We start from the raw sequence: 112,917 nt of genomic DNA, 5'->3' as shown, positions 1-112,917 counted from the left end.
GGCTTCCGGCAGTGGACTTCGTGAACTACGAGAAGTTCCGGGCCGACTCGGACGCGACAAGTGCGGCTCGGGCGGCTCAGGTGGACACCACAGGACTCATGGTCGAGGACCGAGAGGTCGTTTCAGAAGGTGCCCGTTCCCGAATCCGTCTCTACCGGCCCAATGAGGCAGGGATACGGCCGGCATTGCTCCATCTCCACGGTGGTGGCTTCGTCAGTGGCTCCCCGGACACGAGCCACGCGCGCATGACCGAACTGGCCGCCGACTTGGGCGTGGTGGTGGCGTCGGTCGACTACCGGCGGGCGCCGGAGCATCCATACCCGGCTCCGCTGGAGGATTGTGCGACGGCTCTGCGGTGGCTCCTCGAGGTGGCGGACACCCTCGGAGTGGATCGTGACCGAGTGGCGGTTCACGGGGTGAGCGCGGGAGGCGCCCTGGCGGCCGCCCTGGCCCTCAAGGCCCGCGGCGACCTGTGCTTCCAGTTCCTCTCGGTCCCCATTACCGACGACCGGCTTGCCACTCCGAGCATGCGTCGATTCGAGGACACCCCGATCTGGACCCGCGCCGTCGGGCAGGTGAGCTGGCGGCACTACCTGGGGGCGTTGACACCCGGGGCGGATGACGTCCCCGTGCTCGCGGCGCCCGGAAGGGCCGATCCAGACGAGCTGCTTGGTCTGCCTCCGGCCTATGTGGCCGTGATGGAACTCGACCCTCTCGCCGACGAGGGCCTGGCCTACGCGGCCGCGTTGTCCGAGGCCGGTGTACCCGTGGAGGTACACCGCTTTCCGGGCGCTTTTCACGCCGCGTTCAGCTCCGCCCCCGGGGCCTCGGTGTCCCGGCGCTACCTGGCCGAGGAGACCGCGGTTCTGGCCCGAGCCCTTCGGGTGCACGAATGACCCTGAGCAGCTTCGACGGTGTCACCGCCGTAGTTACGGGGGCCGCCCACGGCATCGGACAGGCCTTGGCCCGGCAGCTCGCGAGCCAAGGCGCTGGAGTTGTCGCAGTGGACGTCCGGCGCGACGACGTCGAGGCGTTGGTACACGAGTTGACGGACACGGGTCACCGGTCACTCGCCGTCACCTGCGACGTCAGTTGCCGGAGTGAGGTCGCCGACCTCGGCCGCGCGGTGGCACGATGGGCACCAGACGGAGTCCAGCTCCTCTGCAACAACGCCGGCGTCTTCACACCGCGCCACGCGCTGACAGCGACGCACGAGGACTGGCAGTGGGTGCTCGGCGTCTGCCTCTGGGGGACGATCCACGGCGTCGAGGAGTTCCTTCCCGGCATGGTTGCCTCAGGCCGGGCGGCCCATGTGCTCAACACCGCCTCGATGAACGGGTACGTGCCGAATCGGGTCAGCGCGCTCTACTCGACGGCCAAGTACGGAGTCGTCGGGCTGAGTGACACGCTTCGCCTGGAGCTGGCCGGGACCCAGGTGGGTGTGACCGTGCTGGCACCATCGGCGGTGCGCACGAACATCGGGAACTCCGAAGAGGTCCGGCCGTCCCGGTTCGCGCGCACCCGTGAGGATCCACCCGACGATCCCTTCGCCGACTACGGGTTGAGCGCCGCTTTGAGCCCGGACACTGTCGCCGCGCTCGCTCTCGACGGAGTCCGGGCCGGTCGCGATGTGGTGTTCACCGATCCGGTGGTGGCACCGATGCTCGACGATCAGCTCGCCCGGCTCAAGGGGAGCTGGACCACCAGAGGTTCGAACGGTTCACCTTCGGCGTAGACGTCGTTGAACAGCGCGACGCCTTCGGCCGTCAGAGCAACGTCGTCGCTGCCCCAGACTTCGGTGCCGTCCTGGCCGCCGAGACGCTGAAGAGTTCCCGTCACCAGCGGCACGCGCGGCGCGTCCTCTCGAGCCTGCGGATCCTCGATACTCAGGACCACGCTGCTCCCGTCGATCTCCAGCCAGGGGTTGGCGACGCGGACGAACAGCATTCCAAAGTGCCCGCTGAACCGGACGTCGCCACGGAATGCCCACACCCCGGCGCCGCTCCTCCCGGCGTCGTGCTCGTAGAAGAGGTCCCCGGTCCCGACTGGCACCGCGCCGTCACCGACCGACCCCTTGCCGTCGGGCATCCGGCGGACGTAGTCCACGAAGGACTTCTTCACTCCCCACCGCAGGCCGTGCACAAGCCCGTGACGCTCTTCCTCGCCCGCTTCCATGGATGCTCCTCTAATCGTGCTCGGCTACCATGTTGGCACGACTACAGACGGCCCGGGAAGGTTCATTGCGATGGCGCGCGATCGTACGGCTCGAGCCCGCATCAAGCAGTACCTCGTGCAGCACGGTCCACTCGAGGACGGGCACGGCCTGGCCACCAAGGTGCTCAAGGAAGCGGTCGGCTATGCGGGCTCCTCCGTAGCCTTCATCCAGCTCCTCGCGGCCATGGAGCGTGACGGCGAACTGATCCGGGAGATCCGAGGCAAACGGACCTACCGGATCACCGCGGTCGGCCTCCCCGCCAGCTCGGGCGAGCCTCCCTCGGGAGTCCTGGAGACCCCGGCCGGCCGGTTGCAGGTCGACTACGATGTGCTGGCCCGGCACCTGCTTCGTGAGCTGGCGGGGAGCGGGACGCCCGCCGTGATCCAGGAACTGACAGCTGAGCAGCAGCGGATCGCGGCCGAGCGTGACGACTACGCGGGTCGTCTCGTGCTGGCGCGTGCCAAGCTGGAGGAGTTGCGAGCCCAGGCCGGGATCACCCCGGCTCCGGGCGCGTCGTCGTCGGCCCAGCCAGACCGGCGTCGCTGACCACGGGGTCCGGTTCCGGACCGGGAGTCCGAGCGCCGTTGTGGGGGATCAGCAAGGACGCTCCGGCGGAGAGTGCCATGGTTGCTGCCAGCACGACGAAGGCGGCGACGTAACCCGCTCCGTCGAGACCTGCGGGCCCCGCGTACGCCGTCAGGATGGCTGCTGTGGCGGCCGCCCCAAGTGAGCCACCGAGCGTCCTGATGCTCGTGTTCATGCCGTTCGCCACTCCGGTCTGACCGGCAGGCACCGAGGCCACGACCACGGCCGCGACGGTGGAAAGGATCAACCCGTTGCCGATGCCCTGCACGACGCACCAGCCGGCGATCATCCACCACTCGCCGTTCCAGGCGGCCACTCCGGCGAAAGACGCGCTGCTGATCAGGCCACCCGCAACGAGCAGGCTGCGGGAGGAGAACAGGCGGTAGAGCCGACCGGTGCACAAGCTGGTGAGGAAGGCCGCGAGCGCGATGGGCGACATCAGCAGGCCGACCTCCGAGAGACTTGCACCGATCCCGACGCCGCTGTCCGGCGGTGCCTGGATCAGCCGAGGGAGCCCGGCTGCGCACCCGAACAGCCCGACCCCGGCGAGGAGGGCCACCAGGTTCGCGGTCCAGACACCTCGAAGACGCATCATGCGCAGGTCCACGAATGGCACCCGCGCCCGCCGCTCCTGATCGGACCAGGCCAGGCCGAGGATGAGACCTGCGCCGGCAAGGGCCAGAACCATCGGCGACGTCCAGCCCAGGAGGCTGCTCCGGCTGATCGCCAGCAACGCGCAGACCAGGGCGCCGGCGAAGAGGATCACCGGCAGGACGTCGAACCGACCGTTGCTCGGAGCGTGGGAACCTGACGGCGGCAGCACCAGCAGTACGCCGACCAGGGCGACCACCGCCAAGCCCATCGGGAGGAGGAACAGCGCCGTCCGACCCATCTCGACCAGGATCGGGCCTGCCAGCACGATCCCGACCGAGAAGGCGATGGAACCCACCGTAGCCAGGACCGCCGCTCCGTAGCTGAGTCGCTCCGGGGGTACTCCCGCACGCAGCGCCGAGAAGGCGACTGGAACGGCGCCGCCGCTGATTCCCTGCACGGCCCGCATGGCGATCTGCCACTCGATAGTGGTCGCCAGGGCGGAGCCGAGGCAGCCGAGCGCGAGCACCAGGAGCACCACAGCGAGGATCCGACGTTGACCGTAGCTGTCGCCGAGCCGTCCAAGCAGGGGAGTCGCCACGGCTGAGGAGAGCAGGAAGCCGGTGATCAGCCAGGTTGTTGTGACCTGGTCGGTGTCGTAGTCGGCCTGGAGTCCCGACAGCACGGGAACGACGACGGACTGCGGCAGGTTCACCGCGATCACGACGAGCGCGAGCACAGGGAAGACCGCACGGGAGCGGGACCATGGGTCAGTGGTCCTGGGCAGGACTCCTCCAATAGTCGACGTGGGCTACTACACCATAGTAGGACCACGACAATGATGTAGTGTGGCAGTCATGTTCGACACGCGACCGCTTGATGGCGTCACCGTAATCAGCCTGGAACAAGCCGTGGCGGCTCCGTTCGCGACACGGCAGCTGGCCGATCTCGGAGCCCGGGTGATCAAGATCGAACGGCCCGGAGGTGGTGACTTCGCCCGCGGGTATGACCGCGCCGTCCACGGGCTGTCCAGCTACTTCGTCTGGCTCAACCGTGGCAAGGAGTCACTCACCCTCGACGTCAAGGCGCCTGAGGGCCGCGAGGTGTTGCGTGATCTGCTCACCCGGGCTGATGTCTTCGTGCACAATCTGGGTCCGGGCGCGGTGGACCGGCTCGGCTTCGGCGTCGATGTATTGGCCGCGCTCAATCCGAGATTGATCCGCTGCGCCGTCAACGGATACGGAAGCACCGGGTCGTGGGCCGACCGAAAGGCCTACGACCTGCTCATGCAGTGTCAGACCGGCCTGGTCTCGATCACGGGTGTCCCGGACTCGGGAGCACGGGTCGGCATTTCCGTGGCTGACATTGCGGCCGGAATGTATGCCTTCTCGGGCGTTCTCACGGCGCTGCTGGCCCGAGCTACAACCGGTGCGGTTCAGCCGGTCGAGGTCTCGCTGTTCGACTCGCTGGCCGAGTGGATGAGTCAGCCGGCCTACTACACGGAGTTCACCGGGGCCCAGCCGCCTCGACTCGGCACTCACCACGCCACCATCGCGCCGTATGGCGCCTACAGGGCCATCGACGGGCGTGAGGTCCTGTTCTCGATCCAGAACGACGTCGAGTGGCGGGCGTTCTGCGAGAAGTTCCTCGACGATCCCGCGCTGGCCGATGACCCCAGGTTCCGCACCGGTCCCGACCGTGTCGCGCACCGTGTCGAGCTCGACGGGTACATCGCTGATGCCTTCGCTCGGCGCACCAGCGAGGAGGTGGCCGAGCGCCTGGACCAGTTGCGAATCGCCAACGCGCCGATCAACCAGGTCACCGACTTCCTGGAGCATCCGGTGCTGCGCGAGCGGGACCGGTGGCGCAAGGTTCAGGCTCCCGGTGGGGAGTTCCAGGCGCTGCTGCCCCCGATCGGGCTGGTCGGGAGCGAGCCGGTGATGGGGAACGTGCCCGACCTGGGCCAGCACACCGACGCTCTGCTCGCCGAGCTCGGCCTTGGCCCCGATGCGATCGCCCGCCTGCACGGCGCCGGCATTGTCTGAACCGACACCGTCAGAGGAGAGGACCCATGGGTCACCTGGAAGCACTCGACGAGCATGAGCGCGTCGTCGTCAGCACCGTCGCCGACTTCGTCGACAAGCAGGTCAAGCCGGTGGTGCAGCGGCTGGAGCACGGCAACGTCTACCCCGAGGCGCTGATCGAGCAGATGAAGGAGCTCGGCATCTACGGGCTCGCGGTGCCTGAGGAGTACGGCGGCGTCGCGATAAGCATGCAGTGCTACGTCCTGGTCACCGAGGAGCTGGCCCGTGGCTGGATGAGTCTGGCCGGCGCGATGGGCGGCCACACGGTGGTCTGCAAGCTCCTCAACCAGTTCGGTACGCAGGAGCAGAAGGACACCTGGCTCCCGCGCCTGGCCACGGGGGAGGTCCGAGCGACGATGGCGCTCACCGAACCGCAAGGCGGATCTGACCTGCAGGCGCTACGGACGAGCGCCAAGGAGGTTGATGGCGAGTACCGCGTCAACGGCGCCAAGACCTGGATCAGCAACGCCCGCCGGGCCGGGCTGACCGCGTTGCTGTGCAAGACCGACCCGACCGCGCAGCCGGCCTCGAAGGGCATCTCGGTGCTGCTTGTCGAGCCCGGGGAGGGGATGACCGTCTCGCGAGACCTTCCCAAGCTCGGCTACAAAGGCGTCGAGAGCTGCGAGGTGGTCTTCGACGACTATCGGGCTCCGCTGAGCAGCCTCCTGGGAGGCGTGCCCGGCCTCGGGTTCGCACAGATGATGAAGGGCCTGGAGACGGGTCGGTTGCAGGTTGCGGCGCGGGCGCTCGGTGTCGGGCGGGCGGCTTACGAGGATGCCTTGTCCTATGCGCAGACGCGTGAGTCCTTCGGCAAGCCGATCTGGAAGCACCAGGCGGTCGGAAACCTGCTGGCCGACATGGCCACCAGCCTGGAGGCCGCACGTCAGTTGACGCTCTACGCAGCGCGTGCGTTCGACGCCGGCCGCCGGGTCGACATGGAGGCCGGGATGGCCAAACTGTTCGCGTCCGAGACGGCGATGAAGATCGCCCTCGACGCCGTGCGCGTGCATGGCGGATACGGTTACTCGACCGAGTACGACGTCGAGCGCTACTTCCGTGACGCGCCCCTGATGATTGTCGGCGAGGGCACCAATGAGATTCAGCGCAATGTGATCGTGGGCCAGTTGGTCTCACGGGCGCGAAAGGGCTGAGGCGATGGTCGCCGACGACGCTGGAATCGTCGTGGTCGGGGCCGGCCTGGCTGGCTTGCGCACGGCTGAAGGGCTGCGCCGTCACGGGTGGGATGGTCCGGTGACCATCGTGGGCGACGAGGTTCACATGCCGTACACGCGTCCGCCGCTGTCGAAGAAGCTGCTGCTCGAGGGCGGTGACCACGCCGGCGTCGAACTACGTCGGCGCGACTCCGGACATCCTTTGCAGTGGCGGCTGGGGCGTCGGGCTGTCGCCTCCGACCTTGACGGGTGCTCCGTCACCCTCGATGACGGGACCGTGCTCTGTTACCAAGGGCTGGTGGCCGCCACCGGCGTCCGCGCGCGGCGCCTGCCGGGATCCCTTGATGGCCCCACGGCCGTACTGCGCACGCTGGACGATGCCCAGGCGCTCACCGGACGACTGCATCCGGGCGCCCGGGTGGTCGTGATCGGTGCTGGGTTCATCGGCTGCGAGGTAGCGGGTACCGCGCTCTCCCGCGGCTGCGCCGTCTCGGTGGTAGCGATCGACGAACTGCCCATGGTTGCTCCGCTCGGGCCGCTCGTCGGTGCGGAACTGCGGCGTCGGCACGCCGCCGCCGGTGTGAACTTCCATCTCGGCACGGGCATCGTCTCGGTCGACGAGGGTGGCGTCGTGCTGTCGGACGGCACCCGGCTTGAGGCCGACGTCGTCGTCGAAGCGATCGGGTTGCAGCCGGCCACCGAATGGCTCGCCGGTAACGGACTCGACCTGGCCGATGGCGTCGTCTGCGACGAGTTCCTCCGGCTCGGCGGCCGGAAGGGCACGGTCGGCGTCGGTGACGTCGCGCGTTTCCCCAACGCGCTCTACGACGCGACGCCTCGGCGCATCGAGCACTGGCAGGTCGCCGTCGACACCAGCTTGTACGCTGCGGCCTCACTGGTCGGCGACCTCACCGGCCGTCCTCCGGAGAAGCCGTTCGGCACCGTGCCCACGTTCTGGTCCGATCAGGCCTCCGTGAGCATCCGTGCCCTGGGCCAACCCGCCCTGGCCACCGACGTCGAGGTGCTGGAAGGAGATCTCTCCGGTGAGGCCGCGATCGGCTACCGCAGGGACGGCCGACTGGTCGGCGTCCTCCTCCTGGGCCTGCCGAAGCGGATGGGCTTCTACTTGAAGCACCTCACTGACGACCTGGCCGCCGCTCCCACCCACTGAACAGAACTCACGGAGAAGGGCCCGGCGGTCACCGCCGGGCCCTTCTCCGTGCTGTGGTTCAGAACTCGATCACACCGCGGATGTTCTTGCCCGCGTGCATGTCGGCGTAACCCTCGTTGATCTGGTCCAGGGTGTAGGTCCTGGTGATCAACTCGTTGAGCTTCAGGTGGCCCTGGCGGTAGAGGTCGAGCAGGAGCGGGATGTCCCGGTGTACCTGGACGCCACCGTAGACGTTGCCGCGCAGGGTCTTCTGGCTCAGCGTGAACAACGCGAGGTTGAGGTCGACAGTGGTGGAGGCGAACGGCGAGACCGACGTGACCACCGTGGTGCCCGCCGGACCGGTGAGGTCGACGATCTGCCCCAGCTTGCTGGCGTCACCGACACCCACCGAGAGAATCGCCGCGTCAGCCATACGACCGTCAGTGTTTTCGGCCAGCAGTTCCTTGGCCTCCTCGACCGAAGCGACCGCGTGGGTGGCGCCGAACTCGAGGGCCTTCTGACGCTTCAACTCGACGGTGTCGACCGCGACGATGAGGTTGGCGCCGGCGTTCTTCGCGCCCTGCACGGAGTTGATGCCGACACCCCCGCTGCCGATCACCACGACATTGTCGCCGGGCTCGACCTCAGCCAGGTAAACGGCCGCGCCCCAACCGGTCGTGACGGCACAGCCAAGCAGGGAGGCCACGTTGAACGGGATGTCCTTGCCCATCTTCACGACACAGCGCTCGGAGACGACCGTGACGTCGGCGAAGGTGCCCAGGTCGCCGGTGGCGGCGACCTCCTGGCCGCGGGCCTTGAACGGCTTGGAGGCGCCGTAGTCCTGCAGCGAGGCGTTGAGACACAGGTTGGACCGCCCGCGGGCGCAGTTGCGGCAGTAGCCGCAGGGCGGTTGGAAGATCAGGACGACGTGATCGCCCGGCGCCACGCGGGTGACGCCGGGCCCGACCGCCTCGACGACGCCGGCACCTTCGTGCCCGCCGACCAAGGGGAGCGGGGTCGGCATATCGCCCGTGACCGCGTGGTCGTCGGAATGGCACAGGCCGGTCGCGTGGACCTTGACCCGCACCTGCCCGAAACCGGGCTCCGCGAGCTCGACGTCCTCGACGCTCCACTTCTCCCCGATGCCCCAAAGGATCGCTGCTCTAGTGCTCATCTAATGCCTCTCCATTCGTCGTTGACCTGATCAGGAGGAGAACTTGAAGCCGCGGTAGCCGTCGTCGGTGGCCGCCTTGACCCGCTCGCGGTACTGGGGGAGGCCTCCGGCGTAGAGCAGGTAGGCCCGCTTGCGACCCGGCACGTTGGACCCGAACGCCCAGGACTCGGCGGTCTCCTGCATCGTGCCGAGGATCCCGGCGTTGACGTGGTCGATCCACTCGTCCTCGGCGGCCCCGGTGGGCTCCACGACGGTCTCGCCGCGCTCCTGCATCCCGGCCACCGTGGCGGCCACCCAGTCGGCCTGGAAATCCGTGGCCCGGGGGATCACGCCGGTGACGCTCTGCGGTCCGCCGACCAGGAACAGGTTGGGGAAGCCGGCCACGGTGAGGCCGAGATAGGTGCGCGGTCCCGCCTCCCAGTGGTCGCGCAGGGCCAGGCCGTCGCGACCGCGGATGTCGATGCGGTTGTAGGAGCCGACCACCGCCTCGAAGCCGGTGGCGAAGACGATGGCGTCCAGGTCGTAGTGACCGTGGACGGTCTCGATCCCGGTCTCGGTGAACCGGACAATCGGCTCCTCGCCGGTGGAGACCAGCGAGACATGGGGCTCGTTGAAGACTTCGTAGTAGCCGTTCTCCAGCGGTGGCCGCTTCTGCCCGAAGCCGTGGTCCTTGGGGATGAGTCGCTCCGCCAGCTCGGGGTCGTGGACCCGCGCCCGGATCCGCTCGGCGATGTAGGCGGTGACGTTGTCGTTGGCCCGCTTGTCCAGGGCCACGTCGCGGAAGTTGCCCAGTGCCATGATCAGGCCGGGGGAGTCGTAGAGACGGTCGAAATGGGACCGCCGCTGGTCGGCCTCCATCTCCAGAGAGGACTCCATGATCGGCCGGTGCATCGAGCCGGACGGCGACAGCTGGGTGGCATCCCAGATCTCGCCGATCCGGCTCCGGATGTCGGCCATCCGCTCCGGGGTGATCGCGAAGTTGTTGATGGGCGTGCACCAGTTGGGGCTCCGCTGGAACACCACCAGCTGCTCGGCGTCCTTGGCCACCAGCGGGACGATCTGGACACCGCTGGAGCCGGTGCCGATCACGGCTACCTTCTTGCCGGTGAAGTCGATGCCCTCGTCCGGCCAGAGCCCGGTGTGGGCCCACTCGCCGCGGAAGTCTTCCAGCCCCGGGGCGCTGGGGAAGGCCGGCGCGGACAGGATCCCGAGCGCGGTGACGAGGTGGCGGGGCTTCCAGACGTCACCGGAGGACGTCGTCACCGTCCACCGTTCTGCCTCGCTGTCCCACTCGGCCGAGACCACCCGCTGTTCGAAGGTGATCAACCGGCGAAGGTCGAACCGGTCCACGACGTGGTTGAGGTAGCGCTCGGTCTCCGGCTGACCGGCGTACTCCTCGCTCCAGTCCCATTCCTCGATCAGTTCAGGGGAGAAGAAATAGCCGTAGGTGTAGCTCTCGGAGTCGAAGCGAGCACCGGGGTAGCGGTTCCAGAACCAGACGCCACCCACCCCGGTACCCGCTTCGATCATCCGCACGTCCACGCCCCGCTGGTTCAGCGTGTAGAGCTGATAGATGCCGGAGATGCCGGCCCCCACGACCAGGGCATCCAGCGTGGTGACGGCGGACTGCGACTTCGACACGGAGATTCTCCTGCCCTGGCACCAATGTTGCTTTAGTGTTCTTACCGTTGCGTAATTATGTTAACACCATGAGAGGAACCTCTGTAGCGGAGTCGCTCAGGACCGCTCGCGAGGTCCGGGGGCAAACCGCAGATGGACGTCCTCGATGCCCCAGGCCAGCCCGAGGTGCTCCTTGGGGGCGGGGGCGTGCGGGTCGAGCTCGAACCGTGGGATCCGCCGGCGCAGCTCGGCATAGGCGATCTTCAGCTCCAGCCGGGCCAGGTGCAGGCCGACGCAGCGGTGCGGTCCGACCCCGAAGGCGAGGTGCGGCTTGGGCCGCCGGTCGAACACGACCTCGTCCGGATCCGAGAAGTACTTCGGGTCGCGGTTGGCCGCGGCCAACGGGGCGTGGATCCGGTCGCCCGGGGGGATGTCGATCCCCTGGAACCGCACTGCGTCGTCGGCGACCGTGCGCGTGGGCACTGGCGGAGTCGCCCAACGCAGAAGCTCCTCGATGGCTGGCTCGAGCGTTTCCGGGCTCTCGAACATCCGGTCCCACTGCTCCGGGTGACGAGCGAAGTAGACCGCCGTCTGCGAGAGCACGCTCTGCACCGTGTCGAGTCCGGCCGTCATCATCAGGACGAAGAAGTCGAACAGCTTGTTGTCGTCCATCCGGCGGCCGTCGATCTCGGCGTCGAGCATCACCGAGGTGACGTCGTCCTTGCGCGGAGCGGCCCGCCACTGCGGGATCTTCTCCAGCATGTACGAGCTGAACTCGACGTGCGCTTGGCCCCGTGCGGCCGCGTTCTCCTCCAGCGAGCCGCCGCTGACGCCGTGCAACAGGACCGACGTCCAGCGGTTCATCTTCTCGAGGTCCTCCAACGGCCAGCCCATGATGGCCAGGACCGTGGCCCCCGGGAAGGGAAGCGCGAAGCGATCGACGAAGTCGCAGCGACCGTCCTCGATGAAATCGTCGATGAACCGGTTGGCCTGCTCTCGCAGGTGGTCCTCGAGCAACCCGACCTTCTTGGGCGCGAACTGAGGGTCCAGGTAGCGCCGGTACTGCCGGTGCTCCGAGCCGTCGATCTCGATCGGGATCATCGCCTGACGGGTGCCCACCGCGTTGATGCCGTCCGGTTCGTTGGGGAAGCTGACCACGCCCCGGTTGTTCAGCCGCAGCAGCTCGGAGACGTCGTCGTACTCAGTGAGGACCCAGCAGCCGTTACCCCGGCCGGACCAGCTCAACGGCAGCTCGGCCCGCCGTCGGGCCAGGTCGTCCAACTGGGTCTGAATCGGCACGCCGGCGTACGGGTCGTAGTCCCGGCGCAGCCGCTCCCGGGTGTCCTGGATCGGCTCCCCGGCCGGGGCACTCACGACAGTTCTCGCAGCCCAGGAGTGAAGCGCAGGTGGACGTCGTTGACGCCCCAGGCCAGCCCGAGGTGCTCATGCGGGGCGGGTGCGTCGGGGTCGAGTTCGAACCGGGGGATTCGGCGGTGCAGCTCTTCGAACGCGATCCGCAGCTCCAGCCGGGCCAGGTGCAGCCCGACGCATCGGTGGGTACCGACGCCGAAGGCCAGGTGCGGCTTGGCCGGGCGGTCGAAGATCACCTCATCCGGGTCGGGGTAGTACTTCGGATCGCGGTTGGCCGAGCCCAGCGGCGCGTGCACCCGCTCGCCCTTGGGGATCTTGATGCCGCGGATCTCCAGGTGCTCGTCCGTGATCGTGCGGGTCGGGACCGGCGGGGTGGCCCAGCGCAACAGTTCCTCCACCGCGGTCGGCACCTGCTCCGCGTCCTCGAACATGCGCTCCCACTGGTCCGGGTGCTGCGCGAAGTAGCGCGCGCAGCGGGCCAGGACGCTCTGCACCGTGTCCAGACCGGCCATCATCATCAGCACGGAGAAGTCGAAGAGCTGGTCGTCGGTGAGCTTCTGACCGCCGATCTCGGCGTCGAGCATGACCGACATGACGTCGTCCGTGCGAGGGGCGGCCCGCCACTGCGGGATCTTCTTCGCCATGTAGGCGGCGAACTCCTGGTGCGTTCGGCCGCGGGCGGCGTTGTTCTCCTCCTCCGTGCCCCCGGGGACACCATGCAGCAGGACGTCGGCCCAGCCGTTCATCATTTCCAGGTCCTCGCCCGGCCACCCCATGATGGCCAGGACGGTCGCGCCTGGGAACGGCACCGCGAACATCTTGACGAAGTCCACCTTGCCGTCCTCGATGAAGGCGTCGATCAGACGGTTGCACTGCTCGCGCAGGTGGTCCTCGAGTTCGGCGACCTTCTTGGGGGCGAACTGCGGGTCGAGCACCTGGCGGACCTGACGGTGCCCAGGACCGTCGAGTTCGATCGGGATCTGAGCTTCGCGCGCGCCGGAGAGATTCAGCCCGTCGGGCTCGTTGGGGAAGCTGATCACACCGCGGTTGTTGCGGCGCAGCAGATCGGAGACGTCGTCGTAATCGGTCAGCACCCAGCAGCCGTTGCCGCGGGCGGAGTAGCTGACCGGCTTGTCGGTCCGGCGGTCGGCCAGCTCGGCGAGCTGCTCGTCGATGGACCTGTCGGCGTAGGGGTCGTAGTCACGTCGGTAACGGGCACGCAGGTCGTCGAGGGCAAGGTCGGTCATCAGACTCCCAATCGTGTTGCCAATATGGATTGAACCTCATTGGAGGCATAGTGACGCACGATATGCGACACGACAAGAAGGCTAAAGGGCAAGACCATGAAGCTACGGGCTAGGTGCTTGTGCCCAGAGGGCGTCGATGCTGATGGCCGCCTGGTAGGTATGCGTGGCGGGACAGCGGGCGCTTGACGGCACGGTGAAGCGCGGTGGACCACCGTAGCCGACAGGACCGAGCAGACGGTGGTGGCTGGGGTGCTGGGGGAGGGGGCCGAGCCGGTCAAGGGGTGAGAATCCCCTCGGCGGCTAAAGGCGGGTCAGTGGTCGCCGTCCTGGAGCCTCGTGAGCGCGCGCTCGATGAGCAGCCTGGTCACGACGTCTTCACCCAGGGAGGAGTTGAGCAGACCTCGCAACGTCCGGGTGCCGGCATGGCCCAGGACGTCGGTCACCAACCGGGCGGCCTCGTCCAGAAAGGCGCTGAAGGCCTCCCAGGCATGGTCGTCGGCGCACAGGGCGTCCCCCGGGGTCGGCACGATGGCGGCGACCCGCGTCACCAGGTCGGCGGGGCCGGGCGAGGCGTGGTGCAGGGAGGCCGAAGGGGTGGAGTTACGGCCGGATCGGGAGCAGCGGGCGTGCCGTCGTCGGCCGTGTCCGGCGTTGAGCCGGGTGCGACAGGTCATCTGCAGTCCTCCACGTCGTCGTGTCGGTGTGACCGTCCACACTCCGAGCTGGGACGACGTAGCGCATGCGTAGAATTGCCGACATCGACTACGCATGTGACCCCGGTCACGCAGAGGCAGGGTAGCGGACGATGGCGCGCAACGAGCTGGGTGGGCGGGAGCAGTTGCCTGCGGACGTCACCAGCCTGATCGGGCGCCACGCCGAAGCGGCCGAGGTCAAGCAACTGCTCACCCGCTCCCGCCTCGTCACGTTGACCGGCCCGGGCGGCGTCGGAAAGACCCGATTGGCCCTGCACGTGGCTCGGACCGTGCGGAGGGCCTTCCCGGACGGCGCCACGATGGTCCCTCTGGCCGATCTCTCCCAGCCGGATTTGCTCGCCCCCACCATGCTCACCCGGATCGACCCGGGCCGGAGCCCGGGCGGGGACGTGGAGGATCTGGCCGCCCGCATCGGCACCGCCCGTGTCCTCCTGGTACTGGACAACTGCGAGCACCTGGCCGAGCCGGTCGCGGTGTTCGTGGCCCGGCTGCTGAGCCGGTGCCCGCACCTCCACGTCCTGGCCACCAGCCGGGCGGCGCTGCGGATCGATGCCGAGGCGCTCTACCGGGTGCCGCCGCTGGCCTTGCCGGCCGTGGGGGCCGGGATCCCGCCTGGCGCCGCCGCGGGCTACGACGGGGTCGCGCTCTTCCTGGAGCGGGCCGGGGCGCTCAACGCGGAGGTCGCGGCCGGGCAGGTGGACGAGGGTGAGGTCGTGGAGCTGTGCCGTCGGCTGGATGGCCTGCCGCTGGCCATCGAGCTGGCTGCGGCCGGGAGCCGATGGCAGTCGGTCGAGTCGATGCTGATTCACCCGGTGTCGGACCCGCCGGCGCCCCGCTCGGCCCCGCGGCGCCACACCACGATGCGTGCGAATCTCGACTACAGCCATGAGCTCTGCACTTCCGAGGCCCGCGTGTTCTGGACTCGGTTCTCCGTGTTCCGGGGCGGCGCGACGTTGGCCGCGGTGACGTCGGTCTGTGCCGGGCCGGGGCTGCCGCCTGAAGCCGTCGCCCCCGCCCTGTTCGAGCTGGTCGAGAAGTCCGTGGTGATCCTCGACGGTTCGCGGTACACGATGCTCGAGACCATCCGGCTCTATGGCGCCGGAAAGCTGAAGGAGTCCGGCGAGGCGGACGCGGTCCGCCGGGCCCACCTGAATCTGTACGCCGACCTGGCCGAACGTGTGCGGCTGGGCTGGTTCGGCCCGCGCCAACGGGAGCTGCACGCGCAAGTGCTGAGCGAGCACGCGAACGTCCGGGCCGCGCTGGAGACATCGCTGGGCGATCCGGCCAACGTTCGCACCGGGCTGCGATTGGCTGCGGCGTTGTTCACCTTCTGGATCGGCTCCGGCGTCCCTGGCGAAGGCCGTCGCTGGCTGAGCCGGCTGCTGGACGTCGAGGACGGGTCGGCCCCCGAGCGGGCTCAGGCGCTGTGGATGCATGGCTTCCTGAGTGCCGTTGACGGTGATATTCCGGCCGCACGGGAGCTTCTGGGCGAGGGCCGGAGTCTGGCCGAGCGAATAGGGGACGAGGAGAGTGTCGCGCACGCCCGCTGCACGATGGGCGTGGCCGAGCTGTTCGACGGCCGCGTGGATGCGGCGATCGATCACCTGGAGGCGGGGATCGCCCAAGAGCGGGGCCGCCCGGACAGTCTCCCGTTCCTCGCCGATGCCCTGATCAATCTGGGCCTCGCCTACTGTTGCCGGGGCGATCTAGGCCGAGCACACGCGGTGCTGGCAGAGGCCACACGGCTGTGCGCCGCCCGCGGCGAGGAGTTGCTGTTCTCCTGGGCACTGGTCTTCCGCGCGCTCGAGGCGCTGCTGTCCAGCCGCGTCGGCGAGGCGGAGGAGCTGGCTCGGGAGGCCCTGCGTCGCAAGCGCGAGTTGGTCAACCTGCAGGGCGTGGTCTGGGCGGTCGAGCTGCTGGCCTGGGCAGCCATGGACAGCGGCCAAGCCCGGCGTGGCGCCCTCCTGTTGGAGGCGAGCGAGGCCCGGGCTGAGGACTTCGGGCCCGCTTACCACGGTTTCCCGGGGATGCGGGAGTGGCACGAGTACTACGTACTGCGGGCTCGGGACGAGCTGGGCAAGGAGTACGCCGCCGTTTCCGCCCGCGGCAGGGAGATGCCCCTGGGTGAGCTGATGGCCGAGGCGCTGGGGGAGGTCGAGGCGATCCCAGTGGCCGGTGCGTCAGCCGGGGACTCAGTTCTGTACGACCTGCCGCTGACCCCACGGGAGCGTCAGATCGCGGAGCTGCTGGCCACCGGGAAGACCAACCGGGAGATTGCCGACGCTCTGGTGATCGCGCTGCGGACGGTCGACACGCATGTCCAGCGGATCCTCACCAAGCTGGGCTTCACCTCGCGCAGCCAGGTGGTGGCCCTGGTCGCCGGTGGAGTCCGCGGGCGATGAGTGTGAAACATCATAGTAACTCTTCAAAGTCATCATTGTGAGTCGGCGATCCAATGGGCCGGGTATGCTCTGTGACCTGGTATATCGCTGGTCAGCCCGGTAAATCCTTAATGGTGCCACAAGGAAGCTTGCAGTTGTGTTTTAGTTCGGCACGTCTTATCGTCCTCTCATTATGAGTGCGCCATCGGAAGTCCCGAACACCCAGCCGTCCACGCCTCTTTCCGGTCTGCGGGTCCTCGATCTGTGCCGCGTCGTCTCCGGTCCCTTCGGCTCGCTCCTGCTGGCCGATCTCGGTGCGGAGGTGATCCGTGTCGAGTCGTTGCCGAACGGCGAGCCGAGGGAGGAGACCGCCCCGACCCGCCTCAGCGAGGACGAGGCCTTCAACTGGGGTCTGTCCCGCAACAAGCACTCGGTGAGTCTCAATCTGAAGACCGACGAGGGCCGCGGCCTGTTCCACCGGCTGGTGGCGGAAGCGGACGTCGTCGTCGACAATTTCCGGCCCGGCGTCACCAAGCGGCTCGGGATCGACCGGGAGTCGTTGCTGCCGTTCAACCCGTCGATCATCACCTGCTCGTTGACCGGCTTCGGCGGCGACGGGCCATGGGCCACGATGCCCGCGTACGACCCGATCGTGCAGGCCATGTGCGGCACGATGAACTACACCCGGCTGGCCCCGGATCGCCCCCCGGTGCGCTGGGGCATTCCGATCGGGGACCTTTTCGCCGGCGTCTTCAGCGCGATCGGTGTCACTGGAGCGGTGATCCACCGCGACCGGACGGGGGCGGGCCAGCACGTCGACGTCTCGATGCTCGATGCCATGCTTGCCCTCAACACCTACCGGGTGCCGCAGGCCCTGAGCTTCGGCCAGGAGCCGCTGCCGTCGCCGTTCGAGGGCGGCCAGGGCACTGTGCCGTTCGGCAACTTCGAGTGCTCCGAGGGCTGGGTCGCGATCTGCATCAGTCAGCGGATGTGGCCTGCCGCGGCCCAGATCATGGAGCGGCCGGACCTGCTGACCGACGATCGGTTCAGCACCGGTCCGGCGCGGCATGCCCACCGTGAGGAGCTCGTCGAGCTCCTGCAGGGGGTGTTTCGCACCCGCACCGCAGACTGGTGGCAGGAGCACCTCATGGACGCCGGCGTCGTGTGCGGCAAGGTCACCCGTGTCGCCGACGTCTTCAAGCACCCGCAGGTACGAGCCCGCGGTATGTCGGTGGAGGTCACCGACGAGTTCGGTCGCACCGCCACCGTCGCGGGCGACGCCCTCAAGTTCAGCGACTCCACCACCTGGCGGGCTCCCCGGCAGACCGGGGCGGACACTGCGATGGTGCTCAGCTCGCTGCTGGGACTCGACGCGGCGGAGTTGGGGCGCCTCGCCTCGGCCGGCGTGATCCACTGCGGCGACGGCCGTGGTGGTGTGCCGCTGGTCGATCGTTGGGCGCCAGAAGCCGAGGTGGACGTCTCCCGGCAGGTCGGGCGGGCACTGGAGGGCACGACCGTCCTGGAGATGAACGGCGACGAGCCCAGCAAGGGCTTCGCCGCCCAGCTCCTGGCTGACCTGGGGGCCGACGTGATCCGCGTCGAGCGGCCGTTCGGCCAGGTGATGGAACCCTACCCGGACGTGACCCGCGAGGCATCATTCCGGGCCGGCTTGAACCGGGGCAAGCGCAGCGTCGTCGCCGACTTGAAGACCGCCGAGGGGCGCCAGTTCCTGCTCGGCCTGGCCTGTCGGGCCGACGTCATGCTCGACAACTACCGGCCGGGAGTGCTCCACCGGCTCGGCCTGGACTTCGAGTCGCTGCAGAGCAAGAACGACCAGCTCATCCAGACCTCGATCACCGGGTTCGGCCACACTGGCCCGTGGAGCGCCTTCCCGGCCTTCGACAACGCGATTCAGGCGCTCGGTGGTGGCATGAGCATCACCGTCGACCACACCAGCCCGGACATCCCGATCCGCTGGGGGAACCCGATCGGGGGCCTGACCGGCGCGCTGTTCGCCGCGCTGGGCACGTTGGGCGCCTTGCGGCTGCGCTCGCTGCGGGGGCGCGGCCAGCGCCTGGACGTCAGCCTGCTGGACGCCCAGGTGGCTCTGCTCTCGTACCGGGCGCCGCAAGCGGTCACAGTAGGCAAGGAGTTCCTTCCCGAGCCGCGGCGCGGCGGCAGCGGTTCGCTGCCCTTCGGGGTGTTCCGCACTGCCGACGACCGCTGGTTCACGATCTGCATCACTCAGCAGTTCTGGGCCCGGTTCTGCCAGGCCGCGGACCACCCCGAGTGGCTCGACGACCCCCGGTTCGCCACCGAGCCGTTGCGGCGGGAGCACGAGGAAGCCCTTTACGCGGCGGTCGAGCCGAGCTTCCTGAGGCGATCTGCGGCCGAATGGGAGGCGCTGTTCTTCTCGCTCAAGCTGCCGGGGGCCATGGTGCTGTCGGTCGATGAGGCCTTCTCGCACCCCCAGGCGGTGGCCCGGGGAATGCGGATCCGGATCTCCGACCACGACGTGGCCGCAGGCATCGAAGTGGCCGGCGCGGCCGTGAAGTTCGGGGCCGCCCCCGAGCTGGCCCCGGTCAGCGCGCCTGTCCCGGGTGGCGACACCACCCTTGTGGCGGCCGAGTTCGGCCTCGATGCGCCCGCAGCGGATGTCAAGGCTCCGTCGCAGCGGTGGAACGACGCCGCCCGGGACTCCGACGCCACCGTCTGATCCGCCCCTGACCGAGCCCGGTTCCGCCGTCCGGCGGGACCGGGCTTCGTCGTGCGGGGGGTGAATGAGAGTGCGGGGCGCATCGATGAAGATCTCTGTCAAGCGATGCTGTTGACGATGCCCCGGGCAGGAATTGCGTTGCCGCGTGGGTCAAGAAGGCCCGGCGATCAGGCGTTGGCGAGGCCGGCGCCGCACTCGGTCACTGCGGTGGCGAGAAGGTCCGCGCAGTGGATGCCGTCCTCGTGGGCGAGGCGCGCGGCCAGGGCCAGGAGTGACGTGCCGTCCAGGCGGCCGGTCCCGGGGGCAAGTACCAGCGCCGCGGCCTGCGGTCGCGTCATGAGCGTGGTGTCGTCCAGTAGGCGCTGCAGGCGGCGTGCGGTGGAGAGGACGAGCTCCTCCCAGGCCAGGTAGCCGAAGCTGTCATGCGCCGCAGGCGGCTCGGGCAACAGTTCGGCTGCCCGCCAGGCAACCGCCGTCGCACTCTCGTAGGCCACGTTGCCTCCCGGGATGTCGCTGTAACAGCCGTCACACACGCTAGGCCGCTCTGTGGATGAGCGTCAAGCGATGCCATTGACATTATTCCGACGAACCTTCAGGCTGTGGAGACACGTTGCGAAGGGGCAGGTGATGACCGATGAGCACGGCCGTTCGGCAGTCGGGGCACCTCGCCCGCCACGTGCGTACCGCCGAGGTGCTGGAAACCTTGGATCCCGGGTTTGCCGCCGTCACCGAGGCTCTGGTCGGCCACCCCTACCGGAGTGGCGTCCTGGCGCCGGCGGTGCGGGCCCTGGTGGTGCTCGCGGTCGAGTCGGTGATCCCGGAGGCCGACGAACCCCGGATAGAGGCGGCCGTGGATGCCGCACTCGCCGACGGCGCCACCGCTGCAGAAGTCTTGTGCACCTTCGAGATCGCCTGCTCGATCGGTCTGCACACGGTCTCTGTCGGCCTTCCCGTCCTGCTGGAGGAGATGGAGCGGGCCGGGATCGCCCTGCCCGAGGAGACCCCTCGCCACCGTGAGCTGCAGCAGCGACTGGAGACCACCGGTCCCCGGCCGCGTGCACTCAACCCGATCTACGCCGGCATCCTGCGGATGGACCCGGGGTACTTCGAAGCCCGGGTGCGGTTCATCGACCTGCCGTGGGAACGCGAGGATGTGCTCGGCCCACAGGTGAAGCATCTGCTGTCGATCGCGATCGACGCGGTCAGCCCTCAGCACTACGTCGACGGGCTTCGCAAGCACCTTCGGGAGGCGCTAGCGATCGGCGTCACCCCGGAGGCTGTCCTCGAGGTGCTCCAACTGGCCTCGGTGACCGGGCTGAGAACGCTCGACGTCGGACTGGGGGTACTCGCCCGGAAGCCCTGACAAGCCGTCCTCCTCTCCACGTGCTATCGTGCTGAAATCAGGCGATGTACCACTGGAGGACAAGATGTCTCGGGACCGCACCGCACGTCTGCGTATCCGCCAGTTCCTGGCCGCGTCGGGTCCTGTCGTCGACCCGTCCGGATACGCCACGGGGGTGCTGAAGGACGCCATCGGCTATTCCGGTAGCTCGGTCGCGTTCATCCAACTCATCGCAACGATGGACCGTGAGGGCGAGATCGCGCGGGAGATCCGAGGCAAGCGGACGTACAAGATCGAGGGGTTGGGCGTGCCGCCCACGCCCTCGGCCGGTGCGCTCGCCCCGACGGAGCCGACCAGCGGGACGGCCACCGTCGCTGTCCCCGGTCAGCCGTCCATCGAGATCGATTACAAGTTGCTTGCCCAGGCCCTGATCCGCGAGCTGCTCGTGACGACTGCGGCAGCGCAGGGGGCCCCGGTCGCCGTCTCCTCGGTGAACGAGGACCAGCTCCAAGCCGAGCGTGACGAGTATGCCCGCCGGCTGGAGCTGGCCCGCGCCCAACTCGACGAGTTGCTGGGCCAGCCGATCAGCGCCGGCCTGCGTGGCGACGACGCGGCGGCCGGGCGCACCACCGACTGACACCCGGGTCACGGTCCACCGCCCCGGATACCGAGAGAGGCGGAGCACCGTGGACCGGACCATCCCGAGCACCCAGCGGCGCGTCACCCTGGTCGCCCGCCCGGAAGGGGCGCCACGCCTTTCCGACTTCGCGATAAGCGCCGGCCCCGTTCCCACCCCGGCCGACGGCGAGGTGCTGGTCCGGACCGTCTACCTGTCTCTGGACCCGTACCTGCGGGGCCGGATGGGCTCATCGGCCACGCACTCCTCCTCGACCCCGATGGTGCCGCTGGGCGGCGTGATGGAGGGTGGGACGGTCGGCGAGGTGGTGCTCTCGGCAGCCGATGGGTTCGGCCCGGGCGACCTGGTGGCCGGGAATTCCGGCTGGCAGGAGTACGCCGTACAGCCCGCCACAGCACTGCGCCGGCTCGACCCCGCGCAGGCCCCGGTCTCGACAGCCCTGGGCATCCTGGGGATGCCTGGCCTGACCGGCTGGACCGGCCTCGTCGAGATCGGTAGACCCCAGCCGGGCGAGACCGTCGTGGTCGCTGCGGCGACCGGCGTCGTCGGGTCCCTGGTCGGGCAGATCGCGAGGCGGCGGGGCGCCCGGGCGGTCGGCATCGCGGGTGGGCCGGGGAAGGTCGCCTGGCTGCGCGACGCCGGCTTCGACGCCACCGTCGACCGTCGAGCGCCGGACTTCACCGAGCAACTCGCCGCGGCCACCCCAGACGGCATCGACGTCTATTTCGAGAACGTCGGCGGAAAGGTCTGGGACGAGGTGTGGCCGCGGTTGAACCGCCACGCACGGGTCCCGGTCTGCGGGGTGGCGTCGGCCTACAGCGCCACCGGCCGGAGTACCGGCGGCGACATGTCCGCACTCCTGTCGCACCTCGTGACGCGGAGCATCACGATCCGCGGCTTCGTCTTCCACGAGTTCGCCCACCTGCGGCCACAGTTCGAGGCCGAGGTGTCGGCCGGCCTCCGCGCCGGCGAGTTGGCGCATCACGAGGAGGTCGTGACCGGGCTGGACCGGGCCTCGGCCGCGTTCCTCGGAATGTTGGCCGGCGAGCACCTGGGCAAGCGCCTGGTGCAGGTGGGACCGGATCCCACCCTCTGAGCACCTCAGGCGCCGGTCAGGCCAGCATCGAGCGGATCTCCCGCTCCGCGACCGTCCGGGCTTCGGTCTCGTCCAAGGCCACGCCGCCGGTCTTCAGGACACGGCTGACGCCGCGTCGGGCGTCATCGCGGTAGCGGGCGTCGATGACATCGAACTCCAGATTCTTGATGTAGATCCGCAGCCGGTCGCGCAGCGAGCCGTCAGTCTGCGCGGCCTCGACCACCCTGGGCAGCAGGCTGGTGGAGACCAACAGGGCGTGCGCCACCTTGCGAGCCCGGTCGTCACGAAGACCCAGCAGCACCTCCGGCTGGGAGGAGCGGATGATGTGGTCCTTCCACCAATCGAAGTCGCGCTCGGAGTCGATCGCGCTCAACTCGATGTTCTGTTGCAGCAGGGTGCGGGTCAGCACCTCGACGGAGTGATCGACGTACCGGTGCCGGTCGCGCCCGGACAGCGAGGCGGCGTAGGCGCGCAGATCCCGCCGGGCGTCGGGGGCCGAGAAACAGTACCGGCGGATGCCGTGGATCTCCGGGGCCAGCAGGCCGTACTCGTAGTTGAGGACACGGAACGGGTTGGCGCCACTCTCCAGTTGGACCGGCCAGGCGTCGGCGCCGGACTCGGGGGTGAATGCCCACGCCTCCGGCGGGCGCGCGGCGTCGCGCATCATGTCGCGCAGGATCGGGGCGCCGTAGAAATGCTGTGGCAGCAGTGGGCCCGGTCCTCGCGAATAGGCGATGCTCACCCCGGCCGCCTGCGCCCGGCGCAGGAAGCGGTTGTTGTCGAGATAGGTCAGCGACGCCGTGAAGCGCGTCAGCGGCGACGGTCGAAGCTCCCCCACGTGGAACACCGCGTCCAGCAGCCGCTCGACCCAGTCCTCGCCCCACACCTCGCGCGCCGCGCCTCGGAGGTTGCGGCCGACATCGCCCCGCTCGTCGGTGTAGAGCGCCCCGACGGTGGCACTGCCGAACAGTGCCAGCAGTGCGGTGGCGGGGGAGTCGAAGCCGGCGTTGCCCCGAGCCGACCGGACCAGGAGGCCGAGCGAGTCCACCAGACCGCCGAACGGCGTGGCGGTGTCGACGGTGATCGACGGCTCCAGCTCGGACAGCAGGGTCAGCCCCTCCGGGGTGAACTCGCGCTGTTCGTCACCGAGACCCATCGACGCCACGACGAACTCACCCAGTACGCGGATCTGCTCCGGGGTGTGGCTGTCGTAGTTGTCGTCCACGACCGCGCGGCGCACCTCTCGGGCCAGACCGTCGGCGTCGCGCTCGACGAGTTCCAGGAAGTCCAGCACCTCGCGCCGGCGGCCGCTCGCGAACGGTACGTCACGGGAGCGGCGATTGGCGGCGATCGCGATCTCGGCCAACGACACCTGTGGACCGTAGCGGCTGCTGGAGCCGGGCCCGGCGTAGGAGCGGACGACCCCGTTACGGACCCACTGGTTCACGGCCTGGCGGCTGACGGCGACCGCTCGCGAGGCTTCGGCCTGCGTCACCAGGTCGGCCGGCAGTTCGTCGGAGACGGTCTTGGTCCGGAGCCGCTCGGCGGCGCGCTCCAGGGCGCGGACCAGTTCGGGAACGGGGACGGCCCCGCTCTCCCCAAGGGTGAGGGCGAGTCGCTCGAGCGCGATCGAGATCGACTCGGCACGAGTGTTCTGCATAGGAAGCCCATTCTATTCCATTGCGAACGCTGGTGTCCGGGGCTCGCCTGCACTACCTCACCCTCATCGACCGCGCCCGCGCTGCCGCACGCGAGGCCGGCCTGGTCGTCACCGACCGAACTCTGAAGGCGCTGACGGCGGCTTGTGCGACGAACAGAGGGGCGTGGAGGCGGAGTTCGGAACGGAGCATGGCGAGGCCTTCCGGGCGGTGGCGCGCAGAGAGAAATGCCTGAGCGGAACACGGAGTTCGGCCTGTATGGCGCCCATGGCGTCAAGTGGTGTCATGTTGTAGTTGTGGTGCTCTCTTGGAGAAGTCTAGGATCGCCCCCATGCGGGCCGACAGTAAAATCTTTGGCCGTCCGGGACGCGACCGGTCGTCCCGGGGCTTCGCTCTGCTCGGGCCGGCCTTCATCGCGGCTGTGGCTTACGTCGACCCCGGCAATGTGGCCACCAACGTCACCGCGGGCGCCCGTTTCGGCTTCACCCTGGTGTGGGTCGTGGTCCTGGCCAACCTGATGGCTGTGCTGGTCCAGTACTTGTCCGCCAAGCTCGGACTGGTCACCGGAACGTCGCTGGCCGGACACGTCGCGCAGCGGCTGCCCCGCCCGGCGCGGATCGCCTACTGGCTGCAAGCCGAGGGCGTGGCCGTGGCCACCGACCTGGCCGAGGTGATCGGCGGCGCCGTCGCTCTGCACCTGCTGTTCGACCTGCCTCTGGCGCTCGGCGCGGTGCTGACCGCCGTGGTGGCGCTCGCCGTGCTGCGCATCGGCGACCGGCGCGGCCAGTCTGCTCTTGAGCGAGTCGTCCTCTCCTTCCTGACCCTGATCGCGGTCGGATTCCTGGCCGGACTGGTGGCCGAGCCGCCCGGCGGGGCTGAGATCACGGCCGGGCTCGTCCCGTCCTTCGCAGGCGCCGAAAGCGTGCTCCTGGCGTCCGGGATCGTCGGCGCGACGGTCATGCCGCACGCCATCTACCTGCATTCCAGCCTCACCACTGAGCGCCACGCGGTGGCCCGGGCCCAGCGTCCGATGGCTGTGCTGTTGCGGGCCACCCGCGTGGACGTCGTACTGGCGTTGCTGTTGGCCGGGGTGCTCAACCTCTCGCTCCTCCTGGTCGCCGCGACCAGCCTGGCCGATCGGCCGAGTACGGACACCCTGGAGGGCGCCCATGCCGTGGTGACCGCAGAGCTCGGAACCGGGGTGGCGCTGCTGTTCGCCGTCGCGCTGCTCGGGTCCGGGCTGGCCTCGACGTCCGTCGGGGGCGCCGCCGGGGCCGAGATCATGCGCAGCCTGACCGGGTTGCGCGTCGCGCCGACCGTTCGCCGACTGGTCACTCTGGTGCCCGTGGTAACCGTCCTGGCCTTCGGCGTCGACCCCACCCAGGCCTTGGTGATCTCCCAGGTGGTGCTGTCCATGGGGATCCCGTTCGCGCTGGTGCCGTTGGTCGGATTCACCGCCAGCCGCCCGGTGATGGGCCCGCACCGCAACCACCCGCTGACGACAGCAGCTGCGGCCGCCGCGGCCGTGGTCATCGTGACGCTCAACCTGGCCCTTCTCGGCCTCACCCTCATCGGTTGAGCCTGGACGACCCGAATCATGTTCGTAATAATGGTCTTATGACCTCCAAGCATAGTAACGAGCGAGCCGACGTCTTCGTCGGCGGCCGCTGGCGTCCTGGTGCCGCCGGTGAGTTCGATGTCCTGGACCCAGCCACGGGAGCCATCGTCTCCCGGGTCTCGGACGGGACCGAGGCCGACGGTGTCGCCGCGGTGGATGCCGCCGTCGCGGCCTTCCCGGGCTGGGCCACGACCGCTCCACGGGAGCGCTCCGAGCTGCTGCGCCGCACCTTCGAGCTGATGCTGCGCGACCGTGAGCAATTGGCCGCCCTGATCAGCGCCGAGAACGGCAAGGCGCTGGCCGACGCTCGCGGCGAGGTCACCTATGCCGCGGAGTTCTTCCGCTGGTTCGCCGAAGAAGCGGTGCGCACCGGCGGTGATTTCGGGCCGGCTCCGGCGGGAGGCACCCGGACCGTGGTGACCCACAAGCCGGTCGGCGTCGCCGCCTTGGTCACGCCCTGGAACTTCCCGGCCGCAATGGCCACTCGCAAGCTCGCCCCGGCGCTCGCGGCCGGATGCACCACGGTGCTCAAGCCGGCCTCGGAGACCCCGCTGACCACGCTGGCCATCACCCGCCTGCTGGTCGAAGCCGGTCTTCCCGACGGCGTGGTCAACGTCGTGCCCACCAAACGGTCCAGCTCGCTGGTATCGGCCTGGCTGGCCGACCCACGCGTCCGGAAGATCTCGTTCACCGGCTCCACGGAAGTCGGCCGAGTACTGCTGAAGCAGGCCGCGGACCGAGTGGTCAACACCTCGATGGAGCTGGGCGGTAACGCGCCGTTCGTGATCACCGCCGACGCGGACCTGGACGTTGCTGTGGAGGCAGCAATGCTCGCCAAGTTCCGCGGCGGAGGGCAGGCGTGTACCGCGGCGAACCGCTTCTACGTGCACGAGGACGTGGCCGGAGCGTTCACCGACCGCTTCGGTGCCGAGGTCGAGAAGCTCAGCGTGGGAGCGGCCGTCGAGGGTCATGAGATCGGTCCCTTGATCTCGGCCCGCGCCGTGGAGGAGGTCAGCTCGCTGGTGGACCGGGCCGTCCTGGCGGGCGCGACCATCACTCACCAGGCCTCGGTTCCGGAGGGCAGAGGCTTCTACTTCGCCCCGACCGTGCTGACGAACGTCGCGCCGGACGCCGAGATCATCCGGAGCGAGATCTTCGGCCCGGTCGCCCCGCTGGTGACGTGGGCCGACGAAGCGCACTTGCTGCGGATGGTCAACGACACCGAGATGGGGTTGGCGGCCTACGTGGTGGCCGGCGAACTCGGCCGGGCGATGCGCCTGGCCGAGCGCATCGACGCGGGCATGGTCGGGATCAACCGGGGCCTGGTCTCCGATCCCTCCGCTCCGTTCGGCGGCATGAAGCAGAGCGGCTTGGGCCGTGAAGGAGCCCGGGCCGGTCTCGAGGAGTTCCTCGAGACCCAGTACTTCACCATCGACTGGCGCGACTGAGGAGAGCGATGAGCGACGAAGTCCAGGACCGGCTCGACATCGAGAAGGCGATGCGGCACTACGCCGTCGGCCTCGACGAGCGCAAGTGGGAGGAGTGGGATCTCGCGTTCACCGCCGACGGAATCATCGACTTCACTCCTATGGGGGGCAAGCGAGAGACCCGCGACCAGATGCGAGAGCGGCTGAGCAAGCCCGACCCGACCTGGCTGTTCGCGCAACACCTGCTCTACAACACGATCGTCACCATCCGCGGCGACACCGCGACGGCGTTCTCCCACTTCCAGATGGAGACCGGCCGTCGTGCCAACGACGGCATGGTCACGCGGGTCTCCGGCGGCGGCTCCTACGAGGACGCGCTGGCCCGCACCTCCGAGGGGTGGCGCATCACCGAGCGCCGTGTATTCCTCAAGTGGAAGCACACCTTCACAGTGAAGGACGAGGTCGAACGCGACTGAGGATGCGACGCGCCCGTGTCACCACGGGCGCGTCGACCATCGCACCGTCGACGACGACAACGCCCGAGGACGAGGCCTCGGCCGCGAAGACGATCCGCTCGGCCCAAGCCAGCTCGGCGGCCGAGGGCGAGAACGCGGCGTTGACGGCGGCGACCTGCTTGGGGTGGATGCACAGCTTGGCGCCCAGGCCCAGCTCCCGGGCGTGGGCGAGGTCGACGTCGAGCACCGCCGGGTCGTCGAGGCGGACGGTGACGCCGTCGACCGGGCCGGGCAGGCCCGCGGCGGCCGAGGCCATCACCAGCCGGCCGCGACTGTAGGCGAACGCCGACGGCGAGGCCGGGTCCACGCCCAGTTCGGCAGCCAGGTCGACGGTCCCGAGCGCCAGCCGGACCACACCCGCGGCAGCGATCTCGTCGGCCGCGGTCACGCCCCGCGGCGTCTCCACCAGGGCCAGCACCTCGCCGACGCGAGCACGGACCGCGGCGACCTGGGCGGCCGAGTCGGTCTTGGGCAGCATGACGACGGCGCCAGTGCCGGCCAGAGCGGCCAGCTCGGCGTCGTGTGTCGGAGTCCCGGCGGCGTTCACGCGGACGACGGCGGCATTCCCCGCGCCCAGCCACGCGACGACGTGCTCCAGCGCTTCCGCCTTGACCGCGGGCGCGACGGCGTCCTCCAGGTCCAGCACGACAGCGTCCGCCCCGCTCTCGGCGGCCTTGGTGAACCGCTCCGGCCGGTCGCCCGGCACGAACAGGAAACTGCGGGCCGAGCCGGCGTTCACGCCAGCACCGCCGTGAACCGCCAGTCGAGCACCGGCCGGGCGTCGCCGCCGGGGCCGTGGGAGTCCACCAGGCAGCGCAGGTCGGCCAGCCCGCCGCCGCCCGGCAGCGGCTCCAGGCCGGTGACGGACACCGTGGCTGCGAGCGCGTCGTTTTCGTGCACGGGGCCGACGTGGTCGCAGCCGTCCCAGCCGGTCACGGTGACCAGCGCCGGCAGTGTCCGTGTCACCTGATGCAGCGCCAGCCCGATGGTGTGCCCGCCGTAGACCAGCCGCCGCCCGCCGGCGGCCGCAGCGTCGTGGTGCACCGCAGCCAGGTTGCCGGTCAGCCGGGCCAGCTCGGGCGCGCTGGAGACGACGTCGCACCCCTCAACCGTCCAGCTCGCGCCCGGTTCCAGGTCGGCGAAGTGCGGCCCCGGTACGCGCTCGCGGAAGGCCGCCAGCTTCCAGCCGGCCACGGGCGCGCCCAGTTCGGCGCGGGACGGCGTCCGCCCGACGGAGTCGAGGTCGTCCTGGCGCTCGACCCAGGCGTCGGCCGAGGAGAGCGGCAGCATCGCGCAGCGCCAGTAGTCAAGCACCGTACGGCCGGCCTGGTCGGTGGTGATGATGTGCAGAGCGGCGACGCCGGTGGGCGTCCGCCCCTCGCGACGGCGGTTCTCCCGCAGCCCCTCGACCGTGGTCACCGTGGACAGGGTGTCGCCCACCGCGGGGAACCGGCGGAAACACAGCCCCCGGTAGAACAGGTTGGCTTTGACGTGCTGCGTCACGGTCGTGGACTGCCCGATCGAGACGTCCCACACCAGGGCCGGGGGCGCCAGCGCGGGGACGCCCGCCACGGCCACGGCCAGCCCCTGATCGAGGCTGATCCGCAGCCGGTTCCCCACGATCGCGCGGTGCGCGGCGACCAGGCCGTCGGTCAGCGTGAGGGCCGGGGCTTCGTCGAAGACCTGGCCGATCCGCAGCTCGTCGACGTAGGGACCGCGGACCGCCGTCACGCGTCCTCCAGGATCAGCGACGCCGCGTGCCAGGCCAGCGCCTGCGTCGGCGCCGAGGTGTTGCCCGAGGGTTGGTGCGGGAACACCGACGCGTCGACCACCCGCAGCCCGGTCGTGCCCCGCACACGCATGCGCTCGTCAACGACGTCGTCGGAGCCCGGACCCATCGCGCAGCTACCCAGCGGGTGGTAGCCGGAGGCGCCCTGGAACAGGCCGACCTGCTCGAAGTCGGCCTCGGTCCGAACGCCGGGGCCGGGGATCCGCTCCTCGGTGATCAGGTCGGCCACCGGGCCGCTGCCGAACAGCTCGCGTACGCGCCCGCCGACCTTGGACAGGATCCGCCGGTCCGCCTCGGTGTCGAGGAAGTTGGGTTGGATCGCCACCGGGTCCTCGGGGTCCGGGCCGGTGATGTGGATGTGGCCGCGGCTGGTCGGGCGAAGCGGGTATGCGGCGAGCATCAGGCCCGGCTCGTTGTCGACGGCGAGCTTGTCGTTGTGCATCGTCTTCCCCTTCATCGAGAGGGGATTGAAGAAGCCGCAGGTGTCCGGGCGGTCGGACGCGGGGTCGGCCTTGAAGTAGACCAGGCATGTGGCTGAGCCGGCGGCGATGATCCCGTCTCGGCGGACCAGGTACTTCGCCCCCTGGTACATCCGTTTGGCCTGGGTGTTCACGAGCGGGTTGAATCCGCCGGCGGCGCCCGGCCGGATCTTGTACATGAAACGCAGTCCGCGGTGTTCGTTGAGCTTCTCGCCGACGTTCGGGCTGTTCACGACGAGCTTCACGCCGGCCCGTGCGAGCACGTCCTCCTGCCCGACACCGGAGCGTTCCAGGAGCGTCGGGGTGTCCAGGGAGCCGCCGCAGACCAGGACCTCCTTACGGGCCCGGATCTCGATCTGCTGCCCCTTGTGCCGGGCGAGTACGCCGACTGCACGGGTGCCGTCGAAGCGGATCCGCCCCACCTCCGTTCCGGTGGCCAGCGTGACGTTGCCGCGTTTGAGCGCCGGCCGCAGGAAGGCGCTGGCGGCGGTGACGCGCAGCCCGCGCCTGGTGGAGAACTGCGTGTAGCCGGTGCGCTCGTCGTCGGAGCCGTTGATGTCGAGCACGCGCTTTACTCCGGCCGCGGCGCAAGAGGCCATGAACGCCTCGGACACCGGCTCGGTCGGTGCGGTGAGCTCGACGCTCACCGGGCCGCTGCCGCCGTGCAGGTCGGAGGCGCCGAGCTGGAAGGACTCCAAGTGTTTGTAGGCGTCCAGGAAGGTGTCCCAGCCCCAGCCGGGATTGCCCTCCTCGACCAGGCGGTCGAAGTCGCCGGCCCAGCCGCGGTTCCAGACCAGACCGTTGATGGTGGTCGAACCGCCGACGACGCGGCCGCGCCACCAGGCATCGGTGGCGTTCTCGGGCCCGAACGGTCCGGCGGTGAACTTTTTCGCGTAGCGGTCGGAGTGCATGGTGAAGAAGAAGCCCTTGGGCACCAGATGCATCGGGTTGCGGTCGTGCCTGCCGGCCTCGATCACCAGAACGGTGGCTCGGGACCCGGCCGAGATCCGCTCGGCCAGGACCGAGCCGCCCGCGCCGGAGCCGATGATGACGTAGTCGAACTCCATGGTTCCTCCGAACTCAGGCCGAGACCGCGTCGAGGGTCAGGGCTGCGACCCGGTCGAGGTGCTGCGTGGCGGTGCCCAGGGTCAGACCGTTGGTGCTGGCCCGCTTGAAGTACAGGTGGGGCGAGCCCTCCCAGGTGAAGCCGAGGCCGCCGTGGAGTTGGATCGCCCCGGCGCTGACCGCTTGGTAGGACTCGCTCGCCGCGGCCTTGGCCAGCCCGGCCGCGAGCTGCGGGTCGTCGGTGCCGTCCTGCAGTGCCCAGACGCCGTGGTAGGCCGCCGACCGGGCGGTCTCGACCGCGATCAGCAGGTTCGCGCAGCGGTGCTTGACCGCCTGGAACGCGCCGACCGGCTGGCCGAACTGCTTGCGCGTGCTGACGTGCGCGACGGTGACGTCGAGCATCCGCTGCGCCCCGCCGACCGACTCGACGGCCAGCAGCACCGAGGCCACCAGCGCGGCCCGCTCGACGGCGCCGACCGCCTCGGTGCCGGAGGCGAGCAGCTGTGCCGGCGTCGCGGCGAAGGAGACTGCAGCCTGCCGGCGCGTGAGGTCGAGTGTGGTGAGCGCGGTGCGGGTCAGGCCGTCGGCGTCCCCCGCTACGGCGAACAGCGCCAGGCCGTCTGAGGTGCGGGCCAGCACCAGCAGTGTGTCGGCGGCGGCGCCGTCGGGGACCTGGGCCACTTCGCCGGTGAGGCGCCAGCCGTCGTTCTCGGTGGCCTCGATGGTGACGGCCCTCTCGTCCAGGACTCCGGTGGCGAGCGGCGCGACCAGCGTGGCCACGTGCTCGCCGGAGCACAGCGACGGCAGCAGTTCGCGCTTGGCGTCCTCGTCGGCAAGCGCCACCAGCGTCGGCATGGCCAAGGCGAGGGTGCCGAGCACCGGACCGCAGACCAAGGCCGCGCCGAGCTCGTCGACAACGACAGCCTGGGCGACCAGCCCGACGCCGTCGCCGTCGTAAGCCTCGGGGACTGCCAGGCCGAGGACGCCGATATCGGTGCCCAGCCGACGCCAGAGCGCCGGGTCGTAGCCGAGTTCGGACTCCATGTGCTCGCGGACCAGGGCCTCGGGGGAGAACTCAGCGCAGAACTCGCGGACCATCGAGCGCAGTTCGACGATCTCGTCGTCGAACTCGAACTCCTGCGTCATCGGGGGATGTCCTTCCAGGCGATGCCCTTGTCGGCGCGCAGTTCCTGCGGCAGCTTGAGGAAGCGTTCGCCGATGACGTTGCGCATGATCTCCGAGGTGCCGCCCTCGAGCGTGGTGGCGCGGGAACGCAGGTACTTGCGCTGGATCGCGGTCGGGCCGGACTCGTCGTCCGGAGCATCGAGTGAATAAGTGTCGATCAGGGTGCCCTCGGGGCCGAGCAGTTCCAGACAGAACTCGTAGACTGCCTGGGCCAGTTCGGAGTTGAGCAGCTTGATGATCGCGCTCTCGGCACCGGCCACCCCCTTGCTGGCGGCCACCCGGGCCCGGTCGCCGGTCAGCCTCTGCGTCTCCGCCCGGACCCAGAGCCGGACCAGTCGGTCCCGCAGCACCGGGTCGTGGCGCTCGGGGTGAGCCGCCCACAGGGCCAGGGCGTCGGCGATCACGCCGCTGCCGCGGGCCGCCACGCGGTCGCCGAGCGAGGTCCGTTCGTCGCCGAGGGTGCTGTTGGCGACGATCCAGCCCTCGCCGACCTCGCCGAACCGCTGGCTGTCAGGGATGAACACGTCGTCGAGGAACACCTCGTTGAACGCAGCCCGCCCGGTGATCTGGCGCAGTGGCCGCACGGTGATTCCCGGAGACTGCATGTCGACCACGAAATAGGTCAGGCCCTTGTGCTTCGGCACGTCGGGATCGGTGCGGGCCAGCAGGATCGCCCAGCGGGAGAGGTGGGCCAGGCTGTTCCAGACCTTCTGGCCGTTCACCCGCCAGCCGTCGCCGTCGCGGACCGCACGGGTGGCCAGGCCGGCCAGGTCGGACCCTGCGCCCGGCTCGCTGAACAGCTGGCACCACTTCTCCTCGCCGGTGGCCAGCGGGCGCAACCGGCGGGCGGCGAACTCCCGGTCCGCGTAGCGGCGGATCGTGCCGGCCACGATGCCGTAGCCGATGGTGTTCACCGTCCGGGGCTCGGGCCCGCCGGCCTCTCGCATCACCCGGTTGGCCAGCGGCTGCAGGGCGCGGGATGCCTCCAGGCCGCCGAGCCCGACCGGGAAGTGAACCCACGTCAGCCCGGCGTCGTACCAGGCGCCCATCAGCTCGGGGAGCGGAGTCGAGGTGGGTGGGTGCTCGGCCACCACCCGGCGGGCGGTGGCCTCGACCAGCTCGGCGTCGGGCGTGGTCGTCGGCGATGGGGTCATCGGGCTCCTAGGCAGCAACAAGGGTGAAGTCGACGAACTACTTCAACATAACATGAGCATTACAGGCTCGACTCAGGCGAGCACGGCGTCCCCGACCCGCTCGCCGGGGGTGAAGCGGACCGGGATCTCGAACGGTCCCACCACCGAGGGGGTCTGCGGGTGCTGGTGCCACGCCACCTCGCCGGCCGGGCTGAGGTCGGGAAGCCGGGTGACCAGCGCCGTGAACATGGCCACCAGTTCGGCCCGGGCCAGATGCGAGCCGAGGCAGAAGTGCCGCCCGGCGCCGAATGCGAGGTGCGGGTTGGGGGAGCGGTGGATGTCGAAGCTGTCCGGGTCGACGAACATCTCCGGGTCCCGGTTGGCCGCGCCGTAGTAGCTGACCAGCTTGGTCCCCTTGGTCACGGCGACACCGGAGAATTCGGCGTCGCGCGTGGCGGTGCGGCGCTGGAACACGATGGGCGGGTCGAACCGAAGCATCTCCTCCACCGCCTGAGGCACCAGCGACGGGTCCTCGATGAGTGTGCGGTGCGCCTCGGGGTTCTGGAACAGTCGGTTCATGCCGGTGGCGAGCACGTTGCGCGAGGTGTCGCTGCCGGCCGAGACCAGCAGCTGGAAGTCCAGCTGGAACTGGTGCTCGTCGAACGGGATGTCCAGTACCTCCGCGTGGGCGATCTTGGTCAGCATGTCCTCGCGGGGCTCAGCCATCCGCTCCCGGTAGGCGTCGCTGGCCCAGGAGTAGAGCGTGGAGATGGCCTCGGCACCGATGCCGTGGGAGGGATCGGTGCCCCGGGCCAGGGTGGCCGCAGCGTCGAACATCACCAGCGACTGCTCGCGCGGGAGGCCGATCAGGTCCGCCATGACGAAGCTGGCCATCCGGCCCGCGATGTCGTCGACGAAGTTGCACTCCCCCTTCTCGATGACGCGGTCGATGATGGCGTTGACCAGCCCTTCCAGCACGTCCTGCTGGGATCGGACCGCCATCACGCTGAGTTCCGGGCTGAGTAGCTTGCGGTGCGGGGTGTGGTGCGGCGGGTCGGAGAAGATCAGGTGCTGGTGGGTCGCGTCCCCCTGCACGGCCGTGTCGCTGATCAGTGTGGTCGGGGCGTTGCCATAGGTGTCCGACTCCGTCTCCAGCGCCTTGACGTCCGCGTACCGGGTGAGGGCGTAGAAGCCGGGGCCGCCGTCGTGCTCTGCGTGCCAGTGCACCGGGTCGTTCTCGCGCAGCCACTTGTAGAGCTCGTAGGGCTGTCCTACGACGTAGTGGGCGGGGTCGAGCAGGTCGATCTCCATACAGCACCTCGGATGGCGGGTCAGACGCGAGCCAATTATGGTTCTACTTATCCTGTAACCATCCTGGTCTTGGCCGCAAGAGAAGGCTGCATTATTGTTTCGAACCGAATAGAGCTTCCTTCGACCATCACAGCGACGTGCCCGCCAGGAGGAATCCGGTGACTGCAACGATCCCCACGACACGTACCTATCGGACGCACAACCCCGCCACCGGTGAGACGCTGCGCGAGTACCCGTTCCTGAGCGACGACGAACTCGAGGCCAAGCTGGCGCTGGCCCACCAGGCCTATCTGACCTGGCGCGAGGTGCCGATCGCCGAGCGCGTCGCGCTGTTCGTCAAGGTGGCCGACCTGATCGAGGCCAAGCTCCCGGAGCTGGCCCGGCAGGCCACGCTGGAGATGGGCAAGATCCTCCCTTACTCCCTGGGCGAGGGCTCCGGCGCGGTGAGCATGTTTCGCTACTACGCCGAGCACGGCGAGGCCCAGCTTGCCGACGAGGTGATCGAGTCGGCCGGTTTCTCGAAGCTGGTGTTGCGCCGCGAGCCGGTCGGCGTCGTCCTCGGGATCGAGCCGTGGAACGCGCCGCTCTACCAGGCGATGCGGGCCACTGCCCCCAACCTGATCCTCGGTAACACCGTGATGGTGAAGCCGGCCGAGATCTGCCCCGGCTCGACGCTGATGTTCGACGAGATCTTCCGCGAAGCCGGCTTTCCCGAGGGCTGCTTCCAGACCCTCCTGGTCTCGACCGAACAGGTTTCGACGCTGATCGCCGACGACCGTGTACGCGCCGTGACGCTGACCGGCTCCGACCGCGCGGGCTCGGCCGTCGGCGAGCAGGCCGGCCGGCATATCAAGCCGGTAGTCCTGGAGCTGGGCGGCTCCGACGCCTTCATCGTGCTGGACTCGGCCGACGTCGACCTCGCCGCCGGCACCGCCGCCACCTGCCGTCTCGTGCTGGGTGGGCAGGCGTGTGCGCTGCCCAAGCGGGTCATCGCCACCGAGGGCGTCGCCGACGACTTCACCGAGAAGTACGTCGCCGCGTTTGCTTCGCAGGTGGTGGGCGACCCGTTCGATGAGAAGGTGACCGTCGGCCCGATGTCCAGCCAGGCCGCGGCCGACCTGCTGCAGGAGCAGCTCGACGACGCCGTCGCCAAGGGCGCCACGGTACTGCTGGAGGGCGGCAAGGTGGACGGGCCGGGATCGTTCTTCAAGCCCGCGGTGATCACCGGCGTCACCCCCGAGATGAGGCTCTACCGCGAGGAGGCGTTCGGCCCGCTCGGCGTGGTCTACCGAGTGGCTGACACCGAGGCCGCGGTGCGGCTCGCCAACGACAGCCCCTACGGCCTCGGCGGTGCTGTCTTCGGTGAGGCCGAGGAGGCGCTGGCGGTGGCCGGCCGGATCGACACCGGCGGCGTCGGGGTGAACACCTTTCTGGGTTCGCCGACCGAGGCGCCGTTCGGAGGCACCAAGCGCTCCGGCGTCGGTCGCGAGCTGGGCGGCCGCACCGGCATCGACATGTTCGCGAACCTCAAGACGTACGGCTTCCCCGTGTGAACCCCGGCCCGCCCGGCTCACCGACGAGGCCGGGCCGGGCGGGCCGACTCCATCCCCTTGCCTCAGCAGGCCCTCCGCACCGAGGAGCGTTCCGATCAGCACCCGTCGCACCGTCTCACCCCGTCGCCGGTACACCAAGGCCGAACTCGACGCGCTTGCACTCCGTTACCGCACCTGGGGCAAGTGGGGGGCGGACGACGAGGCCGGCGCGCTCAACCACATCACTCCCGAACGGGTGGCTGCGGCGGCCGCGCTGGTGCGTACGGGCACGACGTTCTCCCTGGCCATCCCGCTCGACCGCAACGGCCCCATGCCTTCCCGGACAGCACGCGTGAACCCTCAGCACCAGATGTACAAGCACGGGGGTGACCTGCTGGCCGACTGGGAGAACGCTCGGCACGGCATGCAGTCCACCGACGACGGCATCTACATGCCGTTGCAGTGCGCCACCCAATGGGACGCCTTCTGCCACGTCTTCTATGACGGCGTCACCTACAACGGGCACGGTCCCGAGAGCGTGACCAGCCAAGGTGCGGTGCACAACAGCATCGCCCAGGTGGCCGACCGGGTGGTCGGCCGCGGCGTCCTGCTCGACTTCCCACGGTTCTACGGCGTCGACTGGCTGGAGCCTGAGGACGCCATCCAGGACGTCGACCTCCAGGCGTGCGCGAAGGCCCAGGGCGTCGAGATCGGCCCGGGCGACATCGTCCTGATCCGCACCGGCCACATGCGCCGGCGGAGGGGTGAGGGGCAGGAGCACTGGGGCGACTACGCCGCCGGTCCCGCGCCCGGCCTCGGTGTCAGCAGCGCCGATTACCTGTTGCCGCGGGAGATCGCCGCGGTTGCGGGTGACACCTGGGGCCTTGAGAGCGTGCCGAGCGAGTCTCTACCCGAGGCCAAGTTCGCCCTGCATGTGATCTTCCTGGTCAACGCCGGTGTGCTGATCGGGGAGATCTGGGACCTCGAGGAACTGGCCGCGGACTGTGCTGCCGACGGCATCTACGAGTTCCTCCTGAGCGCGCAGCCGCTCACCGTGACCGGCGCGGTCGGGTCGCCGCTCAACCCGATCGCTGTCAAGTGACCGATCCCCGAGGAGGGAGCACCATGCCGGACTACCGGTTCATCACTTACGAACTGCTCGACGAGGGGACCATAGCCCGGATCACGCTGAACCGGCCGCGCTACCGCAACGCCCAGAGCCGCAGCCTGCTCGTCGAGCTGGACGAGGCGATGCTTCGGGCGGAGGCGGACGATACGGTGCGTGTGGTGATCCTCGCCGGCAACGGCATGACGTTCTCCTCCGGCCACGACATGGGCACGCCGGAGCGGGCGGTGGAGCGGGCCGAGGGACCGGAGCAGCACCCGACGTTCCAGCTCAACGGGGCCACCAAGGTCAGCGCCGAGAAGCGCATGGTCCAGGAGTGGCATTACTACTACCAGAACTCGCTCCGGTGGCGGAATCTGCGCAAGATCACCGTCTGCTCGGTGCAAGGGCCGGTACACGCGGCCGGCTTGACCTTCGCGTGGTCCTGCGACCTGATCGTCGGTGCCGAGGGCACGACGTTCTCCGACCCCGTCGGTACGCGGCTGGGCATGTGCGGTGTCGAGTACTTCGCCCACCCGTGGGAGTTCGGCCTGCGGCGGACCAAGGAGCTGATGCTCACCGGCGGTGACGTCAGCATCGACGAGGCCCATCGGATCGGCATGGTCAGCCAGATCTTCCCGGCCGACGAGCTGGTCGAGCGGACCTTGGAGTACGCCCGCGAGATCGCCAAGCGGCCGACCATGACCGCCTTGATGATCAAGGAGGCGGTCAACCAGACCCAGGACAACATGGGCTTCTACAACTCGCTGCAGGCATGCTTCAGCCTGCACCAGATCAACCACGCGCACTGGGCCGAGATCCACGGCGGGCGGGTGGCGCACGCGACGATCGAGGACGGGGCCGTGGACTGGCGCAAGGGGGCCGCATCGGCCAAGCCCGACCAGGACCCGCTGGCGACGGAGGTGGCCCGGTGAAAGAGCCGTGGACCGATCGGGACGCAGACTGGACGCCCGACTACGCGAGCCTGATGCGGCTCGACGGCCAGGTGCATGTGGTCCTGGGCGCCGGCTTCGGTATCGGGCGGCAGACGGCGCACGCGCTGTCCGCCTTCGGCGCCACGGCGGTGTGCGTCGACCGTGACCAGGAGCGTGCCGAGAAGGTGGCGACCGAGGTCGGCGGCATTGCCTGGACGGGCGACATCACGGACCGTGACTCGATGGCGGTCCTGTTCGACTTCGTGGATGAGCGGTGCGGGCGCCTCGACGGCGTCGTCGACATCGTTGGTCTGTCGATCTACAAGCAGGTCCAGGACCTGTCCGACGACGACTGGCTGTTCCACGTCGACATCGTGCTCAAGCACGCGTACCTGGCGATCAGCTATGCCGCCAAGTTCTGGGAGCGCACCGGCACCGGAGGCTCGATGGCCTTCGTCGCATCGGTGGCAGGGCTGGGCAGCTCGCCCAAGCTGGCCGCGTACGGGGCGATGAAGGCGGCACTCATGTCCTTGGTGCGGACGTCAGCGGTGGAGCTGGGCCCGCTCGGGGTACGCGTCAACGCGGTGGCGCCGGGCACCATCCGGACGCCGCGCCAGCAGGCCAATCCGCGCTGGACCCCTGAGCTCGTGCAGGCCAACATCGAGAAGACGCCGCTGGGCAAGCTGGCCTACCCGTCGGACATCGCCAGTGTGCTGCTGTTCCTGCTCTCGCCGCTTTCCGGGCACGTCACCGGCGAGTCGATCGTCGTCGACGGAGGTAACCACGTGCTGTTCAACGTCAGCTCACCCGAGCCGGAGCGCAAGGCCTGAGACGGGCGACGACCCGCGGGTCGGACGCCATCGACCATTGATTGCTGTTGTCAGCGCACGATCAGGGGGTCGAACGCGTCGCCCGCGGCGTAGACGTGGTTGAACAGGCCGACGCCGGCCTCGGTGAGTTTCACGTCGGTGCCGGACCAGCCGCCCTCGTCGTCGGCCGCCAACCGCAGCGTGACCAGGTCCAGCCGTGGACCGCTGCCGTCCTCCGTCAGCGGATCGTCGACCGAGAGGACGGCCGGGGTCCTGAGCTTGATACGCGGGTTCGCCAGGCGGACGAACAGCAGGCCGCCATGGCCACTCAGCCGGAGGTCGCCGCGGAAGGCCAGTACGTCGTCGTCGCTTCGGTCGGGGTCGGCCGGGTAGACCACGAGCTGTGGGTCGTCCGCAGTGAGGGTTGCACCGTCGGAGACCGAGGCGCGACCGTCGCGCAGCCCGGCGAGGTACTGGAAGAAGCTGGTGCGGACGCTCCAGCGCAGCTCGCTCATCGAGTCAGCCTGCGGTCGGCTGCAGCAGGTCGCCCAGCGACAGTGTTCTCGGGATGTCCCGCTTGACCACCTTGCCGCTGGAGGTGCGGGGGAGGGCGTCGTCGATCAGAGCGATCCGGACCGGCACCTTGAACGCGGCCAGGCGACCGGCGGCGAAGGCGCGCAGCGCTTCGGCGTCGAGCCTGCTGCCGGGCCGGAGCCGGACGACGGCGACGAGCTCCTCGCCCAGCTTCGGGTGCGGCGCTCCCAACGCGGCTGCCTCGACGACGTCGGGGTGGGCGTTGAGCACGGCCTCGACCTCGGCGCATTGAATGTTCTCGCCGCCGCGGATCACGGTGTCCTTGAGCCGCCCGACGATGTAGATCAGACCGGCGTCGTCGATCTTGCCCAGGTCGCCCGTGCGGAACCAGCCGTCGCGGAACTCCGCCGCGTCGGGCGTCCCGAGGTAGCCGGCCACCACCTGGGGACCGCGGATTGCGATCTCGCCCTCCTCGTCGACGCCGAGCTGCTGCCCCTCCTCGCCCAGGATCGCCACTTCGGCGGTGGGTAGCGGACGCCCCACACTGTCCGGGTGCTCGGCGAAGTCGGCCGCCGAGATCGAGACCACGCCCGACGTCGTCTCAGTCAGCCCGTAGCCCGTGCGTGGGGTGACCCGGTCACCGAACCGCTCGGCCACTGCGGCGATCACCTTGGTCGGCGCGGCCGACCCGCCCATCCCGATCACCCGCAGACTGTCCAGGTCATGCCCGACCGCGGCTTCCAGGAAGGTCTGGATCACGAACGGAGGCCCGGCCAGCTCGTTGGCCCGTTCTGTCTCCACCAGGCGGACCGCGTCGTCGGCGTTCCACTTGTACATGAGCACCAGGCAGTGCCCGGAGTACGCGGCCGTGTAGAGAGTGTTCAGGCCCGCGATGTGGAAGAACGGGAAGGTCACGACCTTGGTCGAGGGTGCCGGGGGCAGGATCTCGTGCGGGCCGTCGGAGGTGGCCGGCTCGATCCGCATCGCCCGGATCAGCTTGTTGAGCAGCGACGCCGAGTGGTTGCGGTGCGTGTGTATCGCGCCCTTGGGTTTGGCTGTGGTTCCGGACGTGAACATGATCGTCGACGGGTCCCCGGGGGCGACCTCCACGTCAGGCGGGGCGGCCACGTCGCCGGCACCCGCCACCAAGGCGCCGAAGCCCACCACGTCGACCCGAGCCGCGGGCGTCTCGTCGCAGCGCACCGCGACCACGGTCCGGACGCCGCTCGCGGCCAGATCCTCCTCGGCCAGCAGAGCGATCCGCTCGCGGTCGGCCACCAGCACCACCGGCCGGGACTCCGCGACGACGTCAGCCAGCTCCCGGGTCCGCAGCCAGCCGTTGTAGGGCACGACCACGGCGCCGATCACCTGGGCGGCCCAGAACGTGAAGACGAACTCGGGGTAGTTGCGCATCGCGATCCCGACGCGGTCGCCCTTGACGACCCCCAGCCCCTGGAGCGCGTGGGCGAGGGCGACCACCGTGTCCCACTGGTCCTGGTACGTCCAGTGGCGGTCCTGATACACGAGAGCGATCCGGTCGGCATGGGCGGCGGTGGCCAGGAACGCGTCCCGCATGGTACGAGGATCCCGGTCGAACACCCCCAAGGGGCCGTGGCCGAGGTCGACCTGGGCCAGAGGGAACGCCCCGCCGGGCGCGGTCAGGATCCGGAGCCGGGATACCTCGTCCAAGGGCATGGGCACTGCCTTCCGCGCGTCTGCAATGGTGTTGCATAATAACAACACAAGTTGAAGCTTGTTGAGGAGTGCAATAGTGGATGTGATCACCCAACAGGGCATCTTCCGTGGCGCACCGACGAGCAGCGGCTGGTCCTTCAAGGGGATCCCGTACGCTGCCGCCCCCATCGGCGAGGCTCGGTTCGCAGCGCCCCACCCGCCGGAGCCGCACGAGGGCGTCGCCGACGCGACGGAGTACGGCGCCACGGTCTCCACCCCGCCGCAGCGATCGGCTGTGATGGACGCCCTCCTGCCGGACCCGAGACGTCCCGGGCTCAACGGGCTGAACCTGAACGTCTGGACCCCGGACGTCATGGGCCAGGCGCCGGTCCTGGTCTTCGTGCACGGCGGTGGATTCGCCACCGGAGCCGGCTCGACCACCGCCTTCGACGGCACGGCGTTCGCCCGGGACGGCGTCGTCGCGGTGACGATCAACTACCGCTTGGCCGCCGAGGGTTTCGGGTTCTTCCCGGACGCCGTCCCCAACCGGGGTCTGCTCGACATCGTCGCTGCCCTGGAGTGGGTCCAGGCCGAGATCGCGGCCTTCGGGGGCGACCCGGCCCGGGTGACGATCTGCGGGGAGTCGGCGGGTGCGATGGCGGTCTGCACTCTGCTGGCCGTGCCACGGGCCCAGGGGCTGTTCCGCCGGGCGATCTCGCAGAGCGGCACTGCCCACCACGTCCACACCGTCGAGCGGGCGCAGCTGGTGGCGGCCGAGCTGGCCGGCGAACTGGGGACCAAGCCGACGGCCGAAGCGATCGCTGCGGTGCCGGAAGACCGGCTGCATGCGGCGAGCAACGTCGTGATGAACCGGCTGACCTCCGGCCAGGACCCGCGGTTCGCCGGCTTCACGCGGCTGACCTTCCAGCCGGTCGTCGACGGCGACATCCTCCCTGAGCACCCCTTCCCGGCCGTAGCCGCCGGCGCGAGCTCCGACGTCGACCTGCTGATCGGCGCCAACGCCGAGGAGTACGGTCTCTTCGTCGCCCCCACCGGGATGTGGGACAAGCTGACCGAGGACGCCCTGCGGGCCACCACCTCACGGATCTGCCCCGACCCTGACGCGATGATCGCGACCTACCGCTCCCGGCGTCCGGGCGCGAGCCCGGCCGAACTGTTCGTCGCGATCCAGTCCGATTGGTTCTGCGTCGCCCCCACCGAGCGGCTCGTCGCCGTGCGCCGGGAGGGCACGCACGCCTACCAGTTCGCGTGGCGGCCCTCGACGTACGACGGCCGGGCCGGCGCCTGCCACACCCTCGAGATCCCGTTCGTCTTCGACACCCTCAACGATCCCTGGGGCATCGAGCTGCGTGGGACCGACGCCCTGCAGGCCGTGGCCGACGAGATGCACGCCGCCTGGGTGGCGTTCGTCCGCGACGGCGACCCGGGGTGGCCGGTCCACGGCGTGGCCGGGACGGTCCGCCGCTTCGGGGCGCCGAGCGAGATGGTGACCGATCCGTGGGCGGAGGCCCGCGAAGCTTGGGCCGGCCGGGACTTCTGACGCGATGCTGATCCTCGACGCGCAGATCCATGTCTGGAAGGCGTCCACGCCGGAGCGCCCCTGGCCGGCCGACGCCATCGAGCCGCAGCGGCCGATGCCGCTCGAGGTGCCTGAGGTGACCAGCGAGCTGACCCGCGCAGGCGTCTTCGGAGCCCTGCTGCTCGGCCCGACCTGGGAGGGGTCGCGCAACGACTACGTGCTGGCCGCGGCGGCCGCCGCCCCCTCCCGGTTCGGCGCGATCTGCCGCTGGGCCACCGGCAGTCCCGCCGAGGCCGAGCGGCTGGCCGACTGGCGCTCGATCGTCGGGATGCGGGCAATCCGGATGTCACTCAACCGTGGCGACGTACTCGGCGCCCTGACCGCGGCCCGGCGCAGCGGCTTCTTTGCCGCGGCCGAGCGGTTCGGTGTCCCCCTCAGCGTCTACGCTCCCGGCCGGCATGACCTCTACCGCGACCTGGCCGAGGAGTACCCCGGCCTGAAGATCGCGGTCGACCACGCCGCGGTCGAGACGTCCGATCTTCCCTTGGCCGAGGCGGTCGCGCCGCTGGCCGGACTGGCCAAGTACCCGAACATCGCAGTCAAGGCCTCGGCGCTGCCCTGCTTCCTCGACCTGGCCGCGGAGGCGCGCCCGTACCCGTCTATCACCGAGGCCGTGTACCGCCTGGTCGAGGCGTTCGGCGCCGAGCGGGTGTTCTTCGGCTCCGACCTGTCCCGGTTGCCGGTGCCCTACGCCGACCTTGTCGACGTCTTCGTGAGTCACCTGTCCGGGCTGTCCGGTGCCGAGCGGGCGCTCGTCTGCGGCCGCGGGGTGGCCGGATGGCTGGGTTGGAGCGAGGCGTTCGGTGAGTGACTTCGTGCGGATCGAGACGCGAGGCCCGGTCCTGCTGGTCACGCTGGACCGCCCGGAGAAGCGCAATGCGATGAACGCCGAGATGACTCTCGCCCTCGATGTCGCGTTCGACCGGCTCGACGACGACCCCGCGCTGCGGGTCGGGGTACTCGCGGCGGAGGGGCCGTTCTTCTGCGCCGGCACCGACCTGCGGACCGGTGCCGGGCCGCACACCGAACGGGGCGGGATGTACGGCGTGATCCGCCGCCAGCGGCTCAAGCCGCTGGTGGCCGCGGTCGGCGGGCCGGCGCTGGGCGGCGGGTTCGAGCTGGTGCTCGCGGCCGACCTGGTGGTGGCCGCCCGCGACGCCTGGTTCGCGCTGCCCGAGACCACGCGCGGGCGCGTGCCCGCGGCCGGGGGTCTGTTCCGGGCGCCGGACCGGCTGCCGCGCAACGTCGCCGTCGAGCTGATGCTCACCGCCGGAAGGCTCGAGGCGGAGCGGGCTTATCAACTCGGGCTGGCGAACCGGCTGACCGAGGCGAAGGACGTGCTCGCCGAGGCGCTGGACCTGGCCCTGGCCACATGTGTCGGAGCGCCCGAGGCGGTGGCCGAGCTGTTCTCCGGCCTGCACGTGGTGGCGGCCGCCGGCGACGAGGCCGGCTGGGCGGCCACGCACACCGCGATGACCACACTGCTGAGCTCGGACGACCGCACCGAGGGCAACGCCGCCTTCGTCGAGGGTCGGGCTCCGCGCTGGGTCCCCGACGACGACGTGCGCAGGACGGTGCTCGGGTGAGGGAGCAGCGACGCGGCCGGGCGGTCGCGATGACGCCCGACGAGGTGGACGCCTTCCTGGCCGCCGAGCGGGTCTGCCGTGTGGCCACGATCAGCGCCGGCGGGCACCCCCACGTGGTGCCCCTCTGGTTCGTCTGGGACGGCTCCGCCCTGTGGCTGAACTCCGTCTTCCGCAGCCAGCGGTGGGCCGACCTGCAGCGGGACCCTCGAGTCTCCGTGGTCGTCGACGCCGGGGAGGAGTTCCACGAGCTGCGCGGCGTCGAGCTGTCCGGTGAGGTCGAGGTGGCCTCGGAAGTGCCACGGACGTCCGAGCCGCGACCGGAGCTTGCAGGCGTCGAGCGTCGTTACGCGGAGAAGTACTCCGGCACGCCCGATTTTGTGGCCGACGGCCGGCACGCCTGGCTGCGGATGAGCCCCACCCGACTGGTGAGCTGGGACTTCCGCAAGAACCCGGCGCTGAAACCGCGCCGCAGTGGTTGACGTCACGCCAGGGCCCAAGCATCATTGCGAAATCATTATAAGACGGCTAATTCTTAGCTAGAGCATTATTAGAGCCGTCAGTCGCCCGGCCCGCGACGATGTGTCGCCTGACCCGAGGTACGCCGTGGACACCTTCTTGCCCTTCATTGTCGCTGGTCTGGTGACCGGCTCGGTCCTGGGCCTGGCCGGCACCGGCCTGGTCCTGACCTACAAGACGTCCGGCATCTTCAACATCGGCCACGGGGCGATCGCTGCCGCTGCCGCGTTCGTCTTCTATTGGCTTCACATCGACCACGAGCTCAGCTGGTGGCTGGCCGGATTCATCGCCGTCTTCGTGTTCGGGCCGCTGTTCGGCCTGGCGCTGTCCGTAGTGAGTCTCAAGCTGAGCAACCAGCGGCCGGCACTCAAGGCCGTCGCCACGGTAGGCATCGTGCTCCTGGTCCAAGGGCTGGCCACAGTCAAGTACGGCTTCAACGCCCTCCGGCCACCGCCGTTCCTGCCCAAGGCGGCCGAGATCGTCCGGATCGGCGGCGTCAACATCACGTACGCCCAACTCACCATCGTGGCGATCTCGCTGGTCGCCGTGGCGCTGCTCTACTACTTCTTCCGGGTCAGCCGGACCGGCCTGGCGATGCGGGCCGTGGTCAACGACCCCGACCTGGTCGCCCTGCACGGCACCAGCCCGCAGGCGGTGCAGCGGCTCTCCTGGAGCATCGGCTCCTCGTTCGCGGCGATGTCCGGCGTCCTGATCGCTCCGACCTTGGGCATCGACTCGGTGACCATGACCTTCCTGGTGGTCCAGGCGTTCGGCGCCGCAGCAGTCGGCGCCTTCTCGAACATCCCGCTGACCTACGTCGGTGCGCTGGCGGTCGGCGTGGTCTCCAACGTCATCACCAAGTTCTCCCTCGACGCGCCCGCGCTGCGCGGTCTGAACACCGCGCTGCCGTTCATCCTGCTCCTGGTCGCGCTCATGGTCATCCCCAAGCGCAAGCTCGATCTGCCTTCGCGCTCCGAGCAGCCACCGAAGATCCCCTACCACGGGCCGACCAGCACGCGACTGGTCGCCGGTGGCCTGGTCCTGGTGTTCCTGCTGATCGCGCCGACGCTGTTCAGCGGCCAGCTGACCTACCTGACTGTCGGCCTGACCCAGGCCATCGTGCTGTTCTCGCTCGGCCTCCTGGTCCGCACGGCCGGCATGGTCTCCCTGTGCCAGGCGGTGTTCGCCGCGATCGGCGCCGTCACCTTCGCCCAGGTTGCCGAGGCCTGGGGCCTGCCCTGGCTGGTCGGCGTTCTGCTCTCGGCGCTGATCGTGGTGCCGGTGACGGCAGTCCTGGCGCTCCCGGCGATCCGGCTGCAGGGCTTGTTCCTGGCCCTGGCCACGCTGGGCTTCGGTCTCTCGATGGAGGCCTGGGCGTACCAGCAGGACTGGTTCTTCGGCACCACCGGCACCGGGCGCCCGATGCCGCGTCCGGGCGGCATGGAATCCGACGAGCGCTGGTACTACGTCGTGCTGGCCTTCTTCGTGGTCGCCGCCCTGCTGATAGTGGCGATCCACACGAGTCGGCTGGGCCGTACGCTGCGGGGCCTGTCCGAGGCGCCGCTCGCGGTTCGCACCCTGGGCCTGAACACGAACCTGCTCAAGCTGATCGTGTTCTGCATCGCCGGGTACATCGCCGGCGTCGGCGGGATCCTCTACGGCAGCACGGTGAACTACGTCGTGCTGGGGGATCAGTACTACGCGGCCTACTACTCGCTGGTGCTGGTGGCGACGCTCGCGCTGATGCCGTTCCGGGAGCCCTGGTACGCGGTGGTGGCCGTGATCTCCGCCCTGATCCCGGCGTTCTGGCACAGCCCCAACGCCCAGCCGTGGCTGAACGTGCTGTTCGGCTTCGCAGCCGTCCTCATCGCCACCCGGGGCGGTGCCGACACGCTGCCGCAGAAGGCCCGCGACTGGATCGACCGGCGGTTCGGCCGGAGGAAGGACACCGGCCCGCTGGTGGCGGTCGAGTCCGACCCCTGGACGATGCCGTCGAACGCCAGTGGCCTGGAGATCCGCGATCTGACCATCCGGTACGGCGGCCGCACCGCCGTGGACCAGATCAACCTGAAGGCCCCGGTCGGCCAGATCACCGGTCTGATCGGCCCCAACGGCGCCGGGAAGACGACGCTGTTCAACGCGGCCAGCGGCCTGCTCACCCCGGCCACCGGGTCGGTGCTGCTGCAGGGCCGGGACGTCACCGGTCTCAACGCTGCGGCGCGTGGTCGTCGCGGTCTGGGGCGGACGTTCCAGTTGATGCAACTGGCCGATTCGCTCACGGTGGGTCAGAACGTCGCCCTCGGGGTGGAGTCCGGCCTGGCCGGCTCCAACCTGCGCGGCCAGATCCTGGCCACACAGTCGGAGCGCCGGGAGACGCTTGAGGCGGCCGAGTACGCCATGGAGCTGTGCGGCATCAGCGACCTGCGGAACGTGAACGCAGGGCAGCTCTCGACCGGCCAGAGGCGTCTGGTCGAGCTGGCCCGTTGCCTCAGCGGCCCGTTCGACACGCTGCTGCTGGACGAGCCGTCCTCCGGCCTCGACCCGGTGGAGACCGAGAAGTTCGGGGAGACGCTGGCCCGGGTGGTCCAGACCCGCGGCTGCGGCATCCTCCTGGTCGAGCACGACATGGCCCTGGTGCTGCGGATCTGCGCCGACATCTATGTCCTGGACTTCGGCAAGCTGCTGTTCCACGGCACCCCGGAGGAGGTCCGCACCAGCCCCATCGTGCAGGCGGCCTACCTCGGCTCGGAGACCGAGACCCGAGACGACCTGATCGACGAGATCGAGGAGGCGGTCCGATGACCGACCAGCTCACCCGGGCCGGGGCGAACGGTGCCGCCGCGCCCACATCGGAAGCCCCCGCTCTGGAACTGCGGAACGTCAACGCCAGCTATGGCACCACAACCGTGCTCAGGGACGTATCGCTGAGCGTGGCCCCCGGCTCGGTGACCGCTCTGATCGGCCCCAACGGCGCCGGCAAGACGACGTCGCTGCGTGTGGCCTCCGGGCTGATGCGACCCACCGGCGGCCAGGTGCTCGTCGACGGGGTGGACGTCACGAGGTCGTCCGCCGCCCGCCGGGCCAAGGGCGGCATGTGCCACGTCCCTGAGGGGCGCGGCGTCTACCGGAACCTGACGGTGCGCGAGAACCTGCTGATGCAGGCCACTTCCTCAAGCCCCAAGGAGACGATCGAGATCGCCGCCTCGGTCTTCCCCCGGCTGGGAGAGCGTCTGACCCAGAAGGCGGGCACCCTCTCCGGGGGCGAGCAGCAGATGCTCGCTCTGTCGGCGGCGTACGTGGCCAATCCCAAGCTTGTTCTCGTCGACGAGCCGTCGTTGGGCCTCGCGCCGATCATCGTGGACCTGGTCTTCGACTTCCTGAAGACCCTGCGTGAGAAAAACGTGGCCCTCCTGCTGGTCGACCAGTACGCCCTGCGCACGCTGGCCATCGCCGACCACGCCTACGTCCTGCGGCGTGGCGAGATCGCCTACGACGGCGACGCCGCCGGCCTGCTCCAGGGCAACATGTTCGAGAAGTACATCGGTGAGGGTGCGGCCTGATCCGGCGTCGCGTTCTTCTCGCCTGGCTGCCCCCGACGGGACCCGCACTTGCGGTTCCCGTCGGGGGCAGTGCGCGTTGGCAGAGCCATTCCAAGCCTGAGCCCGCCAGGCGTCCAGCGTCGAGTACACCTCAGCGACGCGCTGGAGGAGCTGGGAGCCGTCGCCGTTCGACCAGCACGCCTCAGGCCGTCGAGCTTCCCGGGCGCGGTGAGGTAGCCCGAGACCCGGATCGGCAGAAGAAGCCGCGCCCCTGGGTCGAGCTGAACCTCTTCGCCGTGACCGTCGCTACGGTCGCGGCGTCCCTGACGGTCGGCAGGGATCACGGCCGAAGCCCGCGCCCCAAGGGGGCACGGGCTTCGGACGCTACTGCTGCGGGGACGGTTCAGTAGCCGATGCAGGTGCTGGCGAGGTCTCCCTTGGCACCGTTGCCGGACTTGTTCGGCTCGATGCTCTCGGGGTTGTCCTCGCCGGCGTTGAACTTGAAGAGCCAGTTGCACCCGACCGGCTTCGAGGGCTGGCCCTTCGTGAAGGTGATCGGCTCAGGAAGCAGGCCGTTCAGGGTCTCGTTCTTGATCGTGTACATGGCGTCCATGACGGTCTGACGCGTGATCTTCGACGGCTCGGCCGTCTCCAGAGCCTTCTTCAGCAGCTCGAAGGAGGACCAGATGGCGGTGGAGTTGCCCGAGGTCCAGATGCCGTCGGGGGAGTACTTGGCCATGGCGTCGCGGTAGGTCTTGACCGGCTCGGCCTGGGACCACCACGGGAAGCCGTTGGTGCCGCCCGTGGAACGGAAGCCCGGGACCTTGCCGAAGGCCGTCTGGTCGAAGCCGGAGTTGATCACCGAGAAGATGCCGGTGTAACCCTGCTGGAGGCAGTCCGAGGCGAAGCGTGTGCCGGTGGCGAAGCCGATGTTGAAGGCGATCGCATCGGCGCCATCACGGATGAAGGAGAGGCACTCAGCCGTGTAGTCGGAGGCCGAGGCGGAGATCAGCTGCGTGCCGACCCCCTTCATGCCGATCGACTTTGCGTAGCTCATCGCCTTGCCGCCGTTCTCCTGGCACACCGCGACCTCGGCGCACGCGGCCCAGCCGAAGTTCTTGCCGCCGGCCGCCTTGGCCTGGTCGGCGTACGCCTTGATGGTGTAGTCCGAGCCGGAGACGTCCTGGAACACGCCGGGGAGGGCAGACCAGAGGAGGTCACTCGAACCGCCGCCTGAGATGATCGCGACCGGAGTGTTCGTGAACAGCTTCTTCATAGCGCCTTCGGCCACCAGGTCCGTGAGGAAGATGGCGTCGACGGAGTCGTCGTTGAGGAACTGCTTGGCCACCGAGGTGGCGCCGGGCACGGTGTTCTTCGTGTCGACCACCTCGATCTCGACCGGGTGGCCGTTCACACCGCCGTGCGAGTTCGTGTACTTCTGCCAGGCGTGGGCCACGGCCTGGGCGCCGAGACCGTTGGTGGCCTGCGGGCCGGACAGGGACGCGCCGTAGCCGATCTTGATCGGTTCGCCGGTCAGCGGTGGTGCCGACTCGTCCGACGTGTTGTTCGACGTTGACGCGTCGTCGCTGCCGCTACTGCAAGCGCTGAGCGCCAGACAGCCGACAGCCAGGACGGCTCCGAACTTCAGGGCCCGCGCCCGGGTGAGGATCCTGCGTGGCACTTGAGACTCCTAATGGTGATCAACTCTCCCGCCGCGGTGACGGGCTCCCTGCGCGCAGAACTTAGATGAGAAGAGGATTACTTGTCCATCAGTTATGCATTGTTAGAAATCGAATAGAAATATGCGACGCCGGCCAGCTTCGCAGGTCTGTTCCATGGGGGCTGGGCGCAAGTAGGGTGCGCTTAACACAACAGCAATTCGATAGAGCGAACCGAGGAGTACCCATGGGTGTGGTTCCGGACCTGGAGACGCTGGCCGACAAGTTGGCCCTCACCGAGCTGGTCGCCCGACTCGAGCAGGCGGTGGACCGCAAGGACCGCGAGGGGATCCTCGCGTGCTACTCGCAGAAGTCCTTCGACGACCACGGCCGCTGGCGCGGCAGCGGCGAGGAGTTCGCGGAGTTCATCTGCAACAACCCCGGCTTCACCACCGCCTCGAGGTTCATCTACCACCTGATGGGCCAGTCGATCTTCGAGATCGAGGGCGACGAGGCCTACGGCGAGTCCTACTTCGCCTACTGGATGCAGACCTCCGAGGACCGGCTCTACCAGTCGATCGGCCGCTACCTCGACTACTTCGAGCGCGCCGGCGACGGCTGGCGGATCACCTACCGCCGCGTCGTCATGGAATGGGACGGCACGCTGGTCGCTGAGAACGCCGTCCCCGGCGGCCACTTCCGCGGCACCCGCGACAAGACCGACCCGCTCTACAAGCGGCTCAAGTGGCCGGAGAACCCGGAGACCAAGACCTCCGCCGGCTGAGGCCTGAGGACGGCCGACGGCCGGCTCGCCGCTCAGATCGAGAGCCCGCCATCGGCCACCAGGAGCTGGCCGGTCACGAACGACGCGTCGTCCGACAGCAGGAACGCGACGACGCCGGCCACTTCGGCCGGCTCGGCCACCCGCCCCATCGGGATCCGGGCCAGCAGGCGCGCCTGCTTGTCGGGCTCGTCCAGGAGGCGGTCGATCATCGCCGTGCGCATGTGCCCCGGTCCCACCGCGTTGACCCGGACGCCGTCCCGGGCGTGATCCCGTGCTGCGGCCCGGGTCAGCCCGAGGACGCCGTGTTTGGCCGCCGCGTACGACGCCACCCCGGCTGATTGGACCGTCGTGCTCGTGTACGACGCGACGTTCACGACGGCGCCCCGCCCGGCCGGCACCATCACCGCCAGTTCCGCCCGCTGACACCGGAAGACCGCGTTGAGGTTCAGGTCGAGCGTCGAGAGCCAAAGCCCCTCGTCGTATCCCGACGACGGTTGCGGCGGCGGGCTCACCCCCGCGTTGTTCACCGCCCCGTCGAGTCGCCCCCAGCGGTCCACGGCCGCCGCCACCAGCCTCGCCGGCACCGCGGCATCGGTCAGGTCCCCGGGGACGGCCAGCGCCCCGACCCCGTACTCGCGTGCCGCCGCCGCGACCGTCTCGCAGCGATCGCGTCGACGCCCGGTCAGGACCAGGTGCGCCCCTTCCGACGCCAGCCGCAAGGCCACGGCCTCACCGAGCCCGCTCGTCGCCCCGGTGACCAGGACGACGCGGTCTTCGAACCGGCGCACTCAGCCGACCAGCCGGATCGCCTGCATCGGGCACATGTCGACGGCCGAGGAGACGGCGTCCTCGTCGGCGCCGTCGAGCTCGGCCGAGGTGTACTCGTCGGAGGCCTCACCTCGGTAGGAGAGCTGTCCTTCGTCGTCGAGGGCGAACAGGTTGGGTGCGGCGAACGTGCACTGGCCGTGGTTCTCGCACTGGTCCAGGTCGACGGCGAACTTCATGCTGAATCTCCTTCGCGGGCGGCCGTCACCGGACGGCCGGATCGTTGGCGGGCGACCCGGCCGTTCCGGGCCGCTGAGCGGTACCGAGGCGAGCAGGAACTCGTAGCGCCCGTGCACCGCGCATGCGGCGGTGAGGTCGTCGAGGTGCCAGAACTCACCGATCGGGAACCCGAGCCGGTTCAGCAACGCCGAGCGGAGCCACGGATCCGGAACGGGAAGGGTTCCAGCGTGAGGTTGCCGGCCGCGACGGCGACCACGCCGCTGCCCCACAGGAACCCCGGTCTCACACCCCGTCCGGATCAGAAGGATCGTCCCGGCATCGACGACAACGCCCTGTGCCTCCGCGCACTCGCACAGGTCGCCGACGTCGAGCAGCACCCCACGACCCACGATTCCGCGTTCGGCCCAGGCGTCGATCCTCCGGGACTCGTCGGTGGACCCGTTGCAGAAGCACCCGTGCTCGACGTCGTAGACGTGCAGGAAGTCGTCCCACTGCGAGCTGTACCGGGTGAACAGGCCGTCCCAGAGGTCGTCGCGGGCTTGCTCGCTGCGGTGGACGTGTGTCGGCGGCAGGTTCAGCGCCCCCAGCTGCTCGTCCGGCCCGTACAGCCCGACGGCCCGGCCGCCGGGGAGACCGGCGTACTGAGGGCGGGTGGGGTTCGTCACGGTTGCCATTGACGTCAGTTGTACCCGACGGCACGATAAGTGGACAACTAGAACACCACAGGAAATGAGGGCGCCGTCAGAGGCGGCGGCCCGGGGGCGATCGCGGGTGCCAACAGGGCGGACTCGGCACGCCGATCCGGACCGCTTCGACATCACCAGGGCCCCGAATCCGCACGTTGCCTTCGGCGCCGGGCGGCACTTCTGCCTGGGCTCGCACCTTGCCCGCCTGGAGTTGGCGCTCATGTTCGAGGCTATCGTCACGCGGCTGCCGGGCCTGCGCCCGATGGCGCCCTGGCGCTACCGGCAGTCACCGATCGCTCCGTCGGTGCTCGGCCCGGCCGTGATGCCGGTGGCGTTCACGCCCGGGCCGCGCGTCCGTTCCCAAGTCCTCAGTACCCGAGTGCCTCGACGCGGCCGCCGTCGGTCTCGTCCGGCTTGCCTTCGGGCTTCACCCAACCGATCGGCTCCTTGCGGTTCGGGTCGAAGTCGAAGCCCGGCGTCTCGAACACCTCCAGCGGCAGCCGCGGACGGTCGCCCGGGCCGTAGTGCTTGCCGTCCAGGGGCCAGTCGAAGCCTTCGAGGTCGTCGGTGTCCTTGCCGAGGATCCTGCCGCTGCGGTCGAACTCCTCCAGGACGGCGGGCAGTCCGAAGCGCTGCACCGGGCAGACCTTCATGCAGACCGAGCAGCCGGCCGTCTTGCCCATCACCGGGAGGCAGCGCTTGGTGTTGAGCTTGGCCTTGACGACGCCGCGGCTCTCCTTGCGATTGGCCGGGATCGCGCCCGCCGGACAGCGGCGCACGCAGATCTGGCACTCGTTGCAGACGCCCTCCAAGCCGTAGTCGACCGGCTGATCGTGCACGAACGGGGCGTTGGTCGACATCACGTGGATCCGGCAGCGCGAGCCCGCGTGCGGTGTCAGCAACTGGCCGTTGAGGCCGAGCTGCCCCAGGCCGGCGGCCACGGCGTAGGGGATCACCATCGACTCGCCGACGAAGCCCTCGGGGCGCGCGTCATAGCCCTGCGCACGGATCCACTCGGCCAGCAGGCGCATGCGGTCCTCCAGCCCGGAGTAGGCCGAGAGGGCGGCCTTCTCGGCCCGCAGCGACGGCGACATCTGGGTCGAGTCGAAGTTCTGCTCGATGATCCCGACGACGATGGTCTCGCCGACGCCCATGCCGTGGTACTCGGCGTAGTTCCACTTGATGTCGTATGCGGTGACGCCGACGCCCGAGAGCCCGAGCCGGGCCGCTTCGAGCTTCATGGCGCGGGTCAGTTCCTCGGGCGTGACGGGTTTGGCCGCCGCCGTCGCGCCGGGTTCACGGTTCGACTTCGCCCGCTTCCGGGCCGCGCCCTGGACACGCGGCGACGTCGACAGCAGCGAGATCCACATGTGCCCGGTGGGGCTGTTCTGACCACGCATCTCCGGGTGCAGCCGGATGAAGTCGTGCAGCGGCGCCTCGTCGAACGCCGCTTGCTGGCGTTCGGGGAGAAGTTCGATGCCGGGGCCGGTGCGCAGGGCCTCGGCCGGGGAGGGGACCGGGGTCGTCCAGGGCCGCGTGTGCGGCGTTCGGCGGCGATGCGCCCAGATCGGCAGCCGGGGGATCCACCACATCTTCGGGCGGTAGGGGAGCGTCTTCTTCGCGATCGGGTAGAGCAGCTCGCCGAACTCGTGGCCCCAACGCAGCAGCCTGAGTTGCAGGGCGTTGCGGTTGAAGCGTGGCGCCATGACGACCGTCCCCTCGTTTCGTCGTGTGGTCTCCCTCGCTTGCTATAATAATGGTACTTTCAATGTCAAGTGGAGGTGTAATATTTATGGAGGTCGGCATTGGAGCTGGCGGAGCGGGCGGAGCGGTTCTACGGCCTCGATGAGGAGCTTCTGCGCGACCCATGGACGCTTTACGCGGACCTGCGGGAGCACGCGCCGGTCCTGCGGGTCGGGCCGGCCGTCGTCGTGACCCGGTACGACGACGTCAAGGAGCTGTTCCGGAACACCGACGGCTTCTCCAACAAGCGCTGGACCGGCAGCCGGGTCACGCAGCGCCGGGCGTCGCTCGTGCCGGACGAGGTCGAGAAGTACGACTACCTGATCCGCCTCGACGTCAACCACATCGGCCAGAACGACCGGCCCAACCACACGCGGCTGCGAAAGTTCGTCAGCCAGGCGTTCTCCCGGCGGGCGATCGACAACCTGCGGGAGCGTGCCACCGGGATCGCCAACGACCTGTGCGACGAGATCGACGCCTCCGGTGACGATCCGTTCGATCTGTCCACGCTGTCCTGGCGGCTGCCGTTCCTCGTGGTCTGCTCGATGCTGGAGGTGCCCGACGCCGAGATCGCAACCTTCCGCTCGTGGGCCCTGGAGATCCGTCGCGGCCTGGGCACCAACTACGACAACCTCGACGCCGCGTTCGACGCCACGCAGCGTCTGGAGGCCTACGTCCTGGAGCTGATCCGGGAACGGCGGGCTCGGGGCGTCGGTGCCGGTGACGATCTGGTCAGCAACCTGGTGGCTGAGGACCTCCAGGGCACCGTCCCGCTGACCGATGCGGAGCTGGTCGCGATGTTCGCGGTCATGCTGACCACCGGCAATGCCAACGACATGATCTCCAACGCCGTGATCGCGCTGGACGAGCGCCCGGACCAGAAAGCACTGCTGCGGCAGGACCCGGCCCTGTTGCGCCCGGCGATCGAGGAGTTCCTGCGGTTCTGCCCGTCGGTGCATGGGGTTCACCGGGTCGCGGTAGGCGACCAGGAGATCGCCGGGTTTCCGGTCCGGGCCGGGGAGACCGTGCGGCTGGTGGTCGCGTCGGCCAACCGCGACCCGGCCCGGTTCGCCGACCCCGACCGCCTCGACATCACGCGTAAGGACGCCCAGCACCAGCTCGACTTCGGCTTCGGCATCCACACCTGCCTCGGGCAGTGGTTGGCCCGGCTGGACATCGAGGTCGGGCTGCGGGTGCTGTACGAGCGCTACCCGGACCTGCGGGTCGCCGGGCCGTTCCGGTACCGCCGCGAGTACCAGTTCCGCGGGCCGGAGCGGCTGATGATCGCCAAGCACTGAAGGAGCCGGCCGTGACCGTTCTGGACACCAGCACCAAGCTGGGCATCATCGACACCGATGTCCACCCGCTCAAGCTGCGTGAGCGGCACCAGCGCGGCTCCGGCTCACCGAGTTCCAGGCCCGCGGCGACGCCGTCACCCCTGAGGGCAACCCGCCCGGCAGCGATCCCAACTTCGCCGCCGAGCAGCTCCTCGACATGTACGAGATCAGCGCGGCGATCCTCAACGATCTGGGCGCCTTCGGCTCAACCGGGCTGAAACACCAGCCGTTCGGCTAGGTGCTGTTCGCGCCGGACAACCTGCGCCCGCCTGGGCACCCATCGTACTGGCCGATTTGCGAGGCCCGCGCTCAACTCAGTGAAGCTGATGAGGTTCGCGGTCCCGGGCCCGAGTACTTGTGCGTAGTAGACCGCGAGGCCGATCACGGGCCCGCCCCAGACGGTCCGGCGGGTGGGGGCACCGTCCCGCAGCGGCATCACGGCGGTCACGGGAGCCGGTACCAGGCGCGGGCGGTCTCGGCCATGAGCTTGGGCCGGGCCGGGTCGGGGAGGCCGGCCAGGAGGCGATCGACGTCGTCGTCATGGCCGCGGGGGTAGTCGGTGGCGAACATCAAAAGGTCGTCGCTGCGCAGCCAGCCGAGTGCGTTCTGCAGGTGGCGGGCGGCTTCGGGTGGGCCCAGCTCGGCGGGCACCGCGGAGAACCGGAAGTGCCGGCGGATCACGTCCATCGGCGGCTCGGAGAGCCACGGTACTTCGCGGCGCAGGCCTTTCCAGTCCTTGTTCATCCGCCAGCCCCAGGCCGGCAGCCACAGGAAGCCGCCCTCGATGACTGAGACCCGCAGGTCGGGAAGCTCCTGCAACAGCCCCTCGACCACCATGCTGGTGACCTGCGTGGCGAACGACTGCCACTCGCCGGCGTACTCTTCGATGAAGTAGGAGGGGTAGCCCGTGGTCGAGGGGACGCCGTCGGCGGTGCCGCCGTAGTGCAGCCCGACGACGAGGTCGTGCTCGACGGCCGCCCGGAAGACCGGGAGGTGGATCCGGCGGCCCCAGAGCAGGTCGCTGCGGGCGGGGAGCAGGACCTGCTTGATCTGCGGCTGGTCGCCCAGGCGGTGGATCTCGCGGACCATCGCCTCGGGGTCGCGGACCGGGAGGACGAGCGAGCCGTGCAGCCTCGCGTCCTTGGCCAGCCACTCGTGGACCAGCCAGTCGTTGACCGCCGAGGCCATCGCGTTGACCCAGTCCGGCTGCCGGATGCTGTCGATGCCGTAGTAGCAGTTGAGGATCGCGGCGTCGACCCGCCAGGGATCGAGGACGTGCTCCTGGAGGAGGGCGAGTTCGGAGGCTGGGACGCGGCCGTCGTCGGGGCGCCACTCCGGGCGGCAGGTACGAGGCGAGTTCGGCGGGAAGTGCTGGCCCGGACCCGGCGGCGTCCTCCAGTTCCGCTCAGTGCACCAGTCGATCCACTGCTGGGCGAGGTAGGGGAACAGGGCCGACGCGGACGGTACTTGGGCGTGAACGTCGGCGTCGACGACCGGGCCGGTCCACACCGACTCGCGTGGGGTGGTGCCGAGGAGCGAGGTGGTCACGAGGCGGTCCGCCTTCCCGGGCGCCGAGGGCGGAGGTCGACGACGAGGTAGTCGTCCTCGACCTCGATGGTCACGGTCTCGGCCTTGTACGGGCCGGGTTGCTTGCCGTCGCCGGCGTTCTGGCCGGCGGTCGCGGCGGCGTACTGGGCCGGGGTCATCGAAACAGCGCCGGACTCGACCTCGGTGGCAACCAGGGAGCCCTTCTCGACGTCGACGGCGTAGGGACGGCCGCGCATGCCGACCGGGTCGAAATAGGACTGCCCGGTGGTGACGTCGAACTCCCAGCCGTGCCAGGGGCAGGCGAGCAGTTGGTGATCGGTGTCGTAGACGTACTTCCCAGGGCGCTCAGCCGAGACAAGCGGCAGGAAGCGGCCGGCGCACAGGTCGGCACCGCGATGAGGGCAGCGGTTGAGCAGCCCGTAGAACTCCCCCTCGACGTTGAAGATCGCGATGCTGCGACCGTTGACGTCGACCGCCATCTTCTCGCCGTCGGCGAGGTCGGCGGCGCGGCCGACCACGAAGCGCTTGCTGGGCACACCCGCTCCCTTCCGAACATAACTGTTGAATAATAATAGCTCGGATAGGAGTAGGTTAGAGGAGAAGCGATGACCCTGACCGCGCCCGACCCTCAGGTGGCCGCCGGGCCGCTGAAGCTCGGCATCATCGATTGCGACGTGCACCCTCTGAAGCTGCGGGAGCATCAGCAGCGCGGTGCCGGGGTGCTGTCCTACCTGCCGGAACGCTGGCAACGACATGCGTCGGTGGCCGGCGTCCAACGTGGTGGATGGGCCGGCGGAGACCGGCCGCGGCCGCGCGAGTACGGCCAGCGGTGGGACACCGAGACACCAGGTGGCGGCCCACCGGGCAGCGACCCGGTATTCGCCGCCGAGCAACTGCTGGACAAGTACGAGATCAGTGCCGGGCTGCTGAACGACCTGGGGGCGTTCCAGTCGGCCGGGCTGAAGGGGCAACCGGCCGGGTTCTCGGCCGCGTACTGCCGGGCGCTCAACGAGCACCGTGTGGACAACTGGCTCAAGCAGGATCCGCGCTGGTACGCGGCCTTGAACATCCCCTACGAACTCCCGGAGCTCGCCGTCCAGGAGATCGAGTTCGGCATGACGCAGTTCGACGGGTACTCCTCAAGGTTCAAGCAGATCATGCTGGCGCCGGACAATCTCCGCCCGGCCGGCCACCCGACGTACTGGCCGATCTACGAGGCCTGCGTCGAGTACGGCCTGCCGGTGACCTTCCACGTGCAGACCGGCAACCGCCCGACGCCTTCCGGCGGCCCGAGCTACTACCTCGAGGAGCACAACGACTACGCGGCCATGAACTTCCCGCTGGTCGCGAGCTACATCTTCGAAGGTGTCCTGGATCGGTTCCCGGATCTGAAGATCGTCCTCATCGAACTGGGCTGGTCCTGGGCGATCCCGCTGGCCTGGAGGCTGGACGCCGCGTACCGCGTGCTGGGCGACGAGGTACCGCACCTGCGGAAAAAGCCGTCCGAGTACCTGCGTGATCACTTCTGGTTCGGCACACAGCCGATGGAGGAGCCGGAGGAGGACCGCCATCTCGACGAAGTCTTCGACGCCTTCTACGACATGGGGATGGGTGACCATCTGATGTACGCCTCGGACTACCCGCATTGGGACTTCGACGAGCCCGCATCCCTGCCGGCGAACCTCTCGTTGGAGCAGCGAGCTGCTGTCCTCGGTGGCACGGCCGGCAAGCTCTACGGCATCGATCTGCTCCCTGGCCAGGGCTACGAGGTCAGGTGAGTGCTCCGGCCACAGCGGTAGACCAAGGTTCCGGGCTGGTGCCCGGCGGCACAGATCGTCTGGTCCGGCTGGTGCTGGCCCTGGCTGTCGGGTCCTTCACCTTGCAGCAGTGCTTCGTGACACCGGTCCTCTCCCGGCTCCAGGTGGAGTACGCCACCGATCAGGCCACGGTGACCTGGGTCCTGACCGTCTACTTGCTCGCCGCGTCGGTCGCGACACCGCTGCTTGGGCGAGCCGGCGACACCTGGGGCAAGAAGCGGATGTTCGTCCTGGCCCTCGGAGGAATGGCGGCCGGGGCGCTCGGAGCCGCGCTGGCGCCAAGCATCGGTTGGCTCCTTGCGGCCCGTGCCGTGCAGGGGGCGGCGGGGGCGGTGCTGCCATTGTCCTTCGGGATCCTGCGCGACGTCTCCCGTCCCGAGCGGCTTTCCAGCGGCGTCAGTCTGATGACGTCGACCACCGCGGTGGGATTCGGCCTCGGGCTGGTCCTTGCCGGTCCAGTGGTCGACACGCTCGGGGTGCGCTGGCTGTTCTGGCTGCCGGCCGGCATCGCAACGGTCACCGCGCCGGCCGTGCTGTGGGTGGTCCCGGAACCGGCCTCCACCCGGGCAGCCCCTCCACCGCTGCTGCCTGCACTGGCCCTCGGCGGCTGGCTAGGACTGTTCCTGCTCGGCGTCAGCCGCGGCGGCGCATGGGGATGGACGTCACCGTGGGTCCTGGGGATGCTCGCCGCGTCGGCTGTGCTCGTACTGATCTGGGTCCGCATCGAGCGGCGCGCCCGCACCCCGCTGATCGATCTGCAGATGATGCGCTTGCGCGGCGTCTGGACCACGAACCTCATCGTGATGCTGTCAGGGTTCTCGATGTTCGCCCTGTTCGGATTCCTTCCTCAACTGCTCCAGACGCCGGAAACCGCCGGCTATGGCCTCGGTGCCACCGTCACCGAGTCCGGGCGCTTCCTGATCCCTTGGTCGCTGACTTCGTTCGCCGCCGGAATGCTCGCCACCCGGATCATCCGCGCAACGTCGGTTCGCATCGTGATCTGTGCGGCCACGTTGCTGATGGCGACGGCGATGCTTCTGATCGCCTTCCTCAACTCCACTCCCTGGGTGATCTACCTGGCCATGTCCTTGCACGGCGCCGGCTCCGGCTCGGTCCTGGCGGCCACGGCCCTGGTTGTCGTGCGGGTGGTGCCGCCCTGGCAGGTTGGCGTGGCCAGTGGCATGAATGCCAACGTCCGCCTGGTCGGCGGTGCGGTCGGGGCCACGGCCATGGGCGTGATCGTAACCGGTCATCTCACGGCCACCGGCTATCCCGCTGAGCTGGGCTACACCGTGGGCTTCGTGGTGCTCGCCGGTGTGTTCCTCCTGGCCCACATCGCGGCATACGCCATCCCGAAGGCGGGCTTCGGCGCCGGGCGGACGGTGGCAGCGGAAGCGGCGGCCCCCGAGACCGTCATCGCCGACCCGTAGACCCAGCGTGCCGCCTGGATGCTCCCTCTCATCGAGTCGACCAATACAGCAAGTTATGTATTAGTCTTGTTCTTATGATGAGCGATCAGGATCTGATCACTGTGAAGGTCCATGGGGTACACCGGGTGGCCGAGGGGGTGGCTGCCTTCGAACTGGTGCGGGAGGACGGCGAGCCGTTCCCGGAGTGGGCGCCGGGCGCTCATATCGACGTAGTCATCGGGGAGGGTCTCGAGCGCCAGTACTCCTTGTGCGGCGACCCGGCCGCCGACAAGACCTGGACCATCGCGGTGCTGCGGGAGCCCGAGAGTCGGGGTGGCTCCCGGCGGCTGCACGACGAGGTCGCCGAGGGCACGCCTTTGGCTGTCCGCGGTCCCCGCAACGAGTTCCCGCTCGAGTCCAGCCCCCAGTATCTGTTCATCGCAGGCGGGATCGGCATCACCCCGCTGCTGCCGATGGTGCGAGCGCTGGCCGCCGTCGGCGCGGATTGGCGCCTGGTCTACGGCGGGCGTCAGGCGGCCTCGATGGCCTTCGTCGACGACCTGGCCGAATTCGGGGGCCGTGTCACGGTGTGGCCGGAGGATCAGTTTGGGTTGATCGATCTGGAGGCCTTGCTCGGCGAACCGGCCGACGGTGTCAAGGTCTACTGCTGTGGGCCAGGCCCGCTGATCGACGCGGTGGAGGCGCGGTGCGCCGAATGGCCGCCCGGAGCCCTCCATGTCGAACGATTCCGGCCTCGCGAAGGGGCGCTGGACGGGGAGCGCACCGGGTTTCAGGTCCGCCTGGACGCTTCGGGCCTCACGCTCGACGTCGGCCCTGATCAGAGCATCGCCGAGGTGGTCGAGGCGGCCGGCGTCGACATCATGACCTCTTGCCGGGAGGGAACCTGCGGCACATGCGAGACCACCGTCCTCGACGGCGTTCCCGACCACCGGGACTCCCTGCTGACCCAAGAGGAGAAGGCCGCCAACGACACGATGATGATCTGTTGCTCGCGGTCGCGGACCCCACTGCTGGTCCTCGATCTGTAGGAGCGCCATGAAGCTTGCCTCGCACATTGCCATCGGCGTCCGCGATCTCGAGCGGTCCCTCGCCTTCTACCGCGACGTGCTCGGGATGACGGTGATCCGTGACGCCACCAATGAGCCGCCGGTGGACGCGCTTTACGGCCCCGGCGTCGGCTCGACGCGCCGTCGTGAAGTGATGCTGAGGATGGGAGGCAACGAGGGGGAGGGGTACGGCGACCGCGTATTCCTGGCCATCTCCCAGTCCGACGAGCCGGCCGACAACCAGCCGCTCACCCTGGAGCACATCGGGATCCATCACGTCGGGTTCTGGGTGGACGACATCCCTGCTCTGGCCGAACGGCTGCGCGCAGCCGGGTATGAACCCGTGTCGATCAAGGACACCGTCGGTGTCGGCTACGGCGAGTCGGCGGACCAGAAGATGCGCGCGATGTTCGTGAAGGATCCGGACGGGACCGTTCTTCAGTTCGACCAGCGAGTCCACACTCATTAACAGTGGTGTTACTGTCTTGTTGAAGACAACTCGGAAAGGTGGTTCCCGGTGGAGGACAGGCTGGCGGTTCTCGAGGCGCGGCTACGCGAACTTGAGGACGACCGGGAGATCCGCGAGCTCCTCGCCCGCTACGGCTACTACGCCGACGCGCCCCTCGACGAGGAGTACTTCGGTCTGTTCACGGAGGACTGCGTCATGGACGTCTCCTCCGGCCGTGGCGAGGACCCTTACGAGATCGTCCGCTGGGAAGGCCTGGCTCAGATGCGCCGGTTCCTGAGTGAACGCACCGCGCAGCACGACAACGGCTTCTACGGCCGCAGCTTCCACGTCCAGGGCAACAACCTGGCGGTGAAGGTGATCGGGGACGACGCAGTGGCCAACGGCTACTCGTTCATCTTCCACCAGGACGGCCCGGCCCTGAAGTTGCTCAGCGCCTCCCTCAACGAGTGGGCCTTCCGTCGTGAGGACGGGCGTTGGAAGATCCAGATGCGCAAGCGCCGGATGGCCGGGGCCCCCGACGCCAAAGAGGTCTTGCGGGCGGCGGAATGACCGGGGGCGCGCTCGCCGGCGTCCGCGTGGTGGACGTCTCGCGCGTGCTGGCGGGCCCCTACTGCGCCCAGTTGCTCGGCGACCACGGCGCGGACGTAGTCAAGGTCGAGCCGGTCACCGGAGACCTCACCCGCTCCTGGGGCCCTTCCCGGCCGGACGGCGTCAGCGCCTACTACGCCGGGTTGAATCGCAATAAGCGTCACCTCGCGGCGGACCTCGGCACCTCCGAGGGACGGGAACTGATGCTCGAGCTCCTGGCCGATGCCGACGTTCTGGTCGAGAACTTCAAGCCGGGGGCGATGACCCGCTGGGGCTTGGCGCCGGACATGCTGGCAGAGCGACTTCCACGCCTGGTGCACTGCCGGATCTCGGCGTTCGATCCTGACGGGCCGATGGCCGGGCTGCCCGGCTACGACGCCGTCATCCAGGCCTACACCGGGATCATGGACCTCAACGGTGAGCCTGGAGGTCCGCCGCTTCGGATCCCGATGCCGGTGGTGGACCTGACCACCGGGCTTCTGGCCCTTTCCGGCGTCCTGCTGGCACTGCACGAGCGGGAGGAATCCGGGAAGGGCCAGCGGGTCGACATCAGCCTGGTCGACGGGGCGATGAGCCTGTTGCACCCGGCGGCGGCCAACTACTTCATGACCGGCGCCCCACCGCACCGGCTGGGCAGCGCGCACCCGAACATCGCCCCCTGCGAGACGTTTCCCTCGCCGGCCGGCGAGGTCTACGTGGCCGCGGGCAGCGACCGGCAGTTCGCCGAGTTGGTCAGCTTCCTGGGCGCACCAGAGCTCGCCGACGACCCACAGTTCCGCCGCAATGCCGACCGCCTGGCCCACCGGCACGAGCTCAATGCCGTCCTGGCCCGGCTGATCGCCGCGCTCGACCCGGATGTCGACCTGGCCCGGACGCTGATCGCCGAGGGCGTGCCCGCGACGCTCGTGCGGTCATTGCCGCAAGTGCTCGACGCCGAGGACGTCGCTGCCCGCGGCATGGTCACCGAGCTCGACGGCCTGCGGATGCTGGGTGTTCCGGTCCGCTTGAGCCGGACCCCCGGTTCGATCCGCACACCACCCCGGCCGCTGGGCGCCGACCAGGTCGCCGGGGGCTGACCCTCCGCCCGCCCCGGGACCCCGACGAAGAGAGCAGAGTCAGAGTGGACTACGAGAACATCCTGTACGACGTCGCCGACCGGATCGCGACGATCACCCTCAACCGCCCGGAGAAGCGCAACGCCCTGAGCCCGGCGCTGCGACGCGAGGTGATCCATGCTCTGAAGGCGGCCGAGGCCGACGACGACGTCACTGTGGTCCTCATCCAGGGAGCCGGTAAGGCCTTCTGCGCCGGGTACGACATGAACAGCTACGCAGGTGGTGAGGAGCGTCCCGAGCGCCCCGACGGCTGGAACGCCTCTCCGCTGTTCGAGTCCTGGACGGGCCAGTTCCCCCGTAGCTGCCTGCGGGACTGGCTGACCATCTGGGACCTGCTCAAGCCGGTAGTGGCCAAGGTGCACGGTTACGCGCTGGCGGGCGGCTCGGAGCTGATGTCGATGTGCGACATCGTGTTCGCCGCCGAGGACTGCGTGATGGGCTATCCGCCCACCCGCGCCCAGTCCACCCCGGACATCGAGTACTTTCCCTGGAAGATGTCGATGGCCCAGGCCAAGTACCTGCAGCTGACCGGCAATTCGATCACCGGGAAGCGGGCCGAGGAACTGGGCTGGATCGCCAGGAGCTTTCCGGCCGAGGAGCTGGACGAGCAGGTGATGCGTGAGTTGCGGCCGATGGCGCAACTGCACCCGGCGATGCTCGCCGCCAACAAGCTCAGCCTCAACCAGAGCTACGAGGCGATGGGGTTCCGAGCCGCGCTGCAGAGCGTCGTGCCCTGGTACGCCATCGCGCGCTCGTTCCGCCCTGGAGCGGGCGAGTTCCAGACCAAGGCCGCGCGCGACGGGCTGAAGGCCGCCCTCGAGTGGCGCGACGGTCCCTTCAAGGAGGAGGGGTTCGTGCTGTGAGCGCAGTGACCGAGGAGACCCGCGTCGGGGTCCGGAGCCTCAACCACGTTGCCATCGGTGTCCGCGATCTGGAGGCGTCGCTGCGCTTCTACGTCGAAGGCCTCGGTATGCGGAAGACACTGGAGAAGCCGACCAGCGACCTGACGCCGGCGCTGATGCGGCTGCCCGAGGGCACGACCGGCACCACGGTGTTCGTGCAGGGTGACTCCCGGGTGGGCCAGCTCGAGCTGGTGAAGTGGAACCTGCCCCAGAACGACGAGGGGCGCCCCAAGCGGCCCGGCGACTTCGGGATGGGCCAGCTGTCCTTCCCGGTCGGCGCCGAACACATCGGCGTCATCCACGCCCGGCTGGTCCGGATGGGCTACGAGGTCTATTCCGACCTCACCACGACCATCGTCAAGAACTACGGCCCGGTGACGCTCTTCCTCTGCGAGGACCCCGACGGCACTCAGGTGGAGCTCATCGCGCTGCCGTCGCCCGATGTGGTCCGGAGGTTCCGCGCCCAGCTGAACCAGGAGGACGAGGGACGATGACCCAGCTCGAGACCGGTCCGGCCGTCACCGAGGAGCCGGTGGACCACCGCGCCGTGGCCGAGCAGTGGCTGACCACTCTGGACCGCGCCTTGACCGAGCACGATCTCCTTGGTGTCCGTGGACTGCTGTCGGCCGACCCGTGGTGGCGCGACATCTACGCGCTCACCTGGGACCTGGTCGGCATGCACGGCGCCGACGACATCGTCGAGCAGCTCGCCACCGCCCTGGACGAGACCGGCTTCGGCGACCTGAGACTGGACGAAACGTGGCCGGTTGCCTTCAACGGCCGCTACATCGAGGCGATCTACCACTTCGCCACTCGCGCGTCGGTCGGCCGCGGCGTGATCCGCCTGGTCCGCGAGGAGGACGGTGAGTGGCGATCGTGGGTTGTCTCGACCAGCCTCGAGGGGCTGCGCGACTTCCCCGAGCCGACGATCTCCGTCGACGACGCCGCCAGCGAGGCCAACAACTCGCCGTCCACTCCCGGCGCCCGTCGATCGCTGACCGACCTTCGGGCCGAACGACGGCAGTACCGAGACGCCGACCCGAGCGTCCTGATCGTAGGAGCCGGCCACTCCGGACTGTTCCTGGCCGCACGGCTGGGCCAGCTCGGGGTCCCGACGCTCCTGGTCGACCGCTATGCGCGCGCCGGTGACAACTGGCGGCTGCGCTACAACGGCCTGCTGCTGCACGACTTCAAATGGTCCACCGAGTTCCCGTACCTGCCCTACCCGAAGACGTGGCCGCTGTTCACGCCCAAGGAGATGCTGGCCGACTGGATGGAGGCATACGTCAACCTCCTCGACCTGGACCTGTGGACCAGTACCACCGTCCACTCCGCGAGCTACGACGAGGCCGAGGCCCGCTGGACCGTCGAGCTCGACCACGACGGCGAGCGTCGCACCCTGCGTCCCCAGCATCTCGTGTTCGCCACCGGCAAAGACGGCATCCCCTATCGCCCCGAGGTCGAGGGTGAGGAGCTGTTCGAGGGGACGATCGCCCACTCCAGCGAGCACCCCGGCGGGGAATCGGTGCGTGGGAAGCGTGTGGTCGTCGTCGGTGCCGGGGCGAGCGCGCACGACATCGCCCAAGACGCCTACGAGAACGAGGCCGCCTCCATCACGATGGTGCAGCGCAGCCCGGTGCTGGTGTTCTCTCAGCGCAACGGGCTGAAGCTGCTCTTCGGCGCTCTCTACAACGAGAACGGCCCGGAGATCTCCACTGCCGACCTGCTCTCGGCGACCAACCCGCTGGCCCTCGGCCTGCAGCTCGCGCCGACGGTTACCCGTCGGATCGCCGAGCTCGACGCCGATCTGATCGCCGGGATGGAGAAGGCCGGCTTCCGCACCACCCTCGGGCCGGGCGACGCCGGGCAGGCGCATCTGACCACCCGTGGCGGCGGCGCCGTCTACATCGACAAGGGCAACTGCCGGCTCATCATCGACGGCGAAATCCGGATCCAGCCGGGCCAGATCGAACGGTTCACCCCGCACGGTGTGATCTACCGCGACGGTACCGAGGAAGCCGCAGACGTCGTCGTGTTCTGCACCGGCTACAGCAACATGCGCGAGGTCGTCCGACCTGTCGTCGGCGACGCGGTGACCGATCAGTTGGCGACGGTGTGGAACGTCGACGACCGCGGCGAGCTGCGGACGACGCTCCGCCACTCCGGCCACCAGAAGCTCTGGTTCATGGCCACCGGTCTGCGGCTGGCCCGGTTCTACTCGCAGCACGTCGCCCTGCTGATCAAGGCGATGAACGAAGGGATCATCGACCCACAGATCAACGTCGACAAGAAGCAGGAGCTGGCGGGCTGAGCCCGTCGTAGTGATGGGCAGCCTGAGCGGCAGCGTCGCCGTCGTCAGCGGGGCTTCGAGCGGAATCGGGGCGGCCATCGCGCTCCGGTTGGCCACGGCCGGGGCGCGGGTCGCCCTGGTCGCGCGGCGACCTGACGCCTTGGCCGAGGTGGCGGCCCGGATCCCGGACGGCGCGGTCTGCGTCCCGGCCGACCTCACCGTGACCGGTGCGGCCGATGACATGGTCCGGCGGGTCATCGACGAGTGCGGCCGCCTCGACGTCCTGGTCAACAACGCGGGCGAGGCCCGGGTTGGGCCGATCGTCGGGGCCGACCGGGGAGACTGGGCCCGGATGGTCGACCTCAACCTTGAGGCGACGATGGCCCTGTCCTGGGCCGCACTACCGCACCTGCTGGACGCCGCGCGCGGGCCGCGAGGCGTGGCCGACCTCGTGTCGGTCGCCTCGATCGCCGGGCGGCGGGTGCAGGCCGGGGCGGGGGTGTACGCCGCGACCAAGGCGGCGGTCCTGGCGTTCAGCGAGTCGCTGCGACAGGAGGTCACCGCCCGCCATGTGCGGGTCGGCACGATCCTGCCCGGTGCAGTGCGCACCGAGGCCGCGGTGCTCGCCTCGCGCCGAGCCGGGCGGGACACCCGCGACGCGCCGGCACCGTACCTCGACGTCGATGACATCGCAGGCGCCGTCGAATTCATCGTCACCCGGCCGCCCCGGATGGCGGTCAACGAAATGATCGTCCGGCCGACCGAGCAGGAGAGCTGATGGAGATCAGGCCGTTCACGCCGGAGTTCGACGCCGAGGCGGTCGCGGACCTGCGGCGCCGCGTGGCCGATGCACGCTGGCCCGACCCGCAGACCGTGGCCGGCTGGGAACAGGGCGTCCCGGAGGACTACCTGCGCGACCTCGTCGGCTACTGGGCCGACGGGTACGACTGGACCGCCGCCAACTCGCGGCTGCAGCGGCTGCCCCAGTACAAGACGTCGATCGACGGGCTCGACATCCACTTCGCCCACCTGCCCTCGCCGGTCCCCACGGCCCGGCCGCTGATCCTCACGCACGGCTGGCCCGGCTCCTACCTGGAGTTCCTGGAGGTGGCCGAGCCACTGGCAGACCCGGAGCGGTTCGGCGGCGACCCGGCCGACGCGTTCCACGTCGTCGTCCCGTCGCTGCCGGGGTTCGGTTTCAGCGGGAAGCCGTCCGGGCCGGGCTGGGGCGCACAGCGGATCGCCACGGCCTGGGTCGAGCTGATGCGCCGGCTGGATTACGAGCGGTTCTACGCCCAGGGCGGTGACCTGGGGTTCGTCGTCTCCCTGGCGCTGGCGAAGCAGCACCCGGAGCAGGTCCGGGCGATCCACCTGAATTTCTGGGTCTCCGGGGCCGACCCGACAGCCGAGCTGGCCGGGTTCGGCGAGCTGACCGAGGAAGAGCACAGCTACGTGGCCAAGGCCCACAAGCTGTGGTCGCAGGAGGTGGCGTACTCGATATTGCAGTCGAGCAAGCCGCAGACCATCGGCTACGCCTTGGCCGGCACCCCGATCGGGCAGGCAGCGTGGATCGTCGAGAAGTTCCACGGCTGGACCGACAACTCCGGTCTCCCGGAAGACGCCGTTGCCCGCGACCGGATCCTGGACATCATCGGGCTCTACTGGTTCGGCAATCTCGGGGCCTCTTCCGCCCGTCTGTATTGGGAGAGCACCGACGCCGCGGTGGCGGACCACTCGGCCGTCACGGTCCCGGTCGGCTACTCGGTCTTCCCGGCCGAGATCCTGGGCGCCTCCGAGCGCTGGGCCCGGCTTCGGTTCCCCGAGCTGCGGTACTACGCGAAGACCGACCGCGGCGGCCACTTCGCCGCGCTTGAGGAGCCGGACATTTTCCTCGAGGAGGTCCGGGCGTCGTTCCGTGCCGTCGAGGCGGCCGGCCCCACTGGGCTGTGAGGCCGGCCCGACCACGGTCGGGGCGGGTTCCAGCGCAGCATCTCCTCGACCGCGCCAGGTACCAGCGACGGGTCAGCGATGAGCTTTCGGTGCTGGGCGGGGTGCGCGAACAGCGCCGTCATCCCGGTCGACACGACGTTGCGGGACGTGTCGCCTCCCGCGGTGATCAGATGGAAGAAGTCGAGGGTGAACTGCTCCGGAGATGTCCGGCACGAGGTCGCGCTCGCCCCGCTCGATCACCTCGTCGAGGACGTCGGTCACCACCCTCGAAGGCCTGCGCCGCAATGCAGTTCAAGTTATGTCTTAGTTGAGTTATGCTGCAAGCATGGAAGCGAAAACCGCGCTGCTGGTGGGGGGCAGCGGCCCCACCGGACCGCACGTCGCCGCCGGGCTGGCCGAGCGCGGGTACGCCGTCACCCTGCTGCACCGCGGCACTCACGAGGCTCCCGGACTGGATGACTACGAGCACGTCCACGCCGACCCCCACTTCCGTGAACCGCTGGACGAAGCGCTGGCGGGGCGGTCGTTCGACGTCGTTGTCGCGACCTACGGCCGGCTGCGCCTGGTGGCCGACGCCCTGGTCGGGCGCTGCGGGGACCTGGTCGCCGTCAGTGGCCTGCCCGTCTACGCCGGGTACCACGAGCCGGGGCGGCTCCAGCCGCACGGGATGCCGGTGCTCGCCCGGGAAGAAATGGCCGACGTCGGACGGGCCGAGCTGGTGGAGGAGACCACCGGCGAAGGGTTCGCCCGCAAGGTGAGGGCCACCGAGCAGCACGTCATGGCGTTGCACGCCGAAGGCGCCTTCCGCGCCTCGCTGTTCCGCTATCCCACGATCTACGGCCCGCGGCAGGTCTACCCACGGGAGTGGTCGGTGGTGCGCCGGGTGCGCGACGGCCGGGACCGGATCATCGTCCCCGACGCCGGGCTGACCATCACCACGCGCTGTGCAGCAGTCAACGCAGCGGCCCACCTGCTGGCCGCGGTCGACCGGCCCGAGGCAGCGGCGGGGGAGGTCTTCAACGTCGGCGACCGGGACCAGTTCACAGTGCGACAGTGGGTCGAGGTCTGCGCGGCGGCGGCGGGCGGCTCGCTGCAGCCTGTGTCGATGCCGTTCGAGCTGGCCGGCCCGGGGCGGGGGCTGTTCCCGATTTCCCACGACGCCCACCTCTTGGTGAACATCCACAAGGCAGCCGACCGGCTCGGTTACGTCGAGCCGGTTCCGGCGGCCCAGGCGCTGGCCGAGACCGTGCGCTGGTACCTCGACAATCCGCCGGACGAGGGCGCCGCCGGGAATCTGGTCGACCCGTTCGACTACGCCGAAGAGGACCGTGTGGTCGAGGCATACCGGCGGGCCACCGCGGGACTGCTGGCCGAGCAGCCGCCGACCGTCGTCGCCGCCCACCCGTACGCCCATCCCAAGGTCGCTGGACGTAGCGATCACCGGGACCGGTAGTCATGAGCCTGGTGAGTTCAGAGATGGCGGCCGCCGTCGGGTCCGTCATCGACTGGAAGGTCTCCTATCCGGTCGCGGCCTCGGACATCCGCCGATGGGCGATCGCGGTGCACTACCCCGACCCGCCACCGCGCCGGTTCTGCGACGAGACGGCGCCGGGCGGCGTCGTCGCACCCGAGGAGTTCAATCCGTTCGCGTGGATGGTGGCGTCGCAACGGGAACCGCTTGTCGCGCCGGAGTCGAGGGACACCGACCGGATGGAGAAGGCGATCGGCATCGCCGGTCCTGGTCTGCGGAACCAGGTCAACGGCGGCACCGAGGTGAGCTACGGGGTCCCGATCCGGCCGGGAGACGTGATCCGCTCCGAGACTCGGCTGGTCTCGTACGTCGAGAAGACCGGCCGGATGGGCCCGATGCTCATCTCGGTCACCGAGTCGGTGTGGACCAACCAGGACGGCGAGCGCGTGCAGGTCGAGCGCCAGACCGCCATCCGCTACTGACGGAGACGGCGATGTTCAGCGTGGGCCAGGAGGTGGCCGCCGGGCCGCGGAGCAGCAGCTTCCCGGAGTGGAACCGGTTCGCCGCCGTCAACGACGAGTTCGTCCCGATCCACATGGACGACGATGCCGGTCGCGCGGCGGGCTACCCGGGCGCGATCATCATGGGCCGGTTGCAGTGGTCCTACGTGCACCGGCTGCTGCGCGAGTGGCTGCCGCCGGAGGGCAGGATCGAGGCGGTGGCGCTGCGGTTCCGAGCGCCGACGCTTCGGAACGCTCTGTTCGACGTGAAGGCGCGGGTGCTTGCGGTGCGGTCCGGGAACGAGCGGGTGTTCGCCGATCTCGAGGTATGGGTGGAGAACGGCGACGGCGTCGTCTCGGCGCCGGGCACCGCCACCGTCTCCGTGCCCGCTCAGCGGTAGCCGACGCCCACAACAGAGTGCATCGGCTCGCCGACGACGACCGCTCCAGCGTCAATCAGGTGATCGATCTCCTGCGGTTCGAGCCCGGCCTCGGCCAGCAGTTCGCGGGAGTACTCGCCGTGCCCGGTCGCACGCATGACTTCGTACGGTGCGTGGGCGCTGAACGTGGCGAGACAGTGGGGCAGGAACGTCGAGTTGCCGTCGGGCCAGACGAGTTCGGCGACGTGGCCGTCGCCGAGGAGTTCTGGGTCGTTGACGACCTCACGGAAGTCGCGGGCGCGGGCGGCGGCGCCGCCGGCCTTGGTGACGAGCTCGACCACTTCCTCCGAGGTGAGAGCGGGGAGCCTTGGGATGAGTTCATCGCTGATGCCGTGGACACGGACCCAGCCGTCGGCGCAGGCGTAGAAGCGGGAGGCCGGGCTCGGGCCGGGGAAGTCGCGGCCGCCGGTCTCGGCCGGGGGGCGGCCGGCATAGCGGACGAGCTCTCCGCTCTGCATGAAGGTCGCGGCGGTGGCCAGCGACGTGCTGACGTGCTGCCCACCCCGCCCGACGGATCGTTGGTAGAGCGCGGCGCAAGTACCCAGGGCGGCAAGGCAGGCGACGGTGACGTCGTTGATCGCCAGGGTCGAGAAGACCGGCTCGTCGGGGCCGCCCTGGGCCTTCATGATCCCGGCCAGGGCCTGGACCACCGGGTCGTAACCGGGGTGGCCACCGAGCGGGCCGGTCGCGCCGTAGCCGGTGATCGACGTCGTCACGAGTGCCGGATTGACGCTTCGGAGGGTGGCGTCGTCGATCTTGAGACGGTCGAGGACGCCGGGACGGTAGTTGTCCAGGACGACTTCGCTGCTGGCGACGACACGGAGGAAGGCGGCGTAGCCGTCGGGGTGGCGCAGGTCGATACCCAGGCCGCGCTGGCCGCGGGCGATGCCGTAGCCGCGTAGCCGCAGCTCGTCGCCCTTGACCGTCTCCACCTTGAGCACGTTGGCGCCGAGGGCGGCCAGAAGCATGCCCGCGTACGGGCCGGCCAGCACGGTGCCCAGGTCGGCGACGGTGATGCCGGCCAGCGGGCCGGTGCCTTTGGGGTGTACCGGCTCGGGCTGTTCGCGCTTGCGAGGTGCCCACGCGGCGTCGTCGGCGAACTGCCGGGCGGTGTGATTGCGGAAGGCGCCGCGCGAGAGGTCGGCGCCGACGCCGGTGACCACGGCCGGGCCGACCAAGGGATCGTCGAGTTCCAGGCGCTGGTTCAGCGCGGCGACCTGGGGATGGTCCAGCCAGTCGTCCCGGTCGCCGACCGGGCTGACCGGGCACCCGGCCTCGGCCAGTTCGGCCAGCCAGGTGGCGCGGTCCCGGGTGAGGAAGGCCTCGGTGAGGCGGGCGCGGACCCAGCCGCGGTTGCCGGGCGCGTAGAGACGCTCACGGACGTTCTTGATCCGCGGGTCGTCGACGATGTCGGTGGTGCCGAGACAGGCGAACAGCAGGTCCTGGAACTTCGAGCCAAGGGCGCCGACGAACAGCCAGTCGCCGTCGGAGCAGCGGTAGGTCCCGAAGGTGGGGTTGGGGCCACCGGGCCCGACCGTGGTGTCGGGCAGCGGCTCGTCCGGACTGACCAGCATCGTCGTGATCACGGTGACCATCGAGCCGTGCAGCGGATCGACGACGACCCGTTGCCCGCGTCCTACGCGCGCCCGTTCGACCAGTGCGGCTATGCCTGCCGTGGCCCCCCATACCCCTTGCATGTAGGCGAGGAACGGGTAGACCTCGTCGACCGGCCCGCCGCTGAACGACGTCTGTCGCCGGGCGGCCCCGAACTCGGCCGAGACCATGCGGTCGCGAGTGAACGGGTCGAGATCCAATTCCTCGTGCCACAGCGGCAGGTGAAGGTGGACGACGCCGGCGGGAGGTTCGGCATCGAGGGACAAACCCAGCGTGGCGGCGGTGGCGCCGTCGCAGGTGAGGACGAGGTCGGCAGCTGCGGCCAGGGCGGGCCCTCGCTCCGGGGGAACGACGGTCTTGTTCCGGTGCCATGCGACAGCCCCGGGCCGGGCGCGGTCCTCCGGGTCATGCGGCGCGGCGAGACGGATCACCTCAGCCCCGAAGTCGCCGAGCACCATGCCGGCCAGCGGTCCGGTGATGCCATGGGTGGCGTCGAGGACACGGACGCCGTCAAGGGCGGGCAGCTCCGGGCTGTTGGTCATGTCTCCAAACCTCCCTATAATTTTCTAGTTAGGTTCTATCACACCGGACCATAGGAGCCGACTTGCCCGACGCCGGGCTCCTCCAGCCACTGATCCTCCGCAGCGGCTTCTCCCGCAACCGCGTGACGGCCTCTCCCTCATGTGCACCTCGGGGAGCCCGAGCCGGCTGAACTCGCGGCCCGGAGGAGAGACGCCGATGACTCGCCATCTCAATAATAGTCAAGCCATGATTGAATAATGGTGAGGGCCGAACGGCCTAGCCTGGGAGGCAGGATGCCGCGCGAGCTGGACCACTGGATCGGCGGCAAGACCGTGCCGCGGGGGACACAGGAGACGCTCGTCATCGAGGGGCCGTTCGAGCGCGCCGTGATCGCTCGCGTCGCGCTGGGAGGACCTGAGCACGTCGCCTCCGCCGTCGCCGCCGCCCGGGCGGCGGCCCGGGACTGGGCTGACCGCGCTCCCGTCGACCGCGGCCGCCTGCTCGCCGAGGTTGCCCGTCGGCTCCGTGAACGACAGCACGAGTTCGTTGCCACCGAGGTCGAGGAGACCGGCAAGCTCGTCGCCGAGATGCGCGGAGGGCTGAACGTCGCCGCCGACTACTTCGAGTTCTACGGCGGCGTCGTCCGCGCTCTGTTCGGCGAGACCATCAACCTCGGCGCCGGTGACCACGCCTTCACCAGTCGCGAGCCGTACGGCGTCGTCGGCATGATCACACCCTGGAACGGGCCACTCACCCAGGCCGCACGTGGGATGGCCGCCGCGCTCGCGGCCGGGAACACCGTCGTGGTCAAGCCCTCGGAGTTCACCTCCTCGACCACGCTGATGCTGGCGCGGCTGTGTGAGGAGGCCGGCATCCCCGCTGGCGTCGTCAACGTCGTCGTCGGCACCGGCTCCGACGTCGGTGCTGCCCTGGTCGACCACCCCGACGTCCGCCTGGTCGCCTTCACCGGCTCGGTCGCCACCGGGCGGCGGGTCGCCGAGGGGGCAGCGCGGCGGTTGGTTCCGGCCATCCTCGAGCTTGGTGGGAAGTCGGCCAACGTCGTCTTCGCTGACGCCGACCTCGATCGCGCTGTGGCCAGCGCCCTCACCATATGCGTCGGTGCCGGGCAGCAATGCGCGGCGCTCAGCCGCCTGCTCGTCCAAGACGAGGTCCACGACGCCGTGCTGGAGCGTGTCGCCGAGCAGATGCGGGCCCGGACGCCGGGCGAGCGCCTGGCTCCGATGACTACCGAAGGTCAGTTCGCGAAGGTCGTCGAGTACTTCGAGGTCGCAGAGGACGAGGGCGCACGGCTGGTCACGGGCGGCCACGCCGTGGCTGGCGAGCTTGCCGTCGGCCGCTACGTCGAGCCGACTGTCTACGCCGACGTCACCCCCCAGATGCGGATTTTCCGCGAAGAAGTGTTCGGTCCCGTGCTCGCCGTCACCCGCTTCACCACCGAGGACGACGCCGTGTCGCTCGCCAACGACTCCGAGTACGGCCTGGTGGCCGGCGTCTGGACTGCCGACTCGGCGCGGGCCTTGCGAGTGGCCTCCCGGATCGACGCCGGGCAGGTGATCGTCAACGGCGGCCGCACCGGCATCGAGACGCCCTTCGGCGGTTACAAGTCCAGTGGGCTGGGCCGAGAGAAGGGCTTCGAGTCGTTGTTCCACTACACGCAGCTGAAGACCACGGTGGTCTCCACACGGTGACCGTGCGAAGGTGGACCTTCGCCTCGCTGGCCGAGTACAACTACCGGCTCCACGCCGCCGGGGCCGACCTGCGCGCCGCCGGGATCGGCGCACACCGCTACGTCCCGGCATCGGGCGGGGGCTCGGCATCGAGCACCCGGTCTTCGGTGCCTTCGAGGAGCGCCCGTTCCTGGCCGCCCGCCGGCCGGGGACGGACACCGTCGAGACCTTGGCGGGACGGGGCGCGGGCGGCCACGCGGCGGATCTGCTCGCCTCGGGAGCCGCGGCCGCAGCCGAGAACCCGGTCGTCGACGTCACCGACGAACTTGGCTACTGGACCGCCGGATCGATCGTGTCGTACACGACCGCGGCGCGGCTGGGACGGAGCGTCGCGGTGATCGGCTCCGCCCGGCCGCGCCGGATCCACGAGGTGGGTCAGCGGGCCGGCGCCACCCTCAGCCGTCCGTGTTCTCGCACGTGCTCGCCAGGTCGCCGGTCGCGCCGTTGCCCGACGTCGCGGGTGCCACGCTCGTCGGCTCGTCGTCGCTGGCGTCGAACTTGAAGAACCAACTGCACACGACGGGCTTCGAGGGCTGGCCCTTGGTGTAGGTGACCGGCTGGGCGAGGAGCCCGCCGAGCGTCTCGTCCTTCACCTGGTACATCGCGTCCAGCACCGCGGCACGGTCGACGGTGGTGGGCTTGGCATCCTGGAGGGCCTTCTTGAAGAGCTCGAAGCTGGACCAGATGGCCGTCGCGTTGCCCGTCTGCCAGGCGCCGTCGGGGGAGTACTTCGCCATCGCGTCGCGGTAGGTCGCCACGGCCGGGTCGTCTGCCCACCAGGGGAAGCCCTCGGTGGTGCCATAGGACTTGAAGCCGCTGATCTTGCCGAAGGCGGTCTGGTCGAACCCGGAGTTAGCGGTCAGGAAGCTGCCGGTGTAGCCCTGCTGGAGGCAGTCCGCGGCGAAGCGGGTGCCGGTCGTGTAGCCGATGTACATGGCGATGCTGTCGGTGCCCTTGCCGATGAAGGACAGGCAGGGCGCGGTGTAGTCGGAGGCGGAGGCGGAGACGAGCTGGGTGCCGACCGGGGCGACGCCCAGCGTCTGGGCATAGGCCGAGCCTTCCTCGCTGTTCTGCCGGCAGTTCGCCACCTCGGCGCAGACGGCCCAGCCGAGTTTCTTGGCACCGGTCGCCTTCGCGACGTCGGCGTAGGCCTGCGCGGCGTACTCGGCACCGGACACGTCCTGGAAGAGCCCCGGCACGGTGGTCCACGGCACGTTCGTGGCGCCGTTCGCGCTGATCACTGCGACGTCGGTTCCCTTGAACGTGTCGCTCATCGCGGACTCGGCGACCAGATCCGTCATGAAGACGACGTCGGAGTCCGTCATGAAGCTCTTCACCACCGCCGTCGCACCGGGAACGGTGTTCTTGGTGTCCGTCGCAGTGATCTCGACGGGATGGCCGAGGATGCCGCCGTGGGCGTTGGTGTACTCCTGCCAGGCGTGCGCGATGGCCTTGCCACTGAGCCCGTTGCTGGCCTGGGCCCCCGACATCGAGGCGGCGTACCCGATCTTGATCGCGGTCCCGCTCAGGGCCGCCGCCGTGCTGCTCGCGCCGTCCGTCGCCCGCGCGGCGCCGGACGTGTTGTCGGAGCCACAGCCGGCGAGGGCGAACGTCGCCACTGCCGCCAGGCCGCCGACGATCTGCGCTGTTCTCCTTCGACCGTTCGCCTTCACTGTCACGCTTCTCCTCGCGTTCTGTCCGCCTCACCACGGCTACGAGGCGCCGAGGGGCAGGCTAGGCTCGCGATCCATCTATGTCCATGTTTAGAATATAATTAGAAATAGGTTGCAGGACTTGGCCCGGCGGGAGATCAGATCCGGTAGCCCTGGCCCGGCAGCATCGGGATGCCGTACGCCGCGTCGCGCTCTGCGTCATGGTCTTCGTCGGCAGCGTCCCACTGGTCGGGGCGGTGGCCCGCTGTGCGACGGTCAGCGCGCGCGTCGCGCCTCGGTGAGCAGCGGACGGTCGTACGACGTGTCGGTGCGGTCCCGTGCGACGACGCCGTTCTCCTCCCGTCGCACCGGCGGCAGATCAGGCTCGGTCACGCCGCCGACCCATTCGACCATCGAGACGCGATGCGCGATCCGCCACTCGCCGTCACGCTTCTCCAACTGATCGATGTATCGACCACCGTGCAGCGTCACGGGCGTGCCGCTACGGTTGCGCCCAACCATGACGAAGTAGGTCTCGGTGTGCGCGACGTCGCCGTCGAGGTCGCAGGTGTGGTTCATGATGTAATGCTGCTCGCCGTGGTGCGCCTTGCGGTGACCGGTGAACGCCCAGGTGATGAACGCCTCTGCGGTCCCGCGGAACACCCCGTGGTCGTCGATCGCGTCGGGCCAGTAGGCCGAGCGAACCAAGTCCTCGTCGAGGCGGTCGACACCACGGGTGTAGCGCAGCAGTGCGTCGTGGATGTCCTGCCGGTCGATCAGCTCCTGGAGGCGGCGGGGGTCCGGCACTATTGTCATACTCCGAATGTAATCGTGTTGCTGTTATGATGCAATCGTGCTCAATTATCGGCTGATGGGGCGTAGCGGGCTGCGGGTCTCCGACGTCGCGCTCGGGACGATGCTGTTCGGTGCCACCAACGGCTGGGGCGTCAGCGCCGAAACGGCCAAGGAGCTCTACGACACCTTCCGTGCGGAGGGTGGCAATTATCTCGACACCGCCAACCAGTACGCCGGCGGCGAGAGCGAGCGGATCATCGGCGGGCTGGTCGCCGAGCATCGCGAGGAGGTGGTGATCGCCTCGAAGTACACGAACTCCGCACCGCGCAACGGCGACGCCAACGCCGGCGGCAACCAGCGCAAGAACATGGTCCAGTCGGTTGAGGGTTCATTGCGCCGGTTGAACACCGACTACCTGGACCTCTACGTCGTCCATTCCTGGGACCTGCTCACTCCGGTCGACGAGGTGATGCGCGGCCTGGACGACCTGGTCCGCGCGGGCAAGGTGCTTCACGTCGGGGTCTCCAACACGCCGGCCTGGGTGGTTGCCCAGGCCAACACGATGGCTGAGCTTCGCGGCTGGTCCTGCTATGTAGGCCTGCAGATCGAGTACAGCCTGCTCGGCCGCAGCGCCGAGGCGGAGTTCTTCCCGATGGCCCAGGAGTTCGGCTTGTCCGTGCTGGCCTGGTCGCCGCTCAAGAACGGCCTGCTCAGCGGCAAGTGCGCTGCGGGTGGGGGCGTGGGCTCGCGCCTGTCCGCCGAGGTCTGGAGCTCGCCCACCATGGCCTGGAGCGGCCAGCACGGCGCCGGCGTCGAGACCGTGCTCGACGCGCTGGGCGCGTTGGCCGTCGAGCTCGACGTCACGCCGGCTCAGCTCGCCCTCGCCTGGCTGCGGCATCGACCGATCCACGTCGTTCCGATCCTCGGCGCGACCAGCGTCGCCCAACTGGCCGAGAATCTCCGCAGCGCTGAGCTCGAGCTCACCTCAGGGCAGGTCGCCCGCCTCGACGAGGCCAGCGCCGTACCGCTCGCCTACCCGCACCCGTACCTGGCCAGCTCGATGGCTCGGTCGTTCCGCTCCGGTGGCATGTTCGAGCGGATCTCCCGCTGATGGCCTCGCGGCGCGACCGGATCCGGATGACCCGCCCGGCGCGTCCGGAAGTTCGAGCTGCGGCGGCGGGGGAACAGGCCGGAAGCCCAGGGCCGACTGACGGCAAGCCGCCCGACCCAACGAGGTAGCCAATGGTGTTCATTGCACTGTACTCTAATGTTAGAACCTATTAGGCAGTGGATGGAGAAGGTTCGGACATGACAACGATGCAGGAGCGCGCCGAGGCCCACGGCCTCCCGATCCACAAGCTGGACCTGGAGGGGGACGAGCGGCTCGGTGTCGACCCGTTCGCCGTGTGGGACGAGATGACCGACGTCGGCGGGTTGTTCTACAGTCCGGTCAACCGGGGCTATCTGGTGGCGGCCGACTACGGCACGGTCAAGCACGTCCTGCAGGACCCGCACACCTGGTCCAACCTGCCGAGCTCGATCGTGTACACCAAGCAGGAGGTCATCCTCGACGTCCCGCCGATCACGATGGACCCGCCGGTACACACCAAGTACCGCAAGGCCCTGGCACCGTTGTTCGGCCCGAAGGCCGTGGCCCACCTGGAGCCGCGGATCGTCGAGATCTGCCACGAGCTCATCGACGGAATCCTGGAGAAGGGCACCTGCGACTTCGCCAAGGACTTCGCGGCCAAGCTGCCGGCCTTGTTCTTCCTGGAATGGCTGGGGATCGGCACCGAAGACGTCGACCGGATGTTCCATCTGGCCGAGCGGGCCACCTTCGACTTCCCGACCCAGGAGGAGCGCAACGACATCGAGCGGCAGATCGACACGATCGTCCGCGGCGCGATGACCGACCGGCGTACCAACCCCAACCCGGGCGACCTGGCCACGGCATTCGTCAACATGGAGGTCGACGGCGAGCCGATTCCGGAGGACCTGCTGGTCGGCATGGCCAAACTCGCCTTCATCGCCGGCCAGGAGACGACCTCGAGCCAGCTGGGGTTCATCGTGCGGCACCTGGCCCGCAACAAGGACGACCGTCAGTTCCTGATCGAGGACACCAGCCGCATCCCCGGCGCGATCGAGGAGCTGATGCGCTTCTACAACACCGGCGGCTCGGCCGGCCGCGTGGCCAAGCAGGACACCGAGCTCAACGGCTTCCCGGTGAAGGCCGGCGACCGGATCTTCATCGCTCGCTGTGGCGCCGACCGCCAACTGGCCCCCGAAGTGCAGCTGTCCCGCACCGGCGTCCCGCACTCGGCGTTCGGCCTCGGTGTTCACCGCTGCCTGGGCTCACACGTCGCCCGGCTGGAGATGCGGATCGGCCTCGAGGTCTGGCATGAGCGGATCGCGCAGTACCGGATCCCCGACGACTTCGTCGAGGAGTACCGCTACGGCAGCTTCATGCAGCAGCTCTTCCACCTGCCGCTCGAGATCGAGCCGGCCGCCCGCTGAGAGGAACCACCGTGTCCGAGAGCACCGAGCAGAAGACCGGGCTGCACTTCAAGATCGACACCGACCTGTGTGTCGGCCACGGACGCTGCTACACCCTTGCGTCGCAGTGGTTCGACTGCGACGACGTCGGCTACGCCGAGGTCAAGGACGTCGCGATCGGCGATGACGAGCGCGCCCACGCCGAGGACGTCGCCGCCGCCTGCCCGGAGGGCGCGATCAGCCTGCTGCAGGGCTGAGCCCCGAACACGAGAGGGGCCCCGACGCCGCGGCGTCGGGGCCCCTCTCGTGTGCTCAGCTCCGCTCGGCCAGGATGATGTCGGCCGCGATCCAGGCCAGGGCCATGGTCGGGGCGTTGTTGTTGCCCGAGGGCTGGTCGCGGAACACCGAGGCGTCGACCACCCGGAGGCCCTGGGCGCCGCGGACCCGCAGCGAGGCGTCGACGACGTCGTCCGCGTCCGGTCCCATGGCGCAGGTGCCCAGTCCGTGGGCGCCGGCGTTGCCCTTGTTGATCCCGTACTCGATGATCTCGTCGTCCTCGGTGATCTGCGGCCCGGGCTGCAACTCCTCGACGACGAACTTCGTGAACGGCTCGGTGGCGACGATCTCCCGGGCTCGGCGCACCACCTTGACCAGCATCCGGCGGTCCTCCTCGGTGCTGAGGAAGTTCGGCTCCAGACGCGGGGCGTCGTCGAGGCTTGGGCCGGTGATGTGCAGCGAACCCTGGCTGGTCGGGTACATGGGCAGGGCGACGTACTTCGCGCCCGGGAACCTGTCGACCACCATCCGCCCGGTCATGGGATTCACCGCCGATGTCGAGATCGGTGTGAAGAAGCACTGGGTGTCCGGGAACTCCGAGGCCGGGTCGGACTTGTGGATGCCGCTGACGGCGTACCCGCCGTGAGCGACCATCCCGCTGCGGCTGAACAGGTACTTGAACCCGGTCCACAGGTAGCGTGGGGCCGAGGCGGCTTCGGCGTTGTAGCCCTTCACCCCGGTCAGCCGGTATTGCAGCAGGATGCCCCGGTGCTCCTTGAAGTTCTCGCCGACCCTGGGGCTGGTCACCCGGACGGGGACGCCGGCCGCGGCCAGCACATCGGGGTTCCCGATCCCGGAGCGCTCCAGCAGCAGGGGGGAGTCGAATGCGCCGCCGCAGACCAGCACCTCGCGGGTGGCGGCGTAGGTGACCCGCCCGCGCGGCGTCCGGCACAGGACTCCGGTGACGCGCGTGCCGTCCAGGACCAGCCGCTCGGCCTCGGTGTGGGTGACGACGGTCAGGTTGCGACGCCGTCGGGCCGGGCGCAGGTAGGCGCGGGCGGCGCTCATCCGGGTGCCCTTGCGGGTGTTGGACGCGACGTAGGACACGCGCTCACCGCCGCTGGCGTTCATGTCCTGCTCGAACGGGATGCCGTTTTCCGCGAACGAGGCGATCAGGGCGTCGCAGGCCTCCTCGGGTGGGCCGGCGATCTCGACGTCGACCGCACCGCTGCCGCCGCGCACCTCGTTGCCGCCCAGCTGGTGGCGCTCGATGTGCTTGAACGCGTCGAGGAAGCGGGCCCAGTTCCAGCCGGCGTTGCCGGCCTTCTCCCAGCCGTCGTAGTGGTTGGCCCAGCCGCGGTTCCAGACCATGCCGTTGATGGTCGTCGAGCCGCCGACGACCTTGCCGCGGGGGAGCTGCTCGACGTGGCCGTCGGGGAACGCCACGGTGGCGAAGGTCTTGGCGTACCTGGGGTTGACCAGCGTGAAGTAGAAGCCCTTGGGCACCAGGTGCATGGGGTGGGCGTCGCCGCCGCCGGCCTCGATCAGGAGGACGCTCGTGTGCGGATCGGCCGAGAGCCGGTTGGCCAACACACAGCCGGCGGCGCCGGCCCCGACGATGACGTAGTCGAAAGTCGTGTTCTTCGGGGTTCGGGCCATGCTCGTCGTTCCTTTCGGTGCGCTTCAGCGCAAGGTGCGGAAGGTGGCGCGGAGGTCGGCCACCACGTCGTCCGGGCGTTCCATGGCGCCGAAGTGGCCACCGACCTCGTGTGCGGCCTGGTGCACGACGTCGGCGTACATCGCGGGCAGCCAGTCGAAGCGGGCCCCGGGCGGGTTGTCGTCGAGGAACACAGAGAGCCCGGCCGGGGCCTGGATCACCGGTGTCCGATCGTGTGAGGGCTGCCACGGGTGGGTGGCCGCCTCGGCGTAGTACCGCGCCGCGCTCGGGTAGGTCTGCGTGAACCAGTAGAGCGCCGCCGTCGTGATCAGGAAGTCCGGTGGGAAGACGTCGTCGAACGGCTGCTGGTGGTCCATCCAGGCCAGCCGCCGCTCGGTGAGCCAGGCCAGGAGCCCGGCCGGGGAGTCGTTGAGGCCGTGGGAGATCGTCTGCGGGTGCACGATCTGCGGCACCAGGTGCCCGACGCGCCGTTTCTCCCACGCGACGACGGCAGCCCGGTTCTCGGGGCTCGCGGCGTCGGACGCCTTCTGCAACAGGTTCCACGGCCGGTCGGAGTTCCACCCCGCGGGGAACGAGATCAGACTGGTCAGGTGGATGCCGAGCAGGCGGTCGGCATACTTGTGGCCGAGCTGCGCGGTGACCTGCGCCCCCCAGTCCCCGCCGTGTGCGGCGAACCGGTCGTAGCCCAGCACCTCGGTCATCAGTGTGACCCACACGTCCGCCGTGGTCAGGAAGTTGACGCCAGAGCGCGGCAGCGGCGAGGAGAAGCCGAATCCCGGCAGGGACGGGACGACGACGTCGAACGCGTCGGCCGGGTCACCGCCGTACGCCGCCGGGTCGGTGAGCGGCCCGATCACGCGGTGGAAATCCCAGAACGTCCACGGGAATCCGTGGCTGAGCACCAGCGGCGTCGGCGCCGGCCCCTTCCCCCGTACGTGGACATAGTGGATCGGCAGTCCGTCGATCTCCACTGTGAACATCGGCAAGGCGTTGATCGCTCGCTCCTGCGCCCGCCAGTCGAAGTCGTGCTGCCAGTACCCGACGAGCCCGCGCAACCGCTCGGTGGAGACGCCGTAGCGTCCGTCGGCGTTGTCGACGTCGAGCGCGAACCGCGTCTGCGCCAGCCGACGATCAAGGTCCTCAAGGTCCGCCTCAGGCACATCGAGGACGAACGGCTCCGGCCTCATTCGGGCACCTCCAGATCGGGCGTGGCCGCCCAGTCGGCGATCACGCCGGCCAGCGCGTCGGGACGGCTCCAGAACGGCGAGTGCGAGGCGGTCAGCCGGTCTCGCCGCCCGGTCAGCCCGGCGGCGTAGCCCTCCTGCACCTCGTCGGCCAGCGCCTGGTCCTCGCCGCAGAACAGGTAGTTCGACGGTTTGTCCCGCCATGGTGCCTGGCCCGGCCGCCCGCCCAGTGACGACGGGCTGATCGACCGCAGTCTGCTCGCCGCGAGCGCGGCGTCCTCGGGCGTGCAGTCGGAGAAGAACATGGCCGCCGCAGCCTCAGGATCGAGAGTGATCCGCCCGTCCTCGCCGACCCGCATCGCGGCGCCGATCTCAGGGTTGGACCCGTCCCGCAGCTCCTCGGCCACCCCGGCGGCGGTAAGCCGCTCCCGAATCGTCTCGCCCGGCCCGACGACCAGCGCGGAGACGAAGCCGAGGGCCGACACCGCCGGGTCCGTGCCGGTCTCGCAGACCGGACCGCCGCCGAGGCTGTGGCCGACCAAGAGCGCCGGGCCGCCGGCGGCCGCGATCGCCGCGCGTACGCAGGCGACGTCGTCCTCCCACGAGGTGTACGGGAGCTCGGGCGCGACGGCCGCGACGCCGAGGGCCGACAAGCGCGGCACGACGCGTTCCCAGCACCAGCGGCCGTGGCACGCGCCGTGCACCAGCACGACGGAACGCGTCACGTCAGCTCAGGATGAAGCCGCGGTAGCCGGCCTGGCGGGCGTCGTAGAGCTTGTTGACGAACTCCGGCAGGGCACCGAGGTAGGCGACGTAGACGCGCGGCTTGCCCTCGATATTGTCGCCGAAGAAGATCGACTTGGCCGAGGCCTGGAGCGTGCCGGCGGCGGCGGAGACCACGCTGTCGGTCCACTCCTTCTCAGCCTCGGGATCGGCCTCCACGCGGCGCCACGGGTGGGTGAAGATGTCGTCGACGACATGGGCGACCCACTCGACGACGGGCTCGGAGCATCGGGGGCCGTTGCCGTGGCCGCCCTTGCCGTGCGGGCCGCCGACGACGAACATGTTCGGGAACCCGGAGACCTGCATGCCCAGGTAGCTGAGCGGGCCGTCCTTCCACTTGTCGCGCAAGGTCCGGCCGCCCAGTCCGCGAATGTCGATCTTGTTGAGGGCGCCGGTGAAGGCGTCGAACCCGGTGGCCAGGATGATCATGTCCACCTCGACCTCACCCTCGGCGGTGAGAATGCCCCTCTCGGTGAACTCCTTGATCGGGTTCTCCTTGAGCAGGACGAGGTCGACGTTGTCGCGGTTGTAGGTCTCGTAGTAGTTGGTCTCGCAGGGGACCCGCTTGGTGCCGAAGTAGTGGTCGTTCGGGATCAGCTTCTCGGCCGTCTCCGGGTCGTTGACCCGCTGACGGACCTTCGAGGCGAGGAAGTCGCAGTAGATCTTGTTCGCCTCGGCGTCGTAGGCCAGGTCGTTGTAGAGCCCGATCCACTTGGTGAACCCGGGGGAGTTGAACGCCTCCTCGTAGCGAGCGTCCCGCTCCTCGGGGGTGACCTCGGTGGACCTGGTCTTGTCCCAGGTGTGCAGGAAGCCGCTGAAGGAGTTGCGGAGGAACGGGAACATCTCCGGGTAACCCGCGCGGATCTCGTCCATGTCCTGCTCGGACAGGGGACGGTTGCGCAGCGGGACGGCCCAGTTGGCGGTGCGCTGGAACACGGTCAGGTGTCCGGCGGTCTTGGCCACCTCGGGGATCACCTGGACTCCGGTGGCGCCGGTACCGATGACGGCGATCCGCTTCCCGGCGAAGTCGATCTTTTCCTTGGGCCAGAGCGAGGTGTGGTACCACTCGCCCTTGAAATTCTCGAGCCCGGGGATCTTCGGGAAGTTCGGGTCGGAGAGGATGCCGCTGGCCATCACGACCACGTGAGCCTCGTACATCCGGCCGTCGGTGGAGTGCAACGTCCAGTGGTCGGTCTCCTCGTCGAAGACCATGCTCTCGACCCGCGTACCGAAGTCGATGTCCTTGCGGAGGTCGTGCTTGTCGGCGACCCGGTTGTAGTACGCCTCCAGCTCGGGCTGGCTGGCGAACATCTCCTTCCACTTCCACTCCTGCAGCAGCTCCTCGTCCCACGAGTACTGGTACGAGTACGACTCCGAGTCGAGCCGTGCGCCGGGGTAGCGATTCCAGAACCATGTACCGCCAACACCGTCCCCGGCCTCCAGGACCCGGACGGACAGGCCGAGGTCCCGGACCAGCTTGAGCTGGTACATGCCGGTCAGCCCCGCGCCCACGATCACGACGTCGTACGAGCGGACCCCGCTCTTGTCCTCCGGGTCGCCGGCTGCCGCTTTGGGCCTGGTCGCGGTCTCGGTCATGGTTCCTCCAGTCAAGGTCAGGCTTCGCGATCCTACCTTCTAACGCGGCTGCAACACCATAGTAGGATTGCTATCGACATAGTTTGAACGCCAGCTTCGCTGTTCAAGTCGCGTGACCAGGGTGACGTGATGCGGACGCCCAAGCGTGCTTACAATGATGCTAGATTAATGTTGTTAATCAGTTGGAGCAGTGGAGGTCGACCGTGAGAGTGGGCATCATCGGTGCGGGCATGTCGGGCCTCTTCCTGGCCCACCACCTCGCCGCCGCGGGGATCGACTACACGATCTTCGAGAAGCGCGAGGCTGCTGGGGGCACCTGGCATGACAACACCTACCCGGGCCTTCACGTCGACGTGATCACCCGCTCCTACGAGTTTTCCTTCGCGCGCAAGCACTACTGGACCAAGCGGTACGCGCCGGGCAGCGAGATCCGTCGCTACCTGACCGACTTCGCCGTCGAGACCGGAATCCGGGAGCACATCCGGTTCCGCACCGAGGTCCAGCTCGCCACCTGGGAGGAAGGCGCCTGGACGCTCACGTCGCCCGGCGGGGTCACCGAGCGATTCGACGTCGTGGTCGCCGCTACAGGCTTTCTGCACGTGCCCAAGCGCCCGGCCTTCCCCGGCACCGAGACCTTCGCCGGGCACAGCTGGCACTCGTCCGAGTGGGATCACTCGGTCGACCTCAAGGGCAAGCGGATCGGCGTCGTCGGAACTGGGTCCAGCGGTATCCAGATCGTCAGCGAGCTGGGCAAACGGGGCCACCACGTCGAGCACTTCATCCGGACGCCGCAGTGGATCCAGGTGAAGGAGAACCCGAAGATCTCTCTGCTGGAGAAGCTCTTGTTGCGCGTGCCGGCGCTGGCGGGCCACTGGGACCGCAAGATGGCGGCGCTGCGTCTTGAGACCGACGGCTCGGAGACCTGGCGTCTGGTCCCGGGGCCTGAGCGCGAGGAGATGAACGCGCGGTTTCGGGCCAAGCTGGCCGAGGAGATACCGGATCCGGTGCTGCGCGAGCAGCTCACCCCCAAGGAGCCGCTGGGCTGCAAGCGGATCCCCAAGTCGCCGGACTACTACCGGGTGGTGCAGCGTCCGAACGTGACGCCGGTCTTCGGCGGGGTGCAGCGGATCGAGCCGGCCGGAATCGTGGACAGCGAGGGCGAGCGGCATGAGCTCGACGTCATCGTGTTCGCCACCGGCTTCGACACTCACGCCTACATGCGGCCGATGGGCGTCGTCGGCCCGGAGGGGCTGACCGTCGATAAATTGTGGGCCGAGGGCGTCTACAGCTACCGCGGTGTCGGTCTGCCCGGCTTCCCGAACTTCTTCCTGCTCAACGGCCCGTTCGCACCGGTGAACTCGATCGCCATCCCGACCTGCCTGCGTGACGAGGTCGGCTTCCTGATGCGGCTGATCGAGACCATGCGGCAGGAGGGGTATGCGCTCGCCCCCACCGAGGAAGCGACCCAGGCGTTCTGCGGAACCGTGCGCGCAGCCCTCCCGGACACCACCTACTCGCTCTGCGACAACTGGTACACGGACCAGGGCGGAACCCCGATCATCTGGCCCTTCACCCGCGCCCAGCACGTCGACCAGTACGCCGACGCCAGCCTCGCCGACTTCGAGCGGTTCGAGGGGCGCGGCGCCCTCTTCGACCCCGCGCAGTCCTGACCCCAGGGAGCAGAGCACCCATGCCCAGCCACACCCCTGAGCAGACGAAGCCCGGAGCCCTCGACGGCGTGCGGGTGGTCGAGGTCGGTGACCGGATCGGCGAGTACTGCGGACTCGTGCTGGCCGGTCTCGGCGCCGAGGTGATCAAGGTCGAGCCGCCCGAGGGCGCCGAGAGCCGCCGGATGGGTCCGTTCGTCGACGACGTCCCCGACCCTGAGCGGTCGCTGCACTTCTGGGCCTACAACCGCGGGAAGCGCTCGGTCGTCCTGGACCTCGACACCGACGAGGGCCGTCGCGGGCTGGAGGATCTGGCCGCCGCGAGCGACGTCCTGCTGGACGCGAGCCCCGTCGGCTACCTGGACGAGCGGGGGCTGAGCAGCGCCGAACTGCGCGAGCGACACCCGGCGCTCGTCGTCGCCCGTATGACACCGTTCGGCGAAGAAGGGCCCCGCCGGAACTGGAAGGCGACCGACCTGGTCCACCTGGCGCTGGGCGGGCAGGCGATGAACAACGGCTACGACCCGGACCCCTCCCGGAAGTACGACCTGCCGCCGGTAGCCTCGCAGCTCGAGCACTCCTACGCCGTCGCCGGTGAGCAACTCGCCTTCACCGTGATCGCCGCACTGATCAGCCGGCGCCGCACCGGCAGCGGTCAGCACCTGTCGTGCGCAGTCCACGAGGCACTCGCCAAGAACACTGAGGGCGACCTTATGTCGTGGATCTGCCTGCGCACACCCTTCTTGCGTCAGACCTGCCGTCACTCCGCGCCCGACGTGTCGGTTCACCGCTCGATCTTCGCCACCAAGGACGGTCGCTGGATCCTCGCCTCCACTCGTAACGCCAAGCTGCTCGGGCCGTTCCTGGCCAAGTACGGCATCGGCGACGACGTCAGCGACGGCAGCGACGAGAAGAGCAAGGATTCCCGGGTGCTGCCCGGGATGGAGGGCGGCGCGGCCCGGAACATGGACGCCGTCGAGCACACCGTCCGCCGGTACCTCTTCGAGGATGTCCCCTGGCGGGAGGCACAAGAGGCCGGGCTGATGTGGGTGCCGGTCCGCAAGCCCCACGAGTCGGCCTACGACGAGCATTGGCTTCAGCGCGGCACGTTCGGGAACGTGGAGCACACTGACCTCGGCCGGTCGCTGCGCTACCCGACCAGCAAGTGGATCGCGACCGGCACGCAGTGGGTCGGGCAGAGTCCGGCACCCCGGCTGGACCAGCACCGCGAGCTGCTGCGGGTGAGGCCGCGCACCTTGGTTCGGGCGCCGCTGACGACGCCTGACGCCTTGTCCGCCCATGGCAAACCATGGGCGCTGCAAGGTGTCCGGATCCTCGACTTCACCTGGATGCTGGCCTCGGCCGGGGCCACCCGGTTCCTGGCCTCGCTCGGCGCCGACGTGATCAAGGTCGAGTGGCACAAGAACCTCGACCCGCGCCGAGGCGGCAATCCGGTCGGCGGGCGAGAGGCCCGGGCACGGGCCACCGAACCCGTGCCGTCGCAGTGGCCGGCCGATCTCGGCGGCCCGGTGGGGGCGCAGTACAACAACAAGAACCCCGGCAAGCGCGGCATCTCGCTGAACGTCAAGCACCCCAAGGGGCTGGAGCTGGCTCGGCGGATGGTGGCCGAGAGCACGGTGGTCTCCGAGGGGTTCTCGCCGGGCGTGATGGAGAGCTGGGGCCTGGGCTACGACGAACTGCGCAAGATCAAGCCGGACATCATCTACGCCAAGCAGTCCGGCATGGGCACCAAGGGGATCTACGGTCGGTTCCGCACCATCGGCCCGGTGGCGCAGGCGTTCGCCGGCACCTCGGAGATGAGCGGTCTGCCGGACCCGTTCCCGCCCGCCGGCTGGGGTTACTCCTACCTGGACTGGTACGGCGCCTACAGCTTCGCGCTGGCCATCCTCAGCGCCGTCTACCACCACGACGTCACGGGCGAGGGCCAGGCGATCGACGCATCGCAGAGCGAGGTTGGCATCTTCATGACCGCCGTGCCGACTCTGGACTTCCAGGTCAACGGGCGGGTGTGGGAGCGCGCCGGGAACCGGTCGCCGTACTCGACCGCGGCGCCGGAAGGTCTGTACCGCACCCGCGGTGACGACCGTTGGATCGCGATCACCTGCCGCAGCGATGACGACTGGGTGGCGCTGGCCAAGGAGGCCGGCCACCCGGAGTGGCTGGAGCACGCCGACTTCCGCACGGGCGCCGACCGGCACCGCAACCGGGAGGCGCTGGATCGGCTGGTGACCTCCTGGACGGCCGAGCACGACGGGTTCGATCTGATGAACCGGCTGCAGGTCATCGGCGTGGCCGCCGGCGTCGCGCAGACCACCCAGGACCGGGTGGAGAACGACCCGCAGCTGGCCGCGCTGGACTGGCTCACCGAGCTCGACGCGACCAACTTCGGCCGCTGGCCGGTGGCGGCGCCGTCAGTGAAGATGTCCGACACCCCGCAGTACGCCGGCGGCCGGGTCGGGAGAGGTGCGCCCACTTACGGTGAGCACAACTACGAGGTGTACGAGGAGTTGCTCGGACTCTCGCGAGACGAGGTCGACAGCCTGGCCGCCGAGGACGCGATCTGATGGCGGACGCCTCGTCCCAGCTCGGTGGCGCCATCCGCGGCCGCACTGCGGTGGTCGCGGCGGGCTCCACCAAGCAGGGCACCATCCCCGGGATCTCGGCGGACGAGCTGGCCGTCGAAGGACTGCGCGTCACCCTGGCCCAGTCCGGCATCGACAAGTCGGCGATCGACGGTTTGATCACCTGCAAGTCCTACGGCGGCTTCGGGATCGACACCGAGATCGGCCGGCTGGCCGGGCTCAACCCGGCCTACAGCGCGACGCTGGACTACGGCACCTGCAACTTCTCGCTCCACCTGGCCTGCGCGGTGATCGACGCTGGGCTGGCCAGCGTCGTGGCCATTGTGTACGGCACCAACCAGCGCAGCGCGGGAAACAAGTTCAGCCACCCGCTGGGGCGTCAGGACGAGGCGTCGGTCTACGGCTTCCTCAACGTGGCCGGACCCGCCGCGATGGCCTTCCGGCGCCACCAGATGCAGTTCGGCACCACCGAGGCCGACCTGGCCGAGATCTCGGTCTCGCAGCGGAGGTACGCGACTGACAACCCGCTGGCGATCTTCCGCGAGCCGATGACGGTGGACGACTACCTGGCCGCTCCGTACCTCGTGGCGCCGTTGCGCCGGGCCGACCTGTGCATGATCTCCGACGGTGCCGCCTGCCTGATCGTCGCGAGGGCGGACCGGGCGGCGGAGCTCACCGACAAGCCGGTGCACGTCATGGGGATCGCCCAGCAGACCGGACTGCGGGACCGGCAGAACGCCGACCAGTGGTTGCGGCCCTGGATCCGGTCGGTGGCCGAGCGGGTCTACCCCGCCGCGGGTATCGACCAGGACGGGGTCGACGCTCTCTACATCCAGGACCCGACCAGCATCTGGGTGCTTCAGATGCTGGAGCACTACGGCTTTGTCGAGCCCGGAGGCGTGGGCGAGGCGTTCCGTTCGGGCGCGGTCGGACACGGCGGGAAACTGCCGCTCAACACCAACGGTGGCCAGCTCTCCGAGGCCTACATGTGGGGTTTCCTGCATCTCGTCGAGGCCGTGCGGCAATTGCGCGGTGAGGCCGGGGACCGACAGGTCGGGGGCCTCACCACGGCGCAGTACTGCTCGACGTTCGGCTTCATGAAGGCGGCCAGCACGATCCTCTCGACGGAGGCCCGGTGAGCTACGAGACCCCGGAGACCCAGGACGACTCGCGGTTCTGGGCCGAGGCGAGCGAGGGTCGACTGGTTTTCCAGCGCTGCGCGGACTGCGCCTTCCTCCGCTGGCCGGCCGCCGGTGTGTGCCCGGAGTGTCTGGGGCGGTCGTTCGCGTGGGAAGAGGTCGAGCCGGTCGGCACGGTGTGGAGCTATGCCGTCTACCACCGCGCCTACGCCGCCCATCTCAAGGGGCGAGTCCCCTACGACGTCGCGCTGGTGGAGCTGGACAGCGGGGTCCGGCTGCTCAGCACCCTGGACGGCTTCCCGCCGGGGGCCGACCCGATCGGCGCCCGGGTCCGGGCCCGGTTCCAGGCGGTCGGCGAGCATCCGGTCGTCCCGGTCTTCGGGCCGGTCTGATGGATTACGAGACGCTGCGCTGGGAAGTGGCCAGCGCCCCGATCCCGGCCACCGCGAGCTCCACGTGGTCACCCGGGCGCAGGTAGCGGTCTCCCGGAGTGCCGATGCGCAGGGCCTCGCCGATCGAGCAGCCGTCGACCGTGCCGGAGCCGAGCAGGTCGCCTGCCAGCAGGCGCCCGTCGTACGAGGCGTGCTCGACCGTCGCGGGCCAGGAATGAGCCATGGCCCGGCTATTCGACGTTGCCCAGGTCTGGCCGTTGACGCACACGGTGACGTCGAGGTCGAGGCGGCCCGTGGATCCGGCCCACTCCGCTGTAGTAGTAGAGCGAACGGCGGTGCCACACGTCGGGCAGGTCCCGGGTGCCGGTCCGGTCGGCGTGGCCTTCGAACGCGATGTGGTCGCGGATACTGGGCGGGCGCAGCAGGGGCGCTCGGAGCCTCACTTCGGCGAGCGATCGCCCTGCTCCCAGGTCAGCGCCGCGGAGGCGTTCCAACGCGTTGGGGTGCTCCAACAGGGTGCCGACATCGTGCAGCGGCCCGGTGCCCAGGAGGGCGGCGGCATCGTGGACGTGATCGTCGCTGGTGATCAGCCCGGCCCGCGGACCGGTTCCGTCGGCGTACGTCGCCAACCTCATCGGAGCCTCCTATGAAATGGCTGGTCACCGGGTCCGGGAGCGGTATCGGCGCGGCGGTGGCGCTCTGGAACGGGTGGCCGCCGAGGCCCGGGCGCTGGGCGCACGCGCGGTGCCCCCGAGGCACCGTCCGCCGTTGTCGCCGAGGTGGCAGCCGCGCTCGGCGGTCTCGACACCTTGGTGAGCAACGCCGGCGCCACCGGCCGGGGGACGCTGCGGCAGGTCTCGCTCGAGGAGTGGCAGGCGACGTTCGACCTCAACGTGCGGGCCACCTGGCTTCTGGCCCGGGCGGCGTACGACGCGCTCGAGGCAGCGCATGGCAGCGTCGTGGTGACAACATCGATCTCCGCCCTCCACCCGACACCCCGGGCCGGCGCTTACAGCGTCTCCAAGGCCGCGTTGTCCATGCTGGTCCGCCACCTCGCTCTGGAGTGGGGACCGGCCGGCGTGCGCGTCAACGCCGTCGCCCCGGGCCCGACTCACTCACCGATGCACCCCGCTGCCCCGGCAGCGACCAAGGGCGCGGTGTCGAAGTATTCGCGTATCGCGGTGATTCGGTCTTCGCTCAGGTCGAAGACGCTCGCGCAGCGGATCGAGAACAGCACCTGTCCGTCGGCGTCGAGATGGTGGTCCACGCGTTCGGTCACGACCTGATCGCCGGCTGGAGCAATGACCAGGACGGCGGCGTCGACGCGCGTCCAGCCGAGTCGCCCCGCGCTCTTCCGGAGGTGCTCGACTGCTTCAGCCGCACCCGTCGTCGTCGAGTAGCCCACGTTCTCCCAGATCGTGGTATCGGTGAACACCTTCTCGACGGTGACACAGAACTCTTCGAGGCCGACCGACCAGGAGTGCAGGAAGCGCTCGACCAGAATCTGCTGCGTACTCATGCTGTTGCCAGGTGCGCTGGGACGGTCTCGTAGAAATAGCCGATGCCCAGGTGACGGGCGCGGCGGGTGCCCGCCAGATCGATCACGTGCCCGGGGAGGAGGTCGAAGACCGCCTCGACCTCGAGGCGGAGGATGGTGCGTGCCAGGTGCAACCCCATGCAGCGATGGATCCCCCAGCCGAAGGCAACGCTCTTGGCCCGGTTGCGGCCGAGGTCGACCGTCTCCGGCTCCGGGAAGGCGGCGGGGTCGTGGTTGGCCGCCACGTTCACGAAGAGCGTCCAGTCGCCTTCCTTCATCGCCACTCCGCCGAGCTTGGTGTCCTCGGTCGCCCGACGGGCCAGGGCAGTGATCGGGGCGAAGATCCGGATCACTTCTTCGATTGCGTCCGGGATCAACGAACGGTCCTGCTCCAGCCGTGCGCGCAGGTCCGGCTGTCGGGCCATCTGCACCAGGAGAGCTGTGAGGGCTCCGCTGGTTGTGTGGAAGCCGGCCAGCAGGAGGAAGACGACGGTGTCGCTGATCTCTTCGTCCGTCATCGGCACGCCGTCGGCGATCGGCTCCGTCGAGAGCACTGTCATCAGATCGGCGCGAGGATTCACCCGACGATCCCTGGCCTCAGCCAGGATCTGCTCCCGAATCCAGCGATTGCCCTCGGCGTTGCGGGCCACCACGTCGGGATCGGTGCTGGCCGCGTTCTTCAGACCGCGGGCCATGACCTCGAGCAGTTCGAGGCGGCGGGAGCGGTCCCAGCCGAGGATGCCGAGCGTCACGGCCCCGGGCACCACATCGGCCAGGTCCGCAACGAAGTCCCAGCTCCCGCGCTCGGCCAGATCCTGGACGATCTCGTCGACCAACGTCTTCAGCTCCGGCTCCCGACGGACGACTTCGGCCTTGCTGAACCAGCTGTTGAGGACCCGGCGGTAGGTCGTGTGCAGCGGCGGGTCCAGACCCACCGGGATGTGCCGGGTGCCGAACGGGTTGGCCGGAATGGCGGGGCCGAAACGGGAGGTGAAGCGTTCGTAGTCGGCCAGGCCGTCGATCACGGCCTGGTGATCGGTCACCACCCAGAACCCGTCGTGCGCTGTCGACCAGGCGATCGGCGCCAGCTCCCGCAGTTCCGCCAGAACTTGGAACGGGCGTTCGGCGAACGCGTCGGAGTGGTGGGAGAAGTCGACGACCACGGCCTCTGTGGGCGCGTGCCTCGTGCTCTTCGCAGGCGATGTCGGCTCGGAACCGTGCATACCGGCCCTACCCCGCTACCTGGATGGCCAGCCGGGGGCACCCCTCGGCGGCTCGCTCCACGAGCGCTCGATGCTCGTCCGACACCGAGCCGTCAGGAGTGACGACGTCGTCGATCACCCGTGCCTGGTCATGGTCGTCGAGTTCGAAGACCATCGGCGCCAGGGCCTCGCACACGGCGTTCCCCTCGCAGACGCCGGGGTCGATGCCGATCCGCATGCCTCAGGCCTCCTGGGGAATGCTCGCCGGGACCGAGAGGTAGAAGTACCCGAGTCCCATGTGGTCGGAGCGCACGGCTGCGTCGAGGTCGATGCGGTACCCCGGCAGCAGGTCGAGCACGGCTTCGATCTCCAGCCGCAGGATCAGCCGGGCCAGGTGCAGCCCCAGGCAGCGGTGGACGCCCCAGCCGAAGGCGACGCTCTTGGCCCGGTTGCGGTCGAGGTCCACCCGCTCGGGGTCGGGGAAGGCTCCCGGGTCGTGGTTGGCCGCCATGTTGACGAAGAGCGTCCAGTCCCCCTTCTTCATCTCGACGCCGCCGAACTCCGTGTCCTGGGTGACCTTCCGAGCGTGGGCGGTGGCGGGGGAGTAGATCCGCACGATCTCCTCGATCGCATGGGGGATCAGGCTCCGGTCCTGGTCGAGGCGCTGCTTGTCGTCGGTGTGCTCCTCCATGTGGACGAGCAGCGCCGTGAGGGCACCGCTGGTGGTGTGGAAGCCGGCGAGAATGAGCAGGACGACCATATCGGCCAACTCCTCGTCGGTGAGGGGCTGGCCGTCGACGATGGGGTCGTTCGCGAGCACCGACATGAGATCGTCGCGCCGGTTGGCCCGTCGGTCATTCGCCTCGCGCAGGATCTGCTCCCGGAACCACATATTCCGCTGGGCGTTCTGCTTCTGGACCTCGGGATCGGGGTTCGCCTGGTTGCGCAGTGACTGGGTCATCACGTCCAGCAGTTCGAGGCGCTGACCGACATCCCAGCCGAGGATCCCAAGGGTGACCGCCCCGGGAGAGACGTTGGCCAGGTCGGAGACGAAGTCCCAGCTCCCCCGTTCCCGCAGTCCGGTGACGATCTCCACGACCATGGCCTTGATCTCCGGCTCACGCAGGGAGATCTCAGCCCTGCTGTACCACTCGTTGAGCACCTTTCGGTACAGCGCGTGCAGCGGGGGATCGAATGCCACGGGGATGTGGCGGGTGCCGAACGGGTTGGCGGGAATGGCCGGGCCCGCCGTGGAGGAGAACGTGGAGTAGTCGGCCAGGCCCTCGACCACGTTCCCGTGGTCGGTGATCACCCAGAACCCGCCGTGCGCTGTCGACCAGGCCACCGGGGCTGCGTCGCGCAACTCCTCCAAGACCTCGAACGGACGGGCGGCGAACTTCGCCGAATGGTGATCGAAGTCGGTGACGACGACGTCGGCCGACGCGCTCATGCCAGCTCCTCACTGCCAGGGACCGTAAGCATGTTCATGCACGACTCTGGCACGACAAAGGTGGGTCGTCAATGAACAAAGTACTGGCCAGGCTGGTATCCCTTGTTGTCTTGCATTAATGTGTTGTTTTGCTGTCCGAAGGCTTCCACCGACCACGGAGACCACCGCCGATGACGTACGTGATCTCGAAGGGCTGCTGCAACGACGGTTCGTGCATCACCGTCTGCCCGGTCCAGTGCATCCGTCCGAGGCCTGGGGACGCCGACTTCAACACCACCGAGCAGCTCTACATCGACCCGGCCACGTGCATCGACTGCGGGGCGTGTCTCGACGAGTGCCCGGTCGAGGCTGTGCACTCGGACTGGGATCTGCCGGAGCATCTCTCGGACTACCTCGAGATCAACGCCGAGTACTTCGCCACCAACCCGCTGGTCGGCGTCGGCACGCCTTCGTTCACCCGCAGGGTGCTGCCGGCCGGCAGGCCCGAGCTACGCGTCGCGATCGTCGGCACCGGGCCGGCGGCTTGCTACGCGGCCGGGACCCTGAGCGACATCAAGGGCGTTTCGGTGACCATGCTCGAGCGTCTGCCCACGCCGTTCGGTCTGGTGCGGGCCGGCGTCGCCCCCGACCACGCGAACACCAAGAAGATGGCCGACCGGTTCGGCAGTGTCCTGTCCCGGCCCACCGTGACGAGCTACTTCAACGTCGAGGTCGGCCGGGACCTCACCATCGAGGAACTGCTGCAGCACCACCACGCCGTGCTCTGGGCCGGCGGCGCCCCCGATGACCGGAAGCTGGGCGTCGACGGCGAGCACCTCGCCGGCGTGCACGCTGCCCGGACCTTCGTGGCCTGGTACAACGGGCATCCGGACCACGTCGGGGAAAGCTTCGGACTGGGCGGCGAGCGAGTCGTGGTGATCGGCAACGGCAACGTCGCCCTGGACGTTGCCAGGACCTTGCTGCGGCCGGCTGACGAGCTCTCCGCCACCGACATGGCCCAGCACGCCGTCGACGCTCTGGCCTCGAGCAACGTTTCCGAGGTGGTCGTCGTCGCCCGGCGGGGCCCGGAGCACGCGGCGTACTCGCAGGGCGAGTTGCTGGCTCTCGACCAGATCGAGGGGATCACTCTGCTCGCCGAGGCCGACGAGGTCGGCGAACACGACGGCGACCGCAAGCAGGCGGTCCTGGTGCGCGCGGCCGGCCGTGGCGGCGCCGCGGGAAAGGTGATCCGGTTCCGGTTCGGGCTGGAACCACTGTCGATCGAGGGTGAGGAGCAGGTCGAGGCGATCACCTTCCGCCGTCCGGACGGCGGCACCGAACGGATCGAGACCTCGCTCCTGCTACGGGCCATCGGGTACCGCGGCGCCCCCGTCGACGGCCTGCCGTTCGACGAGGTCACCGCCACGCTTCCGCACGAAGCCGGCCGGGTGGTCGACCCGGAGCGTGACGAGGCGGTGGACGGGGTCTACTGCTCCGGATGGATCAAGCGAGGCCCGCGGGGCATCATCGGCAGCAACAAGCAGGACGCCGAGGAGACCGTGGACAGCATCCTCCAGGACCTGGGGGCGGACCGGCTGGCCGACCCGGCCGGATCGGCCGAGGACTTCGAGGAGCTGCTGCGCGACCGCGTCGAGGATCTGCTCGACAGGACCGCCTGGGGCCGGATCGATCTGGAGGAGAAGCGCCGGGGGCGGGAGGCTTCGCGGCCCCGGCAGAAGCTGGTGACGATCCAGGAACTGCTGGACGCCTCGCGAGCCGCATCGTGAGAGCCGTTCGATGGGCCGGCATCGCGAAGACTCGCCTTCAGCTCGGTCCGGTGTCCATCGCATACCGCCGATACGGCCGATCCGATGCACCGACCGTCCTGATGCTGCACGGAGGTGCCGCACACTCCGGGTGGTGGGATGAGGTCGCTCCGAGACTGGCCACCACTCACCAGGTGGTGGTCAGCGACTTGAGTGGGCACGGGGACAGCACCCACCGCACGGCCTATTCGGCCGAGGCATGGGGTGCGGAAGTGGCCGCGGTCCTCGAGGCGACGACAGATCGTCCCGCCGCCATCGTCGGCCACAGTATGGGCGGGCTGGTCGCCGCTGCTGCCGCCGCTCGCTCGCCCCAGCTCGTCGCCGCCCTGGTGCTCGTCGACACGCGCCTTCCCCTCCGTGGACTGCCGGTTCCGACCAAGCCGGCGCGCCTGTTCGGTTCGGACTCCGAGGCGCTGGACCGCTTCCGGTTGCTGCCTGAGCGCACCAACGCGGATGCGCAGCTCCTACGGCGACTGGCCCGGGACGGACTGCTCGAGACGCCCGATGGCTGGCGGTGGAAATTCGATCCGGCGGCCCGGCGGCGATTCACCAACGATGGGGTGCAGAGAGACCTCGGGCGAGTGGAATGCCCGGTTGCCTACATGCACGGCGCGAAGAGCGACATGGGTGGCCCTGAGTCGCGTCGCCAGCTCGAGCAATGGCTGGGGCGCCCGGTCGCGGCGACCGTCGTGCCCGATGCCTTTCATCATGTCCCCCTCGACCAACCAGCTGCGTGTGCGATGGCGGTGAGGTCGCTCCTCGGCGAACTCGAAGGGGAGTCGGCACCGTGATGAAACTGCGGCGTGATGAAGCGAATTGCGCATCGGCGCCGCAAGAGCGTCGCGCCCCACCCCAACTCTCGTGGCGGGCAAGCGTGTGATCGTCATCGGGACCGGTTCGACCGGTGTGCAGATCATTCCGCAGGTGGCGAAGGAGGCCGCCCACCTCACCGTGCTGATGCGAACCCCGAACTGGGTGGTGCCCCTCAACAACCGCGTCCTCGACGTCCACGACATGGCGTCCATCCGCGCGGGGTACCCGGACCTGCGGAAGTATCTTGCGACCACCTTCGGCGGGTTCCTCCACAACCCGGGCAGCAGGCCGACCACGACCTACGCGCCAGGGGAACTCAAGGAGCTCTACGAGACGGCGTGGCAGGGCGCGGGCTTCACCAAGTACTTCGGCATGCCCTACGACGTCCTGGCCGACGAGACCGCCAACCGGCACTTCGCCGACTCTGTGGCGGGGAAGATCCGGGCTCGGGTGAACGACCCGCAAGTCGCGGAACTGCTGATACCCGACCACCCGTTCGGTGCCAAGCCGGTCGACTGCGAGTCGGCCGGCTACCAGGGGGACGGGTTCGGCTACTACGAAGTCTTCAACCAGGACAACGTCGACCTCGTCCGCATCAGCGACAACCCGATCCTCGAGATCGTGGCCGAAGGGGTCCGCCCGGCCGACCGGGTGGTCGAGGCTGACCTCATCGTCTACGCCACCGGGTTCGAAGCGTTCGTCGGGTCGCTCAACCGCATCGACATCCGTGGCGTCGGCGGGATGGCGCTGCGCGATCGCTGGGCCGATGGTCCCGAGACTTACCTGGGGATCGCGGTTTCCGGGTTCCCCAACCTGTTCATGATCGGCGGCCCGCACGGCAAAGGCGGCCATGGCAACTCCACACGTTGCGCCGAGGTGCCGCTCCAGTGGATCGCCGACCTTGCCAAGAAGGTGGCGCGGCAGGAATACCGCCGGGTCGAGCCGGACCCCGCCGCCGAGCGCGACTGGACCGACAACTACGCCGGCTTCGTGCTGACCGAGTCCGGCCCCGAATCCCGTCCCAAGTCTCTCAGTGAGTGCAGCCACCTGTCCGAGAAGCGAGGACCAGATGGACCGATCGACGTTGATTCAGATGCAGGACATCCATCGCCGTGACTATGACCCGGGTAACAGCACTCCCATCGCGGAACACCTGGCCGAGCTCGCCGACCGACGGGCGGCGCTGCCGATCAGCTACTCCGGGGTCGGGAACGGCTTCTGGGTGCTGTCGGCTGTTCGCCCCGCAGCGGGTCGCGGCCCTCGAGGAGCGGCTCACCGCGTGGGCCAACGCGCTGATCGACGACTTCATCGAGACCGGCCACGTCGACTTCATCAGGCAGTTCGCGCTGCCGTTCCCTGGCGCCACAGTGCTGGAGATCATGGGCTGGCCGCTGGAGGACCTGCGGCAGATGAACGACTGGACGGCAGTGGTCCTGCACGGCGTACCGGGTGGCAGCGTTGAGGAGAATCTCGAGGTCCGGACCGAGGCCCACGTCGAGATGAGCGAGTACATGCTCGCGCTGATCCAGGAGCGCCGGTCCGCCACCCGCGGTGACGACGTCACATCAGTGATCCTCGACGCCGAGCTGAACGGCCGGTGCCTGACCGACGCAGCGGTGCGTGCACTGCCCGCTGGGCGCCGCGAACCGGGACCCGAAGTACCACCCGGACCCGGGCGAGGTGAGATTCCACCGTGAACAGACCAAGCCGCACCTCGCCTTCGGGCTGGGCACGCACCGCCGCATCGGTCTGCACCTGGCACGGCTGGAACTGCACATCGCCTTCCGCGAGCTCCGTCGCCGGATCTCCGCCTTCCGTCTCGACCCGAGCCAGACCATTGACGAGTACCTCGGTTTCACCTGGGGGCTCGGCAACGTGCGTCTGCTTTTCGAGCCCGGCCTGCGGGAGTCCACCGGGTCCGCCCAGGTCGCGTGAGCTCGCACCCGGAGGGCGCCACCCTCGCCGAGTCGGACGCCGAGGCGGTGCGCCCGGACCGGCACCGACCACCTCACCCCGTCTTCGCCTCACTTTGATCGGGAGCGAAGCCCGCAACGACCGGCCGAGGGAGCTCGCGCCGACAGGAGGCACCATGCAGGTCGAGGACAGCCAACGGCTCAGGGACCGCTACCGTGCCGAGCGCGACAAGCGGGCCCAGGCGGGGGGCCGCCGAGACGTTGCGGACCTCACCGGCCCGCTCGAGCGCTACCTTGACGACCCTCACACCCCATTCCGACCCCGAGCGGGGCTCCGGACCGAGGCCGATGTCCTCGTCGTCGGCGCTGGCATGTCCGGCCTGGTCACGGGAGCGCGGCTCCGGCAGGCCGGGCTCGATGACGTGATGCTGGTCGACGCCGCTGGCGACGTGGGCGGAGTGTGGTACTGGAACCGGTACCCCGGTGCTCGCTGCGACGTCGAGTCGCTGATCTACCTGCCCTTCCTCGAGGAGGTCGGAACGCTACCCACGGAGCGCTACGCCACCGCGAGCGAGATCCGGGGCTACCTCACCACTCTCGCCGACCACTTCGGTCTGCGGCAGCGGGCTCTGTTTCATACCCGTGTGCTCGGTATGACCTGGCACGAGCACGATGCCGCCTGGCAGGTCGGGACCGACCGCGGCGACCGGATTCGCGCGCGTCACGTCGTCATCGCGAACGGGCCGCTGAGCATGCCGAAGCTGCCGGACGTGCCCGGGATCAAGGACATGACCTGCCATTCCTTCCACACCAGCAGGTGGGACTACGCCTACACCGGCGGCGGACCCGACGCACCTATGACCGGGCTCGCGGACAAGGCGGTCGGCGTGGTCGGTACCGGAGCCACCGCGATCCAGTGCGTGCCGGCCCTGGCCGAGTCCGCGGCGCATCTGTACATCTTCCAGCGGACCCCGTCGACCGTCGCACGCCGCGACAACGGGCCGGTGGACGTGGCCGCCGTCGAGTCATGGAAGCCGGGCTGGCAGTGGGAGCGGGTGCAGAACTTCAGCGCCGTGCTCAACGGCCTGCCCGTCAAGCAGGACCTGGTCGGCGACGGGTGGACCGAGCTGTACCGCGATGTGTTGTTCCGGCCCGAGTTCTCGACCCTCCCACCGGATCAGGCGCGCGAGGCACGCACCCACGCGGACCTGCGCCGGATGGATGGGATCCGGGCCCGGGTCTCGGCCACGGTCCGGGACCAGTCGGTGGCCGAGCTGCTCAAGCCCTACTACGACTACTTCTGCAAGCGACCCGGGTTCCACGACGAATACCTCGAGGTCTTCAACCGGCCCGACGTCACCCTGGTCGACGCCGCACGTGGCGGGCTGCAGGAGATCAGCGGGAACCGGCTCCGCGTCGACGGTAGCGACTACGAGGTGGACTGCCTCGTCTTCGCCACCGGGTTCGAGTGGAACACGCCCTACGTGCACAAGATCGGGTTCGACCCGGTGGGGCGCGAGGGCATGAGTCTCGGGGAGAAGTGGCGCAACGGCCCTAGGACTCTTCACGGTGTCATGACCAACGGGTTCCCCAACCTGTTCATCATCCCCCTGCCCAACTCCCAGTCGGTGGTGACCGAGAACTTCGCCCACTCCATCCAGGAGAACGCCGGACACATCGCGCACCTCATCGCCGCGACCGCGGGCCAAGGCATGGCCGCGGTCGAGGTCACTGCCGAGGCCGAGGACGAGTGGTGCCGCATCATCCTCCAGCGGCGGCGCGACGACGCGGCCTTCCTGGAGGCCTGTACTCCAGGAAGGTCCAACAGCGAAGGGCATCCCGAACTCAGGTCGCCGCTCAGCTCCAACTTCGGCGGCGGTGTTTTCGAGTTCTTCAGGCTCCTGGCCGACTGGCGAGATGAGGGGTCGCTGCCAGGGCTGCACCTCTCGCCGCGATAGCCGCCCCCGGGACGTGTCGGTCGCCGCGCGGATCCCGTCTTGAAGCGCTCGTCCGGCTGGCCACTCAAGTCCGGTGTTGATCATCCCGTAGGCGGACGAAGAAGGAGGCGGTGGGAGCCGAGATGACCGTCCGCTTCGCCATCTGGAATCAGGTCACCGGTGTCACCAGCCGGCCCACCACGGCCTGAGCACAGCCGGGCACCAGGATCCGCCCCAAGGGCGTTGGGTTGTCGAGTGGAGTGTCGGCTGGATCATGATGCACCGCCGTCCCGTCCGCGACTACGAGACCCCTTGTCGGCAATCCGTCTACTTTGAGCGCCCTCTCAGTCCTGGTGCGGCCGTACCGCGAGCCAGGAAGGAAGGGCGGAGGCCGCCGCAGAGATGAATAGGCGGCGGTCGCGCGGGGCCGGGAGGGTCAGCCACGCCTCCACGAGGCCGGCCTCGCCGTGGGCCACGAAGCGGCTGTGCGCGTCAGCGCGCCAGGCGGCCGAACCCTCACCCTCGGGAAGCAGTCCCGGGTCCCGGTCGAGGAGGGCGTGGACCGAGGCCGTGAAGTGGTCGACGAGGAGGTGGTGGAGGGCAGCGCTGCGCCGCCCCACCAACCCCGCGGTGTAAAGGGCGTCGTGGCGTTCCAGATGGTCGACCAAGGCGCCAGAGGCGTGTTCCCAGATCTCGCGCACCGGCAGTTCCGCTGCGGCTGCGTCGGCGAGCCAGTCGGCCCGTACCCGGTCGAGGTCCGCGTACAGCACCTGCTCCAGGACGGCCGCGGGACTCTCGGCGTGCTTGTAGAAGGTGGTGCGGTTGATCCGGGCAGCGCGTACGAGATCAGTGACGGAGACGTCCTCGACCGGACCTTCCGAGGCCAGCCGCACCACGGCCTCGCGTAGCCGCGCCCGGGTGCGGCGGGTGCGGACGTCGAGGGCCTGCTCACCGTCGACCTCCTGCTCGTGCTCCGGTGCCGGACGGCCGGAGGGCCGGTGACCGGCGGGGTGCTGCTCGTTTCCAGGCATCGATCAACTGTAGCCTCTGTCGCCCACGCGGCCCCCACGTGCACTGATCGACACATGTCTCTTTTATTTTCGGTCGCGCTGTGCCACAATCATCGGCGTGGCAAAGCAGCCCCAAAGCACCTTTTCCGGGCCGCTCCCACAACCGTGCCGGTCCCTGCCCGCCGACAGTCGTCGAGCCCGCCCGGCCCCGCGCGGTCCTCCCTGCCCGGCGCCTCCCCATCCCGGCGGCGCGGCGGTCCGTACACGGAAAGAGGCAGCATTCATGAAGGCATCCGTCACCAAGGGGCTCGGTCAGGGCTTCGTCGTCGAAGAGGTCGAGCTCGCCGCACCGGCCGGGCACGAGGTACGTGTCGAGGTCAGGGCGTCCGGCCTGTGTCACTCTGATCTGAGCGTCGCCACCTTCATCGGCGGCGAATTCCCTGTCGTCCTCGGTCACGAGGTGGCTGGCGTGGTCACCGAGGTCGGTCCGGAGGTCACCCAGGTCAAGTCCGGCGACCACGTGGTGGGCAGCCTGATCCAGTACTGCGGGGCCTGCGTGAACTGTCTGGGAGGCCGTACCCACATCTGCTTCCACCCCGAGGCAACCCTGCGCGCCCCCGGCCAGGCTCCCCGCCTCAACTGGAATGGCGCCCCGGTGGTACAGGGCATGGGCCTGGGCGGCTTCGCCCAGGAGGCGCTGATCCACGAGAACCAGCTCGCCATCATCCCCGACGAGATGCCCTGGGCGCCTGCCGCCCTCATAGGCTGCGGCGTGCTCACCGGTGCCGGGGCCGTCCTGAACAGCGCGGACGTCCAACAGGGCGAGACCGTCGTCATCATGGGTGCCGGCGGGGTCGGCATGAACGCGGTCAGTGGCGCCCGGATCGCCGGCGCCGGCACGATCATCGTGACCGACATTGAGGACGGAAAGCTGGAGCGTGCCAAGGCCTTCGGCGCCACCCACGTCGTCAACTCCCGCACCACGGACCCTGTCGAGGCCGTCCGCGGCATCACCGGCCATGGCGCGGACCATGTCTTCGACTTCGTCGGCGTCCGTCCGGTCACCGCCCAGGGTATGCGGATGCTCGGCAAGGGCGGCGTCCTGTACCTCATCGGCGTCGGCGGCAACGATGCCGGCGTCGATGTCAGCGCGATGGTCGCCCTCAGCGGCTCGCAGAAGGTTCAGGGCGTCTACATGGGTTCCTCCAACCTCAAGCGGGACATCCCCTTCTACGCCTCGATGTACCTCCAGGGCCGGATGAACCTGGACGACCTGGTCTCCAAGGAGATTGGCCTTGCCGACATCGAGAGCGGCTACGAATCCCTGAAGGATGGCACCACGGCGCGGGTCGTCATCACCGACTTCTCCTGACGCGGGGGGCGGCTGTGCGGCCAGGACCATCCCCGCGCAGCCCCACCCCGCCAGGCTGGGGCGGCTCGACGAGTATTCGGCCCCGGAGCCGAGCAGACTGTCGCGAACCCGATGCTGAACGGCGAGGTCATCCGGCTCGACGGCGCCATACGGAGGGGCGCCGCGACGGCCGCAGACCGGGCAGGACAACAAAGTGCCAACAAGGTGACGGCGATGAAAGCCGTGCAGCTGCACGACACGCTGGACACGCGTGTCGAGGACATCGAAGAGCCCGCGCTGCGGGCGGGAACCATCAAGGTGGTGGTCGAGGACTCAGACGAACTTCCGTGGCCCCGGCACCACGCGCCTCATCGGCCAGGAACCGGTAGCCGAACTCCGGGTCGTCGCGGTGAGCGTCGAACAGGGCGTTGGCCCGATAGGTCTCGGCCAGCACGGCGTCGGCAACCGGCTTGCCCAGCCGGCGGTAGTAGGGCTGTCCGGCGAGCTTGAGCACCCGGCACGTCACCGCCACCGGCACCTTGTGAGGGGCACCGGCGGCGGCCGGCTCGCGGACGATCGGGTACATCATTTTGCCGGCAGGTTCGCCTGCGACAGATACGCCGCAGCCCTCCTGAGCACCTCGTTCTCCTGCTCCAGCAGCCGGATCCGTTTGCGGGCCTCGCGCCGTTCGGCCGACTCACCCGACGCCGTCGCGGGCCTGGCGCCCTCGTCGGTGTCGGCTCGGCGCAGCCACGTCGACAGCGTGATCGGGGGAACCCCGAAATCGGCGGCGATCTGTTCCAGCGTGACGCCGGGCTCGCGATTGCGCGCGACCCGCACGACATCCTCGCGGAACTCCGCGTTGCAGATGCGCTTCCTGGATCCCACGACCCTCAACTTCCCTCCAGTCATGGTCTCCACGCTACGAGGGGAGGTTCAGCTCGTGAATTCGCCATCGGTGAGTGCGGTGGCGGAAAGCTTGCCGCGTGGTGCTGCGGCGTCCGCGGTCCCCAGGCACTGTCCGTCGTCGAACAGCCCCAGTTCGTAGTGCACGGTGTGCTCGTCGTGTCCGCTGACAGCGATCCCGATGTCGTAGGAGCGAGGGTGAAGGACTTCGCCGAGGTAGGTCACGCGGTAGCGCCAAGGGAGGTATCGGGGGAGCTTCCTGGCAGCGTCACCTCCCAGCAGACGGTGTGCATAAGACGCGATCGCCTCGTCGTACCAGCTCAGTTGGGCGATGTAGTTGACGTGCTGGTTGAGGTCGACGTCCCCGACGCGGCTGTGGACGGTGGCAGAGGCCGGGTAGTACTGCCGCTCGCGGCGACGTGGGTCGGGTTTCGACGCGACCGCCGTACTGGTTTCCGGCAGTTGCAGCTCCTCAAGGTCGGCGAGCAGTTCGTCCGGCAAGGTGATCGGCCCGGACTTGTCGGCGAGGACGATGGTGGCCTCAGCCGTGGCGACGAGGTGCCCGTCGACGAACATGCCTTGACCGTAGGTGTACGAGGACCGTCCGATCGCGCGGATACCGGTGCCGATCCGGACGGTCGCGCCGACCTTGCCGAACGCCGTCTGCCGTTCGACACGCTGGCCGACAAGCAGGATCCGGTACGGCTTGAACCCGCCGTCAGCCGTGAGCTTGTGGAAGCGCGAGAAGCGCAGACCGACCCGGGGATGCTCGAACAGACGCGACAATGCCACCGTGCTTGTCGTGCCGTCCGGCGCGAGGTCGCCGAACCGTTGCACCACCTGCTGGTGGTCAGGAAAGTCGTCCTCGGCCAGTAGCGCGGCGTTGGACTGTTCGTCGATGGTCAACTGTTGTTCCTTTCAGGATGGTCACCAGGCTTATGGGCAGGGACCGCAGTGTCCTGGACAGCTACCCGGACGAAGTCGGCGGGCAGGACCGATGTGAAGCGCCACACCTCCTCCACCGCGTCCTCGGCCGTGCTCGGATCGTCGCGCACCAGCGCGAGCTGGTCGGGGTGGCGCAGCAACGCAAGCGTTCCGAGTGAGAGCACGTTCGTAGTGGTCTGGTGGCCGGCGATCAGCAGCCGGTCCGCCAGGCCGACCAGCTCTTCGTCGGAAAGCGCACCCGTGCCGTGCTCGCGGATCAAGAGACTCAGCAGGTCGTCCCTTGGCTTTTCCCGATGCCGTGCGGCCAGGGTGTGCATGTAAGCGTCAGCTTCGGCGTCCAACCGCAGCCGTTCCTGCGGGGGCATGGTCGTATCGAAGAACCGGTTGCTGCGCGCACCGAACTCGGCCCGGTCGGCGGACGGCACCCCGAGCAACTCGCAGCTCACCGGTGAAGGCACCGGTAACGCGAACGCGGAAACCAGACCGACGGGTGGACCGGCGGCCTCCATGGCGTCCAGGTGCTCGTCGACGATCTCCTGGATCCGCGGGCCCAGCGCCTGGGACCGCCGGACCGTGAACGTCGCCGTCAGCAGCCGCTGCAGACAGGTGTGCTCGGGTGGATCCAGGATCAGCATCCACGGCGTTGCTTCATCTCTTCGTCGTCCACGCCCTCGGCTGCCAAGCCAGGTGACGGGCCGATCGCGTCGAGTCGGAGCCGTTCGGCATCACTGTGCACGGCCCGGACATCGTCGTAGCGGCTGAAGGGGGTGGCCTCGTGCCCGAGCGGCGACCGCACCCGGTAGGCCTCGCCGGAGTCAGGCCGGCTCCGCACGCCCGGGTCGATGTCGAACCCGTTCCGCAGGGTGACCAGCTCGTGCAGGTCTGTCATGGGCTCATTGAACCTCATGCACGCACTGCGCGCAGCACCGCGTTCAACACCGCTTTCGTCATTGGGTGGAGCGCCCACTCCGCTCCACTAAGCTGTCGCCATGCGTCAGCGCTGGAGCAAGCAGACCATCTTGGACACTGCCGTGGAGCTGCTTTCCAGCTCTGAGGGGGACGAGTTGTTCAGCATGCGCAAGCTGGCCGCAGAGCTGGGTACCGACTCCTCCAGCCTGTACCGCCACTTCCGCAATCGCACCGAGCTGATGCTCGCGATCGTGGACCATGTGCTGGTCCAGGCCATGCACGGCTACCGGCGCCAGGGGACATGGCGTGCGCGGCTGGTCGACCTGACCCTGCGCGCATGGGATGCGTACGCCGCGCTGCCGCAGCTGGCGAAGGACGCCAGCCACTATCCGGGCAGCGGGCCCGGCAGCCAGCTGGTGATCGAGGAGACCCTGCAGGCCCTTATCGACGCCGGGGTGCCCGAAGAACTCATCCCCGAGTGGTACCACCGGCTGGTGACCTTGTCCGTGTCCCTGATCTCCGCGCATGCGGCCAGCCAATCCTCCGGCCTGACCGAGCAAAAGCGGAGACTGCAAACCTTCCGAGTGATCACGCTGGGTGCCGACCCGGCAGACTTTCCCGCACTGGTTCACTACGGTCGCCGCATCGAACCCGTCGGTTTCACCCGCGAGAGCTTCCTCGCCACAGTGGAGCTGGTGCTGGACGCGGTGCCTGCGCGCCAAGAACGGACCTGCGCGGGGGAGGGCATCGTGTGAACGCGCTCTGTCGCTGGCCCTGTTGGGGTCCTTAGGCTCTGCTCATGTCGAAGCAGGCAGGAAGCACCGGACGCCCCAGAGGCGGACCGCTGTCCAACGATGCCGCAGGACACGCCGTCCGGGAGCCCCAGACTTCCAGCGCATCACCCTCGCCGGGCCCCGTCCGTAAAAGGTGAGGGGGTCTCCGGGACGCGCTACAGGAAGCGATGAGCGGCGCCGAGCCGGAACGGACCGCACCGCGCTGTCAGCGCCCCGTCGTAGAGTGCCGGGCATGGCCCGTTCCTGGACGCGAGTGCATGAGCACCTCGGTGTGCCGCCCGGCCCGCTTTCCTTCGACATGTCGCGAAGGCGGCTGCCGACCGACTGGCCGAGTCCGACGACCTGGATTGGAAGGAACAGCTTCCTCAGCCCCCGCGTGAGGGCCGGTGGAACGAACTGGCCTAGGACGTCGCCGCGATGGCCAACACCCGTGGTGGCCTGATCATCTTCGGGGTACGCGACACCACCTGTGAGCTGACCGCTATCGACCCCGACGAGGTGAACACCGAGCAGTACGCCCAGTGGGTCCGCAACCACGTCCACCCCTATCTGTCCGGTCTCACCTTCACCCCTCTGACCTCCACCGACGGCACCACCAGCGTTCTGGTCGCCGATGTCCCGGCCAGCCCCATGGCCCCTCACCTTGTCTACGGCACCGCCGCCCGCGACAAGGACCAGCAGGCCGCCGTCGCCCCCTACCGGGCCGCCGACCACACCGCCTGGATGGCCGAGCATCAGCTGGAACGTGCCTACCGGGACCGCTTCACCCGTGCCGCTCACACCGACGATGCCCTCCAGCACCTCGTCGACCACGCACGTCAGACGGTGACCGCCCGCCAGGCGGAAGTCTCTGCCTGGTTCATCGCTGTCGCCCGCCCCGAACGCCCTCTGCCTCGCGCCGCCGCCCGTATGACCCGTCAGAATGCCAGCTTCGTTGTCGCGGAGGCCCGTGACCGCATCGCCCAGCAGCCCGACAGCCGCATGGCTCCCGGACCCCTGACCGGCCTTGAGATCGTCAGCACCCCACGGCCCGGCCTGCGTCGCTGGGTGCTGAACACCCTGTCCCTGGGCGGCGGACGGGAGATCTATGCCGAGCTTCACCACGACGGGACTGTCGTGCTGGCCGCCAATCTGTCCTGGCAGGCCATGAAGAACAGCTTCCACGCCGACGATGTCCCCTTCGGGCTTCTGGTGCACCAGAGCTTCCTCGGAGCGTGCTGCCGCGATGTCTGCGTCCTCACCTCACAACTCGCCCGCCACCTGCGGCTCGACAGTGGCCTGCTGCTCCACGCCACCGTCACCGTCTGCGCGTCGAAGAACGTATCGCTGGTACCCGTCGTCATGGACCATCCCGGCTTCCCCTCTGTCCCTGATGACGCCTGGCACCCGCATGCGGTCCAGCCCGTCACCACCGGCCTTCTCCCCGCCGACGGGGACGAAGCGCTCAAGGAGAACGCGCAGGAGTTGTTCACCGACCTGATGAACCAGTTCGGCCTCGATCCCCAGATGTAAGCCCACACAGCAGCAATCCCACTGCCCCGCCCGCTGAGGGGAAACGCCCGCCGTGTTCCAGGGGACCCCCGTCTACGGCGGCCTCGTCGTCGAGCGCGGCAACGTCCCTGCCATGGTTCGCGGTCAAGCCGACCGCCTGCACCGCCAGTTGGCACAGCTGCTGTGCCTGGTACCCGCTGCCCGCCCGAGACCGGCGCCGACGGATGCTCCCGGCCCGCAGGGCACGTCGGCCGTGCTGTGAACCTGCCGCGGGCGGGACGCGAGCGGTCTCAGGATTCTCACTCGGTCGCGGGCAGCCGCTGGTTCACGTCCACGAGGCGCTGAACAGGGCGTATTCGAGCAGGTCGGGCGAGGCGTCGGACGGCCAGGCAGCCGTTGCCGCTGCTTGGCCGGCGGCCGCCTGCATGAAGGAGAGGTAGACCGCGTAGCGGTGCGGTGACCAGTTCCTGTCCCGCCAGACCCATCTGGCGATCGAGCCGTCAGGGTCGTGGCCGGTCTCCCGGCCGACCGCCTGGGCCAGGGACCGCAGACGCCGGGCCAGAACCCGGTCGAGGACGAGCGGCTGGGGGCCGGTTGCCGACGGAACCGTCTTGCCGGCGAAGTACAGGAACTTGGTGTAGAACGACGGACCGAACCCGGGAACGAGGCCCTGGAGCCCCGCGTAAGCAGCTTCTGCGCTGTGCTCGCTCAACGTGGTGACCGCACGGGCCAGTGCGGTATCCAAGCCCTCGGCGGTCAGGATCTTTTGCAGGGAGGCGGGGCCGCTGCCGCTGGGGGAGCCGCGTTTCCCCTTCCCCCACACATAGATGGCGACCAGAGCCTCTCTGAAGGCCTCGCGCCGCAGCGCGTCCGCGACGATCGATGCCGCCTGCGCCCGGCTGATTTCGGCATCACCGATGTGGGATGTCGAAGCCAGTGCCAAGGGCCAGGGGGTGATCTGTGCCCACCGACTGGGGGTGTAGCGGACCGTGTGTGCACCCGGCGTGCCGTCCGCGAATTCCGCCGTGTTCCCGCTCCACCAGCGTCCCAACGCCTGCAGGGCCGCATCAGGCAGAAGACGCGCGGCCATCTCCCGGTCCACCGCATCCGCCCGGTCCTGCCTGCTCATAACCCGCCCTCGAAGTCCTGAGACCCTGCCATGCTCCTACGCTCCGCACTCGCGTGCAACGGACATCTCCGCCTGGATATGCCGCCATACCGGCGCGGTCAGGAAGGCCGGAGTCACCTTCCGCCGCCTGTCCCCGAGGCCGGTGGCTGATCCGTGGGCGTATGGCTGAGCTGTTCCAGGATGGCGCGCCAGTCGCTGAATGTCGGGGTGAGCCGCCGTGGGGCCGGGCGGGGGGCGGCAGACAGCTGCGGCGGCCGGACCTCCAGCGGAGTCTCGGCGAGCAGTAGCTGGGTGGGCCCGGGCATGGACGGCGGCCGGTAGATGGCGCCCTGGCACCAGGCGGCCGTCCCGGTATTGGCCTTGGCAGCGATCTTGCGGGTGAGGGCTTCGTGGGGGTGGTAGTGCGCGCGGGGTGTGGAGATCAGCAGACACGTTGGTGACAGCGGTGCGAACACCTTGATCGACTCGGGCAGCAGCGGGGGAGTGAGGGAGGAACTGCCGTCCTTGCGGCGCAGGGCCACTCCGCTGTCGGCGAGCATCAGCAGCGGCTCGGCCGAGCGCCGCAGCAGCCGCCGCCGGCCCGGGGCTGCGAGAACGTTCCGGGTGCGCTCGAACCCCCGGATCGAAGCCCGCAGCGTGACCGTGGATCATCGGCCACGGATGGGTCGGGCGCCGTCCGCAGCCGCCCCAGCTGCTCCTTGCAGTATTCGACCGCCTCCGCCGCCCACACAGCCGGGAACAGATGTCGGCCGACCTGCGTATCGAAAGGCCTGAACCCCCGGGTACGTACCACCAGCCAGGCCAGCGCGTCCACGACCACCGCCTCCCGCGCCTGCTGCAGCGGCCACCGCCCCTCGCACAAGGCACGCAGAACCGGCGCGGACGGGCCGTCGGCATGGCGGTCCAGATAGGTCTCCAGCGCCACGCGCCGCTCGCCCTCGGGGAGGGGGTGGGTGTTGAAGCGCCGGGCCACCGCCGCGCGCCGCACGGGGGTGCGATGCTCCGCACCGTCCCTCCGCGGTCCGAGCACGTGTCCGTCCTCGGCGAAGGCCCGGAGCCAGTACTGCGGCACCAAATGGTGCTCCTCCAGGCCGCCACACGCTTCCGCGACGGGGCCACGAGCCACGAACCCCGCTACGACACCCCCGCTCTGCGGGCCGTCCTCCACCACCTCGCCGCCCTTCGGACACCCGCCGCCGGAGACCCGGCGGCAAGCAAGTGCGTGGACGTCGCCGCCGACGACACGGGCGGCAACGGCGCGGCCGTGTAACTGTGGGACTGCCAGTCCTACGCGGTCGACCAGCACTGGTACCGTTCCGACAACTCCCACTCCACGCCGGGGCGTTGCCTGGACATCGTGGGAAATGGCACGGCGAACGGCGCGCAGATCGAGCTGTGGGACTGCAACGGGGTCGGCGGCCAGAAGTGGGTCGAGCAGACCGACGGCTCCCTCCTCAACCCTCAGTCCGGCCGCTGCCTCGACTCACCCAGCGGCGCCACCGCCAACGGAACCCGCCTCCAGATCTGGGACCGCAACGGCTCTGGCGCGCAGAAGTTCGGCCTGGGCTGACACGGGGACGGCGCGGGGCGACGGCCCGGAGGCCCCGCCCGCGCCGAGGCGGGCACCGATGTCGCGGGAGGCTCGGGGCGACGGCCGCTCACCACGGCCGCCGGCCTGAGCCTCCGTCCGTTCGACGCGGGCTCCAACTCCCTTTCCATTTCCCGCCGATCACGCGCAACCACCTTGCAAAGCTTCCTTTGCAAGGATATTTTTGCATCCATGGACGAGCCCCAGGTCTCCCGGATCCGCGATCTCGACGCCCGTTCGCTGCGCGGACTGGCCCACCCCCTGCGCATGCGGTTGCTGGACACCCTGCGCTTCTCCGGCCCGGCGACCGCGTCCGGACTCGCCGAGACACTGGGCGAGTCGAGCGGTGCCACCAGCTATCACCTGCGCCAGCTCGCCGCCCACGGCTTCATCGAGGACGACCCCGAGCGGGGCAAGGGGCGCGAGCGGTGGTGGAAGGCCGCCCACCTGGGACTGCGCTTCGACGACGCCCTGCTCACCGACGACGACCCGGAGGTGCGCGGCGCCGCCGACCTGTACCTCCACGAAGTGGCCACCACCCAGACCCGGGACCTGTCGACCTGGCTCGGCAACCGGCACACCTGGCCCGAGAAGTGGAGCCGCACCTGGGACATGAGCAGCGCGACGCTACGGCTGACGCCCGAGCTGACCCAGGAGCTGGTCGAGAAGATGCACGCGCTCGTCGAGACCTACCGCGATCGGGTCGCCGGCGACGACGACCCCGAGGCCGCCCAAGTGCGCTTCCACACCCACGCGTTCCCCCTCACCACCGAATGAACGGAATGAGAGGACACCGTCCGATGCACCCCGAGACCCATCTCGCCCTGCACCGCGCCCGTGCGGCCGACCTCCGCGCCGCGGCCGACGCGCACCGTCTCGCCGCCACCGCCCGACGCCCCCGGCACCTCCGCGCCCGCCTCGGCTGGACCCTGGTGGAGGTCGGCCTGCGACTTGCCGCCACACCCCGGCCCGCGGCGGCGGTGACCTAGGCGGTTTCGTTTGGATCAGCGGGCGGACCAGAGGAAGATGCCTGCCACGTGGAGTCCGGCCAGGTAGATGGTTGCGGTCTTCTCGTAGCGGGTGGCGATCCCGCGCCACTGTTTCAGGCGATT

At 69.2% G+C, this 112,917-nt stretch carries 106 protein-coding genes and 3 pseudogenes (1 of these 109 only partly in view); 64 read left to right on the top strand and 45 right to left on the bottom strand.

From position 1 onward, the window contains the following. A protein-coding gene (locus tag CTZ28_RS22270; protein WP_121891438.1) for an alpha/beta hydrolase crosses the window boundary here: on the top strand, positions 1–896 show its 3' portion. It extends 52 nt beyond the left edge of the window; only the last 896 of its 948 coding nucleotides appear in the window; its start codon lies off the left edge, out of view; it ends in the stop codon at positions 894–896. After that, positions 893–1,735 carry an SDR family NAD(P)-dependent oxidoreductase gene (locus CTZ28_RS22265; RefSeq protein ID WP_121891437.1) on the top strand — a complete coding sequence of 281 codons (843 nt, stop codon included), beginning with the start codon at positions 893–895 and terminating at the stop codon, positions 1,733–1,735. Before CTZ28_RS22270 ends, CTZ28_RS22265 begins: the two co-directional genes overlap by 4 nt. Here CTZ28_RS22265 and CTZ28_RS22260 read toward each other — a convergent pair. Then, positions 1,672–2,175, bottom strand: coding sequence for an HtaA domain-containing protein (locus tag CTZ28_RS22260; RefSeq protein ID WP_121891436.1), 504 nt, complete (start codon positions 2,173–2,175; stop codon positions 1,672–1,674). The two genes, CTZ28_RS22265 and CTZ28_RS22260, sit on opposite strands and share 64 nt — an antisense overlap. A 70-nt stretch (positions 2,176–2,245) precedes the next feature. Here CTZ28_RS22260 and CTZ28_RS22255 point away from each other — a divergent pair, with 70 nt between their 5' ends. Further along, on the top strand, positions 2,246–2,761 hold the full coding sequence (locus CTZ28_RS22255; RefSeq protein ID WP_121891435.1) for a hypothetical protein: 516 nt from the start codon (positions 2,246–2,248) through the stop codon (positions 2,759–2,761). On the opposite strand, the gene CTZ28_RS22250 is transcribed toward CTZ28_RS22255, so the two are convergent. Beyond that, a complete protein-coding gene (locus CTZ28_RS22250; protein ID WP_121891434.1) occupies positions 2,709–4,130 on the bottom strand; it encodes an MFS transporter in 1,422 nt (473 codons plus the stop codon). The genes CTZ28_RS22255 and CTZ28_RS22250 overlap by 53 nt on opposite strands. A 118-nt stretch (positions 4,131–4,248) precedes the next feature. Between CTZ28_RS22250 and CTZ28_RS22245 the strand changes: the two genes are divergently transcribed. The 3 genes from CTZ28_RS22245 to CTZ28_RS22235 are packed head-to-tail and all read left to right on the top strand — an operon-like array spanning position 4,249 to position 7,818. Then, on the top strand, positions 4,249–5,436 hold the full coding sequence (locus CTZ28_RS22245; protein ID WP_121891433.1) for a CaiB/BaiF CoA transferase family protein: 1,188 nt from the start codon (positions 4,249–4,251) through the stop codon (positions 5,434–5,436). 26 nt (positions 5,437–5,462) lie between these two features. Next, complete coding sequence (locus CTZ28_RS22240) at positions 5,463–6,626, top strand: acyl-CoA dehydrogenase family protein (protein ID WP_121891432.1); 1,164 nt, start codon at positions 5,463–5,465, stop codon at positions 6,624–6,626. 4 nt (positions 6,627–6,630) lie between these two features. Continuing rightward, positions 6,631–7,818 (top strand): NAD(P)/FAD-dependent oxidoreductase, encoded by a 1,188-nt coding sequence (locus tag CTZ28_RS22235; RefSeq protein WP_259471738.1) that lies wholly within the window; start codon positions 6,631–6,633, stop codon positions 7,816–7,818. 58 nt (positions 7,819–7,876) lie between these two features. On the opposite strand, the gene CTZ28_RS22230 is transcribed toward CTZ28_RS22235, so the two are convergent. From CTZ28_RS22230 to CTZ28_RS22210, 5 genes are all read right to left on the bottom strand, one after another. Beyond that, on the bottom strand, positions 7,877–8,971 hold the full coding sequence (locus CTZ28_RS22230; RefSeq protein WP_121891431.1) for an NDMA-dependent alcohol dehydrogenase: 1,095 nt from the start codon (positions 8,969–8,971) through the stop codon (positions 7,877–7,879). 30 nt (positions 8,972–9,001) lie between these two features. Next, a complete protein-coding gene (locus CTZ28_RS22225; RefSeq protein WP_220795377.1) occupies positions 9,002–10,612 on the bottom strand; it encodes a flavin-containing monooxygenase in 1,611 nt (536 codons plus the stop codon). 96 nt (positions 10,613–10,708) lie between these two features. Continuing rightward, entirely contained in the window at positions 10,709–11,965 is a 1,257-nt protein-coding gene (locus tag CTZ28_RS22220) for a cytochrome P450 (RefSeq protein WP_121891430.1), read from the bottom strand. Beyond that, entirely contained in the window at positions 11,962–13,209 is a 1,248-nt protein-coding gene (locus CTZ28_RS22215; protein WP_121891429.1) for a cytochrome P450, read from the bottom strand. Before CTZ28_RS22215 ends, CTZ28_RS22220 begins: the two co-directional genes overlap by 4 nt. A 311-nt stretch (positions 13,210–13,520) precedes the next feature. Then, positions 13,521–13,883 carry a hypothetical protein gene (locus CTZ28_RS22210; RefSeq protein ID WP_121891428.1) on the bottom strand — a complete coding sequence of 121 codons (363 nt, stop codon included), beginning with the start codon at positions 13,881–13,883 and terminating at the stop codon, positions 13,521–13,523. Between the two features lie 131 nt (positions 13,884–14,014). Here CTZ28_RS22210 and CTZ28_RS22205 point away from each other — a divergent pair, with 131 nt between their 5' ends. Continuing rightward, complete coding sequence (locus CTZ28_RS22205) at positions 14,015–16,324, top strand: ATP-binding protein (RefSeq protein ID WP_121891427.1); 2,310 nt, start codon at positions 14,015–14,017, stop codon at positions 16,322–16,324. A gap of 172 nt (positions 16,325–16,496) precedes the next feature. Then, positions 16,497–19,019: a CaiB/BaiF CoA transferase family protein gene (locus CTZ28_RS22200; protein ID WP_121891426.1), complete on the top strand. Its 2,523-nt coding sequence runs from the start codon at positions 16,497–16,499 to the stop codon at positions 19,017–19,019. A gap of 167 nt (positions 19,020–19,186) precedes the next feature. On the opposite strand, the gene CTZ28_RS22195 is transcribed toward CTZ28_RS22200, so the two are convergent. After that, on the bottom strand, positions 19,187–19,513 hold the full coding sequence (locus CTZ28_RS22195) for a hypothetical protein (protein WP_121891425.1): 327 nt from the start codon (positions 19,511–19,513) through the stop codon (positions 19,187–19,189). A gap of 140 nt (positions 19,514–19,653) precedes the next feature. Between CTZ28_RS22195 and CTZ28_RS22190 the strand changes: the two genes are divergently transcribed. The 3 genes from CTZ28_RS22190 (at position 19,654) to CTZ28_RS22180 (ending at position 22,094) form a co-directional block, all read left to right on the top strand. After that, positions 19,654–20,382, top strand: a complete 729-nt coding sequence (locus CTZ28_RS22190) for a carboxymuconolactone decarboxylase family protein (RefSeq protein ID WP_121891424.1) — start codon at positions 19,654–19,656, stop codon at positions 20,380–20,382. 64 nt (positions 20,383–20,446) lie between these two features. Next, complete coding sequence (locus CTZ28_RS22185; RefSeq protein WP_121891423.1) at positions 20,447–20,998, top strand: hypothetical protein; 552 nt, start codon at positions 20,447–20,449, stop codon at positions 20,996–20,998. 49 nt (positions 20,999–21,047) lie between these two features. Beyond that, entirely contained in the window at positions 21,048–22,094 is a 1,047-nt protein-coding gene (locus CTZ28_RS22180; RefSeq protein ID WP_220795376.1) for an NADP-dependent oxidoreductase, read from the top strand. A 16-nt stretch (positions 22,095–22,110) separates the two neighbouring features. Here CTZ28_RS22180 and CTZ28_RS22175 read toward each other — a convergent pair whose 3' ends face one another. Next, positions 22,111–23,754 carry a hypothetical protein gene (locus CTZ28_RS22175; protein ID WP_121891421.1) on the bottom strand — a complete coding sequence of 548 codons (1,644 nt, stop codon included), beginning with the start codon at positions 23,752–23,754 and terminating at the stop codon, positions 22,111–22,113. A gap of 329 nt (positions 23,755–24,083) precedes the next feature. Between CTZ28_RS22175 and CTZ28_RS22165 the strand changes: the two genes are divergently transcribed. Genes CTZ28_RS22165 through CTZ28_RS22155 form a run of 3 tightly spaced genes read left to right on the top strand, consistent with a single transcriptional unit; the run spans position 24,084 to position 27,273 of the window. Beyond that, positions 24,084–25,331: an Nramp family divalent metal transporter gene (locus CTZ28_RS22165; protein WP_121891420.1), complete on the top strand. Its 1,248-nt coding sequence runs from the start codon at positions 24,084–24,086 to the stop codon at positions 25,329–25,331. 38 nt (positions 25,332–25,369) lie between these two features. Beyond that, a complete protein-coding gene (locus tag CTZ28_RS22160; RefSeq protein WP_121891419.1) occupies positions 25,370–26,818 on the top strand; it encodes an NAD-dependent succinate-semialdehyde dehydrogenase in 1,449 nt (482 codons plus the stop codon). A gap of 8 nt (positions 26,819–26,826) precedes the next feature. Continuing rightward, positions 26,827–27,273, top strand: coding sequence for a nuclear transport factor 2 family protein (locus tag CTZ28_RS22155; protein WP_121891418.1), 447 nt, complete (start codon positions 26,827–26,829; stop codon positions 27,271–27,273). Here the strand turns inward: CTZ28_RS22155 and CTZ28_RS22150 are convergent. The 6 genes from CTZ28_RS22150 to CTZ28_RS22125 all read right to left on the bottom strand — a co-directional run bounded on the left by CTZ28_RS22150 (position 27,242) and on the right by CTZ28_RS22125 (position 34,274). Continuing rightward, on the bottom strand, positions 27,242–28,051 hold the full coding sequence (locus CTZ28_RS22150; RefSeq protein WP_121891417.1) for an HpcH/HpaI aldolase/citrate lyase family protein: 810 nt from the start codon (positions 28,049–28,051) through the stop codon (positions 27,242–27,244). The genes CTZ28_RS22155 and CTZ28_RS22150 overlap by 32 nt on opposite strands. Then, positions 28,048–29,043 (bottom strand): MaoC family dehydratase, encoded by a 996-nt coding sequence (locus CTZ28_RS22145; protein ID WP_121891416.1) that lies wholly within the window; start codon positions 29,041–29,043, stop codon positions 28,048–28,050. Before CTZ28_RS22145 ends, CTZ28_RS22150 begins: the two co-directional genes overlap by 4 nt. Beyond that, a complete protein-coding gene (locus tag CTZ28_RS22140; protein WP_121891415.1) occupies positions 29,040–30,647 on the bottom strand; it encodes a GMC family oxidoreductase in 1,608 nt (535 codons plus the stop codon). The genes CTZ28_RS22145 and CTZ28_RS22140 overlap by 4 nt, the downstream gene beginning before the upstream one ends. 13 nt (positions 30,648–30,660) lie before the next feature. Beyond that, on the bottom strand, positions 30,661–31,791 hold the full coding sequence (locus CTZ28_RS22135) for an acyl-CoA dehydrogenase family protein (RefSeq protein ID WP_121891414.1): 1,131 nt from the start codon (positions 31,789–31,791) through the stop codon (positions 30,661–30,663). Next, on the bottom strand, positions 31,788–32,984 hold the full coding sequence (locus CTZ28_RS22130) for an acyl-CoA dehydrogenase family protein (RefSeq protein WP_121891413.1): 1,197 nt from the start codon (positions 32,982–32,984) through the stop codon (positions 31,788–31,790). The genes CTZ28_RS22135 and CTZ28_RS22130 overlap by 4 nt, the downstream gene beginning before the upstream one ends. 72 nt (positions 32,985–33,056) lie before the next feature. Further along, entirely contained in the window at positions 33,057–34,274 is a 1,218-nt protein-coding gene (locus tag CTZ28_RS22125; RefSeq protein ID WP_121891412.1) for a cytochrome P450, read from the bottom strand. Positions 34,275–34,432: 158 nt separating this feature from the next. On the opposite strand from CTZ28_RS22125, the gene CTZ28_RS22120 reads away from it, so the two are divergent. The 4 genes from CTZ28_RS22120 (at position 34,433) to CTZ28_RS22105 (ending at position 38,676) form a co-directional block, all read left to right on the top strand. Further along, a complete protein-coding gene (locus CTZ28_RS22120) occupies positions 34,433–35,827 on the top strand; it encodes an aldehyde dehydrogenase family protein (protein WP_121891411.1) in 1,395 nt (464 codons plus the stop codon). Positions 35,828–36,062: 235 nt separating this feature from the next. Continuing rightward, positions 36,063–36,908 (top strand): cyclase family protein, encoded by an 846-nt coding sequence (locus CTZ28_RS22115; RefSeq protein WP_259471737.1) that lies wholly within the window; start codon positions 36,063–36,065, stop codon positions 36,906–36,908. Positions 36,909–36,931: 23 nt separating this feature from the next. Beyond that, positions 36,932–37,846 (top strand): enoyl-CoA hydratase, encoded by a 915-nt coding sequence (locus tag CTZ28_RS22110; protein WP_121891409.1) that lies wholly within the window; start codon positions 36,932–36,934, stop codon positions 37,844–37,846. Continuing rightward, positions 37,843–38,676 (top strand): SDR family NAD(P)-dependent oxidoreductase, encoded by an 834-nt coding sequence (locus tag CTZ28_RS22105; RefSeq protein ID WP_259471736.1) that lies wholly within the window; start codon positions 37,843–37,845, stop codon positions 38,674–38,676. Before CTZ28_RS22110 ends, CTZ28_RS22105 begins: the two co-directional genes overlap by 4 nt. A 50-nt stretch (positions 38,677–38,726) precedes the next feature. Here the strand turns inward: CTZ28_RS22105 and CTZ28_RS22100 are convergent, their stop codons facing one another. Continuing rightward, positions 38,727–39,170 carry an HtaA domain-containing protein gene (locus CTZ28_RS22100; RefSeq protein ID WP_121891408.1) on the bottom strand — a complete coding sequence of 148 codons (444 nt, stop codon included), beginning with the start codon at positions 39,168–39,170 and terminating at the stop codon, positions 38,727–38,729. Between the two features lie 4 nt (positions 39,171–39,174). Then, on the bottom strand, positions 39,175–40,884 hold the full coding sequence (locus CTZ28_RS22095) for a class I adenylate-forming enzyme family protein (protein ID WP_183154518.1): 1,710 nt from the start codon (positions 40,882–40,884) through the stop codon (positions 39,175–39,177). Positions 40,885–40,960: 76 nt separating this feature from the next. Here CTZ28_RS22095 and CTZ28_RS22090 point away from each other — a divergent pair, with 76 nt between their 5' ends. From CTZ28_RS22090 to CTZ28_RS22065, 6 genes are all read left to right on the top strand, one after another. After that, positions 40,961–42,424 (top strand): carboxylesterase/lipase family protein, encoded by a 1,464-nt coding sequence (locus CTZ28_RS22090; protein WP_259471735.1) that lies wholly within the window; start codon positions 40,961–40,963, stop codon positions 42,422–42,424. Positions 42,425–42,428: 4 nt separating this feature from the next. Beyond that, a complete protein-coding gene (locus tag CTZ28_RS22085; RefSeq protein ID WP_121891405.1) occupies positions 42,429–43,274 on the top strand; it encodes an amidohydrolase family protein in 846 nt (281 codons plus the stop codon). Beyond that, entirely contained in the window at positions 43,267–44,049 is a 783-nt protein-coding gene (locus CTZ28_RS22080) for an enoyl-CoA hydratase-related protein (RefSeq protein WP_220795375.1), read from the top strand. The genes CTZ28_RS22085 and CTZ28_RS22080 overlap by 8 nt, the downstream gene beginning before the upstream one ends. Before the next feature lie 29 nt (positions 44,050–44,078). Further along, a complete protein-coding gene (locus tag CTZ28_RS22075) occupies positions 44,079–44,528 on the top strand; it encodes a pyridoxamine 5'-phosphate oxidase family protein (RefSeq protein ID WP_121891404.1) in 450 nt (149 codons plus the stop codon). Positions 44,529–44,652: 124 nt separating this feature from the next. Further along, on the top strand, positions 44,653–47,367 hold the full coding sequence (locus CTZ28_RS22070) for a branched-chain amino acid ABC transporter permease/ATP-binding protein (RefSeq protein WP_121891403.1): 2,715 nt from the start codon (positions 44,653–44,655) through the stop codon (positions 47,365–47,367). After that, entirely contained in the window at positions 47,364–48,125 is a 762-nt protein-coding gene (locus CTZ28_RS22065; RefSeq protein WP_121891402.1) for an ABC transporter ATP-binding protein, read from the top strand. Before CTZ28_RS22070 ends, CTZ28_RS22065 begins: the two co-directional genes overlap by 4 nt. Positions 48,126–48,507: 382 nt before the next feature. Here CTZ28_RS22065 and CTZ28_RS22060 read toward each other — a convergent pair whose 3' ends face one another. Further along, positions 48,508–49,785: an ABC transporter substrate-binding protein gene (locus tag CTZ28_RS22060; protein ID WP_121891401.1), complete on the bottom strand. Its 1,278-nt coding sequence runs from the start codon at positions 49,783–49,785 to the stop codon at positions 48,508–48,510. A 224-nt stretch (positions 49,786–50,009) separates the two neighbouring features. Between CTZ28_RS22060 and CTZ28_RS22055 the strand changes: the two genes are divergently transcribed. Then, the gene (locus CTZ28_RS22055; RefSeq protein WP_183154516.1) at positions 50,010–50,546 is read left to right on the top strand and encodes a nuclear transport factor 2 family protein; all 537 of its coding nucleotides are present in this window, start codon (positions 50,010–50,012) and stop codon (positions 50,544–50,546) included. Between the two features lie 32 nt (positions 50,547–50,578). Here CTZ28_RS22055 and CTZ28_RS22050 read toward each other — a convergent pair whose 3' ends face one another. Both CTZ28_RS22050 and CTZ28_RS48450 read right to left on the bottom strand, forming a co-directional pair. Further along, a complete protein-coding gene (locus CTZ28_RS22050) occupies positions 50,579–51,334 on the bottom strand; it encodes an SDR family NAD(P)-dependent oxidoreductase (RefSeq protein ID WP_121891399.1) in 756 nt (251 codons plus the stop codon). Next, the gene (locus CTZ28_RS48450) at positions 51,335–52,225 is read right to left on the bottom strand and encodes a ferredoxin (protein ID WP_259471734.1); all 891 of its coding nucleotides are present in this window, start codon (positions 52,223–52,225) and stop codon (positions 51,335–51,337) included. A gap of 55 nt (positions 52,226–52,280) precedes the next feature. Here CTZ28_RS48450 and CTZ28_RS48445 point away from each other — a divergent pair. Further along, positions 52,281–52,469 (top strand): annotated as a pseudogene (locus CTZ28_RS48445) (cytochrome P450); the annotation flags it as partial. Positions 52,470–52,605: 136 nt separating this feature from the next. Here CTZ28_RS48445 and CTZ28_RS47740 read toward each other — a convergent pair. After that, the gene (locus CTZ28_RS47740) at positions 52,606–53,943 is read right to left on the bottom strand and encodes a 4Fe-4S dicluster domain-containing protein (RefSeq protein WP_121891398.1); all 1,338 of its coding nucleotides are present in this window, start codon (positions 53,941–53,943) and stop codon (positions 52,606–52,608) included. A 99-nt stretch (positions 53,944–54,042) separates the two neighbouring features. On the opposite strand from CTZ28_RS47740, the gene CTZ28_RS22030 reads away from it, so the two are divergent. Then, positions 54,043–55,278, top strand: coding sequence for a cytochrome P450 (locus tag CTZ28_RS22030; protein ID WP_121891397.1), 1,236 nt, complete (start codon positions 54,043–54,045; stop codon positions 55,276–55,278). Positions 55,279–55,761: 483 nt separating this feature from the next. On the opposite strand, the gene CTZ28_RS22025 is transcribed toward CTZ28_RS22030, so the two are convergent. Both CTZ28_RS22025 and CTZ28_RS22020 read right to left on the bottom strand, forming a co-directional pair. After that, on the bottom strand, positions 55,762–56,865 hold the full coding sequence (locus tag CTZ28_RS22025; RefSeq protein WP_183154515.1) for an amidohydrolase family protein: 1,104 nt from the start codon (positions 56,863–56,865) through the stop codon (positions 55,762–55,764). Next, positions 56,862–57,401, bottom strand: coding sequence for a Rieske (2Fe-2S) protein (locus tag CTZ28_RS22020; RefSeq protein ID WP_183154514.1), 540 nt, complete (start codon positions 57,399–57,401; stop codon positions 56,862–56,864). The genes CTZ28_RS22025 and CTZ28_RS22020 overlap by 4 nt, the downstream gene beginning before the upstream one ends. A gap of 69 nt (positions 57,402–57,470) precedes the next feature. Between CTZ28_RS22020 and CTZ28_RS22015 the strand changes: the two genes are divergently transcribed. The 14 genes from CTZ28_RS22015 (at position 57,471) to CTZ28_RS21950 (ending at position 70,844) form a co-directional block, all read left to right on the top strand. Beyond that, positions 57,471–58,643: an amidohydrolase family protein gene (locus CTZ28_RS22015; RefSeq protein WP_121891395.1), complete on the top strand. Its 1,173-nt coding sequence runs from the start codon at positions 57,471–57,473 to the stop codon at positions 58,641–58,643. A 38-nt stretch (positions 58,644–58,681) separates the two neighbouring features. Next, entirely contained in the window at positions 58,682–60,112 is a 1,431-nt protein-coding gene (locus tag CTZ28_RS22010; protein WP_183154513.1) for an MFS transporter, read from the top strand. 77 nt (positions 60,113–60,189) lie between these two features. Continuing rightward, the gene (locus CTZ28_RS22005) at positions 60,190–61,140 is read left to right on the top strand and encodes a PDR/VanB family oxidoreductase (RefSeq protein WP_121891509.1); all 951 of its coding nucleotides are present in this window, start codon (positions 60,190–60,192) and stop codon (positions 61,138–61,140) included. Positions 61,141–61,147: 7 nt separating this feature from the next. Then, positions 61,148–61,627, top strand: coding sequence for a VOC family protein (locus CTZ28_RS22000; protein WP_121891393.1), 480 nt, complete (start codon positions 61,148–61,150; stop codon positions 61,625–61,627). A 48-nt stretch (positions 61,628–61,675) separates the two neighbouring features. Next, positions 61,676–62,176 (top strand): nuclear transport factor 2 family protein, encoded by a 501-nt coding sequence (locus CTZ28_RS21995; protein ID WP_121891392.1) that lies wholly within the window; start codon positions 61,676–61,678, stop codon positions 62,174–62,176. Next, positions 62,173–63,291, top strand: coding sequence for a CaiB/BaiF CoA transferase family protein (locus CTZ28_RS21990; protein ID WP_121891391.1), 1,119 nt, complete (start codon positions 62,173–62,175; stop codon positions 63,289–63,291). Before CTZ28_RS21995 ends, CTZ28_RS21990 begins: the two co-directional genes overlap by 4 nt. A gap of 44 nt (positions 63,292–63,335) precedes the next feature. Next, complete coding sequence (locus tag CTZ28_RS21985; protein WP_121891390.1) at positions 63,336–64,193, top strand: enoyl-CoA hydratase-related protein; 858 nt, start codon at positions 63,336–63,338, stop codon at positions 64,191–64,193. Beyond that, complete coding sequence (locus CTZ28_RS21980; protein ID WP_183154512.1) at positions 64,190–64,726, top strand: VOC family protein; 537 nt, start codon at positions 64,190–64,192, stop codon at positions 64,724–64,726. Before CTZ28_RS21985 ends, CTZ28_RS21980 begins: the two co-directional genes overlap by 4 nt. Then, positions 64,723–66,543, top strand: coding sequence for an FAD-dependent oxidoreductase (locus CTZ28_RS21975; RefSeq protein WP_121891388.1), 1,821 nt, complete (start codon positions 64,723–64,725; stop codon positions 66,541–66,543). Before CTZ28_RS21980 ends, CTZ28_RS21975 begins: the two co-directional genes overlap by 4 nt. 13 nt (positions 66,544–66,556) lie before the next feature. Then, entirely contained in the window at positions 66,557–67,300 is a 744-nt protein-coding gene (locus CTZ28_RS21970; protein ID WP_220795373.1) for an SDR family oxidoreductase, read from the top strand. Then, positions 67,300–68,472, top strand: coding sequence for an epoxide hydrolase family protein (locus CTZ28_RS21965; RefSeq protein ID WP_121891386.1), 1,173 nt, complete (start codon positions 67,300–67,302; stop codon positions 68,470–68,472). The genes CTZ28_RS21970 and CTZ28_RS21965 overlap by 1 nt, the downstream gene beginning before the upstream one ends. Before the next feature lie 325 nt (positions 68,473–68,797). Beyond that, the gene (locus CTZ28_RS21960; protein WP_121891385.1) at positions 68,798–69,925 is read left to right on the top strand and encodes an NAD-dependent epimerase/dehydratase family protein; all 1,128 of its coding nucleotides are present in this window, start codon (positions 68,798–68,800) and stop codon (positions 69,923–69,925) included. Between the two features lie 2 nt (positions 69,926–69,927). Next, positions 69,928–70,425, top strand: coding sequence for an FAS1-like dehydratase domain-containing protein (locus CTZ28_RS21955; protein ID WP_220795372.1), 498 nt, complete (start codon positions 69,928–69,930; stop codon positions 70,423–70,425). A gap of 11 nt (positions 70,426–70,436) precedes the next feature. Beyond that, positions 70,437–70,844 (top strand): MaoC/PaaZ C-terminal domain-containing protein, encoded by a 408-nt coding sequence (locus tag CTZ28_RS21950; protein WP_121891383.1) that lies wholly within the window; start codon positions 70,437–70,439, stop codon positions 70,842–70,844. Here the strand turns inward: CTZ28_RS21950 and CTZ28_RS21945 are convergent. Beyond that, complete coding sequence (locus tag CTZ28_RS21945; RefSeq protein ID WP_121891382.1) at positions 70,835–73,039, bottom strand: CoA transferase; 2,205 nt, start codon at positions 73,037–73,039, stop codon at positions 70,835–70,837. The genes CTZ28_RS21950 and CTZ28_RS21945 overlap by 10 nt on opposite strands. Before the next feature lie 273 nt (positions 73,040–73,312). On the opposite strand from CTZ28_RS21945, the gene CTZ28_RS21940 reads away from it, so the two are divergent. Continuing rightward, a complete protein-coding gene (locus CTZ28_RS21940) occupies positions 73,313–74,728 on the top strand; it encodes an aldehyde dehydrogenase family protein (protein ID WP_121891381.1) in 1,416 nt (471 codons plus the stop codon). 434 nt (positions 74,729–75,162) lie between these two features. Here CTZ28_RS21940 and CTZ28_RS21935 read toward each other — a convergent pair whose 3' ends face one another. Next, positions 75,163–76,446 (bottom strand): ABC transporter substrate-binding protein, encoded by a 1,284-nt coding sequence (locus tag CTZ28_RS21935; protein ID WP_147481182.1) that lies wholly within the window; start codon positions 76,444–76,446, stop codon positions 75,163–75,165. A gap of 249 nt (positions 76,447–76,695) precedes the next feature. Next, positions 76,696–77,235 (bottom strand): nuclear transport factor 2 family protein, encoded by a 540-nt coding sequence (locus tag CTZ28_RS21930; protein WP_121891379.1) that lies wholly within the window; start codon positions 77,233–77,235, stop codon positions 76,696–76,698. 37 nt (positions 77,236–77,272) lie between these two features. On the opposite strand from CTZ28_RS21930, the gene CTZ28_RS21925 reads away from it, so the two are divergent. The 3 genes from CTZ28_RS21925 to CTZ28_RS21915 all read left to right on the top strand — a co-directional run bounded on the left by CTZ28_RS21925 (position 77,273) and on the right by CTZ28_RS21915 (position 79,964). Beyond that, on the top strand, positions 77,273–78,325 hold the full coding sequence (locus tag CTZ28_RS21925; protein WP_259471732.1) for an aldo/keto reductase: 1,053 nt from the start codon (positions 77,273–77,275) through the stop codon (positions 78,323–78,325). Positions 78,326–78,522: 197 nt separating this feature from the next. Continuing rightward, on the top strand, positions 78,523–79,728 hold the full coding sequence (locus CTZ28_RS21920; protein ID WP_121891377.1) for a cytochrome P450: 1,206 nt from the start codon (positions 78,523–78,525) through the stop codon (positions 79,726–79,728). 11 nt (positions 79,729–79,739) lie between these two features. Beyond that, on the top strand, positions 79,740–79,964 hold the full coding sequence (locus CTZ28_RS21915; protein ID WP_220795371.1) for a ferredoxin: 225 nt from the start codon (positions 79,740–79,742) through the stop codon (positions 79,962–79,964). A 55-nt stretch (positions 79,965–80,019) separates the two neighbouring features. On the opposite strand, the gene CTZ28_RS21910 is transcribed toward CTZ28_RS21915, so the two are convergent. Genes CTZ28_RS21910 through CTZ28_RS21895 form a run of 4 tightly spaced genes read right to left on the bottom strand, consistent with a single transcriptional unit; the run spans position 80,020 to position 85,224 of the window. Next, positions 80,020–81,642, bottom strand: coding sequence for a GMC family oxidoreductase (locus CTZ28_RS21910; RefSeq protein WP_121891375.1), 1,623 nt, complete (start codon positions 81,640–81,642; stop codon positions 80,020–80,022). Between the two features lie 24 nt (positions 81,643–81,666). Beyond that, on the bottom strand, positions 81,667–82,848 hold the full coding sequence (locus tag CTZ28_RS21905) for an epoxide hydrolase family protein (RefSeq protein ID WP_121891374.1): 1,182 nt from the start codon (positions 82,846–82,848) through the stop codon (positions 81,667–81,669). After that, a complete protein-coding gene (locus tag CTZ28_RS21900; protein ID WP_121891373.1) occupies positions 82,845–83,570 on the bottom strand; it encodes an alpha/beta fold hydrolase in 726 nt (241 codons plus the stop codon). The genes CTZ28_RS21905 and CTZ28_RS21900 overlap by 4 nt, the downstream gene beginning before the upstream one ends. A 1-nt stretch (position 83,571) precedes the next feature. Beyond that, positions 83,572–85,224, bottom strand: coding sequence for a flavin-containing monooxygenase (locus CTZ28_RS21895; protein WP_121891372.1), 1,653 nt, complete (start codon positions 85,222–85,224; stop codon positions 83,572–83,574). A gap of 203 nt (positions 85,225–85,427) precedes the next feature. Between CTZ28_RS21895 and CTZ28_RS49315 the strand changes: the two genes are divergently transcribed. The 4 genes from CTZ28_RS49315 to CTZ28_RS21875 are packed head-to-tail and all read left to right on the top strand — an operon-like array spanning position 85,428 to position 91,025. Next, complete coding sequence (locus CTZ28_RS49315) at positions 85,428–86,894, top strand: flavin-containing monooxygenase (protein WP_147481181.1); 1,467 nt, start codon at positions 85,428–85,430, stop codon at positions 86,892–86,894. Between the two features lie 20 nt (positions 86,895–86,914). Next, the gene (locus tag CTZ28_RS21885) at positions 86,915–89,476 is read left to right on the top strand and encodes a CaiB/BaiF CoA-transferase family protein (protein WP_121891370.1); all 2,562 of its coding nucleotides are present in this window, start codon (positions 86,915–86,917) and stop codon (positions 89,474–89,476) included. Then, positions 89,476–90,633, top strand: a complete 1,158-nt coding sequence (locus tag CTZ28_RS21880; RefSeq protein WP_121891369.1) for a thiolase family protein — start codon at positions 89,476–89,478, stop codon at positions 90,631–90,633. The genes CTZ28_RS21885 and CTZ28_RS21880 overlap by 1 nt, the downstream gene beginning before the upstream one ends. Beyond that, entirely contained in the window at positions 90,630–91,025 is a 396-nt protein-coding gene (locus CTZ28_RS21875) for a Zn-ribbon domain-containing OB-fold protein (RefSeq protein WP_121891368.1), read from the top strand. The genes CTZ28_RS21880 and CTZ28_RS21875 overlap by 4 nt, the downstream gene beginning before the upstream one ends. Positions 91,026–91,029: 4 nt before the next feature. On the opposite strand, the pseudogene CTZ28_RS21870 reads toward CTZ28_RS21875, so the two are convergent. Both CTZ28_RS21870 and CTZ28_RS48435 read right to left on the bottom strand, forming a co-directional pair. Next, positions 91,030–91,326 (bottom strand): annotated as a pseudogene (locus tag CTZ28_RS21870) (fumarylacetoacetate hydrolase family protein); the annotation flags it as partial. Then, positions 91,256–91,660, bottom strand: coding sequence for a hypothetical protein (locus tag CTZ28_RS48435; RefSeq protein ID WP_121891366.1), 405 nt, complete (start codon positions 91,658–91,660; stop codon positions 91,256–91,258). The gene CTZ28_RS48435 and the pseudogene CTZ28_RS21870, both read right to left, overlap by 71 nt. A 132-nt stretch (positions 91,661–91,792) precedes the next feature. Here CTZ28_RS48435 and CTZ28_RS49580 point away from each other — a divergent pair. Beyond that, positions 91,793–92,116: pseudogene (locus CTZ28_RS49580) on the top strand (SDR family NAD(P)-dependent oxidoreductase); the annotation flags it as partial. 20 nt (positions 92,117–92,136) lie between these two features. Here CTZ28_RS49580 and CTZ28_RS48430 read toward each other — a convergent pair. Genes CTZ28_RS48430 through CTZ28_RS21840 form a run of 4 tightly spaced genes read right to left on the bottom strand, consistent with a single transcriptional unit; the run spans position 92,137 to position 95,214 of the window. Further along, on the bottom strand, positions 92,137–92,544 hold the full coding sequence (locus tag CTZ28_RS48430) for a limonene-1,2-epoxide hydrolase family protein (protein ID WP_121891364.1): 408 nt from the start codon (positions 92,542–92,544) through the stop codon (positions 92,137–92,139). After that, on the bottom strand, positions 92,541–93,785 hold the full coding sequence (locus tag CTZ28_RS21850; protein ID WP_121891363.1) for a cytochrome P450: 1,245 nt from the start codon (positions 93,783–93,785) through the stop codon (positions 92,541–92,543). Before CTZ28_RS21850 ends, CTZ28_RS48430 begins: the two co-directional genes overlap by 4 nt. A 7-nt stretch (positions 93,786–93,792) precedes the next feature. Continuing rightward, positions 93,793–94,002, bottom strand: coding sequence for a ferredoxin (locus tag CTZ28_RS21845; RefSeq protein ID WP_121891362.1), 210 nt, complete (start codon positions 94,000–94,002; stop codon positions 93,793–93,795). 3 nt (positions 94,003–94,005) lie between these two features. Beyond that, positions 94,006–95,214, bottom strand: a complete 1,209-nt coding sequence (locus CTZ28_RS21840; RefSeq protein ID WP_121891361.1) for a cytochrome P450 — start codon at positions 95,212–95,214, stop codon at positions 94,006–94,008. Between the two features lie 170 nt (positions 95,215–95,384). On the opposite strand from CTZ28_RS21840, the gene CTZ28_RS21835 reads away from it, so the two are divergent. The 6 genes from CTZ28_RS21835 (at position 95,385) to CTZ28_RS21810 (ending at position 101,703) form a co-directional block, all read left to right on the top strand. Then, positions 95,385–96,980, top strand: coding sequence for an FAD-dependent oxidoreductase (locus CTZ28_RS21835; RefSeq protein ID WP_121891360.1), 1,596 nt, complete (start codon positions 95,385–95,387; stop codon positions 96,978–96,980). Between the two features lie 101 nt (positions 96,981–97,081). Continuing rightward, positions 97,082–97,810, top strand: a complete 729-nt coding sequence (locus tag CTZ28_RS21830; protein WP_121891359.1) for an alpha/beta fold hydrolase — start codon at positions 97,082–97,084, stop codon at positions 97,808–97,810. A gap of 25 nt (positions 97,811–97,835) precedes the next feature. Then, positions 97,836–98,948: an NAD(P)/FAD-dependent oxidoreductase gene (locus CTZ28_RS21825; RefSeq protein WP_147481178.1), complete on the top strand. Its 1,113-nt coding sequence runs from the start codon at positions 97,836–97,838 to the stop codon at positions 98,946–98,948. After that, on the top strand, positions 98,945–99,529 hold the full coding sequence (locus tag CTZ28_RS21820; protein ID WP_147481177.1) for a cytochrome P450 family protein: 585 nt from the start codon (positions 98,945–98,947) through the stop codon (positions 99,527–99,529). The genes CTZ28_RS21825 and CTZ28_RS21820 overlap by 4 nt, the downstream gene beginning before the upstream one ends. Then, on the top strand, positions 99,513–99,767 hold the full coding sequence (locus CTZ28_RS21815) for a hypothetical protein (protein WP_121891356.1): 255 nt from the start codon (positions 99,513–99,515) through the stop codon (positions 99,765–99,767). Before CTZ28_RS21820 ends, CTZ28_RS21815 begins: the two co-directional genes overlap by 17 nt. A 154-nt stretch (positions 99,768–99,921) precedes the next feature. Then, entirely contained in the window at positions 99,922–101,703 is a 1,782-nt protein-coding gene (locus CTZ28_RS21810; RefSeq protein WP_121891355.1) for a flavin-containing monooxygenase, read from the top strand. A 323-nt stretch (positions 101,704–102,026) separates the two neighbouring features. Here CTZ28_RS21810 and CTZ28_RS21805 read toward each other — a convergent pair whose 3' ends face one another. Then, positions 102,027–102,713: a TetR/AcrR family transcriptional regulator gene (locus CTZ28_RS21805; protein ID WP_121891354.1), complete on the bottom strand. Its 687-nt coding sequence runs from the start codon at positions 102,711–102,713 to the stop codon at positions 102,027–102,029. A gap of 262 nt (positions 102,714–102,975) precedes the next feature. Between CTZ28_RS21805 and CTZ28_RS21800 the strand changes: the two genes are divergently transcribed. Beyond that, the gene (locus tag CTZ28_RS21800; RefSeq protein WP_121891353.1) at positions 102,976–104,064 is read left to right on the top strand and encodes a zinc-binding dehydrogenase; all 1,089 of its coding nucleotides are present in this window, start codon (positions 102,976–102,978) and stop codon (positions 104,062–104,064) included. Between the two features lie 292 nt (positions 104,065–104,356). Here CTZ28_RS21800 and CTZ28_RS47125 read toward each other — a convergent pair whose 3' ends face one another. From CTZ28_RS47125 to CTZ28_RS21770, 5 genes are read right to left on the bottom strand one after another with little or no spacing between them, the layout of a single operon-like run. Next, positions 104,357–104,632 (bottom strand): hypothetical protein, encoded by a 276-nt coding sequence (locus CTZ28_RS47125; protein WP_183154511.1) that lies wholly within the window; start codon positions 104,630–104,632, stop codon positions 104,357–104,359. Beyond that, entirely contained in the window at positions 104,629–104,955 is a 327-nt protein-coding gene (locus tag CTZ28_RS21785; protein WP_259471750.1) for a transposase, read from the bottom strand. The genes CTZ28_RS47125 and CTZ28_RS21785 overlap by 4 nt, the downstream gene beginning before the upstream one ends. Before the next feature lie 24 nt (positions 104,956–104,979). Then, positions 104,980–105,855 carry an acyl-ACP thioesterase domain-containing protein gene (locus CTZ28_RS21780; protein ID WP_259471730.1) on the bottom strand — a complete coding sequence of 292 codons (876 nt, stop codon included), beginning with the start codon at positions 105,853–105,855 and terminating at the stop codon, positions 104,980–104,982. Next, the gene (locus CTZ28_RS21775) at positions 105,852–106,529 is read right to left on the bottom strand and encodes a cytochrome P450 (RefSeq protein WP_121891351.1); all 678 of its coding nucleotides are present in this window, start codon (positions 106,527–106,529) and stop codon (positions 105,852–105,854) included. Before CTZ28_RS21775 ends, CTZ28_RS21780 begins: the two co-directional genes overlap by 4 nt. After that, the gene (locus CTZ28_RS21770) at positions 106,523–106,783 is read right to left on the bottom strand and encodes a hypothetical protein (RefSeq protein WP_121891350.1); all 261 of its coding nucleotides are present in this window, start codon (positions 106,781–106,783) and stop codon (positions 106,523–106,525) included. Before CTZ28_RS21770 ends, CTZ28_RS21775 begins: the two co-directional genes overlap by 7 nt. A gap of 100 nt (positions 106,784–106,883) precedes the next feature. Here CTZ28_RS21770 and CTZ28_RS21765 point away from each other — a divergent pair, with 100 nt between their 5' ends. The 3 genes from CTZ28_RS21765 to CTZ28_RS21755 all read left to right on the top strand — a co-directional run bounded on the left by CTZ28_RS21765 (position 106,884) and on the right by CTZ28_RS21755 (position 109,350). Next, positions 106,884–107,558, top strand: coding sequence for a TetR/AcrR family transcriptional regulator (locus CTZ28_RS21765; RefSeq protein WP_220795370.1), 675 nt, complete (start codon positions 106,884–106,886; stop codon positions 107,556–107,558). Between the two features lie 456 nt (positions 107,559–108,014). Further along, positions 108,015–109,109, top strand: coding sequence for an AlbA family DNA-binding domain-containing protein (locus CTZ28_RS21760; protein ID WP_121891349.1), 1,095 nt, complete (start codon positions 108,015–108,017; stop codon positions 109,107–109,109). A 52-nt stretch (positions 109,110–109,161) separates the two neighbouring features. Continuing rightward, positions 109,162–109,350: a hypothetical protein gene (locus CTZ28_RS21755; RefSeq protein WP_121891348.1), complete on the top strand. Its 189-nt coding sequence runs from the start codon at positions 109,162–109,164 to the stop codon at positions 109,348–109,350. Positions 109,351–109,413: 63 nt separating this feature from the next. Here CTZ28_RS21755 and CTZ28_RS21750 read toward each other — a convergent pair whose 3' ends face one another. The 3 genes from CTZ28_RS21750 to CTZ28_RS47735 form a co-directional block, all read right to left on the bottom strand. Continuing rightward, on the bottom strand, positions 109,414–110,217 hold the full coding sequence (locus tag CTZ28_RS21750; protein ID WP_121891347.1) for an 8-oxoguanine DNA glycosylase OGG fold protein: 804 nt from the start codon (positions 110,215–110,217) through the stop codon (positions 109,414–109,416). Between the two features lie 113 nt (positions 110,218–110,330). Next, positions 110,331–110,756 (bottom strand): hypothetical protein, encoded by a 426-nt coding sequence (locus CTZ28_RS21745; protein ID WP_121891346.1) that lies wholly within the window; start codon positions 110,754–110,756, stop codon positions 110,331–110,333. Further along, positions 110,756–111,289 carry a DUF4238 domain-containing protein gene (locus tag CTZ28_RS47735; protein ID WP_220795369.1) on the bottom strand — a complete coding sequence of 178 codons (534 nt, stop codon included), beginning with the start codon at positions 111,287–111,289 and terminating at the stop codon, positions 110,756–110,758. Before CTZ28_RS47735 ends, CTZ28_RS21745 begins: the two co-directional genes overlap by 1 nt. 3 nt (positions 111,290–111,292) lie before the next feature. Here CTZ28_RS47735 and CTZ28_RS48425 point away from each other — a divergent pair, with 3 nt between their 5' ends. The 4 genes from CTZ28_RS48425 to CTZ28_RS21730 all read left to right on the top strand — a co-directional run bounded on the left by CTZ28_RS48425 (position 111,293) and on the right by CTZ28_RS21730 (position 112,794). Continuing rightward, positions 111,293–111,487: a hypothetical protein gene (locus tag CTZ28_RS48425; protein ID WP_259471729.1), complete on the top strand. Its 195-nt coding sequence runs from the start codon at positions 111,293–111,295 to the stop codon at positions 111,485–111,487. Next, entirely contained in the window at positions 111,488–111,787 is a 300-nt protein-coding gene (locus CTZ28_RS47730; protein WP_259471749.1) for a ricin-type beta-trefoil lectin domain protein, read from the top strand. A 210-nt stretch (positions 111,788–111,997) separates the two neighbouring features. Continuing rightward, positions 111,998–112,582, top strand: coding sequence for an ArsR/SmtB family transcription factor (locus CTZ28_RS21735; protein ID WP_121891345.1), 585 nt, complete (start codon positions 111,998–112,000; stop codon positions 112,580–112,582). Positions 112,583–112,605: 23 nt separating this feature from the next. Then, positions 112,606–112,794 carry a hypothetical protein gene (locus CTZ28_RS21730; RefSeq protein WP_121891344.1) on the top strand — a complete coding sequence of 63 codons (189 nt, stop codon included), beginning with the start codon at positions 112,606–112,608 and terminating at the stop codon, positions 112,792–112,794. Positions 112,795–112,917: the final 123 nt, after the last annotated feature.

The organism is Streptomyces shenzhenensis, from assembly GCF_003688995.1.
In the GTDB taxonomy this organism is placed as follows: domain Bacteria; phylum Actinomycetota; class Actinomycetes; order Streptomycetales; family Streptomycetaceae; genus Streptomyces; species Streptomyces shenzhenensis_A.
This window is presented reverse-complemented; position numbering and strand designations above follow the sequence as displayed.

Bases quoted from the DNA above. Each gene is read 5' to 3' on its own strand.
- CTZ28_RS22265 (WP_121891437.1), top strand. From the start codon at position 893: ATGACCCTGAGCAGCTTCGACGGTGTCACCGCCGTAGTTACGGGGGCC.
- CTZ28_RS22260 (WP_121891436.1), bottom strand. From the start codon at position 2,175: ATGGAAGCGGGCGAGGAAGAGCGTCACGGGCTTGTGCACGGCCTGCGG.
- CTZ28_RS22255 (WP_121891435.1), top strand. From the start codon at position 2,246: ATGGCGCGCGATCGTACGGCTCGAGCCCGCATCAAGCAGTACCTCGTG.
- CTZ28_RS22245 (WP_121891433.1), top strand. From the start codon at position 4,249: ATGTTCGACACGCGACCGCTTGATGGCGTCACCGTAATCAGCCTGGAA.
- CTZ28_RS22240 (WP_121891432.1), top strand. From the start codon at position 5,463: ATGGGTCACCTGGAAGCACTCGACGAGCATGAGCGCGTCGTCGTCAGC.
- CTZ28_RS22235 (WP_259471738.1), top strand. From the start codon at position 6,631: ATGGTCGCCGACGACGCTGGAATCGTCGTGGTCGGGGCCGGCCTGGCT.
- CTZ28_RS22230 (WP_121891431.1), bottom strand. From the start codon at position 8,971: ATGAGCACTAGAGCAGCGATCCTTTGGGGCATCGGGGAGAAGTGGAGC.
- CTZ28_RS22215 (WP_121891429.1), bottom strand. From the start codon at position 13,209: ATGACCGACCTTGCCCTCGACGACCTGCGTGCCCGTTACCGACGTGAC.
- CTZ28_RS22210 (WP_121891428.1), bottom strand. From the start codon at position 13,883: ATGACCTGTCGCACCCGGCTCAACGCCGGACACGGCCGACGACGGCAC.
- CTZ28_RS22205 (WP_121891427.1), top strand. From the start codon at position 14,015: ATGGCGCGCAACGAGCTGGGTGGGCGGGAGCAGTTGCCTGCGGACGTC.
- CTZ28_RS22200 (WP_121891426.1), top strand. From the start codon at position 16,497: ATGAGTGCGCCATCGGAAGTCCCGAACACCCAGCCGTCCACGCCTCTT.
- CTZ28_RS22190 (WP_121891424.1), top strand. From the start codon at position 19,654: ATGAGCACGGCCGTTCGGCAGTCGGGGCACCTCGCCCGCCACGTGCGT.
- CTZ28_RS22185 (WP_121891423.1), top strand. From the start codon at position 20,447: ATGTCTCGGGACCGCACCGCACGTCTGCGTATCCGCCAGTTCCTGGCC.
- CTZ28_RS22175 (WP_121891421.1), bottom strand. From the start codon at position 23,754: ATGCAGAACACTCGTGCCGAGTCGATCTCGATCGCGCTCGAGCGACTC.
- CTZ28_RS22165 (WP_121891420.1), top strand. From the start codon at position 24,084: ATGCGGGCCGACAGTAAAATCTTTGGCCGTCCGGGACGCGACCGGTCG.
- CTZ28_RS22160 (WP_121891419.1), top strand. From the start codon at position 25,370: ATGACCTCCAAGCATAGTAACGAGCGAGCCGACGTCTTCGTCGGCGGC.
- CTZ28_RS22155 (WP_121891418.1), top strand. From the start codon at position 26,827: ATGAGCGACGAAGTCCAGGACCGGCTCGACATCGAGAAGGCGATGCGG.
- CTZ28_RS22140 (WP_121891415.1), bottom strand. From the start codon at position 30,647: ATGGAGTTCGACTACGTCATCATCGGCTCCGGCGCGGGCGGCTCGGTC.
- CTZ28_RS22135 (WP_121891414.1), bottom strand. From the start codon at position 31,791: ATGACGCAGGAGTTCGAGTTCGACGACGAGATCGTCGAACTGCGCTCG.
- CTZ28_RS22130 (WP_121891413.1), bottom strand. From the start codon at position 32,984: ATGACCCCATCGCCGACGACCACGCCCGACGCCGAGCTGGTCGAGGCC.
- CTZ28_RS22125 (WP_121891412.1), bottom strand. From the start codon at position 34,274: ATGGAGATCGACCTGCTCGACCCCGCCCACTACGTCGTAGGACAGCCC.
- CTZ28_RS22110 (WP_121891409.1), top strand. From the start codon at position 36,932: ATGCCGGACTACCGGTTCATCACTTACGAACTGCTCGACGAGGGGACC.
- CTZ28_RS22100 (WP_121891408.1), bottom strand. From the start codon at position 39,170: ATGAGCGAGCTGCGCTGGAGCGTCCGCACCAGCTTCTTCCAGTACCTC.
- CTZ28_RS22095 (WP_183154518.1), bottom strand. From the start codon at position 40,884: ATGCCCTTGGACGAGGTATCCCGGCTCCGGATCCTGACCGCGCCCGGC.
- CTZ28_RS22085 (WP_121891405.1), top strand. From the start codon at position 42,429: ATGCTGATCCTCGACGCGCAGATCCATGTCTGGAAGGCGTCCACGCCG.
- CTZ28_RS22075 (WP_121891404.1), top strand. From the start codon at position 44,079: ATGACGCCCGACGAGGTGGACGCCTTCCTGGCCGCCGAGCGGGTCTGC.
- CTZ28_RS22065 (WP_121891402.1), top strand. From the start codon at position 47,364: ATGACCGACCAGCTCACCCGGGCCGGGGCGAACGGTGCCGCCGCGCCC.
- CTZ28_RS22055 (WP_183154516.1), top strand. From the start codon at position 50,010: ATGGGTGTGGTTCCGGACCTGGAGACGCTGGCCGACAAGTTGGCCCTC.
- CTZ28_RS48450 (WP_259471734.1), bottom strand. From the start codon at position 52,225: ATGGCAACCGTGACGAACCCCACCCGCCCTCAGTACGCCGGTCTCCCC.
- CTZ28_RS47740 (WP_121891398.1), bottom strand. From the start codon at position 53,943: ATGGCGCCACGCTTCAACCGCAACGCCCTGCAACTCAGGCTGCTGCGT.
- CTZ28_RS22015 (WP_121891395.1), top strand. From the start codon at position 57,471: ATGACCCTGACCGCGCCCGACCCTCAGGTGGCCGCCGGGCCGCTGAAG.
- CTZ28_RS22005 (WP_121891509.1), top strand. From the start codon at position 60,190: ATGAGCGATCAGGATCTGATCACTGTGAAGGTCCATGGGGTACACCGG.
- CTZ28_RS22000 (WP_121891393.1), top strand. From the start codon at position 61,148: ATGAAGCTTGCCTCGCACATTGCCATCGGCGTCCGCGATCTCGAGCGG.
- CTZ28_RS21990 (WP_121891391.1), top strand. From the start codon at position 62,173: ATGACCGGGGGCGCGCTCGCCGGCGTCCGCGTGGTGGACGTCTCGCGC.
- CTZ28_RS21975 (WP_121891388.1), top strand. From the start codon at position 64,723: ATGACCCAGCTCGAGACCGGTCCGGCCGTCACCGAGGAGCCGGTGGAC.
- CTZ28_RS21970 (WP_220795373.1), top strand. From the start codon at position 66,557: ATGGGCAGCCTGAGCGGCAGCGTCGCCGTCGTCAGCGGGGCTTCGAGC.
- CTZ28_RS21965 (WP_121891386.1), top strand. From the start codon at position 67,300: ATGGAGATCAGGCCGTTCACGCCGGAGTTCGACGCCGAGGCGGTCGCG.
- CTZ28_RS21960 (WP_121891385.1), top strand. From the start codon at position 68,798: ATGGAAGCGAAAACCGCGCTGCTGGTGGGGGGCAGCGGCCCCACCGGA.
- CTZ28_RS21955 (WP_220795372.1), top strand. From the start codon at position 69,928: ATGAGCCTGGTGAGTTCAGAGATGGCGGCCGCCGTCGGGTCCGTCATC.
- CTZ28_RS21950 (WP_121891383.1), top strand. From the start codon at position 70,437: ATGTTCAGCGTGGGCCAGGAGGTGGCCGCCGGGCCGCGGAGCAGCAGC.
- CTZ28_RS21945 (WP_121891382.1), bottom strand. From the start codon at position 73,039: ATGACCAACAGCCCGGAGCTGCCCGCCCTTGACGGCGTCCGTGTCCTC.
- CTZ28_RS21940 (WP_121891381.1), top strand. From the start codon at position 73,313: ATGCCGCGCGAGCTGGACCACTGGATCGGCGGCAAGACCGTGCCGCGG.
- CTZ28_RS21930 (WP_121891379.1), bottom strand. From the start codon at position 77,235: ATGACAATAGTGCCGGACCCCCGCCGCCTCCAGGAGCTGATCGACCGG.
- CTZ28_RS21920 (WP_121891377.1), top strand. From the start codon at position 78,523: ATGACAACGATGCAGGAGCGCGCCGAGGCCCACGGCCTCCCGATCCAC.
- CTZ28_RS21910 (WP_121891375.1), bottom strand. From the start codon at position 81,642: ATGGCCCGAACCCCGAAGAACACGACTTTCGACTACGTCATCGTCGGG.
- CTZ28_RS21905 (WP_121891374.1), bottom strand. From the start codon at position 82,848: ATGAGGCCGGAGCCGTTCGTCCTCGATGTGCCTGAGGCGGACCTTGAG.
- CTZ28_RS21895 (WP_121891372.1), bottom strand. From the start codon at position 85,224: ATGACCGAGACCGCGACCAGGCCCAAAGCGGCAGCCGGCGACCCGGAG.
- CTZ28_RS21885 (WP_121891370.1), top strand. From the start codon at position 86,915: ATGCCCAGCCACACCCCTGAGCAGACGAAGCCCGGAGCCCTCGACGGC.
- CTZ28_RS21880 (WP_121891369.1), top strand. From the start codon at position 89,476: ATGGCGGACGCCTCGTCCCAGCTCGGTGGCGCCATCCGCGGCCGCACT.
- CTZ28_RS48435 (WP_121891366.1), bottom strand. From the start codon at position 91,660: ATGAGGTTGGCGACGTACGCCGACGGAACCGGTCCGCGGGCCGGGCTG.
- CTZ28_RS48430 (WP_121891364.1), bottom strand. From the start codon at position 92,544: ATGAGTACGCAGCAGATTCTGGTCGAGCGCTTCCTGCACTCCTGGTCG.
- CTZ28_RS21850 (WP_121891363.1), bottom strand. From the start codon at position 93,785: ATGCACGGTTCCGAGCCGACATCGCCTGCGAAGAGCACGAGGCACGCG.
- CTZ28_RS21845 (WP_121891362.1), bottom strand. From the start codon at position 94,002: ATGCGGATCGGCATCGACCCCGGCGTCTGCGAGGGGAACGCCGTGTGC.
- CTZ28_RS21840 (WP_121891361.1), bottom strand. From the start codon at position 95,214: ATGAGCGCGTCGGCCGACGTCGTCGTCACCGACTTCGATCACCATTCG.
- CTZ28_RS21835 (WP_121891360.1), top strand. From the start codon at position 95,385: ATGACGTACGTGATCTCGAAGGGCTGCTGCAACGACGGTTCGTGCATC.
- CTZ28_RS21830 (WP_121891359.1), top strand. From the start codon at position 97,082: ATGCTGCACGGAGGTGCCGCACACTCCGGGTGGTGGGATGAGGTCGCT.
- CTZ28_RS21810 (WP_121891355.1), top strand. From the start codon at position 99,922: ATGCAGGTCGAGGACAGCCAACGGCTCAGGGACCGCTACCGTGCCGAG.
- CTZ28_RS21805 (WP_121891354.1), bottom strand. From the start codon at position 102,713: ATGCCTGGAAACGAGCAGCACCCCGCCGGTCACCGGCCCTCCGGCCGT.
- CTZ28_RS21800 (WP_121891353.1), top strand. From the start codon at position 102,976: ATGAAGGCATCCGTCACCAAGGGGCTCGGTCAGGGCTTCGTCGTCGAA.
- CTZ28_RS47125 (WP_183154511.1), bottom strand. From the start codon at position 104,632: ATGATGTACCCGATCGTCCGCGAGCCGGCCGCCGCCGGTGCCCCTCAC.
- CTZ28_RS21785 (WP_259471750.1), bottom strand. From the start codon at position 104,955: ATGACTGGAGGGAAGTTGAGGGTCGTGGGATCCAGGAAGCGCATCTGC.
- CTZ28_RS21775 (WP_121891351.1), bottom strand. From the start codon at position 106,529: ATGCTGATCCTGGATCCACCCGAGCACACCTGTCTGCAGCGGCTGCTG.
- CTZ28_RS21770 (WP_121891350.1), bottom strand. From the start codon at position 106,783: ATGACAGACCTGCACGAGCTGGTCACCCTGCGGAACGGGTTCGACATC.
- CTZ28_RS21765 (WP_220795370.1), top strand. From the start codon at position 106,884: ATGCGTCAGCGCTGGAGCAAGCAGACCATCTTGGACACTGCCGTGGAG.
- CTZ28_RS21760 (WP_121891349.1), top strand. From the start codon at position 108,015: ATGGCCAACACCCGTGGTGGCCTGATCATCTTCGGGGTACGCGACACC.
- CTZ28_RS21750 (WP_121891347.1), bottom strand. From the start codon at position 110,217: ATGAGCAGGCAGGACCGGGCGGATGCGGTGGACCGGGAGATGGCCGCG.
- CTZ28_RS21745 (WP_121891346.1), bottom strand. From the start codon at position 110,756: ATGCTCGCCGACAGCGGAGTGGCCCTGCGCCGCAAGGACGGCAGTTCC.
- CTZ28_RS48425 (WP_259471729.1), top strand. From the start codon at position 111,293: ATGGTGCTCCTCCAGGCCGCCACACGCTTCCGCGACGGGGCCACGAGC.
- CTZ28_RS21735 (WP_121891345.1), top strand. From the start codon at position 111,998: ATGGACGAGCCCCAGGTCTCCCGGATCCGCGATCTCGACGCCCGTTCG.
- CTZ28_RS21730 (WP_121891344.1), top strand. From the start codon at position 112,606: ATGCACCCCGAGACCCATCTCGCCCTGCACCGCGCCCGTGCGGCCGAC.